A 115343-nucleotide genomic window follows, 5' to 3' on the forward strand; every position below is an offset into this window, starting at 1 on the left:
GCCGGGTTTCTCATCGCCAAATCAGCCCGATCAAGAGCGGACCACAGCCTATCATGACAGCTCAGGGCCAGGTTCGCGGTCGGATGCCCATTCTGCTATCATTGTTGGCGATTGGGAGGAGCCATCTGGGGAATCCCGGCTGATATTGTTGTGGACGGTGCGGCGAGGGTATCCAGGTTGCCCCCGCGCACAGGTTTTTCAGCGCATTCATCGAGGAAAGGGAAACACCATGCCGTTAGCCGGACCGCCGATGACCAAAACGTTCGATATGACGCGATTGCTCGAGGTCGGACTGTCGACAAGGCCCGATGAGGATGTCCTGATTTCCGCGGCCACGACCTGGACCTGGCGGGAACTCGACCGCGATTCGGACAGGCTGGCGGCCCATTATATCGCCATGGGTCTGCGCCCCGGCGACCGCGTCGCCTCGTTGATGCCGAACCGCAATGCGCTCCTCGTGCACTATCTCGCCTGCTTCAAGGCGCGGCTGGCCGCGACGCCGCTCAACTACCGCTACATGACGCCGGAGATCGATCACGCGCTGGGGGAGAGCGAGGCGTCGATTCTGCTGGCCCATGCCGAACGCGATGAGGACGTGGCCGCGAGCACGGAAGCCGCCAAGCTGTCCCTCGGCGTAATCTCGTTCGGCGGCGAAGACGGCCGCGCGACGAACTTCGAGGGCCTGCTGAAAGAGGCGCCGCCGGCGGTCGACCTCCCGGTCCCGGAGCCGTCCGATCCGGTCATCGTCTTCTTTACGTCGGGCAGCACCGGCAAACCGAAGGCCGTGACCCATACCCGCGAAACCTATGCCGCCGTACTAGCGTCGGCCATCGAGAGCCACGAGATCACGGCAAACGATGTGGTCCTGCCGGGGTCTTCGATCTCCCACTCCGGCGGCATGTTGTATTCGCTCATGGCGATGACGGTCGGCGCGCGCGTCGTCATGCCGCGGACCTTCGACGCCGACGAGCTGCTGCCGCTGCTGCGCGAGCATCGGCCGACCCTGATGTGGATGCTGCCGTCGGCGCTGATCACCCTGGTCCGCGATCACGGCGCCAGCCATGAGGACTTCTCGTCGGTCCGGCTTTGCACCTCCGGCGGCGACAAGGTGTCGGCGGAACTGGAGAAGGAGTTCACCGAACTCGTCGGCTTTCCGATCGACGAGCTCTGGGGCTTGAGCGAGATCGGCTGCGCGACGATCAATCCGCCGTCGGGCGTCAACAAGCTCGGTTCGGTCGGCCCCCTCGGCCCCGGCTACGAGGGCTCGGTCCGCGACGAGGACGGCCGGGAACTCGGCGTCGGCGAGGCCGGCCGGCTCTGGATCCGGTCGCCGGCGAACATGATCGGTTACTGGAACCGGCCCGACGCGAACGCCGAATCTTTCCGGGACGGCTGGCTCGACACCGGCGACGTCATGCGCGCCGACGAGGATGGCTATCTCTGGTTCGAGGGCCGCAAGAAACAGATCATCGTGCACGACGGTTCGAACATCTGCCCGCAGGAGGTCGAGGAAGCGGTCATGGCCCATCCGGCGGTCGAGCATGCCGGCGTCGTCGGCGTCCACGACGCGGTGCACGGCGAGAACGTCTGGGCCTACGTTACGCTCAGGGAAGGCGCCGGGACGCCGGTCGTCCAGGAGGTCATCCAATGCGCGCGGGAGCAGGTCGGCTACAAGGCGCCGGAGGCGATCATCTTCCTGGAGGACATGCCGCTCAACGCCACCGGCAAGGTCGACCGGGTTACCCTGAAGAAGATGGCCGCCGACCAGCTCGGCGCCCACCATCCATAAAATAATGGGGACAGTATCACTACTGTCCGGGAAAACTATGGCGGCTGGATCATAACGTTTTGGAAAACATAATCCAAATATCCGATTAAAATAGCGAATGTCCCATAAAAAAGGTCAGACTGTGTAAGGGGCTATCGACCGGTCTGCATTAACGCAGCCGTGTCTTTGGCGGAGAAATGCACCATCAGATGCTCATGCGGCTTTCCCACGGCCATTATCCACGTGTTGAACGGATTGCTGGGGTTGTAGCTGGTCGTCAGACTTGCGCCGTGTTCACTGGCTGGAAGCGGCATGATCATCACATGCGGCGTCATCTGGTACACGTCGGGTTTCTTCTGGTCTGAGTTGCCTGGCGAGACGCTTATGCCGCTGGCGCCAACATCCACTGCCGTCTTGCTGACGTTCATGCCCGCAAGCATCCAGACGAGTCCAGGTGCGGTAGGAAGTTTCCTGCCCGCATTTCCTGCTGATTTCACCGACCAAAGCGCCTTCAGAAATGCCCACGAATTCTGATCCAGGCAAATCGGGTCGGGATATGGTAAAGCAGGCTTCCCAAGCCGTATGGAGAACGAGCCGCTGGCTATGCATGTATAAGTTCCCGAACCATAGCGTGCTAGTATAAGTTCTCCCGCTGGTGACCAGCCAAAGATCGTGGCGTCATGGGTCACCGAAGGCGGGGCGGCCAACAGAGCGTCGGCAATCGTCTTCGACTTCCAGGCTTCGTCGCCTGCCTGAGCTGAATTTGCAACGCCTGCGATCAGGATTCCAAAAATGCCTAACATGCCGGCGAAAGAAATTCTATGTCCAAAGTGTTCCATCGCTGTTTCTCCCTGGTTGTTGGCCAGCGCCGGTCGACGCCCGGGAGACAGTGGCTGTCCGCGAATCGCCGACGCCAAGGCGGCAACTTAGCATAAACCGATATCCCCCGGATGACAGCCGGTTCCGGCCACCAGGGGAGAAAAATCATTGCTAAACCTGTGCTCGGTGGACTGCATCACGTCTACGAACTGGCTGCATGACTTGCTGGATCGTATTATTGCGCCCTACAGGTATAAGGAGCGTCGTTCGAACGGCCGGTTTGTGGTTCGCAAGCAGCCCTTGCGTGAGGCCCCAGTGAACGACCGACATTGGCCGACTCCCGCCGTTGCTGCTCGATCTGTTTCAATGACGGCTATGGGTCAGAAACGGACGAAGACAGAATGCCGAGCGTATGTCCGTTCTTGGAGGTAGTCCGGACGAAATCAGCGAAAATGCGGACATTGTCGAATTGTTTATTTAATACCAATCGGTATCTTCGTCTTTGGCGCGAGGACACCAAACTGGAGTCTCTCTTCGTAATCGCTCCCGTCCCCAAGCAACTTGGATGATCACTCGACCAATACTTCTAAGCTAGCCTGGGAAAACGCCCTATGCCCTTCCCCTCATCTTGGACAGAGCGACAATTTGACCGTCCGTCGAGGGCATCTCACAAAACTCGGCCCATTCCTTCATCAATCGCCGACGCTTCTCGAATAGGTCGCCACGCCGGTAGGCGGCCTCGACTTTATCGCCAACAACATGTGCGAGAGCCATCTCACAGACTTCGCGCGGATAGGCAGTGCATTCTGCCGCCCAATCTCTGAATGTGCTTCTAAATCCGTGAACCGTTAGATCGCTTCGGCCCATCCGTTTTAAAACGCTTAACATCGCCATGTTGGAAAGCGGCCGTCCCTTCCGTGCACCGCGAAAAATGAATTCGGCTTTCTCCTGGTCCTGCGCCATACCTTCCAGAATTTTCAAGGCCGCTTCGGATATCGGGATCCGATGCTCCCGGTTTCCCTTCATACACTCAGCGGGAACAGACCAAATGGCATTCACCAGATCGACTTCATCCCAATTCGAGCCGATAACTTCACCGGTTCGGGCGGCGGTCAATATTGTAAACTCGAGTGCTCTCGCTCCCACTCCGCCTTGCTGTCGAAGTTCCGCGATGAAATCAGCAACTTCGTCATAGGGCAATGTCGGATGGTGCCGGACTCGCTTGAGTTTCTCGACTCTCGGCAACAGGTTCTTTAGATGACCTCGCCAGCGGGCGGGATTCTCGCCTTGGCGATATCCACGCGCAGCGGCCCAATCCAATACAGCTTCTATTCGACCTCGGACGCGAGAGGCGGTTTCCGGCTTTACAGTCCAGACCGGCTCCAAGACCTTCAGAACGAGGCCAGTGTCGATCGACTCAACCGTGACGTCACCGAACACAGGGAAGACATAGGTCTCAAGCGTGGAGGACCATTGGGCGGCGTGTTTTTCGTTTTGCCATCCGGCCCTATGCGCCTCGACGTATCTTGACGCTGCATCCCTGAACTTGACAAAGCCTTCTTCGGCTTGCCTGTCGGCGCGACGGCTATCGATTGGGTCTTTTCCTTCGAGCAGGAGCCTGCGGGCGTCTAGCGCCTTTTGACGGGCCTCTTGAAGGGATACCAAATCGAGTGAGCCCAATCCCATCCACCGAGCCCGCCCTCGCCTCTGAAAGCGAAAAACCCACGATCGACCTCCGGCAGGCGCAATCTGAAGATAGAGACCGCCACCGTCAGATTGAAAGCCTGGCTTTTTCAGCGCCGCTATGGAGCGCGCCGTCAACTTGTTTTTGACACGAGCCATCCACCAAATGTATCCACGTTTATATCAACAATTAAAGGCCGGATTATGCCGGATTTCTAGGGATCATTCTAGACATAAAATAGACCTAATGCCCTATTTTTTATCATATTTTCTGGAGCACTACGGAACTACTCGGAACAAACCTTTGGCGGACACCCCATCCGCCATTTGAGCGCTTCGGCACGATCAGACTTGCCGCCAGATGACGGACCGACCGTACCTCGCCGAATCGCGGGCACAATTCGTGAAGGCGCTTCCCGCCGAATCGGACCCACAGATTCACGTTATCGCGATATCGAAATGCACGACATCCTCGCGCGTGCCCAATTTGGTGTAGAGCGCTATAGGCGGTGCATCGCCGAGATCAGCCTGCACGTAGACGACGTGGGCGCCACGATTCGCTGCGATCTTCTTGAGCTCCCCGATCAGCGCGGTCGCGATGCCCTCACGCCGGTGCGCTGCCGCCACTGCCAGATCGTAGATATAGATTTCGCTGCGTTCCCGCTCAAACTTGGGGAGTTCGTAGGCCGCGAGCCCACCCACGACCGCACCGTTCTTCACCGCGGCCAACGCGATGAAATGATCACGACCGAGCAGGTGCTCCAAATAGGCCCTGCTGGGTCGCGCCCCGGTATAGGTCTCGACGTCGTCGAAGGCCTCGCCGAATGCCGTCATGAGAGCCTCCATCAGCGCAATGTCATGGCGCGTGACGTTTTTTATGCTGAAGAGGCTGGAAGACGACATGGTTGACGGCAAACCCAAGTGATGCGCGCCAGCTTACCCAATACGACGACTGGCCGGAAGCGGGCAAACGCGGGAGCCGAGGTGACACACATCGCGAACGTCCACGTTTCCGGTCTGACACGCCACTTCCGAAACTTCACTTTGTCTTCATGTCGATCATGGCATTTTAGCGTCGAAGTGAAATCCACGGCCCCATTCGGCCTATGCGAAGGCGGCGGCGGTCGGCTAGTTTGGTCGCGAGACAGTTTGCCCCTGAACGACGACAGAGGGAACGCGATCTGTGCCGGGCCCCCGCGTCACCAAAGTCACGACGATCGGCATCGACGCGCCGCCAAGAGTGCTGCTGTCATTGGCCGCGCGGGCGGTCAAGGAGGGCCGCCTCGACGAGGCCAAGGGGCATCTCTTGAAGGCGGCGGAAACCGCCGGGACCGGCACCAAGGACGCACGTTCCATCGCCGCGCAACTCAACAATCTGGCCACTGCATTTGTCGCGGCGCGGCGCGATAATGTTGCGGTCACGCTGCTGGAACGGGCGGTCGTGCTCGATCCCGACTACCCGCTCGCCTCCCTCAATTTGGGCACGATCCACCTCAATCATCGCAACCCGTCGCCGGCTCGACGCGCTTTCGACCGGGTCCTTTCGCTCACGCCGGACAATCCGGCGGCGCTTGCCGGGAGCCTCGACGCGCGGCTGATGACAGCGGATTGGAAAGACCTCGAATCCGATACCGACCGGCTCATGGCGCTAATCAAACGCTATCGAAGCGACGGCCGGAGCCACAACGTCCGACCTTTCCTGGCGTTGCAACTCGATATCGACAATGCCGAACGGCGGCGCATCGCCGAGGATTGGGCCGCTCCCTTCACAGTCGTCGACGTGCCGGAACGACGCGAGCCTCACCATGGCCCGCTCAAGATCGGGTACTTGTCCGCCGATTTTCGCAACCATCCGGTGGCCCACCTGTTGGCCCCCCTGTTCGGCGCCCATGATCGCGCCAAGGTGGAGGTTTGCGGTTACTCGTTCGGCGCCGATGATGGCAGTGCCGAACGGCAAAGGATCGAGGGCGGCTGCGACAAGTTCGTCGATTTGAACACACTCGACGATGGGAACGCGGCGGCGGCAGTCGCGGCCGACGGGATCGACATCTTGATCGACCTAGTGGGTTGGACGGGATCGGTCCGGGCCGGCGTTCTCGCCCCGCGTCCGGCACCGGTTCAGGTCGCCTATTTCGGCTATCCCGGAACCTCCGGCGCCCCTTGGATCGATTACATCATTGCCGATCCGGTGGTTCTACCCAAGGACGACTATAGTTTCTTCTCCGAGCAGGTGATCACCCTGCCCCGCACCTATCTTGTCTCCGATCCCGATCAGGCCGAGACGGCAGATCCACTGCGCCGCGCCGATTGCGGGCTGCCGGAAGAGGCCATCGTGTTCGCTTGTTTCAATCATGCCAACCGACTCGAGCCGGCGGTCTTCGCGCTGTGGATGGAGATCCTGACCGCCGTGACCGGCTCCGTCCTGTGGCTCCATGCCGATTACGAGGAGACCAAGGACAACCTTCGCCACGCCGCGGCCCAAAAGGGTGTCGATCCGGGCCGTATTGTCTTTGCGCAGCGTGAGAACCGGCCGCGCCATCTCCGCCGCCAACAATGCGCCGACCTGTTCCTCGACACTCTGATCTATAACGCCCACGCGACGGCCTGCGACAGCCTGTCCTCTGGCTTGCCCCTGCTGACCTGCCGCGGTCGATCATTCGCCGGACGGGCCGCGGCCAGCGTCTTGACCACGCTCGGTCTCGACGACCTCATCGCCGAAGATCACGGTTCCTATGTCGCCCAAGCGATCGCCCTCGCCGAGGATCCTGCCCGGCTCAAGAATGTCCGCCGGCGACTCGAGGAAGCCCTTAGATCCAGCCGGTTCCGGGATATCGGATCGTTCGCCCGGGACCTCGAACGCGCCTACGAACTGATTTGGCGAAATCATGCCGCGGGCAAGGCACCCCGCGATTTCGACCTGTGACGACGGCGCGGCCATTCCGGTCGCGGAGAAGAGGTTGTATGCTGCGCGAGAGCCGCGATCACCAAGTAGAGAGGAGGAACCGATGAGCGAAGAAAAGAACGAACAATCGTCGAAGGCGGGGACCGGCGGCAATGTCGCGGCGGACGCCGCGCGCGATATGATGCAGAGCGCGGTGGACATGCTCAATGCAGCGATTTCGCAGCAGGATTCGGTGATGAAATCCGTTGCCGATCGAAAGGAAGCCTTCGACCAAGCCTTCGAGGATCAGCGCAAGGCGGCGCTCGATCGGATCGCCGATGCCCGCCGCGCGATCTTCGATGCCTCCCATGCCGCCAACCAGGCGTTGCACGAAACGACAGAACAAATCATGGAATCCCCAGAAACGGCGGAGGCCAGGAAGGCGGTTTCGGAAGCCGCCAAAGCCAATATCACGGCGTCGAACGCGGCCGCCGACGCTCTGTCGCACGCCTTGAGGCAGGCGTCCGATCATGTTGCGGACGCGGTACGCGCCGGTCATGAAGAGCACGTTGCTCAGGCGCAAACCGCGCTCGACAGCGCCAAACAGCAAATCGCGATCCTCAAGGAAAAAGCCGATGCGGCGGTGAGCGAACTCGAGGGTCACGTCGACGATTTGATCAAGAAATCGAAGGGATCGTAATTCGCGTTCGCGGGGTTTTCCTAATCGGCATCGGGGATCGATTGGCGCGGTGCCGCATACCTCAGATAGGCCATGCGTTTGGCCTCGAGGCGGCCACGGCTGACGCTTTCGAGAACCAACCCGCAGGCAAGGCTCAGGAACGACAGCATCATGATCGCAGTTACGATCATTGCCGTCGGTAGGCGGGGCACCAAGCCGGTCTCCATGTAGGTCGCGACGAGCGGGATACCGAGCGCCAGGGCGAGCACTGCGAGCATCAATCCCGCGACCGAGAAAAACAGCAGCGGTCGGACGTGCCGGAGCAGGCTGAGCGTGGTCCAGAGGATACGAATTCCGTCGCGCCAGGTATTCAGTTTGCTCTCCGACCCGTCGGGCCGGGCTCGATAATGGGTTTCCACTTCCGCGATCGGCATGCGCAATTGAAAACAGTGCACGGTCAATTCCGTCTCGATACCGAATCCCGCCTCGGCGGTGGGAAAGGATTTGACCATCCGGCGCGATAAGACGCGATATCCGGACAACATATCCGCGACCCGCCACCCGAACACGGCGGCGAACAGCCAGTTGAGGGCGGCATTGCCGAGAACGTGCCCGGTTCGGTAGGCCGCGGCACTTTCGACCGTGGTCCGGCATCCGACGACCATGTCGAGGTTGTCGCGAAGCAGGAGGTCGACCATTTCCGGCGCCCGTTGGGTCTCATAGGTGTCGTCGCCATCGGCCATTATATAGATGTCCGCCTCCACGTCGGCGAACATCCGTCGCACCACGTTGCCCTTCCCGGGGCGGCCTTCCGTGCGCACGATGGCGCCGGCGGCCTTGGCGATCGCGGCGGTCTCGTCCTCTGATTCGTTGTCGTAAACATAGATTCGCGCACCCGGCATAGCCCCTCTGAACCCCGCGACGACGTCGGCGATCGCGGCCGCTTCATTGCGGCACGGCAACAAGACCGCGATGTTCGGCAAAGGCATCGTCGTGATCTCCAGCGGCAGAGCGGGGTCGAATTATTGTCGTTGTTGGCCAGAAACCTACGGCATAAACGAAGCCGGTGGCAATGGTCCGCGCAAGGCCGTGCGCAATCCCGATACTTGGTCGTCCGACATTACGGCGCCCCTCCTCACATGCGATCACAATTGCGGGAGCACGAGTTCCCTAACGCCGCAATTTCATTAAAATATAAACAACAAACATGTTTTAATCACTTTGCGGTGGATCATGGACCTCAAGCTCTTCGCACTCGCAATCCCGATCATCCTCACAGGATGCGGCACCTATTCACCTCCGGGGAACGCCGAATTCGAAGCCGGCTACTACAACGGCTGCATGCATGGATACGCCCTCAACTCCCCCTATGTCGCCAATCGCGACGAGGGCAAGTATGCCGCCAGCGGCGACTACCGGACCGGTTGGAACAGCGGCCAAAACGAATGTGCGGATGAAGCCCATTCGGGCTCGATCGCCGAGTCCTGGCACCCCTAGCCATAGCGCTCCCGCCTTCGGTGAAACTTGCCGGCTGCGCCATCGCTGACCTCGTCCCGGCGAGCGATGCCGATGGCTTGCCGCCGCATGGCCAATCCGATAGGAAGATGCGGGATGCCGGCGCCACCTTTCGAAGATCTCGGAACCAGCCGGCCAAGCGGGAGGCACGGATGGGCTACGAAACACTGGGTTTGGAAAAGGACGATGGCATTGCCACCATTACAATGTCCCGTCCCGCATCGCTCAATGCGCTAGATGTCAAGCTGGCCGCTGAACTGCGCGAAGTCCTCGAGGACCTACGTGAAGATTCCGATGTCCGCGTGTTGATCATTACCGGCAGCGGCCGCGGCTTTTGTGCCGGCGGCGACGTGGCGGCGTTTCACGCAAACCTCGATCATGAACCCCGATACCTGCGCGACCTGCTGTTGCATTTCCATACGGCCATGGCGTGTTTGGTCGCGCTGCCCTTCCCGGTCATCGCCAGCATCAATGGGGTCGCCGCGGGCGCCGGCATGGGCTTTTGCTTGGCGCCGGATCTTGCGATCGCTGCCGAGAGCGCGGTGTTCACCATGGCCTACACTCGAATCGGCGCGACGCCCGACGGCAGTACGACCTACTTCCTACCGCGGGTGGTCGGCACCCGGCGCGCGATGGAAATGATCCTGTTGAATCGCTCGTTGACTGCCGCCGAGGCGCTCGACTGGGGCATCGTCAATATGGTCGTCGCCGACGGCGCCCTGGAAGACGAAGTCAAGAAACTGGCGATCAAGCTGCGCGATGGACCGACCGTTGCCTACAGCGCCGCGCGCCGACTCGTCGGCGGCAGCTTTGATGCGTCGCTGGCCGCGCAGTTGGAGCGTGAGGGCGCGTCTATCGCAGCCATGGGCGCCACGGCGGACTTTCGCGAAGGTGTCACCGCCTTCGTCGAAAAACGACCGGCCCAATTCAAGGGTCGCTAGAAGTCGATTTCAGAGATCGAATGACGTTCTCGATCGGACGGCTTTCGGCAACGGCGTCATCCCACAGACGATTCGCCATGACCACATCGCAAAAGCCGTAAAACTCCATCCACATCCGGGTCAATTCCAGATCCTGGCGTTTTTGTGTCACCCGCCAATCATCGAAATCCCACGGCGCATCGACGAAATCGATGGCGCCGGTATCGACGAATAGGCGCGCCCGCACCGATCGACCACGTGCAAGCGACACCATCGCCTCGACGGGCGTGTATTCGATCGACTCGTAAAACAATATCCGATCCAAATCGCGGCCGGTCAGCCAATTGATCACTAGGCCGTCGACCGTGGCGGTCGGGTCCGGAACCAGGGCCGGAAACGGCTCTTCGCGCAGAACGACGCGCCGATATCCTCGGAGGACGGCCGGTAGCCCTACGATTTCGGGCGGCGGCCGTCCGATTACCGCCGCCATGATCTCCCGGTCGCGGAGCGTGCCAAAGAAGAAATAGCGCATGGCTGCAGAAAACGGGTCAATCCGGAATAGGTCAAGTTTGCAAAAAAATATTACCAAGTGTGACGGCCGTCATACCACCCCCGGTCGCCTTGGCCTACGCTGTGATCATTCCGGCGGCGCTGGTCGGAGGATCTGCCGGTTCCTGATCGACGCGCCGCCACGGGAAAAAGTTTCGAAGGGCTGCCCCAACGGAACTGTCCCCTCGAAGGTCAAGTGGGTCAGACCGAATTAACGAGGGCAACGAGGGTAAGATGGCTACGTAATAGCGTAGCCGGAACTGAGTGTCCGCTCTAGGGCGCCTCCCCGGGGAAACCCGGGGAGGCTTCTTTTTTGCCCAATTTCCGATTGAGGCCGGTTTGGCCCCTTTCCACGGGCGGGTCATAAACGCTTGGCGATTTCTTCCAGCATCACCTCGGTGGCGCCGCCGCCGATGGCATGGACCCGCGCATCGCGGTACATGCGCTCGATCGCCATATCCCGCATATAACCCGCTCCGCCATGGAACTGTAGACAATCGTAAGTCACGTCGTTGACCAGTTCACCGCATAAAGCCTTGATCATCGACACTTCCTTGACGCAGTCCTGGCCGCGACAATCGAGCCAGGCCGTATGATGGACGAGTTGACGGGCGCATTCGACGCGCGCCGCCAGCATCGCCAAACGCTGTCGAATCGCCTGCTTTTGCCACAGCGTCTCGCCAAATGCGTGGCGCTCGCGAACGTAGTCGAGGGTGATCTCGAGCGCGCGGTCGCACATGCCGACGATCATCGCGCCGATCACCAGACGTTCGTTCTGGAAGTTGCTCATGACGGCATAGAAACCCTGGTTTTCAGCACCGAGCAGCCGATCCGCGGGGATCCGGCAATCATCGAAAACCAGTTCCGCCGTATCGGAGCAGTGCCAGCCCATCTTCTCGAGCTGGCGGCCGACCGAGAATCCGGGGTCGTCACGGCGAACGATGAACATGGATATCCCGCGCGATCCCTTGGTCGCCGCATCGGTACGGGCGGCGACGAACAGGAGGTCGGCATGGACCCCGTTGGTGATAAAGGTCTTGGACCCGTTCAGGATCCAGGAATCATTGCCGGCCCGCGTCGCGGACGTCCGAAGCGCCGCCACGTCCGAGCCGGCACCCGGCTCGGTGACCGCGACCGCGGTCACGGTCTCTCCGCCGATCATCGACGGTAAATACGCGGCCTTCTGCTCATCGCTGCCAAAACGCGCCAAGTGCGGCGCCGCCATCTCGGAATGAACCATGGCCGAGACCGCAACCCCGTTATAGGTGGTGCGGCCGAGCTCCTCCGCGACGGCGACGGTGGCGAGACTGTCCATGGCGGTGCCGCCATAGGTCTCCGGATACCGGACCCCGAAAAGCCCAAGCTCGCCCATACGGCGAAACACGTCGCGGGGGATACGGCGGTCCGCCTCCCAGGCGCCGCCATTGGGTTCCACCTCGTCCTCGACGAATCGGCGAATTTGATCGCGGAGGATTTGGTGCTCGGTCGAAAAGTAGACGCTGTGATTCACGGCAATGCACTTATGAATAGGTTTAAATATGTCATTCAAGCCCCTCTTTTTTCAAATATTTTGGATTAGTTTCTCGGACCCGCTCCATGGTCGTCTGGACCAGGTGGTTGCGCACCTGTTCGCGCCGTGGCCGATCCGAAAGAAACGTACCCTTCCGGATATCGACCGCCAGCCGTCGATTGATACGGTCCAATTGGGTGGCGAGAGGTTCCTCGGTAGCCGGGGCCGACGGATAGAGCACCCGCAGTCGTTCCAGCTCGGCACGCAGAGGCGCATCGCCGCAAGCCAATTCCCGTTCGGCATTGGCAAGTGCGTTGGCGACCATCAACGCCGTATATCGGTATTTGTCCGCCATCTCCGGCAACAGCGTGTCGGCAAACGTCTGCCGCGCCACCGTGATCAAATCGGTCGAATTCGGTCGCGTTCGCATCTGGTTTCAGGGCCCGTTCCCAGATCGCCATTCATGATCCTACCCTTCCCTCGTCATATTCTTCGGTTAGCATGAGAATTTCCAGTTCGAGCTCGGGGACGATTCGCCCGGTCAGCGCCAGCTCAATCGACGTTTCTTCGCCGGAAAGGTGCCGCTGGGCCTGTTGCGCGGCCATGACCGCCCATCGAACATGGGCCATGACCTCCCAGAAATGAACCTGTCGCGGATCGATCTTTGCTCCGGATATGCCGCGGTATCCATCGTAAAACGCCTCGCGGGAGCCTATCCCGCCGGCCTCATTTTCGGCGGCGCCGAAACGCCAGCATTTAGCGCAGAACCAACCGATATCCTCGTGGCGATCGCTCCACCCGGCAAACTCCCAGTCGAGAATCGCGGTAAGACCGTCGTCATCGACCATGTAATTTCCGGTCCGGTAATCGTGGTGGGCCAGAACCAGTCCGCCCGCGGAGTCCGGAGCGTGGGTGTTGGCCCAGGTCAGGCCCCACTGAATGGCCGCATAGACCTCCGGGAGTTTGTCGAGGTAGCCCTGGAATTTATCGATGGCGTAATGGGCCGGGTCGGGCACGGGTTGCGGAAGGAAGGCCAACTCGGCACGGGGTGGGGTGACCGAATGAATCCGGGCCAGCTCCTCGCCCATGCGTCGAGTGAGCGCATGGTGATTGCCGCCGGGTCCGCCGTCACGCGCAATCCGATGGCCTGCCGCCGTCCCGGAAACCCGGCGCATGACGAAGAAGCTACGTTCTCCGTTCGCCGGGTCGGCACAGGCCCACAACGGCTCAGGAACCGTCACGCCGGCCGTGTGTACGGCCTTGATTACAGTGAATTCCTCGAGGCGGCTCAAACTCTCCGAAACCCCGGAAATAGCGTCGGTTCGGACGACTGCAGCCAGCTCGCCGGGAATGGAACCGCCGTCGAATATAACGTCCCACGCCCAATTTTCCTGGATGGCGCCACCGGAGAGCCTCTCAAGGCGCGTGGTGGTGACGTTTCGGGCCCCGGTTTGTTCGGCGGCGAATCGCTCGAGCGCGTCACGGCCCGATGCTGTGTCTAGCCCCACGACCAGAAATCCCGGCCTTCCTTCAAAAGCGCCCGCGACAACACCATCTTGTGCACTTCCGATGCGCCGTCCACGAGCCGGGCCTGGCGCGCATAGCGGTACATCCACTCGAGCTTGGTGTCCTTGGAATAACCCTTGGCACCCATCAACTGGATCGCGGTATCGACCGCCTTGTGCAAGACATCCGCGACAACGACCTTGGCCATCGAGACCTCCTTGCGGGCGAAATCGCCCTGGTCGATCTTCCATGCCGCGTGCATCGTCATCAGGCGGCCGACCGAGATCTCCATCGCCGCCTCGCCCAGCATCCATTGCACGCCTTCGTGCTCGGCGAGCGTCATGCCGAAGGATTTGCGCTCTTCGACATAAGCGGAGCAGATTTCCAAGGCGCGCTTGGCCATGCCGAGCCAACGCATGCAGTGGGTGAGACGCGCGGTGCCGAGACGTATCTGCGTCGCCTTCAGTCCATCGCCGACTTCCATCAGGCGGTTGTCGTCGGGGATCTTCATGTCGGTAAAGCGGACCTCGCAATGGCCGCCATGCTCCTCCGGCCCCATGATCGGGATGCGGCGAACTATCTCCCAGCCGGGCTCGTCGGCATCGAAAAGGAAAGCGCTCAGGCCCTTGCGCGGATCGTCGGAGGTGCGTGCGATGAGAATGAATTTTTGCGCGCCCTCGGCGCCGGTAATGAACCACTTGTCGCCGTTGACGACCCATTGGTTGCCCTGACGCTCGGCCCGGGTCAGCATCATCCCGGCCGGATCGGACCCGGAGCCGGGATCGGGCTCCGTCATGACAAAGGAAGACCGGGCCTTGCCGTCGATGATGGGTTGCAGGAAAGCATCCTTCTGGCGTTCGGTGCCGACGCGATTGAGGAGGACCATATTGCCGTCATCCGGCGGCGCGGCGTTGAACACCATCGGTCCAAACAGCGATCGCGCCATTTCCTCATAGCAGGCCGCCATGCCGACCACGGAAAATCCGCGGCCGCCGCGTTCCGTCGGCATGCTCAAGGCCCAAAGGCCCTGGGCGCGGGCCTTGTCCCGCAACGGCTCAAGGCGTTCCGGGCGGATGTTCTCATGCTCGTCGTATATCGACGGATCGTCTTCCAGCGGCAGGATATGCTCGGCGACGAAGGCGCCAATCTCCTCGCGGGTCGCCTCTACCTCCGCATCTAATTTAAAGTCCATTCTTCGAAATCCTTCTCAACGATTTGATATTAAACATTATATGGAGCTGATAGAATGGCCGCCGTCGACCACGATGACCGATCCGGTCATATAGCTGCCGGCGTCGGAAGCCAGCAGCAGGAGTGCCCCATCGAGCTCAGATGGTTGGCCCAACCGCCGTTGCGGCACCCGTTTCAGCATCGCTTGGCCGGCTTCGCCTTCGAAATAACCCTGGTTGATCTCGGTGGCGAAATAGCCGGGAGCGATGGCGTTGACGCGAATTCCGGAGACCGCCCATTCCAGGGCCAGCGCCTTGGTCAATTGGATGACGCCGGCTTTGGAAGCGGCATAGCTGGCGAGTTGCTTGGTCACGCGGAGGCCGAGGATCGACGCAATATTGATGATACTGCCGCCCCGTCCCTGGACGATCATGTGGTTGGCCACCTCGCGCGCCATGAGCCAGACCCCGCGAAGATTGACATCGACCACGTCATCCCACTCGCTATCCGTTGTCTCCAGCGCCGGCTTGGTAAGGGCAACGCCGGAATTATTGACCAAGACGGCGATCGGCCCGAGTTCCGTTTCGACACAGGACACCACTTCCCTGACGCTGTCGCCGTCGGTGACGTCCAGCGCCACGGAAATCGCCCGCCGGTCCATCGCCTCGATCTCGGCAACGACGTCGCGAAGCCGGTCCACGCGTCGCGCCGCGACCGCAACCTTGGCGCCGGCCTCGGCCAGGGTCAGGGCGAAGTGACGACCGAGTCCGCTCGATGCTCCGGTAACGATGGCGACCTGGTCGAAAAGCGTAGCGTTGACACTCATGTCCGATTTCCTCGCCTCACCAGCGACCCCGATCGATATGTCTTGCGCGACGGCTCACCCGCCCGCTGCCGGCGCTTGGAAAAGATAGCGTTTGTAGCGCTTGTATTCGAGGAAGTCCGCGCGGTCGACGTAGCGTCTTTTGGCCGAGAGCTCGGAGATCTTGCTGCGCAACAGCCAAAGCAGTGAGCGCGTCAGGACAGGGTATTTGCGGAGTGCGGTCGCGTGTGCGATCTCGATCGCCGGCAGGACGCGATTGTCAACGATATCGCGGGCGAAATCCAGGGTCGGGAGGACCTCTTCGGTGATGTCCGCTTCTCGCAACAGCCGGAATTCATGTGCCGCCGCCGCCGCCACGAACTCATCGACAAGGTGCCCGATGCGGGTGCCTCGGGTGCCGTCCCGCTTGAGCAGGAAATAGTCGGCGACCAGGAGATATCCGCCGGGTGACACCGCCTGGCTAACGGCAAATAATTTGTCCAGTGGCACGTGATGGCAGGATTGGCTCATAAGGACGAGATCGAACCTTCGATCGGGAGAAAACTCCTGAAATTTGCCGAGATGGCACGGCAAATCGGTGCGCCGTTCGAAGGCTTCCTTCTGGTCGTGATCCGGCGTGAGGCCGACCGCGTTGAAGCCGCGCTCGGCGAGTGCTTGCGAAATGCTGCCGTAGCCGCAACCGACATCGAGAACATCCTTGACCTCGTCACCGATCCAATCGAGCAGGTATTCGGTATAGCGTTTTTGCGCCGCCTTGAGATTGTCGAGCGTCAAATCCTCGCCGTTCCAGATCCCGTAGTGGAGATCATCGAGACCAAGCACGTCGTGATAGAGCTGCAAGCCGGGATTCTTGGACGGTGTCCGCGCAGGCGCGTCCATGCCGGATCTCCATTGTGGGCATCTTGGCGGCGCGGCATGCGCCGTTCGCGATTGCAGCGCATGTATCATATCTGCGCGCCGCAAGTCCACGGCACCGCCGCCTTGCGCGGTCGCCGCCTCGCGATCCGGCGCGCGACCATCATTTAGATGACGTGGCAACCGCGAACGGGCACGATAAGATCCAAGGACTGCGCGCGATCGACAGAGTGCCCGCACTTCGGTAGGAGAAAATATGAAGCTCGGCCAAGATCTACTCTACCTCTCCAACGCCGATATCGAGGCCTGCGGGATCGGCGTCTCCGATGTTGATCGCGCGATCGAAGCGATGTTCGCCGCCAAGGCGGCCGGAACCGCCATGATGAAGCCAAAGGTCACTATCCATCCGCCTGACGGCGCGTGGTTTCTCGCCACCTCCGCCGCCCTTGGCGCGCCGCCCTTCGCCGGCGTGAAATGGGTCGGTGTCGCCGAAAACAGCGAACGCGGCCTGCCCCACATCGCCGGTCTAATCGTACTCAACGACGTCACCACGGGTATGCCGGTCGCCGCCATGGATGCGCGCTGGGTGACCGCAAAACGGACGGCGGCCATCACCGCGGTCGCCGCCCGCCGTCTTGCCCGGGCCGACAGCGCATCGATCGGCTTCATCGCCTGCGGCACCCAAGCGCACGCGCACTTGGCGGCCCTCGGCCCCCACTTTCCTTTGACGCGCCTCCGCGCCTACAGTCGCCGCTTGTCCACCGCCCAAGCATTTGCCGAACACGCGCGCGACGCCGGCCTCGATGCCGAGGCGGTCGAAGACCCCCGTGCCGCGGTCGAAGGCATGGACATCGTGATCACCTCCACCCCGGCCGTGCCGCCGCCCGATCGGTTCCTCGACGCGGGGTGGCTCGGGCCCGGCGCGTTCGCGGGCATAGTCGATATGGGACTGCCGTGGGTCATCGAATCACTCACCGTTGTGGACAAGATCTTTACCGACGATGTCGCCCAAGCGGCGTCCGAGGGTTTGCCGGCCGAAAAACCCTATGACGGAGAAGTCGCCGATTTGGTTGCCGGAAATTCCCCGGGCCGCGAAAACGCCAAACAGCGCACGGCGCTGCTTTTCGCCGGCGTTGGCGTCGCCGATATCGCGGTGGCGGCGCTGATCTACGAACAGGCCATCAACAAGGGCATCGGCCACGTGCTGCCGCTCTAGGCCGTCGCCAGGGACCGCTAGGACGGCACTCGGTAGAGCAATCTCATATATTGTTTCTTGTGGCGAAAATCGTCGCTGTCGAGATAACCGCGGCGCACCTGGAACTTCGCGATTTGCTTGCGCATCAGCCATCGGCCGAGTTTGAAAAGCATGGGATGCTTTTCCGTCACCACATCGCGACCGAGCTCGACGCCGGGAACGATGTGGTCGTCGACGAGCGCGCGCGCGAATTCGAGGGTCGGCAAAACCTGTTCGGTGATGTTTTCCTCCCGCTCAAGCACGAAGCCGCGCGAGGCGGCGTCCTCGAGGAACTCGGCCAGCGGATGGCACCCTTCGGTGGACGGCGTGCCGTCATTGTGGAGGACGAAATAATCGGCGATCAACAGGTAGCCGCCGGAGCAAACCTGACGCAATTTTTCGAATATGGCCGGACGTTGAATGTATTGGCAGGATTCGCTCATCAGGACCAGATCGAACCGCTCATCGCTATCGAGGTCCTCGAACCGGGCGAGCCGGCAGGGCAAGGAGGTCCGTTCCTCGAAGATACGCTTTTGATAGGAATCCGGGGTCAACGCCACGACGTCGAACCCCGCCTTGGACAATCGCAGGGCGGTCGCACCGGTGCCGCAGCCGACGTCGAGGACACGTTGGACACCGGCGGGTATCCATTGGATCAGAACGTCGGTATAGCGAATCTGTGCAAGTTTGAGGTTCTCGAAAGTGGTGGCCTCGCCGTTCCATAACCCATAGTGCAAGTGATCGAGTCCCAGCACAGCATGGTAGAATTTGAGGCTGTAATTGACCTCCGCATCGATCGCCTTGCCGCCCATCACTGGGAGTCCTTGTCGAATATTGAATTGGCTGCAATATCATGGTTTGTGATTGGTTGGGCAACCGCCAAACGCACGACCGACAAAACACTTATCAAACGGAATGTGCCATGACCGAGGCTGATACCAATCCAACGACGGTGCCGATCCGTATCGATGTCGTCTCCGACGTCGTCTGTCCCTGGTGCTATATCGGGAAGCGGCGCCTCGAACGCGCCCTCGCTGAGGCCAACCTTCCGAGCGTCGAAATCGGTTGGCGGCCATTCCAGCTCAATCCGGATATGCCACGGGACGGCATGGATCGGCGTGAGTATTTGAGCGAAAAATTCGGCGGTGACGGTTCCGGTGGCACCGTCTACGACGCGGTCCGGGCGGCCGGCGACGCCGAACAGATTCCCTTCGACTTCACTCGGATCGAGCGCCAGCCCAATACCGTGAAGGCGCATCGCCTTATCCACTATGCCGGTGAAAAGGGCGTGCAGGACGCGGTCGTCGAAGGTCTGTTCCTGGCCTATTTCACGGCTGGGCAAGACATTGGCGAGACCGAACCATTGGTCGCTGTCGCCGTCGCCGCCGAGCTCGATGGCGACGAGGTGCGCGCCTACCTCGAGAGCGACGCCGATGTGGAGCGCATTCGTTCGGAAGATCAAGTCGCCCGCCAGATCGGAGTTCAGGGCGTGCCTTGCTTCATCGTCAACCGCAAATACGCGGTCTCGGGCGCCCAGGATCCGGGCGTATTTCTTCAGGTCTTCGACACCATCGCCAAGACGGAAGAAGAGGCAGAGCCGGCGGCCGAGTAAACTGGATCCCGCGAATCGCTCGGGCCCAATTCTATCGTCCGGAGGGTCGGGCCTCGGAAGCCAGTTTTGCCAACCGCTTCATCAGATACAGAACGCCCTCGAGGCGTTGGTCGGCGTCGTCCCAGACCCGGCGGTAGACCAACTTATGGTCGGGCCGCAGTTTGACCACGCCCGCCGCGTCATTGATGAAGGTGACCAATCCGGCCGGATCGGCGAACCGGTTTTCATGGAAGGAAACCAGTGCTCCTTTTGGGCCGGCTTCGATGCGGTCGACACCGGCCGCACGACAAAGCGCCTTGATCGATACGATCTGCAGCAGGTTGTCCGCTTCTTCGGGAAGCGGGCCGAAGCGGTCGACAAGCTCGGCGGCAAATCCGTCGATCTCGTCACTCTGGCGAAGATGGGCAATGCGCCGATAAAGGCTCAATCTCAATCCGAGATCCGGCACATAGGTGTCGGGGAGCAACACCGGCATACCGATGGTGATCTGCGGCGACCACGCCTCCTCCGCCGCCGCCGCCTCGCCGCCGGTTTCCTCTCGGGCCGCCGCCACCGCCTCCTCCAGCATCTGTTGATAGAGCTCGATGCCGACCTCGCGGATATGCCCCGATTGCTCATCGCCAAGCAAATTGCCGGCGCCGCGGATGTCGAGGTCGTAGCTTGCCAGACTGAAACCCGCGCCCAGGCTGTCGAGGGTCTGCATGACTTGAAGCCGTTTTTCCGCCGGTCCGGTCAGAAGCTTTCCGGGCGGTAACGTCAGATAGGCATAGGCGCGGGTCTTGGCGCGGCCGACACGGCCCCGGAGCTGATAGAGCTGGGCCAGGCCGAACAAATCGGCGCGATGGATAACCAACGTATTGACACGCGGCAGGTCGAGGCCGGATTCGATGATATTGGTCGACAGGAGAACATCATAGGTGCCGTCGTAGAACGCGGTCATCGCCGCCTCGAGTTCGCCGACACGCATTCGCCCATGGGCGGTGACGATCTTGACCTCGGGCACCAATTTTTCGAGCCGCTCCCGCAGACGCGGCATGTCCTCGATACGCGGGCACACATAGAAGGTTTGACCGCCGCGGTATTGCTCTCGCAGGACGGCTTCCCGCACGACCACCGGGTCGTAGGGCATGACGAACGTGCGCACCGCCAGACGGTCCGCCGGGGGTGACGCGATTAGGCTGAGATCGCGCACGCCGGTCAGAGCGAGCTGCAACGTTCTGGGAATCGGCGTCGCGGTAAGAGTCAGGACGTGGACATCCGTGCGGAGACTCTTGAGGCGTTCCTTCTGTCGAACGCCGAAGTGCTGCTCTTCGTCGACGACAAGGAGCCCGAGGTTGGCGAATTCGATCGTTCTCGCCAGCAGCGCTTGGGTTCCGACCACGATGTCGACCGTTCCGTCGGCGATGCCCACCTTGGTCGCGTTCGCGTCCTTTGTCGTGACCAAGCGGGACAACTGCGCGATGTTGACCGGAAACCCCGCGAATCGTTGACGAAAGACCTGGTGGTGCTGTCGTGCGAGCAAGGTTGTCGGCACGACGACGGCGACCTGAAATCCGGACATCACCGCCGAAAAGGCAGCGCGCAGGGCGACTTCGGTCTTGCCGAATCCGACGTCGCCGCAGATCAGCCGGTCCATCGGCCGACCATTGGCGAGATCGCTAAGCGTATCCTCGATCGACCGCGCCTGGTCCTCGGTTTCCGCGAAGGCGAAGCGCGAGCAGAATTCGTCGTAAAGCCCGCTGTCGATTTGCATCGGCGTGATCTTCTTTAGTGCCCGCTGGGCGGCAATCCTGATCAGCGACTCGGCAATGTCGGCGAGGCGCCCCTTGACCCTCGATTTGCGTGCCTGCCAGCCGGCTCCGCCGAGCCGGTCCAGGGTGACGGTCGCCGTCTCCGAGCCAAACCGCGACACGACATCGAGGTTCTCGACGGGCAAGAACAGCTTGTCGCCGCCGTCGTAAACGAGGTGCAGACAGTCGTGCGGGGCGCCATCGACCTCGATCGTCTCCAGACCCTTGAACCGCCCAATCCCATGCTCCGCATGGACGACCAGGTCGCCCGCGGTGAGCGTCGACACTTCCCTGATGAAATCCTCCGGGCGTCGGCGGCGCTTCGCGGCACGTGACAGCCGATCACCGAGAATGTCCTGCTCGCTGATAATGGCGATTTCGCCGCGTTCGAACCCATGCTCCAGCGGGAGCACGCTCAGGGTCACGGAAGCCGTCGATCCGTTGACGATATCCGGCCACGAATCGGCAGACCGAAGGACACCCAGTCCATGGGCGTTCAAGATATGGCCGAGCCGTTCACGGGATCCCTCGCTGAAGGCCGCGACGACCACGCGGCGCCCGGTGTCCCGCAATTCGGTGATATACGCTACGGCGGCATCGTAGAGATTGGTATCGGGGCTGTTGCGCTCGGGGGCAAAATCACGACCGACGCGGCCGCCGGCATCGACGGCATCGGGTTCCGCATAGGGGCTAAGCCGGACCCGGGGCCGCTCGCCGATCAATGTCCGCCAATCGGTCTCGTCGAGAAAGAGAGTACCGATCGGCACCGGATAGTAAGCCCGGTCATCGGGCGCACCGGTGTCGTGGGTCCGCCGCGCTTCGTAATATTCCTCGATCAACTCCCACCGCGCCACGCGGGCTTCTTCAAACTGGGGATCGAACGACATCACCGCGCCGGGCAGGTAGTCGCAGAGCGTCGATAGCTGTGGATAGAACAACGGCAGCCAATGCTCCATGCCGGGATGGCGGCGGCCGGCGCTGACCGCTTCGTAGAAGGGGTCGGAATCGACCGCCCGCCCCGCGAGCTCCCGATATCCGGTGCGAAAACGTGTAATCGATTCGGAACTGAAGACAAGCTCGCTGACCGGGCGCAAGGTGAGCATTTTCCGTTTTCGCAGGGTACGCTGGCTCAACGGATCGAAGGCACGCATGCCTTCGATGGTGTCGCCGAACAAGTCGAGCCGAATCGGCTCGGGCTCCCCGGTCGGAAAGATATCTACGATGCCTCCCCTGATCGCATATTCGCCCGGCTCGCGCACGGTCTCGGCGCGGTAGTAGCCATTACTTGCAAGAAAGGTCTGGAGCAGATCGCGATCGAGTTCCGCGCCCGAAGCCAGCTCGAAGGTCGCATTGGCGAGGATCGGCGGCGGGGGTACGCGCTGTAGGACAGCGCTGACGGTGGTGACGACAACCAACGGATCCGCCTCGTCGTCGCGCCGATCGGCCAGCTTACTCAGGGTCGACACACGGTGCGCGGCTACCGTGCCATGCGGCGACGCGCGATCGTAAGGCAGGCAGTCCCAGGCCGGGATCGTCAAACAGGTGAGACCGGGTGAGAAGTAACCGATCAGGTCCCGTAACTGGCTCATACGGACGTCGTCCCGGGCGATATGGAGTACCGGGTGCGGTGCCGCCTTATCGGCGATCTCGGCAAGGACTTGCGCGTCGACGCCCTCAGGCGCCCGGCCGACCGTAACAATCCCCGATAGTTCAGAGAATAAATTATTGTTAAACAAACTATTACTCACTGAACTTAAAGTTGATTAGCAGATGTAGAACGTCGCTGGCCTCGGCTGGCGGCGGCGACTCTCGGCCGGTGATCCAGTTGTAGAGATCGGGGTCGCTATTCTCGAGCAGGCGCTCGAACCGGTCCAACTGGCCGCTGTCGAAAGTGCTTAGGTTTCGTGTCGCGAACCGGCCCAGCATCAAATCCATCTCGCGCGTACCCCGGTGCCAGCAGCGAAACAAGAGTCTTTTGCGGCGTATCGCGTCGTCTGATGCCATATTGCCCGCCTGTTTGGTCCGCGTAGGATATAGAGCCTGCGCGTCGTACTGTCAGCTATGCTGTGAAGTGTCATGCGCCCGGCCCTTTTGTTCGACCTGTTCGCTCCCATCACGACGCTCGGCGGCGTCGGTCCCCGTGTTGCCGCATTGATCGAAAAGGTCGCGGGCGCCCGTGTTGTCGATTTGTTGTGGCACCTTCCAACCGGTCTGATCGATCGCAGCTACAGCCCCAAAATTGCCGAAGCTCGGGTCGGTTCGATCGCCACCATGACCGTGCGAGTCCTGGATCATCGGCCGTCTCGGGCGGCGCGTCAGCCCTACCGCGTCCGATGCGCCGATGAGACCGGAGAGCTCATTCTGATATTCTTCCATGCGCGGCCCGACTATCTGTCCAAGGCGCTCCCCCCGGGTGAAGTTCGCATCGTCAGCGGGACGATCGAGGCCTATGGCGGTCAACTCCAGATGACCCATCCGGACCATATCGGGACGGTCGACGACTTGGCGTCGCTGGCGGGCGTCGAACCGGTCTATGGGCTCACCGCCGGCTTGTCGCTGAAGGTCATGGGCCGCGCCGTACATAACGCATTGGCGGTGGCACCGGAACTCGCCGAATGGATCGATCCGGCGTGGCGCCGCCAGCAGGCCTGGGCCGGGTGGCGCGAATCCGTAATCCAGGCACATTCGCCCGAGCACGAGAACGATCTTCTTCCGCAATCGCCGGCGCGTGCCCGCCTCGCTTACGACGAGCTTTTGGCGAGCCAGCTTGCCCTGCTCCTGGTCCGCGCTCAGGTCCGCCGTCAACGGGGCCGCAGCACCGCCGGGGACGGCCGCATGCGATCGGACGTGGAAAGCATCCTGCCCTTTACGCTTACCGTTTCTCAACGCCAGGCGGTTGCCGATATCGTCGCGGACCTGGCGTCGGATAATCGGATGCTGCGGTTGCTCCAGGGCGATGTCGGAAGCGGCAAGACGGTGGTCGCCTTGATGGCGATGCTCAACGCGGTCGAAGTTGGCCGCCAGGCCGCTCTGATGGCACCGACTGAAATCCTGGCGAGCCAGCATTTTGCGACCATCAAGCCGCTCGCCGATTCACTGGGGGTCGACGTCGTACTCCTGACCGGGCGCGATCGCGGCAAGGCCCGGACGTCGATTGTCGAGCGAATCAAGGACGGCGACATTCCGCTCGTCGTCGGAACCCATGCTTTGTTTCAGGACGACATCGCGTTCAAGGATCTTGCGCTCGCGGTGGTCGACGAGCAGCACCGGTTCGGTGTTCACCAACGCATGATGCTGGCCGGCAAAGGACGCGGCGTGGATATCCTGGTCATGACCGCGACACCGATCCCGCGGACACTATTGCTCGCTGCCTACGGCGATATGGACGTCTCTCGGCTCAGTGAAAAACCTGCCGGGCGGCGCCCGGTCACGACCCGCACGGTCTCGCTTAGCCGTCTCGAAGACGTGGTGGCGGCAGTCGGACGGGCGCTCGACGGCGGCGACAAGGTCTATTGGGTATGTCCTTTGGTCGAGGATTCGGAGGTCGTCGATCTCGCCGCCGCGACGGAGCGCTACGACCACCTCGTATCGCTGTTCGGCGATCGCGTCGGTCTCGTCCATGGACGCATGAAGGGGAAAGAGAAGGATCGGGTGATGGCCGCCTTTGCGGCCGGCTCGACGGATATTCTGGTGGCCACGACGGTGATCGAGGTCGGCGTCGACGTCCCGGCTGCGACGATCATGGTAGTCGAGCATGCCGAGCGTTTCGGATTGGCCCAACTCCACCAATTGCGCGGCCGCGTTGGGCGCGGTGAGCAGGCCTCGGCCTGCCTTTTGCTCTACGCAAGCGGGATGTCCGATACTGCGCGCAAGCGCTTGAAGATCATGCGCGAGACCGACGACGGCTTCCGCATTGCCGAGGAGGATCTGAAATTGCGCGGCGCGGGCGAAGTATTGGGGACACGGCAAAGCGGACTGCCCGACTTCCACCTCGCCGACCTCTCGGTTCACGGCGAGCTTTTGGCCGCCGCGCGCGATGACGCGAAACTCGCGCTCGAGCGCGATCCGCAGCTGAAATCGGACCGCGGGACCGCCTTGCGCACCCTACTCTATCTGTTCGAACGGGACGTTGCCGTGACCTATTTGCGCTCCGGGTAGGCGCCGCTAGGCGGCGTCGGGCTTGCGCCGCTCTTCGCGCAGCCTGCGGACCTGGTGATCCGGCAGCACGATGCCGCCGGATATGACCAGCTTCATCGCTTCCTCGATGGTCATATCGAGAATGATTATGTCGCGTTTCGGCACGAACAAGAGATAACCCGATGTCGGGTTCGGCGTGGTCGGCAGCATGATGCTGACCAGATCGTCTTCGATGTACCGTTCGATGCCGCCTTGTTGGTAGTTTGTGACGAATCCGATTGCCCAGCATCCGGGCCGCGGATATTCGAACAGCGCGACCTCGCGAAAGGCGTTCGATTGCTGGGCCAGGACAGTTTCGAAGATTTGTTTCGCGGCGCCATAGACGCTTCGAATGATCGGCATCCGATTGAGAACGCGCTCGCTGGTGCGAATGAATATGCGGCCGACCAAACCCGCCGTCATCGAGCCGACGAGGGTCAGGGCGACGATGAGGACGACAAGCCCCAGGCCAGGCAGAGAGAACGGCAAGTAGGTCTCGGGATTGTATTTTGCCGGGATCAGGGGAGTGACCCGGGAATCGACGAAACTCACCAACACCCAAGCGAGGTAGAGCGTTACCGCGAATGGGGCGGTGACCAGAATTCCAGCGAGGAAATAGGCGCGCAACCGGGCGCCCATCCCGACTTGGAGACTGTTCTTACCCTTCCCTATGTCGTCCGTCTCACCTTGAGCTGGCGTATCGACCTCGGTCGGGGGAGCATCCTTTTCAGGGCTCTTACGCTTTGCCACGACGCCTCTCATATGGACGCAATTCAACCAAATCTATCATGGGGACCCCGGCGGCAGTCTACAAGACCCTATCACGGAAGAAGCGGCGGAACGCGGCGAGCGTTTCCGCGGCCGCCTCCTCCGGCAGGTAGTGGCCGCAGGGCAACGCCTGACCTGTCACCTGCTTGGCTCGTTCGCGCCATGTCTCGAGGACGTCGAACTGGGCGTCCATCATGCCTTTCTTGCCCCAGAGCACCAGCAACGGGCAGGCGATCTTGCGGTCCAAATCGGCTGCATCGTGCTCGAGGTCGATGGTTGCCGCGGCGCGATAATCCTCGCAACTGGCGTGGATGACAGCCGGGTTCGAAAAACAGCGAATGTATTCGGCAATCGCCTCCTCGGTGAACCCGTCCATAGTTGCGCTCCAGCCGTTCATTTTCATGCGCAAATAATACTCGGGATCGTTGCCAATCAATCGCTCCGGCAGGCCATCCGGCTGGATCAGGAAGAACCAGTGGTAGTATCCGGTGGCGAAGCGTTGATTTGTCGAAGCGAATAGCTTGTAGGTCGGAACGATATCGAGCACCGCCGCGCGTTCGATGCGCTCGGAATGATCCAACGCCATTCTGTGCGCGACGCGTCCGCCACGATCATGACCGGCAACCATGAAGGCTTCGAACCCGAGCGTCGACATGAGCTCGATCATGTCGTTTCCGGTTGCACGCTTCGAATAACTCGAATGATCGAGTGTCGAGGGCGGACAGCCGCTGTCGCCGTAGCCGCGCAGGTCGGGCAGAATCGTGGTGAAATCAAGCGACAGGTCAGGCGCGACCTTGTGCCACATGACATGCGTCTGCGGATAGCCGTGCAGCAACAGCAAAGGTGGCCCACTACCCTTAATGCGGTAGTTGATCGTCGTTTCCGTGGTCTCGCAACGACCGTGATCGAATCCCTCAAACATGACGTCGCCCTCGCTCGGCGCCTATTGGCGGTTTCGCTCCGGTTTCCCCCGCCTGCTCGGAGGTCGGCCGTGTCGAGCGCCGATAAACTTTTCGTGTAGTTAGAGACATTCCGGGTTTCAGCCAATACCTATTGTCGAGACGTATCTCGAAACGAGCCGGTCATTCCATTTCCGATGTCCCTCGATTAGTATCCTTGGCGACCGCGAACCCGCGTCATGTTCTCCGCCAAGCGGATGTCTGCGCGTTCGCGAAATCGATCTTTCCGGATCGAACGAGCGCCATCGACCGTATGCTTCCGGTCTACGCGAATGCAGGGATCGAGACGCGGTATTCCTGTGTGCCCCTGGACTGGTACACCCAGGACCACGGGTGGAAGGACCGTCACCGATTGTTCGTCGAAAATGCCGTTGAATTGGCGGAACGGGCGGCGAGCGATGCGATCGGCAATGCCGGGCTGCGCATCGACGATGTGGACGCCGTGGTTGCCGTGTCGACGTCAGGCATTTCGACGCCAAGTCTCGATGCGCTCTTGATCGACTGCATGGGCCTGCGCCGCGACGTCACGCGATTGCCAATCTTCGGCCTCGGGTGCGGTGGTGGCGTCGTCGGATTGGCCCGGGCGGCGAACCTGGCGGGCGCCGAGCCGGGGTGCAAGGTTCTCTTCGTGGTGGTCGAACTCTGTGGCCTGACGTTTCGCCGCGACGATCTGTCAAAGAGCAACATCATCGCGACTGCGCTGTTCGGGGATGGTGCCGCGGCGGCGGTCATCGCGATCGGCGATGACGGTCCTGCGCTCGTCGATTCGGGTGAATACACCTGGCCGGGATCGCTCGACGTCATGGGCTGGCAGATCGAGGATGACGGTTTCGGTGTCTTGTTCTCGCGCGATATTCCGGCCCTCGTTCACGACCGGTTGGGCGATGCGCTGAACAGCTATTTGGACGGCCGCGGACGCGTTCTCGCCGACTACGACGGCTTCATCTGCCACCCGGGTGGGGAAAAGGTCCTCAACGCATTGGAGCATGTTCTGGGTCTTCCCCGGGGCGCCATGCACGACGCCCGCGAGATCCTGCGCAGTTACGGTAATATGTCGGCGGCGACCGTGCTCTTCGTTCTCGAGCGGGCCTTGAAGAAGGGAATTTCGGGGCGCCATTTGCTATCGGCGCTCGGCCCAGGATTCACCGCCGAATTCCTTACACTCGACGCCTGAAGCGTGGGCTGGCCGCAGATCATCGTTCTGCTGGTGGCTATCCAGCGCGCCGCCGAGCTCGTTCTTGCCGCCCGCAATCGCAAGAACCTGCTCGCCGTCGGTGGCGTCGAATTCGGCGCCGGACATTACCCGTCGTTCATGGCCCTTCATGGCGCCTGGCTCGTGGCCCTCTTCTTCGCGGTCCCGCCGGCTGCCCCCATCGAATGGGGTTGGCTGGCACTTTTCTGTGCCCTGCAGGCCGGTCGCGTGTGGGTAATCGTCAGCCTTGGCCGCTTCTGGACCACTCGAATCATCACCGTCCCCGGCGCGCCCCTCGTCGAACGCGGCCCCTATCGTCACGTCCGACATCCCAACTACATCATCGTTGCGGGGGAAATCGCCGTATTGCCTTTGGTCTTCGGCGCCTGGCAAATCGCGCTCGTGTTTTCGGTCCTCAATGGTGCCCTGATCTGGTATCGGATAAGAATTGAAGATGCGGCACTCGAAGACCGCAGGCGGCGCGTTACAAAGGATACAGGATGACCCGATTGCTCGACCAACCGATTGCCACCATTGCCGAGCGCTATCGCGACGGATCCCTGCGCGTTGCCGATGTCGTCGAGGAGGCGATCGAACGGCATGACGGAGATGGCAGCGCGCTCGACGCCTATCGCGACTGGAATCCGCAGCACGCGCGGGCGCAAGCCAAGGTCGCCGACAGCTACCGCGACGTCGGCGCGCCATTGCGGCCGTTGTTCGGGTTGCCGATTTCCATCAAGGACCTCTATGGCGTCCACGGATTCCGCACCTACGCCGGTTCGGCCAAGCCGTTACCCGAGAAGTGGGAAACCGAGGGTCCGATCGTAAGTCGATTGCGCGAGCAGGTTGGGATCGTAATGGGCAAGACCCATACCGTTGAATTTGCGTTCGGCGGTATCGGCACCAATCCCCACCATCCGGTGCCGCGTAATCCTTGGGACGCGACGGCGCACCGGGTTCCCGGTGGTTCGAGCGCCGGGGCCGGCGTCAGCCTGTGCGAAGGTTCGGCGATGATTGCACTGGGCTCCGACACTGGCGGCTCGGTTCGCATTCCGGCAAGTGTGACCGGGAATGTCGGCCTCAAGACCGGCGCCGGCCGGTGGCCGTTGACGGGCATTGTTCCGCTGAGCCCGACGCTCGACACCCCGGGACCGCTGACCCGGTCGGTCGCCGACGCGGCCTATGCCTTCGCCGCCTTCGATCCCAAATGGGGTGACACCGCCGCGTTCGACGCCTGGCTGCCGCGCCTCGAGGTCGCGGATCTCCATATCGGCTACGGCGACCCATTCTATTGGGAGAACTGTTCGCCGGGGATCGCCGAAGGTGTCGAGGCGGCGATCGGCGAACTCAAGAATGGTGGCGCCCGATTCAGCGATCATGCCATGCCGGAGACCGCCGAGGCCTATGACCTGTTTCGGCAAGGTATCCGCATCGCCCCCGATCTCTACGCCTTCCTCTCGACCGAACTGTCCGACCACATGGAAACATTGGATCCCAATGTCGGGACCAGGATGGGCCCGGCCGGCGAGGTCACCGCGGCCGACTTCTCGAATTGCGTCACGCGCTTGAACGCGTTGGGCGCCGCGGTGGCGGCACGCATGCGCGACGTGGATATTTTCATCACCCCGACCATACCGATTACGCCGCCGACGGTCGAAGAGGTCGCGACCGGCGAGGGATACCGGAAACACAACTTTATGATTCTGCGTAACACCGGCATGGTGAATTATCTGAATCTATGCGCGATCACGATGCCGGTCGCCCTCGATCATGCGGGCATGCCGGTTGGACTGCATTTGGTCGCCCGGCTCGGCCAGGAGGAACGGCTTCTCGCGGTCGCCCTGGCCTGCGAACGCCACCTCGGGACCGGCGCCGAACGCATCGGCCGACCGCCAATCGGTCCGACGCCGGCATGAGGTCTTCGGGATTCTTTGTTTAGCCTGTTTATTCGCCGGCGTGGAGGGGCGCCGGTCGGTGACCCCGCCGCGGCCGCAGCCACCGGCCGAAATCGGATTGGATGCCAATCAGGGCCGGAACCACGAACAAGACCAGCAGCGTCGTACCGAGGAGGCCGAATACCAAGGTCACCGCCATCGGGATCAGGAACTGCGCCTGCAGGCTGGTCTCGAAGAGCAGCGGCGTCAGGCCGCCGATCGTCGTTGCCGAGGTCAGTATCACCGCCCGCAGGCGGTCGCAGGTGCCGTCGACAATGGCCTGAAAGGCATCCTCGCCGCTGGCCAATCGCTCGTCGATGGTGCTGACCAGGATGATCGAATCGTTGACGACAATCCCGGACAGGCCGACCAACGCAATCATGCTCAGAATTGTGAGGTCGAAGCCCAGCAGCAGATGCCCGATCAAGGCGCCGACAAAGCCAAACGGAATGATCGACATGACGACGAGAGGCCGCGAGTAGCTGGCGAACATCCATGCCAGAATGATGTAGATCAAAACCAGCGCGACGGATGCGCCGATCCTCATGTCGCCGAACGTCTGCGCCTGTTCTTCTGCCTTGCCGCCAAAGCTGAACTCCACGCCGTAGCGTGAGGCGAGGTCGGCCAGCGGACCTTGCTCGAGTTGGGACTTTATCTCGTTGAGGTCGCCGCGTTCGGTATCGAGTTCTCCGGTTACGGCGACCCGGCGCGAGCCGTTCTCGCGGTAGACCTGAGCAAATCCCCGCTTTTCGCGTAGCGTCACGATCTCCGAAAGCGGCACCTCGATACCTGACGGATTACGCAAATAGAGGATATCGAGCGCACCCGGGCCGGTATCCTCGTCGGCAAACTGAACGCGAACCAGCACTTCTTCATCGCCGCGCGGAAAACGCGTGGCGATGGCACCTTCGAACGTATTTCGTACTTGCCGCCCGACGGAGCTGGTCGTAAATCCCATCGCCTTGCCCTTGGGCGTCACCTCGAGAATGATCTCGGGCTTGCCGTAGGGGAGATTGTCGTCGACGTCACTGACGCCCGGATAGGCATCGAGCAGCCGTTTGAGGTCGTCCGATGCCGTTTTGAGCGCGGCGGTGTCCTGCCCCGAAATATCGACGTGGATCCAGCGTCCCGGCGGCCCCGCCTGAGCAGCCAGGATCGACATTTCCGTGACCCCGGCAATCGGCCGGATCTCCTCGCGCCACGCATCTATCACCGCCGAGGTTCGGATGTCACGCAGGTCGGATGGCACCAGCTCGACGGTCATCCCGCCGATATTGTCGCCACTGCCGCCGCCCGACAGGCTGGCACGTCCCATCGTCGTCCCGATAGCGGAGAGATTGATATGAACCAGCCCGCCATCGCCGCCGGTTAGTTTATCCTCGGCGCGCGCCAGCGAATCTTCGAGCTCGGCCAGCATGGCCAATGTCCTGTCCCGCGGCGCGCCGACCGAGAGTTCGAAATTCGCATAGATCCGATCGGCCTCGGGTGATGGAAAAAAGATGAACCCGACGCGGCCGCCGCCGACGATGCCGATAGCCACGATCAACGCTCCAACGGCGCACGCCAGGGTCGAATATCGCCATGCCAGCGCGATAGAGATCCAGCGCCGAAACGTCCCGTCGCGGAAACGCTCGAAAGCGAGGTCGAAGGCGCGGCGGAACCGCGGCAAGAATTCGCGATGCCGCACCAAGGAATGATGGAGATGTCCGGGTAGCACGAGAAAGCACTCGACCAGGCTGGCCAGCACCACGGCAATGACCACCATTGGTATGGCGGCGATAATCTGGCCGATGATATCGGAGATTACGAGCAGCGGAATGAATGCGGCGATGGTCGTCAACGAGGCGCTGGTCACCGGGCCGGCCATGCGCCTAGCGCCGGTTATCGCGGCTTCAAGCGGCGGCATCCCGTGCCGATAGCGGGATTCGATGTGTTCACCGACAACGATCGCGTCGTCGACCACGATCCCGATGACCATGATCAAGCCGAACAGGCTGACCATGTTTATGGATTGCCCGGTGGCCAGCATGAAGGCCAACGCGGCCATGATCGATACCGGGATCCCGACGGCCACCCAAAATGCGACCGGGCCGTTGAGAAAAATGAACAAAATGAGCAGAACCAGGATCAGGCCCCCGACACCATTCCGCAACAACAGATTGATACGGCTTTCGATCAGCTCGACGGCGATATCGTGTTTTTCGATACGCAGGTTGGGCGGAAACGATGGCACGACCTCATCAAGGTATGTGTTGGCGTGTTCGGCGAGCTCCAAGGCGTCATTGGACAACGCCCGCTGAACATTGAGATCGATGGCCACGTCGCCGCGGCGGCGCAGTTCGTGATCGTCATCGTCGAAATTTTCTTGGACCCGAGCAATATCGCGAAGGTAGACCTTCTGCCCGTTCGGAAGAGATTTGATCTCGATCTCGCCGATTCCCCGCGCATCCTTGACCAGTCCGAGGCTGCGCAATTGCCGCTCCGCCCCTCCCCCGGCCACGCCGAGCGGCAGATCGATCGAGGTCTCGTCGATGCGTCGAGCGACGTCGCCGAGCGTAAGGTCAAACCGCCGCAGCGTGGCGGGCGTTACTTCGACCGTTATTTCCTCGTCGCGCCCACCCGAGATGGTGACCCGGTCGATACCGCGCTCGAGCAAATCATCGCGTATGCGTTTGGCGAACGATTTGAGTGCTCTTTCCGAATAGGGCCCGGAAATGACCAGCCGCATGATTGTCTCGTAGCGGACGATGCGGCTAATAATCGGCCGTTCGCTCTCTTCGGGAAGCGTCCTCACCTGCCCGACCGCCGCTTCTACGTCCGACAGGGCGGCTTGCATATCGGTGCCGGTGACAAACTCGATGACGATGTTCGCCGCACCTTCCGTCGAGGTCGACGACACCTTGTCGACACCATCGATAAAGCGGACCTCCGGCTCGATGGCCTGCACGATATTGCTGTCGACATCCTCCGCGCTGGCGCCGGGCCAGACGACAGAAACGCGGATAATATCGATGCCGAATTCGGGAAAGAACTGCGTGGTCAGGCGATAAAGCGCGAACAGACCGACCACAATCATCAGCACCATGAGCAGATTGGCCGCCGTCCTGTGCCGCGCAAAGAGACCGATCAGCCCATCACCGGTCATCGTGCGACTTTGACCAGCAGGCCTGGCCCGATCTCGGCGAAGTCGGTCACCACGATCCGGCGACCTTCGAAATCGCCCTGGACCAAATACCGATCGCCGTCCCGCAATTGGATTTCCCCGTGTTCGCCGATCAATCGATCGTCATCGCCAACGACATAGATCGTCGATCCGGGATGGATCGCGTATTCCGGTATGAGGTAAACGTCGTGATAGCGTCGATCGGGTATCTGTATCTCGACAAACGCGCCGGGCCGCAACAGCGTATCCGGACCCGTTCCGGCAATCTCAGCGTAGAACTCGATGCCGCCGCTGGACGCTTCGATGCGCCCTTCCGACCGCCTCAAAACGGCGTCATAGGCGGTCTCCCGGTCGCCGACACGCCATGTCACCTGTGCCGGCCGGCCGTCAATTCCACCGCTCGCCAAGAGACGGGAGAACTGGGTGTCGCTCAAATGGAAGCGAGCCTCCAAGCCGCCGGCATCGTAGAGACGCGCGACACGATCACCGGTCCCGACGCGTTTGCCGATCGCTATGTCGGTATCGGCAAGAAAACCATCAAAGGGCGCGATCAGCTTGGTTTCTTCGAGGTCACGTTCGGCGCGGCGCAATTGGACCCGCGACCGAAGGATCGTGGCTGCCTGCTGTTCGGCGCGGGCCGACAACATCTCGATATCGCGGTGGGCGCTCAGGACACGTTGTCGTTCCTCGTTTCGTGCGATCACCGCATCGTCATGGGACTTCTTCGATCCCGACCCCTTGTCGAGCAAGGTCTTGCGTCTTTGCAGCTCCTTTTCCCGAAGCGCGAGTTGCTCGCGGTCGGTCGCCAGCATTGCTTGTTGGGCGTCTATATCAGCCTGGATTTCGTCGAGCCGGGCCTCGGCCTCGGCAATTTCGGCATTCGCCTCGTCGACCGCGGCCTGATAGTCGAACGGGTCGATCGCGATCAGTAATTCGCGCTGCCGAACGATGCCACCATTGTGAAAGTTGGCCCCGACTTCGACGACCGGTCCGGCGACCAAAGGTCTTAGGTCGACCTCGCGGCCGGCGACGATCTCGCCAAAGGCGGTCAGCATCGGTTGCCGGTCGACCGCCGCGCCGACCATGATCTCGACGGTCCATTCCCGTTCCTCCGGGACCGCTGGATTAAGGATCGGGCGGGTCGCATGAAGGTACCCGGCGAATGCGCCGGCGACGACGACAATAAGAATGGGCAACCCAATCAACCAAAACCGGCGTTTGGGCGCACCGGCCATCGTAATGGCTGCCTTGTTAATTCGAAGCCGCATTCTATCGCGTCGCGCTATGCTAATATATCAATCAAAGTAGATAACATAAGTTATTGTTTTAAAAAAGTTATAATAATCATACTTTGATGCTCGTGAGCGTTGGTAATCGACCCCGGATTCCAACTTCACGCCGCTTGTAATAGATGGGCATACATGACCGTCGGCGCCACTCTTTGCGCCCGAACCCTATTACCGACATGCCCACGTCGCTGTCCGCATTCGCATGCGGACAGATCAACTAAGACACGTCCGGTATTCCGAATTCCTGCGGTTCAATTCCACACTAGGTTGTTGGCAGAACCAAACGATAAAATTTTGTCGTTGACGTGACAAGAATCACAGATTCCCGTTGGTTCATGGAAGATAGTTCGGTCCTCGGCATTGAGGGTTAGGACGGAGACCAGGACCATGGCCCACTCCATTCCGTATTTCCGGCGCATTATGGCTGCCAGCTTGGGTTTCATGGTGGTGCTGATGCTTACTGCGATGTCGGCGCTCGGCATGACCGACGAATGCCATCACGAAACGTCCACAGTCTCCGTCGGCGAGACCGCCAACGCCGCTATCAAGCACTAATCGATACGGTCACGCGCATCGAATAACGGCCCGTCGCTGCACCACGCCCGGCAATTGTCCAACAACTCATTCCGTGAATGCCCGCGTCGCGGCCGCACCTCAGAACGAGTTCTTGAACAAATCGACAATGACGTTGGTCGCCTGAGCAATCAGAAGAACGTCATTGCCCGCCATCGTCCATTCATATCCCTGATAATACGGTAGCTGGGAAGTCAATCCGTTGGGGAACCGGGTCTTGGCGATGCCTGGCGGGATTGGTTTCCCACGCGCGAGATTCTTCGCGATTCCGGGTGGCAGCGGCTTGACGGCACCGCCGAACGCGTTCGGGTCGCTGCGATAAAAATTGCGGATGATATCAATATCGGACTGGGTTATGACCGGAAGCCCGGACGACGTGATCGTGACACCCGTATTCGTTCCCGGAATCGTCACATCGACGCTGCCGCCCTGATTTCCTTGGTTTCCCTGATTGCCCTTGTTCTTTTCGTTCTTGGCGTCGGACACCGATGCGACGGAAAGGGCCAAAAACACGGCGAGAACGAGTGTTGGAATCTTGCCCATTTTCATACCTCCGAGCTGCTCACATTGAAGTCATGATACCAAAAACGAAGTACCGGCGCCTTACTTCGATCCAACCGTATCGATCAAAAAACGCTGGAAATAATTCCGGCGAACGCCACCTAGGAATAGACCGGCGAAACTGAATGCGGGATGAACGATGGGTATCGTCGAAATCATTGCCGTCACCATGGGGGTGGCCTGGGCCAGCGGCATCAATCTCTATGCCACAATCGGAATGCTCGGAATTCTGGGCGCGACCGGGAACATCGCCCTGCCGCCCGATCTGCTGATTCTCCAGGATCCGATTGTCATCGCCGCGGCGTGTTTCATGTACGTCGTCGAGTTTTTCGCCGACAAGGTGCCCGGCGTCGACAGCGGGTGGGACGCCATTCAGACATTCGTCCGCATTCCGGCAGGCGCGGTGTTGGCCGCGGGCGCGGTCGGAGAGCTCGGACCTGGCGCCGAGCTCGCGGCGGCGATTGCCGGCGGCACGCTGGCCGCGTCGACCCATTCGGTCAAGGCCGGAACCCGCCTCATGATTAACGCCTCGCCCGAGCCGTTCACCAACTGGGGCGCCTCGGTCAGCGAGGACCTCATGGTCTTCGGTGGGTTGTGGCTCGCCTTGAACTATCCGATCATGTGGATCGGCATCGTCATCATCTTCGTGCTCTTGCTGATCTGGCTGTTGCCGAAGATCTGGCGCGGGGTGCGGGCTCTGTTTCGGAAGATCGGATCCATTTTCAGTGGCAAGGAAGCGTCCGCCGCCAAGGAGGCGGATGCGGCATTCGTTGCCGAGGCGGAAAAGACGGTTCGTTCGTTGCAACGGAACGATTAATGACCCCGGCGCGGCGCGGGTTTTCGGCCGGCCGGCGCCTATCGCAAGCAATCGAAGTGAGGCCCCAATTGACTCATACGCCGTTTCAATTTGATCGCCCGTTCGGCGACATAGGGAGACGGTGGATTGACATTGTAAACACGCGGATTGGGTAGGGCAGCGGCGAGCAACGCCGCTTCGCGCCGCGACACCGAATTCGCCGAGGTGCGGAAATTTATCTGGGCGGCCGCTTCGACGCCGAAAACCCCCTGCCCCCACTCCGCTATATTCAGATACACCTCCATGATTCGCCGCTTGTCCCAAAGCGCTTCGATTACGAGCGTCAGATACGCTTCGGCGACCTTGCGGACAATGTCCCGCCCGGGCCAAAGGAACAGGTTCTTCGCCACCTGCATGGTAATGGTGCTGGCGCCGCGCGGTCGCTCGCCGGAAAACGCTCGCCCCACTTCGTTCTCCAAGGCATCCCAATCGAAGCCGCCGTGGCTGCAGAACAAATTATCCTCGGCGGCAATAACGCCTTCCGGCACGTAGGCCGAGATGCGGTCAAGCGGGACCCAGGACTTGCGCAGTCCCTCGCCCTCGACCAAACGGATCACCATGAGTGGCGTGATCGGCACCGGGAGAACCCGATAGATCGCGATCATCAGGATGGGCCCCAGCAATAGCAACAAGATCAGACCCAGCGCGAGACGGCGAACGAATCTGAGGGGACGTATCATGGCGCCAGCATTGAGACCCAAGAGGAGCGGCGGCGCAAGGTCGAGCGCCACGCGCCCGCGCCGTTGGCTAAGCCGATCCGCTTTGGTTGCCCATCAGGGCGGCGATATAGGGCGGGACTGCAAAGGCGCCGCTATGAACGGCCGGCGTATAGTATCGGGTGGCGATATCGGCGGCGGCGAACCGCGTCTCCAAAGTCGCCGCGGAAACCGACCTCAAATCGCTATCGTCGCTCGCCCAACCGAACGCCATGACTCCGCCGACATACATCGGCACCGCCGCCAAGTAACAGGAAACGTCGCGAAATATCGGGCGCAGGCCTCGCGCCGTCGCGGTCAATTCGTCGCCCTGATAAAACGGGACACCGTTTTGGGTCACCAGCACGCCGCCGGGATTGAGGCGGTTCTTGCAAGCGGCATAGAATTGGCCCGAGAACAGGGCCTCGCCAGGACCGACAGGGTCGGTCGAATCGATGATCATGACGTCATAGCGTTCGCCGTCGCGGCCGACGAAGGCCACGCCGTCATCGATCACCAGGTCGGTGCGCGGATCATCGAACGCACCGCCGCAAATCGTCGGCAAATACTCGCGGCTGATATCGACCACGGCGCGGTCGATCTCGACCAGGGTCGCCCTGTCGACGGTCTTGTGCTTCAGGACCTCCTCGAGCGTGCCACCGTCACCGCCGCCGATAATCAAGACCGTGCGGGCGTCGCCATGGCCCAGCAGAGGAACGTGGGCCAACATTTCATGATAGACGAACTCATCGGCCTCGGTGGTCTGGACGATATCATCGAGCATCATGACCCGGCCCAGGGTCGGGTTGTCGAAGATCACCAGCCGCTGATGCTCGGTGGCGCTGTCGTAGAGCACCGACTCCGCCTCGACCTGCATGCGGACCCCGTCATGCAGGGTTTCGACCATCCAGGCCATGGTCAGGCTCCTTTGCCGCGGAGATGTTCGGAGACGACGATACGCGTCGGCGCGAAGGCGGCGCGGATCACTTCGACCGCACGCTGGGGCTCGGCGTCGCCGCACATGAATATGTCGAGCGCGGCGAAACCACGTTCCGGCCAGCTATGAATGCTGATATGGGATTCCGCCAGCACGGCCACACCGGACACGCCGCCGTTGGGCGTAAAGTGGTGCAGGTGGATATGCAACAGGGTTGCCTTCGCGGCTTCGACGCAGTCGCGCAGCGTCTGCTCGACGTAACCGAGGTCGTCGAGGCGGTCGGCGCCGATCAGATCGATAATCAAATGGGTGCCGGCGAATTCGATGCCGTCGCGTTCGACGAAATAGTCCTTGCGGTCGTCGCCCGAGGGCGCGGATTCGCTTTGCGTGAGCAGTTCTTCCGTTCGGGCGGTGCTTGAAATCGGTTCCAAGTCCATCCCCAATTGGAAGAGGGCGTGATTTGCAGATGTCATCTGCGACCTCCCCAACCAGTAGATGACCCGGCGCGGTGCCCGGGAGCGCCGGATATAGGGCTTCGCGGGTGAGCTTTTCAAGCGAAAACTGCTTGCAAACCCTAAGATTTTCGGATTCTTCGCGGAGCCGGGAAGAGCCAGTTCGCCGGCCGACCGTGCCGGTCTCAAATCGCCGTCTTCGGACGCGTCATACCGGGCGGGTTTCGGACCCCGATGTTGTTCCGCCAGGCACTCTAGACCGCGCCCCAAATCCGGCCAAACCCAGCCGGAGCCCTCCCGATGGGCGGCACCCCAGCGCCGGTGGTAGCGGCGCCCATGAGGCACCACCAAACTTGAAGGTCCGAGCCATCGGCATGAAATCGAAATGAATGGCATCGGAATTTCATTGTGTGCAGAATGGCCAACGTCTGCGATGGCCGCGGACGAACAGGAGATGACAACGTGACCCACCGCGACCGGCCGGGACCAAAGGCATTGCTCATACAGATCGCGCGCAGCGTAGCGATCGCAGCCCTCGTCGTAGTCGGCGCTTGCTCAACGATCGGCGTCGAACGGCCGCGGGTCTTCGTCGAAGATATCCGTCCCATTGGCGGCGGCGCGCTTTCGCAGCGGTTCGAACTCGTTCTGCGCCTTCAGAATCCCAACGATTCGGACCTTCACGTGCGTGGCATGAGTTTCGACCTCGATCTGAACGGGGGCCGCTTCGCGTCCGGGGTCAGTAATCAGCGAGTAACGATCCCGCGCCTCGGCAGTGCCACGATGACGGTCGATGCCTCGACCTCGACATTCGATCTGCTAGCCCAGGTCTTCCGCCTCTCCAACAACCCCACCCTGGATTATAACCTCCACGGCAAGGTGCTCGTCGACGGCACCTTGAGCGGCAGTGTGCCGTTCGAAGACGGCGGCGAGATAACCCTCACTCGGCCCACGTCCTAGCCCCGGTCGCCGGCGCCATCGACTGGGAGGGGATATCCTGTCGTGAAATCAGGCACTGGAGCGCGCCCAACGATCCGCCGATGAATCCGGCCGTCACCGGCGCGGCAATCAGAAAATATTCCTCCGGTACGCCCCTGACCGCCAATCCCAGGGCATAGGTCAACTTGACCACGATCAGGCTGACGACGGCAGCGGGCACGCCATGTGCAACGAGATCGACGACGAAATTGATCGCCCGATGGTCGCTCAGCCGTAGATTTGACATCAGGACAAATATCGTGCCGACCAGCGCCGGCGGCACGGCCCACGGAAAGATCTGCTGGATAACGACGCGGGCGTTCTCGGACGATCCGGTGGATACCATTTCCGTGTTCGCGTCCAACACCGCGAGCAAGAGTGCAGGCAAAACCGCCAGGCCGTAGCAGCCGGCAAACGTCAGGATCGCGGCGACCAGTTTGTCATCCCACTCGAGCGCGCCCATGAACTGTTCGCGGTCGAGCAGGTAGAGTTGAGTGCCGGCGCCGAACATCAGCGGCAACATGAACATGGGCACCGCGAGGACGCTCCAGGCGACGCCGATTTCGATGAAATAGACGATGATGCTCGATTCGATCGCGCTGCCGGTTTCGATCAGCAACAGATAGGCGGATAGGGTGGAACCGATTATCGTTACCAGCCCCACAGTGACGATACCGACGATGATCTGGCCGGTCTTGAATTGCCATCCGACGACCCGCACGGCATGGATTTCGAGCTCTCCGGCCAGGACATTGCGCGCCTTGTATTCGTTGTTTTCAACCTGCAAGACGGCACAGACCAGGTAACGCGCAATGCGTTTGAGCATGGCCTCGAGATGGTCGTGGAAGAAGTCGGCGTCGCGCAATCCTTCTTGCACATCGTTGTGGATCGCTTCGAACTGCTCCTCCAACCGGTCCTGGAACGCCTGGTTCTTGGCAAAGAACAGGAAATAGGCCTTGGCTGCGCGAAAGCGGCGCGAGTTCTTGAGCCGCCGAATGCGGTCGCAGATTTCCTCGAAGACCCGGAGATCGCGTTCGATCGAACCGAGGCTTGGGCCGGCATTGGATTCGTCGTTTCCGACCCGTTCCAGATTCATCCGTATGCCGGTGATGACGTCCTCGGCGATCGCCCGCGCCTTCAGCGGTATGCTGGCGAATTCATCGAGGAAATCACGCAGGCGCTGGTCGATTCGCGCGACCACCGGCACCGCCGGCAGCACCGCCGTTACCGCCATCGCCGCCCACGCCGGCGCGCCGACATCCTTGCCTTCGATGGTGCCGATGAAGGTGACCAGATATTGCTGAAGCTCGGGAAACGAGCCAATGATGATGAGCCCGAAATAGACCGCGACATAGACCCCGGTGTAGGTGAAGGACGCTAAATAATAGCGAAACCGCGTCGTGAACGATCGCGGATAGACCGGCGGATCGAGCTCCTCGATATCCGCCTTCATCAGGCTGTAGCGACCCTGGCTGAAGACGAACACCACGCCGAGGCCGACCCAGAAAGCCGGATCAGCCAATGTCGTGCCGAGGGTTCGGAGGACATCGTCGAACAAATTCGACAACGCGCTACCTCATCTGTTGCCGCTCGCGGCTGACCCCGGTAATGCTGAGCGGAGGTGCTAAAGACGTCGTTTAGCTTTTAATCTTAGATATCAAGACACAAGCTTAGTACATTGTATTAATTATTACACGATTTGCAACAATCCCATTCGATGCAGCCTTCCGGCGATCGCCGTATGCGGCAGGTTTGCCAGGCGCAACCGGGCTCTGCTTGGCGCTGTTGACATTGCGGCGGAGGCTGGCAGCTCGCCGCCAAGCTCGGGACCGTGCCCCGATCAGGAGCACTGCAAGAGCCTGCTGTCTCGACGGTGTCGACCGGCCGATTGGCGAACGATAGATCGGTACTGCAGGTGGCCGCCGGCGATACGGTCGCGATCCTGGTCTCACCTTCTGCCGAGTCGCCATACGATCCGGCATCGGCCGTCAAAGGCAGCGATCCGCCGCAAAGCAAAAATATCCACAGCACCGCCAGTCGCATGATGTGAAACGTTGTTGCGTGCATTTTCGTATCCGGCTAAGCCCAAGTCAGGGTCGGATTATACGCCGCTTTATCATCGAAATGAATGTCACCAATGCGTCCATATTGCCTGCATGAAAACAAATCGCCATGCTAGAATAAGTTCGATCGACGGACCCGCCTAATGCACAGGTGGTTCGAGTCGTCGGCGAACAAATGTTGGGTGATCGAGGGTGTCGCGGTGCGGCTGACTGCGGATCAAATCGAAGGGTTCCAGCGCGACGGCTATGTGGTCCTACCCGACCTTTTCTCGCCGGAAGAAATTGCGGCGCTACGGCGCCCCCTGCCCCGCCTGTTTGCCGAGGATATTCCCGCCAACGTCATCGAAAAACGCAGCGGCGTGGTGCGTACGGCGATGGGCCTGCATCTGCGCCATCCGATCTACGCGGACCTGGTGCGCCATCCGCGGCTGATCGAGCCGGCGAGCCAGTTGCTCGAGGACGATGCTCTCTATGCCCAGCAGGTCAAGGTCAACGTCAAGGCGGCGTTCGAGGGGGAAACCTGGCAATGGCATTATGATTTCGCCACCCATCACCACGAAGACGGCGTTGTCGCCCCGCTCGCCCTGAACCTGCACGTCTTTCTCGACGACGTGACCGAATTCAACGGGCCGCTGCATTTCATCGCGGGATCCCACAAGAAACCACCGCAACCGGCCTTCCTGGATACGACGACGACGAGTTACGACCTCTGGTGCGTCGGGCATGATGTCGTCGCCGAGTTGACCGCGGCCGGCCGCCTGTTTGCCGCCAAGGGACGCGCCGGCACGGGATTGATATTCGGCGACTGCCTGGTCCATTGCTCGCCACCGAACCTTTCACCTTGGGACCGGCATATTTTTTCGCTGATCGTCAACCCGGTGTCGAATGCCTATACGCGGGCCGAGCGGCCCGATTGGAAACATCACCGCGATCTGACGCCGATCGAAACCGTGGCCGACGATTGTCTTATCGCGAAGAATTGAACGACACCGGCGGCGCGATCCGCAATCTTTCAAGGCAGGACGGCATTTAGAATAATCGAACGGCGCTCAGAAGAGCGCAACGCCGCGGTGCAAGCAGTCGACCATGCATAAACGGCAGTAATCGCTCGCCGAGTTTGAAAGGTGCCGCAATGGCGTCTGTCGTGTTGGGGCGCTCTTGCCAAGATTTACTCAGAAGAACAACATATTCGCAGCTGCCATCTTTGCCATTTCCTCTGAATCTGGGCAGAATAGATTTACATTACAAATTAGGCGTGAGGGGGCGCAAGAGCGCGCCAACCGTCGCTTTAAAGCGACCACAACCTAGTCGTTGCCAAGGAAATTTCGGGACGCGCCCTCAACTTGCCCGTCTGGGACATGATCATTTCTCGTCCGCATGGATTGCAAGGATCCCGTGCTCTGCGATTTTTCCGTTTCTCCTCGCTTGGGCTCGCGGACGATGTGGCCCAAGTGATCAAGATCCTCCGACGCCTGTTAAGGCGGGCACAAACTCGTCCCTCATATCGTAATGAAAGGTGCGAAAATGTTCTCATGCGAGAAAATACTCAATTTGTTTATGCCGATGATCGCGGCCGCGTCGCTCATATCGTTGAGCGCCTGCGCATCCTACGACAAGCAACATGTCGACTATGCGGATTCGAGCGCCTACGTCAGTACCGTTACGGTGGAAGGGATCACATTGTCAGCGGAGCCTTACGACACCGAGGCGGAAGTCGTGAGCGCCTTCGATGAGCCGCTAAACGAAAAGGGTTACTACCCGATAAGGGTCCATTTGAACAACGGGTCCCAGGACCGCATCATCGTGCTGCGGGAAACGGTCGAATTGGAATCCCCGAAAGGGCAGACTTTTCGGCCGGTTGGGGCGGCGGTGATGGCGGACGATTTCGAGGACGACGCGGTTGCCTATGCGCTGCTCGGGTTCGGCATTTTCTCCTACGCTTCGGCCAAGGACGCAAACAAGGAGCGTGAGGCCGACTATCACGCCAAGGAAATTCCTGAATCACGAATCATCGCACCCGGAAGCTCCTTGGGCGCGTTCGTCTATTTCCAGCTGCCGGAGGGGGTCGACATCAACAGCTGCACACTGAGGGGGACCGTCGAGCACATGGACGGCGGCGGGGTGACGTCGTTCGAGTTGCCGTTTGGCCAAAGGTCAAGTTAGACCTCGGCGAAAGTCGGGACCGCAACCGCGGAGCCACGGCCTCGGGGCGGAAGGAATTCAAATGGTTGTTCAAAACGACAAAGTGCCTGTCATGCCGCCAAACGGCATGATTGCTATGGCGGCAATAGGAACAAGCGCGGGCAGGATTGTCCGGAATCTGGCGGTTGCCGTGCTTTGGTTTGGCGCCCTGTTCTTGGCCGGCTGCGGGACGAGTTCGGTGGAGGCGTCCTGCTCGTCCTTTGGCTATGGCGCCGTCCCGGCGAATCCCGAGCGCATATACGGCGATACGTACTCGGTGCTGACGCCGCAGGGTGAGGGCTGGTGCATCGTCGGATCGACGGATACGAGCCAAACGTTCTTTTACCATCCATGGATAGGGCGAACCTTCACCGCCGACGATCCACCCGACGAGGACTACACCACCAATACCTTCGCCCTCGCGGTTTACCCGCTTCAATTGACCGCGGCGGAAGGCGACCGAGCCCGGGACTTGGCCGGGTTCGTCAAAGAATGGGTCGGCGGTCTCATGCCGAACCGTGCCGCGGGCCGCGTACGCATGACCGCCAAAATCGATACCGGCCGCTTCACCGTGTTGGATAATACCGTTGAGCTCCAGCCACGGATGGAGGCCGAATGCGTCCGGTTCGAGATGCGTTCGGAAGAGCGGCGCAATCCGAAGTTACCGGGCGCGGTGATGCTGATTCACGTCGTCGGTATCGCGTGCCGGCATCCAACCGATTCCAATCTTTTGGCCGTGATCGCGTTCAGCGAGCGGCTCGTCGTCGGCAAGCAACTCGATCCGTCGCTCTTCGACCGGCTCGAAAGGACCGCGGTCGAACCGGTTTTTCGAAGCCTTGAGCTAGCCAAGGCGTCATGATCGACGGACCGTAATGCCAAGCGCCATGAACCGCTACGCTTCGGGCTTGGCTGTAGTTCTCTGTGGGCTCATGTTATCGGGATGTGCGTCGGTACCACCGGACGAGCAAGTTAAAGCGGAACCACAGCCGCAACAGACGGCCGAAGAGGAATGCACGCGCCTCGACGCCGTTGCACTAAGTGCGAAGTTTGCGATCGTGGATATGCCTGTCGGCGTGACAAAGCGCGCAGTGGAAGATTGCTCGGCGGGCGACATTTATGCATGCGTCGCACTGCCGGGCGTTCCTTTTTTTGCGGCAATCGCCGGTTTAGGTATATCGCCTTTGCTAGCCGTGATGCCCTTATTCGAGGACAAACAATACCATCGAGTCTGCGCTTCGAAAGAGGACGATGAAGAGGAGGGTGTCGCTCAAGCGCGGAAAGATAAAATGCAAGATCAGGCGGACAATGGGAGCGCGAACCGCCAATGGTATTTCGCCGTCTACTACGCTGAAGGCCCCGAACAGATCGATTACCTTTGCCGTTCGGCTAAGCAGGGCTATGCGCCTGCCCAGTATTACCTCGGCAGCAAACTTAATGTAGGCGATTACCGACCGGATGCGCGGGTCACCCCCGACCCTGTCCGCGCTGCGCCGGTCACCCCCGACCCTGTCCGCGCTTACATGTGGTACACGCTGGCGGTAAACTCGTACGACAAGAATGAAGCATTCTTTGGACGAGACGCGGTATCCGATCGCAACGCACTAAGCGCTTCCATGACTCCCGATCAAATCGCCGGAGGCGAACGCCTGGTCGCCGCGTGGACGTCCGAGAGCCCATGTCCATGAGCCGAAAAAGTCGGCGCGACCTGACGCCGATCGAAGGCGTGGCCGACGATTGCCTTATCGCGAAGAATTGAACGAGTCGATCGATCGGCCGCGACAATTGAGAGGTCACGCGTGAATCGAGCGACAACCTCACAATTTTGTTAGACAAACCTGCTGCTTGGTCCTTCAAATAGCTGGCTTTTTCGATTACGATCATCTTAGACGATAACAAATCGCGACCGAGATTGCGTTACGGCGGGGTAACGGACTAACCTGGAGGACAAAGGGGGAATTCATTTGAGGGGCTTGTTTCTGGCGCTGGCCGTTGTCGTCGGGTTCGTCCTCGGCGGCATTGCAGATGCGCGATCCCAGACGCCCGAGCCGTCGCAGGCCGAGTTGCAGGCCGAATACGACCGGCTGTTCCAACAGATGTTCCGCGACCCGTCGAACCTGGACCTGACCTTCAAGTTCGCCGCCGTCGCCAACAAGCTGGGCAATTTCGAGTCCGCGATCAGTGCCCTCGAGCGGATGTTGCTGATCAACCCCAACCTGCCCCGGGTCAAGCTCGAGCTCGGCGTCCTCTACTACCGGCTCGCCGCTTATGCGATCGCGAAGTCCTATTTCGAAAGCGCCATCGCCGGCGGCGACGCGCCCGCATTGGTGATCGAACGGGTCAACTTCTATACCGAGGAAATCGACCGGCGCCTGAGCCGGCACAATTGGACGGGGGCGATCAGCGCCGGATTCCGTGGCCAAAGCAACGCAAATGCCGGACCGTCATCGAACCTCGTTCGTGTCCTCGGCAACAACGCCACGCTCGACGACCAATTTCTTGGACAGCCCGACGGTAATATTTTCACCGGCGGAAACGTCACGCATTCCTATGATTTCCGTAACAGTATCGTCGATAGCTGGCAAACCGACGGAACCGCGTTCTACACTCATCAGTTCACCTTCGACCAACTCGACCTCGCGTTCGGCGAAGTTCGGACGGGGCCACTGTTCCTCGTCGATCCGGACCTGGCCAATCAATTCTCGGTACGCCCCTATGTGACATCGAATGTGTTGGCGCTCGGGGAGCTCATCAATTTCTACAGCTACGGTGCCGGGGTACGAGTGTTCAAGCTGATCGATACGGTGACCTCGATGTCGGCCGATTTCCAGTACCGGCACCAGGTCTACATCAACACCTCGGCGCGGCCGCTCAACAGCGAGCTCACCAACGACGGGCCGTTGTTGCAGGCGGCGGTGCAGCATTTCGTCACGCTGGATACGTCCGTCGGCCTGAATTTCACCTTCTCCGACGAAGAAGCGACGATGAACTACAATTCCAATACGGAATACATCATCGCCGGTTTCGCCAGTTTCCAGTATCCACCGCCGATGGATCTGACGAATTGGCCCTGGCGCCTCGACGTTTCCGCGCTCGGCGCGCTCACCGATTATGATGCGCCGGACCCGAGCGTCGATCCGCTGGTCACCCGACAGGATCGCGAATGGCGCGTAAATGTGGTAAATACAATCGGTTTTTCGCGCGAATGGTCCGCGTTCCTGCAGCTCGGGTATACTGAAAATCAATCGAATTTACCGAATTTTACGTTTCAAAATTTATCAGGGGTCGTGGGCGTGAGGAAATCGTTCTTCTGATCACATTTTCGCCGCATACCCCCGTTAAGGAGCTGTGGCCATGATGACAAGATCCCATCTTACGCGCTCGGCGTCGGCGATCGTGCTCGCGCTGTGTATCGCGGCGCCGGTCGGCGCCAAGGAAATCGGCACGACAGCCGCTGTCAACCCTGCGACCTACGGCACGCCCCCGGATGCGGGCCGACGCACCCTGCTGCTCGGCGCGGATGTGGTGTTCAAGGAAGCGGTCGAGACCGAAGGACGCGGCCAGACCCAGATCTTGTTCCTCGACGAATCGACGCTGACCATCGGACCGAACTCGAAGATCGTCCTCGATGAGTTCGTCTATGATCCGGCCGCGGCCGACGGCACGCTGTCGATCTCGATGGCCCAGGGCGTCCTCCGCTATGTCGGCGGCAAGATCAGCAAGACGGGCGGCGTCAGCATTGAGACACCTTCGGCGATTATTGGTGTTCGCGGTGGCATCAGCGTCGTCAAGCATGACCCCGGCACCGGCGACACCTCGGTCTTGGCGCCATTCGGGATCATCACGATCAAGACGCCGGGCAGCGATCCTGGCGGCTCCGGAGAAGGCGAGGACGACGACGGCACGACCGCGGATTCGACCGTCTTGGTCACCGTCGGCAGTGACGGCAGCGTCGAATCGACCGAGGTCGATCCCGACGATGTGGCGAGCCTCTTTTCCAATTTCCAGGGCGGGACCGGAGACGGCCTCGGCAATGAAGAGGTCGAAGAGGGGTTCAATGAGAATCCGCCTCCGTCCAATGATCCCAGCGCTGATCCTGGCAGTTACACGCCCAATCATAACATCGGCACCAACACCATAGGTGGCATTGATCTAAATATCGATCCAGGTGAAGTAAATCAAAATAACAACGCGGCGGGTCCGCCTGAGGTGGCGCCGCCACCACCACCGCCGAACATGGCGCCGGATGCCATGAACGACCTCTACAACACCCTGCAGGACACCGTGTTGATTGTTCCCATGGGGGCCACGGACCTCAATGCCAACGACCTCGACGAGGCTGGGATGCCGCCGGTGACGGCGTTCGATGCGGTTAGCGCGTTCGGCGGCGCCGTCGTCGCCAACGCGGACGGGTCGTTCACCTATACGCCTCCCGCAGGCTTCTTCGGCACAGACACGTTCGAATACACGGTCACCGATGCCGGCGAGCTTATGGACACGGCCACCGCGTCGATCGTCGTCAGCGGCATAATCGGCGGACGGGTGATGCTCACGACCGATCCTTTTACCACCGATGATGGGGGTCTCGTCACCGATCCTTTCCTGCAGAATTTCATCGGCGGTCCGGATCTGGATTCCAACACCGGATTCAGCGACGCGATCTACAACCCGGCAAGCGGCGTTCTCGCCTTGCCGATAGTCGGCGTTGCCTTGCCGGCACCGTGTGAGAACGCCGCTGGCGCCGCCTGCCTGTTCCCAACGCTTGCGTTCGGCACGGAGTTCGAGTTCGACGTCATCGCCGTGCCCGGTGAGGGTCCGTTCGAGGCGACCGGGTACGTTTCGAACTTCGACTTCGATTTCTATTATTTCGACGCGACGAACAGCACGGCAGGCTTCGAAGACACCGCCTTCATCTTCGGCGGCAATCCGACCGATCTCAGCAACCCGGCATTGGCCAACGGCACCGTGCGCACCTACGACCTCCGCCCCGATCCCAACCTGTCACCATCGGTCATTCCCTTCGTTTCACAATTTGCCGGCGGCAATTTCACGAATCCGAGCGTGTCGCCCTACTACCTCGTCGAGCCGACTTCCGGCGGTTTCGACACGACAACGCCGATCGGCGTCGAGGAATTTCTGTTCAACGGGGCCCAGACGCTTCAAGCCTCGTTCGCGATCCAAGGCCAGTGGGCGGCCCAAAAGTCAATCCTGGTCGGCGTGGCGGGAGGATTGTTCGAGAGCGAGGACGACGAGGGCGCCATCGTGATCACGGAAGGCACGCGGGGCACGGCGCGCTATGACGCCACGGAGGACACGACGCGGTTCACCGCGCAGATCGGTTCGGTCCCAGACGAGAATGACGATCATTTCTTCGGTCCGGACCTCGATTACTTCGTCCTCCACAACAACGACCCATGGGGCGTGAATTCGAACCCGAGCGATATTTTTACGTCGGGAAACTTCGAGATTACCCATAGCGGGATCGGCACGGTGAACGGCTATCGCCACGTCGCCAGCGCCACCGACACCGCGTTCGTGCCCGGCATGCGCGTCGACCACACCAGCGAGAGCAATCCGCTCCGCGGCTATTTCGCGGTGCTCGGGCAATCGGTCGAATTCCCGGAAGGCCCGGTGTTCTCCGATCCCTATCCGGTGATGACGGAGAACGACCTGCCATTCGGCGCCGAGCAGGGGCTCTTCATGGCCACCGACACGACGACCAACTCCCTCTTCGCCCGCTTTAACTTCGACACCGATGCCATCCCCGACGGGCCAGTCACCGACATCACCGACGGCCGGTTCACGTTCGGCGGGATCGGCGGAACCCGCGGGACCTATATCGACGAGCAGCATTTCGGCGCTCGCAATGTCGGGGGGCCTTCGGCGCCGCAAGGCGATATTAACGGCGAACCTGGCGAATCCTTCACGTTCAACCCGGACGGCTTCCGCTCGCTCATGGTCGCCCATGACGTCGTCGGCGAACCGACCTTCAAGCCCGGCGTCGACTATTGCGAATGCGACTACCTGAAATGGGGCTATTGGACGTCGGAGTTCATTTGGGACGATTCGCAATCGGAGGTTTTCAGGACGGAGCGCTTCCACCTCGGCACCTTCGCCGCCGGCGAGCTACCGACCCAAGGCGATATCAACGACCTGCGGACGGCCGGCGCGGTCGCGAATTTCGACGGCCATATGATCGGCAACGTCTGGGACAATACGGGCGAGGTAGCGGAACAATATATCGAGGCGGCGAATTTCGACGCGTTTTGGAACTTCGGCTCCCAAGACGGCACCTTCGCGGTCGACGATTTCGATGGCGCGGCATTCAGCGGGTCGATCAACGCCAAGGGCGATATCGCCGTTAGTCCGCTGGGCGCCCATTTCAGCGGCTCCGACACCGCCATGCGTGGGTCGACCGAGGTGCAGATCGATATCGACGGCTCGTTCTTCCAGGGCGCGACCACCGCCGCGGATCATATCGGCGGCCACGGCGTGATCTACGATACCGGCACCGGCGGCGAGGTCCCGATACCCGGGGAAGAGTATCGCGCCACCGTCACGTTCGCGGCCGACGGAGATGTAACGATTCCGCAGTAAGATCCGCTCGGCGGAGTGCCCCTCTCAACCACCGCACCGGCCCACCCGGTGCGGCGGTTGCCGTTTCGGGGGTGCCCACCTGACAGGCGCGGTCACGCGCGTCGGTCGGCGAGGCGACGGCAATGCACGAATATCTTGCACCGAACCCCTGCTCTTGCCAGATTGCGCGCCGTCGCCAACGACCCGCAGCGAGGAAACCCGGGATGACACGCATCGTCTACGTCAATGGCGCTTATGTGCCGGAGGACCAGGCCACGGTTTCGGTCTTCGATCGCGGATTCCTGTTCGCCGACGGCGTCTATGAAGTCACCGCCGTCCTCGATTGCGGCCTGGTCGATTTCGACGGCCATCTGGCGCGCCTCGACCGCTCGCTGGGTGCTTTGAACATGGCATGGCCGGTGAGCCGGAACGAGCTCGCCGCCGTTCATCGCGAGCTGATCGCCCGCAACAGCGTGGAGTCGGGCGCGGTGTATATGCAGGTCACGCGGGGCGTTGCGGAGCGTGATTTCGTCTATCCCGAGAACACACCGACGTCACTGGTCGCCTTTACCCAGGCCCGCGACCTGGTCAATTCGCCGCTCGCCGAAACCGGTATTTCGGTGATTACCCTGCCCGATATCCGCTGGCAGCGCCGCGACATCAAGAGCATTGCGCTCCTCGCCCAGGCCATGGGCAAGCAGGCGGCGGCCGAACAGGGCGCCTACGAGGGGTGGTTGGTCGAGGACGGCTATGTCACTGAAGGCACATCGTCCAACGCCTATATCGTGACCGCCGACGACCGCATCGTCACGCGCCAATTGAGCAGTCAAATCCTCGCCGGCGTCACCCGTGCCGCCCTGTTGCAATTGGCGCGGGAGACCGGCATCACCATTGAGGAGCGGCCCTTCAAACCCGAAGAGGCCTATGCGGCGAAGGAGGCGTTCCTCACCAGTTCCTCCACCTTCGTCTATCCGATCGTCCGCATCGACGGTAAGGCCATTGGCACCGGTACGCCCGGCCCGGTCGCCCGGCGGCTGCGGGAGCTCTATATCGACGCCGCCCGCAAGACCGCGGCGGCGCCCCTCGCCTCCACCGCGTGACCCATCATTAGAGCCGGTAGCCGGCGTCTTCCTCGTCGAGGATCGCCCTCAACGCGTCGAAGTGCCGGGTCGAAATCTCGGGATAATCCAGCCATTGCTGGGCCGTCTTGCGCGCCACCTCGTCGGACGCGATCCTCAATGGTCGCCCGGTCGACAGGGCCGCGATGTAGGTCTCGCAGGCACGCTCGAAATAGTAGAGCTCGTCGAAGGCATGGGCCACCGAACGGCCGAAGACCATCACACCGTGATTGCCCATCACCAGGACCGGTTTTTCGCCGACCAGCTTGCCGACCCGTTCCGCCTCGTCGCCGAGCCCCATGCCGTCGAAACCGTCGTCGATCACGACGCGGTCGTAAAACCGCATGGTATTTTGGTCGATCGGCGGCAGGGTCGAATCGGCAAGAGAGGCGAGCACCGTCGCGTATTTGGCGTGACAATGCAGCACGCAGCGCGCGTCTGGCACATTGCGGTGAATGGCACCATGCAAGGCCCAAGCGGTGCGATCGGGCGCATTCGGCTGTTCCATAGTCGTGTCGTCGTTCGCGTCCAGGAGCAGCAGCTCGCTGGCCTTAACGCGTGAGAAATGACTGCCGTTGGGATTCACCAGGAACCGGGTCCCGTCGTCGGAGACCGCCAAGCTGAAATGATTGGCGGTGCCTTCGTGCATGTTCAGGCGCGCCGTCCAGCGAAAAGCGCAGGCGAGGTCGACCCGTTCCTGTTCAAAGGGAAGATTGCTGCCCCAGGCATCGGCGGATTTGATCACGGTCATCGTGCGGCACTCCCGAGTAGAAGATATCGTTTTGGTATAGGATGGCGTCAACGGCAAGCCTTTTGTGTTTGAGAGCCTCGGAATGACCGGAAATCTGCTGATCCTGGTGGCCGACGAATTTGCCCGATCCTGCCTCGGGTGCGCCGGACATCCGGTGATCCAGTCCCCGCATCTCGACGCCCTGGCGGCGCGGGGAACGCGCTTTACCCGTGCCTATTGCAATTCGCCCATTTGCGTGCCGGCGCGCGCCGTCATCCAGACCGGCCGCTACGTCCACCAGAGCGGCCATTGGGACAGCGCGCATCCCTATCGCGGAAAGCCGGAAGGCTGGGCCCACGCATTGCGACATCGTGACGTCGACGCGGTTTCAGTCGGCAAATTGCATTTCGGGTCAAGCCGGGACGATAACGGCTTTTCACCGGAAATTCTGCCGCTCCATGTCGCGGACGGCGTCGGGTGGATGCCGGCTCTCCTACGCGATCCCTTGCCGGACTTTCCGGCCGCGCGCGAACTGGCGGCGGAGGTGGGACCGGGAGAGACCGAATACCATCGCTATGATCGCGACGTCCGGGACGCCGCTTGCAGTTGGCTTGACCACCGCGGCCGAGAAAACCCGCGCCCATGGGCGCTGTTCGTGTCCTTCGCCAGTCCCCACTATCCGTTGGTCGCACCGCACCGCTTTTTCGATCTCTACAGGGACCGGGAACTCGGCGAACCGATCCCGTCGGGCGGCCAAGACGCCACGCATCCCGTACTCCGTAAACTTATCGGCTTTTTCGACTACGACCGCCATTTCACCGCGGAGCGGCGGCGCCTCGCGCGGGCCAGCTATTTCGCCCTGATAAGTTTCGTCGACGAGCTTATCGGGGATGTCCTTTCCGCTCTCGGCGATTCCGGATTCGCCGACGACACCACCGTTCTGTTCCTTTCGGACCATGGCGAGATGCTCGGCGACCTCGGGATCTGGACCAAGCAGGTCATGTACGAAGGCTCGGTCGGCATACCGCTCATCCTCGCCGGGCCCGGGACGCCGGGCGGCCATGTATCGCACACCCCAGTGTCGCTGATCGACATCTATCCGACCACATTCGACGCGGTGTTGGGCGAAGTCCCGGAAACGGAATTACCGGGCCAGTCGTTAATTTCACTTGCCGGCGCGGCGGACGATCATGACCGGGTCGTGTTTTCGGAATACCACGACGGCGGTTCCCCGACCGGCATGTTCATGGTGCGGAAAGGACACTGGAAGCTGGTTCACTACGCGGGCGCAAGACCGCAGCTCTTCAACCTCGATACGGACCGCGACGAGTTACGGGATTTGGCCGACGATCCGGGCACGGCGTCCACACTCGCGGAGATGGAACGGACCCTGTGCGGGATTTGCGATCCGGCCGAAGTCAATGCGCGCGCCTTCGCCGATCAGGCCGCGCTGATCGCCGAATACGGCGGCGAGCAGGCACTCCGCCGCCGCTCCGACCTGTCCTTCAACTACACGCCGGTCCCGGCCGCCTGAGCGCGCCGATCATTGACCGGCCGTATTTTCGATCAGGCGGACATAAAACCGAATGACATCGCCATAGGCGGCGACGCCAAGGCGCTCATTGACACCATGAATGCCGCTCAGGCGCTCGTTGTCCAGCTTCACCGGCAGGAAGCGATAGACGTTGTCGGCGATCGCCACATAGTGCCGGCTATCGGTCGCCGCGATGACCAGACCGGGCGCGACGAGCACGTCCGGAAATACTTCCAACGTTGTCAGTTCTATGGCCCGGTAACTGTCCGCATCGATGCTCGACACCGGCGACGCCTCGTTCGCCTCGCCCTCGACGTCGATCGTAATTTCCGGGTCGTCGATAACCTTGCGGACATGGCCGACAATGTCATCGATGTCGTCGCCCGGCAGTATCCTGAAATTGACGATGACATTCGCCGATTGCGGCAGGACATTGTCCTTGATACCGCCGGCAATCTTTGTTGCGGCAGCCGTCGTACGGATGGCCGCATTGGTCGTCGGTGAGGATTCGAACTCCGAGACAACCATGCCCTCGAACAACCACAGATTGGTCACCGCAATATCTTGGGGGAACGACATTTCGGGCGCCAGGGCGGCCAGCATCTGCGAAGTCGGTGGTCGAATCTCCGCCGGCATCGGGCGTTTTTGCAGGCGCACGATGGCACGGGCCAAACGCCCGATCGCGGTTTCCGGCGGTGGCATCGAGGAATGTCCTCCAGTGCCCATGGCGGTCAGGCGGAGGGACAAATACCCCTTCTCGGCGGTACCGATCAGCGCCACCGGTGGCTTTACCCCCGGCACGATGCCATCGGTTATGACAAGACCCTCGTCCAGGACGTATTCCGGATGGACGCCACGGCTTCGGAGCATTTCGGCAATCGTCTGGGCGCCCTTGGCACCCGAAAGTTCTTCGTCGTGACCGAAGGCGATATAGATCGTCCGGTTTGGCCTGAACCCTTGCTTGACCAGAATGTCGACCCCTTCGAGGATGCCGAGTACGCTGAGCTTGTCGTCCAGACTGCCGCGGCCCCAGATCATGCCGTCCGCGACAAGTCCTGAGAATGGCGGGTGATGCCAATCGTCCCTGGTCTTTTCGTCGATCGGCACGACATCAAGATGAGCGATGAGCAGTAGTGGTTTTGCGCTCGAGTCTTCGCCTTTCCACGTATAGAGGAAGCTGAACTCGTTCACCGTCTCGCGCGTCAAGGCGCCGCCGAAGTCACTATATTTCTCGGTCAAAAAATCGGCGAATTGACGAAACGGCGCGGTTCCGTTCGGCTCCTCGAGATCGGCGGAAATCGTCTTGATGCGTATCGCCTCGCCCAAGCGTGTGGCGGCGCCGTCGGCGTCGACGGCAATGGCGGGCCGCTGGGATGGGGCGGCGGGTCGGGTCGCGTCCGAGGCGCATCCGCCGGCGAACAGAATTAGCAAGGTTGCCGGAAGAACCCACGAAAAGCCTATCAGCCGTGACAAACTCTTATTTAATTCTAATGCCATAGAACAATACCCTCTTATCTTACATTTGCTATCTTTCGCCCCGTATCGTCAGGCACCCGACGGTTTTCGAAACCACAGGCAGCCGCCTCCGATGCCGTGGGCCGGGAATTCGAGGCCCGGCGGCGCGATTGTCTTTATCCGTTCTTCGTACCGAACCCCCGCATAAGCACAAGAAAAGACCAGCGGAAATTTCTCGCCGAAGGCCAGCATGTAGGCGCCCAGCACATACTGCTCGTTGTAATGACGCTTGACCCAGCTTGGCGGATAGTCGTTGGGCCAAAAGATGTCGTGGATACCGATACGGGTACCGGCCTTGAGACGGGGTAGCACGTCGAGGAAGAATGCCGTCACGTCCGAGTTTTGCAGGCAATGATGGCTCCCATCGATGAAAACAACATCGTCTGCCGCGATCCTGTCGAAGAATGCCGGATCGAGATCCTCCATCGCCACGTGCTCGACATGGTCGGCGAGGTCCGAAATCTCGGCGCGCGGCGAAGGGTCGATCGACGTGATGGCGGTGCGCAAACCCTGGTCCCGAATAGCGCGCCTCGCGAATTTGGTGGAATTTCCCGATCCGATCTCGATGTATCTCGGCGCCGGTTCCCCGGTCAGAACCGTATAGAGACTCATCCCATCGAGCGGGCTGAACCAATTCTGGTTCCAGTACGGTTCGCTACCCTCGTCCGGCCCATCGAGGGGAATGGCCGCGAAGGCGTCGCGATGCGCGGCCATGTGTTCGATGAATTTCGCTTGCGCCGTATCGTGCGCCGCGAGGATCTCCGCAATGAACCCATTGGCCGGTTCGCCGTAACCGTAACGCGGACGAAAATCCGGCGGATGGACGATTTTGATCCGAACGACGTCCGAATAGGCGCCGCGCAGGACTCGATCCTCCTGCGTCATGTAATGGGAGACCAGGTTGCCGCGCCGGCTCCTGCTGACCAGGACGGTCTTCTTTTTCGTCCCAACCGGTTTCGCCGGGTCGTCGGCCACGCAGCAATCTCCCATCGTCATGCGCCCGACGTAGATTACTCAATTCGAGCCGATTGGCCCACGATTACTCCTCGCCTGTCGAAGCCTCACGGGCCGTATCACCGGCGAGCCGTTTCCTCCCCGCCTCCAGGAATTCCTTCGACAAGCTGTAGTGGAGACTCTGGGCGATACCCTCACGGCGGCACAACTCGCCAATGCTGTCCTCGCCGCGCAGGCCATCGAGCACAATGCGGATCTTCTCCTCAGCCGAATAGCGCTTGCGTGTCGCCCGACGGATGTTCTTGACAACCTGCTCAGAGGTCTCGTTCGGTGGCCCGGATTTCAATAACCCAAATCTGTCTCACAGTTGTTGACGCCGCAAACCCCAGTATGGCCAACTCCCCGGCCCTTTCGAAGCGATTCTCGCCGCATTGCGCCGGTTTGATACGGGAACATCGTTGCCGTAGCGCTGTGTTCCAATTGTGGCGCCGACAGTCGCTCGCCTCCCCGGAAAACGACCGATCGCGCGCCGGCGAGATTCAGCGGCGCCAAATGTCCGATATTGGTGAAACGAATGCGAATTTTTTTAAGATCGGTCAACGCATCCAGGAAATTGGGCCACTATGCTGAACGCCGGTGCGTCGTCGCGTAGCGGTATCTGCACGTACTCGCCGACGAAAACGCAGCGGGCGGCGGTCGGGCGCCACGGCGAAATGATCGACCGCGCCCAAAGTAAGGACCGTCAGCGGCAATCTTGTCGAAGTGCCCACCTAGATCACGGCGAAAGATCCGCTCGACCGGATGTGGGGGCTGGGTGCCATCCAGGATTGATGCGCTACCCGCTGGATGAGCATGGGACTGGTCGCGACCGGCATGCCTCAGCACTTTTTGTCAATTCTAGTCCACCGTGGTACGGTTTCAGCGGGTCATAAAGGGGAGCAGGATGAGACGACGTCCTGTCCTAGCGGATTGAGCGCACCAGGGTTTCTGTTCGGCATGGATGTCCGCCGATTTGGCAGGGTCTTCAGTGGACTGCTTATTGTGATGCTGCTGCAGTCGGCGCCGTCGGCGACTGCCGACTACTACGATGGCCTGCGCGCCTACGATGCCAAGGACTTCGCCGCCGCGCTCGCCGAATGGCGGCCCGCATCCGATGCCGGCGACGCCCAAAGCCAGTTTCGATTAGCGGAACTTCTTGAACACGGCCTTGGCACGCCGCAGAACTTCGTGCGCGCCCATCTTTACTACAATCTTGCCGGGGCGCAGGGAAACGAAGAGGCGCGCGCGCGCCGAGACGCTATCGGCGAAATGATGACTGGGGAAGAGCTTGCCGAGGCGCGGAAGCTCGCCGCCGACTGGGTTTCGCGCGTGGCGGTCGAACCGGTTAGCGAGCCGTCGAGCGCGTCAGCCGAGAGCGTAGAGGCCGAACCATCGGTCGACGTTACAGCACCGCCGCCACCGAGCGACCCAGGGCCGGAAATCAGCGATGCCGGCACGATACGCGAAGCGCAGACCATCTTGACCCAGATTGGCTTCGACGCCGGTCCAGTGGACGGAGTGATCGGCGCCAAGACCAGAGACGCGATCAGCGAATGGCAGTCCAATCACGACCGTGAGCAAACCGCACGTCTCACGACCGATGTTCTTGCCGGCCTGCGCGAGATCGATGTGACAAGCATTGTCACCGACAAGGATCTCATACGCGAGGCACAGACGATCCTTTGGCGTGCCGGTCGTCTCGATGAACCCGGGTCCGCCATAACCGGAGTGGACTTCAGATATGCAATCGGTGCTTGGCAGAGCTACGGTGGAATGAAACCCACATATCTCTTGACGCCGGATGTCCTGGAGGCGCTGCGCGCGATCAATTTTTCGTCGGAAATTACGGACCCGAACGTGATCCGAGAGGTACAGAACATTCTTTTTGAGATCGATTTGCTCGATCTCTATGGCGAGGAGCTTGGCTCCGAGGCCGGTATCTTGGCCGGCGATACTAGGTTCGCGCTGTGGGGCCATGAACTGTTGGATGAATCGAGTATGGAGCTGCCGCCGGCGTTCGTCCTGCTGACGCCCGATTTGCTTGCGGAACTGCGGGCGATCGACTTGAACAAATACATCTGGGGCGCCGCCTGCGCCTGCACGGACGGGACCAATGCCGCGACTTGGAACCACCAGAGCCGCGCCTCGTCCCAGGAAGCCGTGACGAAACGATGCCGCGAACTAACCGGAGTTCCCGACAAATGCTCTGTGCTGAGCGTCGTTGCGACGCCGGACTCGGTTGATTGGCTTGGGTGGCGGTGGTGCACGCAGGAGACAGAGGAGTACATCTACCAAGCGATATCCGCTTTCATTGGAATCTCTCGCGCAGAAATCGAGGAGGAGGCATTCGCCAATCTCCAAGGCGACGACAGGACGTGGCAGAGAAGCGAATGCGAACTGTTGGCAGTGATTGCCGCCGACGGGAGCCATCAATGATGGGTGCCTCTTGGGAGGCCGCCCCCACGGTCCCTGCCGCCGGACCGAACCGAGTTCGTGCGGCCGCAACGCCAAGGGTCGACAGCGTTGAAACGATTGTTAGCCGTTGTTCGAACGCTAGGAGACGAGTTCGAAGTATAAGCTTAGTTCAGAACGCTGCCGTGACATTTCGGGATTGGCTGTTTGTCGATCGAAGGAAGCCTCGCCGGTATCGTAGGATTCTTCCGGTGGCGGCATTTGCGCTCCTACTACAGTCGACCGCACCGGCAACGGCCGACTTCTATGACGGCCTCCGTGCCTATGACGCCAAAGACTATGCGTCGGCGTTGGCCGAATGGCAGATTTGGGCGGATACCGGCGACGCCGACAGTCAGTACCGGTTGGCGGCGCTCTTCGGACAGGGATTGGGCACGCCGCAGGATCTCGTTCGAGCCCATCTCTACTACAATCTTGCCGCCGCTCAGGCCCACGAGGAAGCGCATGCGCGTCGCGATGCCCTGAACGCATCGATGCCGAAGGTCGAACTCGCCGAGGCACGCAAGCGGGCCGCTGAGTGGACGCCGCGCACCGCCCCCAGGGCGGCGGATGCCCTAGCTGAAGGCGCGCCGGAACCGGTGGCGCCGGCGCCCGTAGTCGCCGAACCACCACCGATAGCGGTCGAGGAGCCGCCCGTGGTGTCATCGCCGCCGCCTCGCTCGCCGGACTCGACCGTCCAAATGGTGCAACGACAACTCGCCGAGATCGGCTATGACCCGGGCCCTGCGGACGGGTTGATGGGCGCCAAGACCTCGCGCGCGATTATGAAATTCGAACGCGACTATGAGCTTGAGCCGAACGGGACCGTGACCGACCGCCTGATCGAACGGTTGGCCGCGGTGACCACTGGGAGCCCCGATCCCGGCGGATCCGGAACAGATGCAACCGCGCCGGTGGACTACGAGGCACTGTGCGACGACTACTTTCTCATGGGCGAGGGCGATCCGGACCTGGACATGTTGTGTTCGGTCTATGAAAACCCGTACGCGGTCCTTTGGGGCGCGGTCGCCAAGGGCGTCGACTACTCGGACAATGACGCCTTCTATTTCGCCTACAACTATCCCGATGCCGACGAAGCCGAGACCAATGCGATGTCGAGCTGTCTGGCGGAGGCCAGCTATGGCTGTGAACTCGCGACTCTTATTACCGGCTGTTTCGCCGTGGCCCGTGCGCCCGGCAACGGATGGGGCTGGGCAACTCAAGATACAATCGAAACCGCCCAGGCGATGGCGCTTAGCCAATGCCGAGAGAGCAATACCGGCTGCTATCTGAGCAGTTCCTTCTGCGCGGATGGATCGGGAGAGTTTTTCTCCAACTGAGGGCCGACCACCACATCGCTTCGGCCGGGTCGTTGATGGACCGGCACGGGGCCGCACGGAATCGCGGCGGGCGGGCGTCAAGCGGAGCAGCGAATTGATCGGCCGCGCCTGTCGCGGATATCTCAACGAACCGAATGACCGCGACGACATCGCGCGCTGTCTCGAGGCCTTCGATGCTGCGTAGCAAAGCGCATGAAGAGATCGCCGCCGAACCTTCCGGAAGGAATATCCTTTGCCGGGCGCACGGCTCAGCCACCTGTGCTCGCTGCTGACAATAAACAGGGCAAGGTTGAAAAACTTGGTGAGCCCGGCAGGGATCGAACCTGCGACACCCTGATTAAAAGTCAGGTGCTCTACCGACTGAGCTACGGGCCCCGCGCGGCGCGAACATAAGGACCGGTCGTCGGCCGGTCAATAGACCTCGCCGCGCCGCTCGCGATAGCGGTGTGTCACCTGCCGCGAGACGGTATAGTCGGGAGATCGTGGCCCGCAGGATGTGATGATGGCCGAGTCCGAGGAAAACCGCTCCGCCCTCCCCTTGCCGCCCGAGGCCGAGGAGCCGCTGCGCCGCCTGCTGGCCGAGGCAAAGCCGGCGTTGGCGGCGGGGCGCCACGACGAGGCGCGAGCGATCCTGTTGCGCGCCGTTGAAATGGCGACCGGCCAGCCCACCGTTCCACGCTCCCTTCCCGCTCAACTCAACAACCTGGCCAACGCGTTCGCCGGTTCCGGGCGTCCCCGAGAGGCGGTTGAGCTGTTCTCACGCGCCCTCGCCTTCCATGCCGACTACGCCCTGGCCCACGCCAATCTGGCTACGGTCCTAGTCGGGTTGGGGCAAATCGAGCAGGCGGTGACCCATTTCGAGCGGGCGGAGGCGTTGTCTGGGCCCGATTCGTGGCGCCTCTATCTGCAAGGCGCTGCCTTACAGAGCCTCGGCCGTATCGATGACGCGCGGCGATGCTTCGCCGGCGCGCTGACCCTCGATCCGAACAACGCGTCGGCGCTGGCCGCGGACCTTCAGGCCCGGCTTCTGGTGGCCGACTGGACAGACCTGGCGACCGATACCAGGCGCCTGGTCGAACTGGTGCGCCGCGATCGCGCATATTCCGTGGTCAACGACGTCCGGCCCTATGCCGCGCTGTTTCTCGACATCGACCCTGCCGAACGGTGCCGGATCGCCGAAACCCGTGCCGCGCGTGACGACCAAGGAGCGGCGCGCCCGGCCCTGAGGCGCCACGACGCCCCGCTCCGCATCGGTTACCTGTCGGCCGACTTCCGCCGCCATCCAACGGCACATTTGATGCTGGCCTTGTTCGGTGCCCATGATCGTTCCCGGGTCGCCATCGACGCTTATTCGCTGGGGCCGCCCGAGGACAGCGCGCAACGCCGGCGAATCACCGCCGATAGCGACCGCTTCGTCGACCTCCATGACCGCAACGATGTCGATGCCGCAGAACAGATACGGGCCAATGGCGTCGACATTCTCGTCGATCTGATGAGCTGGACGCGCCACGCCCGACCGGGGATCGCGGCCCGGCGGCCGGCGCCCATCCAGATCTCCTATTTGGGATTCCCCGGGACCACCGGGGCGGCCTGGATCGACTATATCATCGCCGACCCCATCGTGGTGCCGGCGCCGGACCGGCGTTGGTACACAGAGAAAGTCATTACCCTTCCGCGCTGTTACCAGGTCAACAATCCGGACCAGGAAATCGCACCCGGGCCGCCCGCCCGTGCCGAATGGTCATTGCCCGACGACGCATTCGTCTTTGCCTGCTTCAACCTCAACAACAAGATCGAGCCGGCGACATTTGCGGCCTGGATGCGCATCCTCCGAAAAGCACCGGCCGCAGTGCTGTGGCTGTTGGCCGATCAGGCCCACGGACGCAGAAACCTACTCGCCGCGGCGGCGGCCAACGGCGTCGACCCGCGGCGTCTGATCTTCGCCGATCGCGCGCCGAGACCGGTCCACCTCCGTCGACAGCAATGCGCCGACCTGTTCCTTGATACGTTCCTCTGCAACGCCCATACCACCGCCAGCGACGCACTCTATATGGGCCTGCCCGTGCTCACTCATCCGGGGGATCATTTCGCCGGTCGGGTCGCCGCCAGCCTACTCACCACCCTCGGCATCGAGGAGCTGATCGCACCCGGCATCGACAGCTACTGCGAGACCGCCATCGACCTGGCCCGACAGCCGGAAAAACTAGCGGCGTTGAGTGATCGAATCGCCAAGGCGGTGGCCGAAGGCCCGCTCCACGACACCCAAGGCTTCGCCCGCGATCTCGAACGGGCCTATGCGTTGGTGTGGCGGAAGGCAATGGCCGGACAGGATCCGGACCACATCATCGTACCGCCGGCCGCTCCCTGATCTACGAAAATTTCGCCGTAAGCCGCGCCACCACGCGCGGCGACACGAAGCTGCTGACATCACCGCCGAGCTTTGCAATCTCCTTGACGAAGCGCGACGAAACGAAAGTCTGCTTCTCCGAGGCCATAAGGAACACGGTCTCGATTTCCGGATTGATACGTGCGTTCATGCCCGCCATCTGAAATTCGTACTCGAAATCGGACACCGCCCTGAGCCCGCGGACGATCATTCGCGCGCCGCATTCCGACGCGAAATTCACCAGAAGGATATCGAACGGCCGAATCTCGACCCGCGCCGCGTCATCACCGAGCTTGGCGTCGACTTCCTCGCGCGCCATGGCGATACGGTCGTCGACGTCGAACAACGGGCCTTTCCCGTCGTTGGTCGCGATGCCGATGATCAGCCGGTCGGCGATTACCAGCGCGCGGCGGATAATATCGACATGGCCGCCGGTGATCGGGTCGAAGGTACCCGGGTATACGCCTATTCGTTCACCTGCCACCTGTTTTCCCCCTGCATTGCCTGCGGCGGCGATCAGTCCTCATTGCCGTCGTCTTCCGCGACCTCGGCGAGCCATGCGACCGAGACCACGTGCTCACCCTTGCCCACCTTGAACAGGGTGACGCCTTGGGTTTTGCGCGATTGAATGCTGATATCCGCGACCGGGCTGCGAATGACTTGGCCGGCGTCGGTGATCATCATCACCTGGTCGCGGCCTTCGACCGGGAACGAGGCGACCACATTGCCGTTGCGTTCAGAGGTTTCGATATTGGCAATGCCTTGCCCGCCGCGCCCTGTTACCCGGTATTCATAAGCGGAGGTCCGCTTGCCGAAACCGTTCTCTGTTATGGTCAGGATGAACTGCTCGTCGGTCGCGAGCTGCCCGATAACCGCTTCGTCGAGATCGACTTCTATGTCGTCCTGCTCCTCGCTCCGCCGTCTCGCGTTGGCGATCCGGATGTAGGCGTCTCGCGTCTCGGTCTCGAGCTCGGCGTGACGCAAAATCGACATCGAGATGACCTCGTCGTTCTTGGCCAGCCGAATACCACGCACACCGGTCGAGGTTCGTCCGCTGAACACGCGGACGTCTGTTGCCGAGAAACGGATGCATTTGCCGGCGCGAGTCGAGATCAAGATGTCGTCGTTGACGGTGCAAGTACGAACGCCGATCAGCCGGTCGCCCTCGCCAAGCTTCATCGCGATCTTGCCGTTGGCCTTGACGTGAATGAAATCCTCGAGCGTGTTGCGCCGCACGTTGCCCGCTGCGGTAACGAAGACGACATGCAAATCCTTCCAATTCTCCTCTTCCTCGGGGAGCGGCAGGACGGTCGAAATCGTTTCGCCTTCCTCCAGCGGCAGCAAGTTGACCAACGCCTTGCCGCGGGCCTGGGGCGTACCGAGCGGCAGCCGGTAGACTTTCATTTTGTAGACGATGCCGCGCGAGCTGAAGAACAAGACCGGTGTATGGGTATTGATGGCAAAGACCTGGCTGACGAAATCGTCCTCGCGCGTCTGCATCCCGGCCCGACCCTTACCGCCGCGGCGCTGGGCACGATAGGTCGACAATGGGACACGCTTGATGTAGCCGCCGTGGGTGACGGTAACCACCATCTCTTCGCGCTGAATCAAGTCTTCGATATCGTGCTCGAATTCGGAATCCTCGATCTCCGTCCGGCGATCATTGGCGAATCGTTCGTGGACATCGCGCAATTCGCCGCGCAGGACATCGAGCAGCTTGTCTCGCGATTCGAGGATGCCGAGAAATTCAGCGATCTGATCGACGATCTCGCGCAGATCGTTGGCGATTTTCTCGCGCTCCAGACCGGTCAGGCGGTGCAGACGCAGATCCAGAATCGCCTTGGCCTGGGCATCGGAAAGCGAATAGGCGCCATCGGTAACGCCGCGCCCCGGCTCGTCGACCAACTCGATCAGGGGCGCGACGTCGCCGGCCGGCCACGGCGTTTCAATCAGTTGTTGACGCGCGATGACCGGATCCTTGGCCGCACGGATCAACTTTATGATCTTATCCAGATTGACCACCGCGATCGCCAGTCCGACCAAGGCGTGGGCCCGTTGCCGCGCCTTGCCGAGCTCGAAAACGGTGCGCCGGGTGATGACTTCTTCGCGGAACTCGATGAAGACGGCGACGATGTCGCGCAGGTTCATCACTTCCGGCCTGCCGCGATTGAGGGCGAGGGTGTTGATGCCGAAGCTGGTCTGCAATGGCGTGAATTTGTAGAGCTGGTTGAGCACGACCTCGGGCACCGCATCGCGCTTGACTTCAACGACGACGCGGACGCCGTGGCGGTCGGACTCGTCACGAAGATCCGATATGCCCTCGACCGTTTTTTCGCGGACGATGTCGGCGATACGTTCGATCATCCGCGCCTTGTTCACCTGATAGGGGATCTCGGTGACGATGATGGCCTTGCGGTCCTTGGCCATGTCCTCGATATGAGCCCGCCCGCGCATCACAATCGAACCGCGTCCGGTGTGGTAGGCGGCGCGAATCCCTGACCGCCCGAGGATGATTCCGCCGGTCGGGAAGTCCGGCCCGGGAACGATCACGTTGAGCTCGTCGAGCGACATTTCCGGGTTGTCGATGAAAGCGAGGCAGGCGTCGAGCACTTCGCCCAGGTTGTGCGGCGGGATGTTCGTCGCCATGCCGACCGCGATTCCGCCGGCGCCGTTGACCAGAACGTTCGGGTATTTCGCCGGAAGCACCGTCGGTTCCTCGACCGTCTCGTCGTAATTGACTTGAAAGTCGACGGTCTCTTTGTCGATGTCGTCGAGCAGAGGCTCGGTGGCTCGGGCAAGGCGTGCTTCGGTGTAACGCATCGCGGCCGGCGGATCGCCGTCCATGGAACCGAAATTGCCCTGCCCTTCGATCAGCGGCAGGCGCATCGAAAAATCCTGAGCCATCCGCACCAATGCGTCATAGATCGCCGTATCGCCATGCGGGTGATACTTACCCATGACGTCGCCGACGATACGTGCCGCCTTGCGGAACGGGCGGTTCCAATCGTAGCCGCCCTCCTTCATGGCATAGAGGATGCGGCGGTGGACCGGTTTCAAACCGTCGCGCACGTCCGGCAATGCGCGGCTCACGATCACGCTCATCGCGTAATCGAGATAGGAGCGCCGCATCTCGTCTTCGATGGTGATTGGCGTGACGTTGTGGCCGGGCGTTTGAGGTTCGGTGGCCAAATGATTATTCCAAATATTTCAATGATTTATCCGGGGCCTGATCGGCTCCGTCAGAGACCCCGAATATTACACCAATTTGACTGCTTTTTGCACCTGCGATTTGGCGAAATTCGACCCGCGTCAGGCACAATCGCGGCGGCGCTCGAAGTCGTCCAGAGTGATCAAACCGCCGCGCCAGGAACGACCAGTCAGGCGACCGGGAAACCCGTCCCGGCATTCATGCGGATGGAGGATTTTTCGCGAAAATGGGTGTCGGTCAGGATCGAAGATATGACGGCGACCGTGATCGATCATCCCTCCAGGTTCAAAACGGAATATCGTCATCGAGGTCATCGCCACCGCCGGGAGGACCACCGAGGTCGCCACCGCCGCCTCCACCACCGCCGTCAATAGCGCCTCCGCCACTGTCACCGGCGCGGTCGAGCATCTGCAGGTCGCCACGGAACCGCTGCAGGACGATCTCGGTGGTATAGCGATCCTGGCCCGACTGATCCTGCCATTTTCGCGTCTGGAGCTGTCCTTCGAGGTAGACCTTCATGCCCTTGCGCAGGTACTTCTCGACAACGTCGCACAGATTGTCGTTGAAAATCACGACACGGTGCCATTCGGTCCGTTCGCGGCGCTCCCCGGTGCTCTTGTCGCGCCACTGTTCCGAGGTCGCGACGGAGAGATTGGCCACCTTCTGCCCGCTCTGAGTCGAGCGGATTTCCGGATCGCGGCCCAGATTGCCGACCAAAATGACCTTGTTGACGCTGCCTGCCATGAGTACCCCCGGATGGCGTGATTGTGGCCGCACTCTACACGCATCGGCGCGCGTCGGGCCAGCCGCTTTTTCTGTGGAAAAGTGGCGGCGGGGAGTCGCCTTCAGGGCTGCCTTGACCCTATATTGAGGACCGGTCCCAACCCCGACCCACGGCATTGGATATGGCGGCGAAAAGCATTCGCATCCGCGGCGCGCGCGAACACAACCTCAAGGATATCGACGTCGATATCCCGCGCGGCAGCTTGACCGTGATCACCGGGCTCAGCGGCTCCGGCAAGTCCTCGCTCGCCTTCGACACCATCTATGCCGAGGGCCAGCGCCGCTACGTCGAAAGCCTGTCCGCCTATGCCCGACAATTCCTCGAGCTGATGGAGAAGCCGGACGTCGAATCGATCGAGGGCCTGTCGCCGGCGATCTCGATCGAGCAAAAGACGACGTCGAAGAACCCGCGCTCAACGGTCGGGACGGTGACCGAGATCTACGACTATTTGCGGCTGCTATTCGCCCGCGTCGGGACGCCGTTTTCGCCGGCCACAGGCCTGCCGATCGAAAGCCAGACGGTGAGCCAAATGGTCGACCGCATCCTGGCGATGGACGACGGCACGCGGCTCTACCTGCTGGCCCCGATCGTGCGCGGACGCAAGGGCGAGTACCGCAAGGAGCTGAGCGAGCTCCAGCAACGCGGTTTCACCCGGGTCAAGATCGACGGGGAGATGTATGAGATCGACGCCACCCCCACCCTCGACAAAAAGCGCAAGCACGATATCGAGATCGTCGTCGACCGCGTCGTCGTCCGATCGGACCTCGGGACACGCCTTGCCGACAGCCTGGAAACCGCGCTCCACATAGCGGACGGCCTGGTTTTCATGGAAAACGCCGACAGTGGCGAACGGACGCCCTATTCGGCTAAGTTCGCCTGCCCGGTCAGCGGTTTCACCATCGACGAAATCGAACCGCGGCTGTTTTCGTTCAACAATCCCTTCGGCGCGTGCCCGGCCTGCGACGGGCTGGGCACGGAGATGTATATCGACCCCGACCTCGTCGTGCCCGATTCCGGCAAGACCTTGGCCGACGGTGCCGTGGCACCGTGGGCCAACAGCTCCTCGCCCTATTACCGGCAGACTCTTGAGAGCCTGACCCGGCACTTCAAGGCACGGATGACGACGCCGTTCGGAAAGTTGCCCAAGAAGGTACGGCAGACAATTCTCTACGGCAGCGGCGAAACGGCGATAACCATGGCCTACGACGATGGCCTCCGCACCTATAAGACGACCAAGCCGTTCGAAGGCGTGATCCGCAACATGGAGCGGCGCTGGCGGGAAACCGACAGCGCCTGGATCCGCGAGGAATTGGCGAAATTTCAAACCTCGACGACCTGCGAGGCGTGCGGTGGGTACCGTCTCAAGCCGGAGGCGCTGGCAGTAAAGATCGACGGCCTCCATGCCGGCCAAGTCGCCGAGATGTCGATCGCCGGGGCCGGCGAGTGGTTCGGCGGCCTCAACGGCCGCTTGACCCAGAAGCAGCAGGATATCGCTTACCGAATTCTCAAGGAGATTAACGAACGCCTCGGCTTCCTCAACAATGTCGGACTCGAATATCTGACGCTGTCACGCGCGTCGGCCACGCTGTCCGGTGGCGAGAGCCAACGCATCCGTCTCGCCTCGCAGATCGGCTCGGGATTGACCGGTGTGCTTTATGTCCTCGACGAGCCGTCGATCGGCCTCCATCAGCGCGACAACCGGCGCCTGCTCGACACCCTGGAGCGGCTCCGCGATCTGGGTAACACGGTCATCGTCGTCGAGCACGACGAGGAAGCGATCCGCTCCGCCGATTATCTCATCGATCTCGGCCCCGGCGCCGGCATTCACGGCGGCCATCTCGTCGCCAAGGGCAAACCGGACCAGGTGATGAAGGTGTCGGCAAGCCTTACCGCGCAGTACCTGACCGGGTTTCGCCAAATCCCCACGCCGGCCGACCGGCGTTCCGGCCACAAGGGGCAGAAGCTCGCGGTCCATGGCGCCCGCGCCAACAACCTGCAGGACCTCGACGTCGAGATACCGCTCGGCACTTTCACCTGCGTGACCGGCGTTTCCGGGGGCGGCAAATCGACCCTGATCATCGAGACCCTCTACAAGGCGGTGGCACGCAAGTTGTTCAACGCCCGCGGGGCGCCGGGCGAGCACGATGACGTTTCGGGACTGCATTTCATCGACAAGATCGTCGATATCGATCAATCCCCGATCGGCCGTACGCCGCGCTCGAACCCGGCCACCTATACCGGTGCTTTCACGCCGATTCGAGATTGGTTCTCGGGCCTTCCGGAATCGAAGGCGCGTGGCTACAAGCCCGGCCGCTTCTCGTTCAATGTCAAGGGCGGCCGTTGCGAGGCGTGCCAGGGCGACGGCGTCATCAAGATCGAAATGCACTTCCTGCCCGACGTCTACGTTCAGTGCGACGTCTGCAAGGGCCAGCGCTACAACCGCGAAACCCTAGAAGTGACCTTCAAGGAAAAATCGATTGCCGACGTCCTCGACATGACAGTCGAAGAAGGCGCCGAGTTTTTCAAGGCGGTACCGGCGATCCGCGACAAACTCGAGACCTTGCGCAAGGTCGGGCTGGGTTACATCCATGTCGGACAGCCAGCGACGACGTTGTCGGGCGGCGAGGCCCAGCGCGTCAAGCTGGCCAAGGAGCTGTCGCGCCGGGCGACCGGGAAGACCCTCTACATCCTCGACGAGCCGACGACGGGGCTTCATTTCGAGGATGTGCGGCGGTTGATGGAAGTCCTCCATGCCTTGGTCGAACAAGGCAACACGGTCGTCGTCATCGAACACAACCTCGAAGTCATAAAGACCGCCGACTGGATCATAGACTTGGGACCGGAAGGCGGCGACAAAGGCGGCCGGCTGGTTGCGGTGGGAACGCCCGAGAAGGTCGCCGACACGGCCGAGAGCTACACCGGTCAATATCTCGCCACTTATCTCGGGACTCCGGCGCGCCGTAAACGCAAGAAGGCGAGTTGAGCGCGGTAATGAAAGCGAAACGCGGTGGTCGCTGACACCGACAGCCGATTCCTTCGCGCCACGCCGGTCTTACGCTCGGCCGACTATCCGCGAAGCAAGGCCTTCTACGTCGACGCACTCGGCTTCACCATCGTCGAAGAAGGCGGCGACCCGCCGCGGTTCGGCATCTTCGAGCGCGGGCGGAGCGTCGTGTTCATCGACGCCTGGCACGGGGCTGCGGCACCGCATGCCGAATCATGGAATGCCTACTTTCATGTTGCCGGCCTCGAGACTCTTCACACTGAACTTGTACAATCGGGCGCACCCATAACGCGGCCGATCGAGAAGACGGTGTACGGCATGCGCGAGTTCGAGGTTACGGATCCGGACGGTAATGTTCTTTGCTTCGGCGAGGACGAGGACCCCGCCCCCGCCACCTGAAATGCCAACGTTTCACAGGCACCACGGCATCGGCGCCTATTGAAGCCGGCACGCGCCGCCGGCCGATTCCCACCCGGCGCGCATGACATCGGCAACTGCCGTGGCGGCCTTGGCGTGGCCGGTTTCTCTCCAGTGGCCATCGATCGTGTAGTAATCGTCGGTCGAAATGACATTCCGCCCATCGATGAAAACGGCGCCCGCCGCCTCGAGTTCGGCGGCGGTCAGGGGAAAGTTGCTGGTCATATCGCGATCCGGAATCGCGAATACGACGATGGCCGCGTCATCGGCGGCGACGACATTGACGAATTCGACAAAAACCTGCCGGGTCAACTTGACCGCTTGGGGATCCTCGGCATCGTAGGACCCGAGCCCCTGTTCCGCCAGACGCTGCTCATGGATGAAAGCCGACAAGCGGTTACGAACCAGGTTCCAGGCCTGAGAATTGTTGCTCAGCCACCGCAGGATCGGGTTCGCATGCATCGCCGCGCGCACTTCGACGCCGGGTATGTATTGGTCGGCGGCGCGCACGAGGTTGCCCGCGTCATCAAGCTCATAAAGGCCGCTGACCAGGGAGTTTCCGGTATCGTTGTTGAAATAGAGCACGGCAACCAAATCAGGCCGGTAGCTGCGCACGTGGTTCTGATAGAGGACCAGCTCTTCCGCCGTTCCGATGCCCGGAATACCGAAATTGAGGACTTCGAAGACGGTCCCGTTGGCGGTCCTGTTTAGCGTTTCCTCGAGCACCGCAGTGACCACCTCGCCGTCCGCCACACCCTCGCCGAAAGCGAAAGAATCTCCGACCACCGCAACACGACAAACATCGGCGGGTTTCGTCGTCTCGTAATCGCGGCGCCCGCGCATGCCGACACTGTTTGTGTGGTAGACCGCTTCGTATTGGCCGGGGACGAAATAGGTGACTTCTAAATTCGGCTCGTTGCCGCGTATTCCGTGGCCGAGATCGACGGTAAATCGCGGCCGAATGGCCTCCGGCGAGAACAGCCGTACGGCGATCTCGACCAGCCCCAGGGCGATGGCGAGGCTGACCATTATGAGGATCGAATTGATAAAGAACCTGCGCACGTCTAACGCTCCGTGGATATACACACTAACGCTGCCCTTGAGGTCCGACGCGCCGAACGGCGACTGGCGCGGTGAGGACCGTGCTGTTTTGCCAAAACTACGCCGCGGTCACAAACAAGAAATTGTCGGGACCTGTGGTTCCGGCGATTACGTCGGCCGCTGGTTCATGTGGGGCGGCGGTTGACGACGCCGAAAACCAAACACAGGACCCATATCAGCCCCATACCGATGGCGGACGCAGCCAGCCCAAGCGCCAGGTTCGCGACGATCGAACCCTGCACGGCCAGAATCGGCCAGTCTTGGTCGGTGGAGCGGAGCTCGCCCAAGACTTGGTAGACCGAGCTCGCCGTGGCAGCCCACAGGAATGTCGAGGATACGACAAGGGCAATCAGCCCTGCGGCCACCACCGGTCGGACATACCTGCTGGTTTCGAGGCGGTGAGTGATGAGATAGCGGGCGACCAATCCGAAGATCAGGAAGGGTGCCGCGTTGAGTAGGCAGAGCTGGGCGAGAAACGAGATTTCAGGTCCACTGAAGCTGAGGATCGCATGGAACACAGCGCCGCTCTGATTGGTTTCGATGCCCAATATCAAGAACGCGGTGCCGACTCCCCCGACGACGGCAAGCGGCACGCAAAGGCCGGCGATCACGGCGCCCCAAAGCCAACGGCGACCGATCCGGCCCGGGTCCCGCTCTGTAGGCCGTTCGGAAGGCGGCTGAGATGTATTGCTCATCCAGATTTCCCGTTCCACGCGGCGTTACGACAGCTCATCAACCCAAGTCGCATCTGTTTAAGCGCGGCCGCCCGTTACGGCAACCTGAATGCCCGTTAAAATCAATCGTCGAGTTTGTCTTCGCGTAAAGCCGCTTCCCGCTCGAGGTGGATGGGCAGCACCCGTCCATAGAGCTGGTGGGTACGCTCCAGGCGACCGACCATGCCCGGCTCTTCCGCATAGGAAAAAATTCCGACGTAACGCGATCGGCTTCCGGCGACCGCGCTAACACGATGCAACGAATAGCGGCCGCGGAATATTTGCAGGTCTCCGGGCTCGAGGTGCAATGTTTGGACCGGATCGCGATGGCCGTCGAGGACCGCGGCAACACCGCCGTAGTTCTCATCCTCCGGCCCCCGCAGATTGGGGCAATACTCGAACAGCCCCCCGCCTTCGCCGTTCTGGATGGCCAGGGTCACGGTGAAATTATTGGTGTCGAAGTGCCAGGGAAAGCCGCCACCAGGCTCGACCACGTTGACGATGACATCGGCCAAGGGATCGGCATAGCGATAGAACACCGGCTCCTCCAATGCATCTTGAACGAAGGCGCTGAAGGCCGGCCACTCATAGATGGCTCGCAGCAGGCTGTCGGCCCCGAAATTGTCGGCCGGAACGAATGCGTTCGAACGGGGATAGAAGCGGCGGCGCGGATGGCAGGACGGCAAACCGGGATCGTCGACCGTGAAGTAAGCATTGGTCTGATTGTAGGAGCGGTGCGCTTTCGGTGCGACCCTGTCGGCTTCGCCTGCCAGCATTGGAGTCGATTGGGGCCGCAAGAAGCCTTTTAGAACCGCGCAACCGTCGCTCTGTAGGTCCCTGCGGCACCGGTCGCGGAGCGCAACGTAGGCCGAACTCGACATTCGATCCAGGGGATAGAGGTCGATGTCGACGATGTCGAAGATGGGGACCTCCACCGAGCCCGTCTCCGCCGTTTTAGCTGCTATCGGATGCGTTGACCGCGGATTCCATTCCCGGCAGGACCTCGGGAAATCCTGGCGCCCGCAGCTGCTCGCCCAACTCGTCTTCGAGCAACCGCACCACTTCGGTCGACCACGCGCGGCCGCCATAGGCCTCACGTGCCCGTTCGAAAATGGTGTTGACGAAGCGCGCCATTTCCAGCGGCGTTTCCGTTTCGTCGGCCAGCGCAAGAGTCAATGCCAGGTCCTTGAGCGCCAAATCCATGGTGAAGCCGATATTGTAGGAGCCGTTGAGGATAACTTGGCTTTCGGTTTCGTGGACGAAGGAGTTTCCCGACGACATGCGAATTCCATGAAATGCCTTCGTCAGGTCGACCCCGCATCGCTTGGCCAGCATGAGCGCCTCGCCGGCACCCCAGAGGTGGATGAAAGCGAGCATGTTCGTGATGACCTTGACCACGGACGCGGAACCGACCGGGCCAATATGAAGAACCTCGCCACCCATGATCTCGATTATCGGGCGGTAGCGTTCGAACACCCCTTCGTCGCCACCAACCAGGATCGAGATCTCCCCAGTATGCGCGCGATGGCAGCCACCGGTAATCGGCGCCTCGAGAACGTCGATCCCGCGCGATCGCACCGCCTCGCCATATTCTTGCATCGCGCGAGCGTCGGTCGTGCTCATCTCGATCCATAGCGCACCTGGTCGCAACCCGGACAGGATACCCTGCGGCCCGGAAACCACAGCCGCGACAGCCTGTGGATTGGGTAACGAGGTGATCGCAATATCGACGTCCGCGACCGCTTCATCCGCGGTGGCGGCGAATTTGGCGCCGTCGGCGATAAGCGCATCGGCGCGCTGCCGATCCAAATCGGTGACGACGAGATCGTGTCCGGCACGGTGAAGATTTCGAGCGAGCGGCAATCCGATATTGCCAAGTCCGATGAAGGCGATTTTCATGGCGGATAGCCTCTTGTCGGGAACGGTCTAGTATTCGCCAACGTCCATTGTTGCGTGCCTCGGCCTATCGCTTTCCCAATAGATGAGAAAGGGGCCGCAGCGCAATCAATTTTGCGAGGTCCGGGAGGCTGCGACCCTAGAAAAGCTGATAGGCAGTATCGGTCAGGCTGTAGCCCTCCGGAAACGGATCGCGCGGATCGAGCATTTGGACGTGGTGGCCGGTGATCCATGCGCGCCCGGAAATCGAGGGTCGTATCGCCGGAATGTCGGCGATCGCGGTTTCCTCTTCGATACACATGCCAAACTCGGTGCCGAGAATACTACGCGAGATTAGAGACTCACCAACGGTAAGCTGGCCCCGCGCATGCATGGCCGCGAGCCGTGCCGAGGACGCGGTGCCACACGGGCTGCGGTCGATCTTGCCGGGCGAAATGACGGTTGCATTGCGCGCGGCTTTGGTGCCGCCGTCCATTTCAATCGGCCCCAGAAAAGTCACGAAGGTAATGCCGCCGACATCGCCGAGAGTGGGGTGATTGGGCCGATGTTCGCGCCTCGCCGCGGCCTTGATTCGCTCGCCAAGCTCGACAATCGCGCGGGCGTTCTCCGGCACGATTTCGATTCCGACCGATTGGGCCTCGACCAAGGCAAAAAACGCGCCGCCGTAGCAAATGTCGAGGCGCACTTCGCCGAACCCGTCGATCGCCAATATCTGATCGAGCGCGGCGACATAACAGGGTACGTTCGTGGTCGTGACGCGATCGACCTTCCCGCCGCTGCAGGCGCACCGCATCTTTACCAATCCGCCCGGTGTTTCGAGGACGAGATCGGTGTCCGGTTCCGTGAGTGGCAGCATCCCGGTCTCCAGCAGTACCGTCGCGACGCAGATCGAGTTGGACCCCGACATCGGCGGGTAGTCCATCGGTTCCATGATGATGAAACCCGCCTGCGCGGCGGGATCCTTTGCCGGCACGATCAAATTGTAGTGGGTGAAAACGCCACCGCGCGGTTCGCGGATGAGCAGGCGGCGCAATGCGTCGCCTTCGGTTTGCAGCCAATCGCGCTGGGCTTTGACGGTGGCGCCGGGCGGCGGCAATACGCCGCCAACGATGACGTGACCGACTTCGCCCTCGGCGTGGGCGCCAATGATGTGGATGGCTCTCAAGTTCTCCATCGATCACTCCCAACTCGCCTCGCGACTTAACTTAACAAGCGCGAAGCACCCTCTGAAAACGGCAATGGTGCCGGTACGAATTGACCGAGAATAGGTGCAATCTGTCCGCCCCGCATTGCAATTTCGATGACGAAGCCACAGATTCAGCGCCATGGACTTGCCGGTAATCGCAGCTCACGAACTTGGGATCGCGGCGCGTGAAAGGGCCGCGCCGGTCAACGATTGGCTGTTGGCCGAGCGCGTCCGCGTCAGTCGCATCACGCACTTCACCCACAGCTACTGCACCAAATTGCGGGAAATCGGCCTCCCGGTCGAACGTGCCACATTTCATATTCGGCAGCTGCACCCGCAATTGATGGCCAAGACAGTGCTGTGGAATCACGAGGCCGGCGGCGCCGTCGAATTGGGCCGCGAACACGGCGTGGAGGATACCCCCTTTTTCCGCCGCAGCCCGGTCAATGCCGTTTACGAGACCGCGAAACGACGTCGGTACAGGCTCGACGATCCCGATGCGGTTCGCGAATTCAGTATCCTCGACGATCTCATTGCCCAAGGCTTTGTCGACTATGTCATCAACCCGATGCGGTTCAGCGGTGATCGTCCGGCGGCTCACAGCATCGCCACCCGCGACCCGGGCGGCTTCCCCGACCTCGATATCGCGACCATGGACGCGATCATGCCGACGCTTGGCGCCGTTGTAGAGTTGAGTGAAATCCGCCGCACCGCGCGCACGCTGCTCGAAACGTATCTCGGTCGGCAGGCCGGCAGCCGTGTCCTCAGGGGCCGTATCAAGCGCGGCGACGGCGATATCATCGAGGCGGTTATATGGCTTTGTGACTTGCGTGGTTTCACTGCGATATCGGAGGCGATGGACCTGAAGGACGTAATTGCGCATCTGAACCGATATTTCGATTGCCTCGGCGAGCCCATCCAACGCAACGGCGGCGAGATTCTGAAGTTCATCGGCGACGCGATCTTGGCCATCTTCATCAGTCGACCGGATGAATCCGATCTCGCGCCGGCTTGTATGCGGGCGGCGACCGCCGCGCGCCAGGCCCTCGCGCGCACGAAAGAAATCAATACCGAACACGCACAGCAAGGTCTTCCCCCGATCGAATGCGGGATCGGTCTCCACGTCGGCGAGGTCATGTACGGCAACATAGGCGCCGCCGACCGCCTCGACTTCACGGTCGTTGGGCCGGCGGTGAATCGCGCGGCCCGGCTCGAATCTTTGGCCGCCGATCTTGGCCGTTCCGTTTTGGCGTCGCGCGAGTTCGCCGGAATGGCCCAGATGATGTGCAACCCTTTGGGCGCTTACGTTCTCAAGGGCGTCGCCGAGCCCCAAGACGTCTTCGACCTCGTCGGTTGTGACTGAGCATTTCATCCGCCGGACGAGACGATTCGTCCTCCTGGTGTCGTTGTCGGCCCTGCTATGGGCACATGGGGCCGTTTCGGCGGCGGCGATGGAGCTCGCCGAGCTGGCGCGGGTGGGCCCGTGGCCGAGCCTATCCAAGCCGATCGGGTATGATGGTCGTTTGTGGTTCGTGAACGGCACGCTCCGGGTCAATCACAACTCCGCCGACGTATACAGCTACGAGCCTTCGACCGGTGTGTTGCGCTACGAACGACACTTGTTCAGCCAAGATGCCGGGGACCCACTGGTTGCCGCCGGACTGTTGTACTGGCCGTCCGAAGACAGCCGTTTCAGCGTCGGCTGGGGGGATCTGGCGGTGACGGACGGAACCCGGTGGGCCTTCCACATTGTCCCGACGGCGCAGATTTTTCATATCCACGCTCTCGCCGAATTCCAAGACCGGCTGATCGCCGCAAGCTCGGCCTGGCGGGCTGGCCTCCAGGCATCCTCCGACGGCGGCGCGACGTGGGCGCAGATCTACGACCATCCAACGCCCGAGGGACGGGTGAGTCGGATCGTCGGGCTCGCCGCAACTTCCAACCTGCTTTTCGCTCACATCATCGAACGTGGTGAAAGCCGACTCCTTCAATATGACGGCGTCGAAGTTCGCGATGTTCCTTCGTGGCCGGCCGGCCGCGCGATCCGGGCCCTGACGAGCGGCGGCGATCGGGCCTATGGACTCGTTGACGAAGCGGACGGTGTCGCGGTGTGGAGCAGCGACGGCGAATCCAGCCAGCGGCTGGCTCCGCCCTGGCCGGGTTGGCGGGCGCGCGATATCGCTTCCAATGAACACGGCCTCTGGGCAATCACCCGCGAAAACGTCGGTGGCGCGGTGTGGCAAAGCGCCGCTGGCCGGACTTGGGAAAAAGTCGCCGAATTTTCCGGAGGCGTACCCGAGGACATCTGGCTCCAAGACCGGGACCTCTACGTTCTCGGCACCGGCGACGATGGTCGCGGCATTCTCTGGGGACCGCAGGCGCCGCGGGTCTTACCGACCGAAAGTCATGAGACCCCGCGTCTTCCCCGGCGACCGCCGGTCAATTGGGTTCGAGCGCCCGATTGGAACGCGGAAGCCAATCGTTTGAGCCGGTTAATCGGTGATCATGAGGCCTTCAACGGCCGCGCAGTTCTTCGGGATAGGGTATGGCAGAATGTGGCTACCGACGCCCCTGCGTTCGTCTATGACGCGGCCCTCGCGGCCGATGCTCCCGATCTATCGTTTCCGCTTATCGGCGGCAACACGTCGGCCGTTGCGGGTGCGCTCAGAGATTGGATAATCCTCTGGGGGATGGCCGCGGCGGAACGCGGCCGGGTGCCGATCGAATTCCTGTCCCGCCGCTTCACGGCACCTCCCAACCGCGCCGAGAAATACTTCGATCTTGCCCCGGCCGCGCTGTGGGCGGCGGCCCAAATCGGTCAGGCCGATCGGTGCACGATCGAGGCCGTGATCGCGCGACTGGCGCGCGACGAGGATCCGGAATGGCTCGTTGGCGACATCGTGGGTGCGCTCACCGTATTGACCGGAAAGCGCTTTGGCTACGACCGGGAATCTTGGCTGGAATGGTGGCGCGCCGCCAGCGCCGATTGGCAACCCGAAGCACCGTCCACGGAATAGACGAGCACGATTGGCGAGTCAGGTCGCCGAATCGTGGCGCAAAAGTGATTTGCGCTCGCTCGGAGTCCTATTTGTCCAACTCGGCGATATTCCAACTGACCAAGAGCTTTCGCGCCTTGGTCCGAATCTTGGCCGGAAGGGCGACGCTTTTCCCGGTTTTCAGGCTGGCCACGACGGCCGTGCAATCGCTGGTCGCGATCAGCGCGCCGGTGCCATTGTCGAACATGCGATGGATGAACCGTATGTATTTGCCGCCGATGCCGACGAAACCACTCTCGATGGAGACGAGGTCGCCGCCCCGTAATTCGCGAACCAGTTGATAGCTCTGCCGGATGACGGCGAAGCGCCTCCGTTCCTTCTTCATGGCCGCAGGCGTAATACCGATCGCGCACAGCAGGAACCATGTGGCCTGATCGAATCTCGTCGAATAAAGCTGCGTATTCATGTGGGTGTCGGCGTCGTACTCCGACGCCAGGACCGCTCCCTTGAAGGTCTCGATCCAGTCCCCGGCCCGCGGGTCAGAACGCTTTGGCATGGCGATGTTCCCTATCCAGCCGATTCATCGTTGGGCGCATTGTCCCGATCCGCGGCGACTTCGTCCAGTATCCAAGATCGAAAGTCGGCAATCCGTCGATCTACGATCCCGCCGCGCGGATAGACCAGGTAATACGCATAGGAGACCGGTAACGCGACATCGAATAGGCGCACCAACCGCCCGACGGCGATGTCTCCCGCGGCCAGCGTGCTCTTGGCCAATAGTACGCCTTGGCCGTCATTGGCCGCCTGATACGCGACCGCGGTCTGATTGAAGAAGTCTCCGCGGTCCGGGTCTATGTCGGTGGCGCCAGCCGCCGCCAGCCAATTCGACCACTCCGGAAACGTCGGGTCGCTTCTGGCATGCTCGTCATGGAGCAGGACGTGATGAATGAGATCGCGAGGCTCTTCCAATTTGGGACCGCGTTCAAGCAGTCGAGGACTGCAGACCGGGAAGACCTCATCGCCGAGCAATTTTTCTGCGTCGAGGTCCTTATAAACTCCCGAGCCATAACGGATACCGATATCGATCCCCGCCTGTCCATAGGTCTGTAGGGTCGGGCTGGCGTCGATCCGAATGTCCAGGTCGGGCTGCCGGCGCCGAAACCGGTGCAGGCGGGGAATCAACCATTTGGCGCCAAAAGAAGGCGCGCACGCAACGTTCAGCGGGCGCATCTTGCCGCTGTCCCGCACTTGCCGGGTTGCGACGGCCAATTGTTCGAATGCATCGCGTGTCACCGGCGATAACGTCCGCCCGGCTTCGGTCAAGCTAAGCACGCGGTGTCCGCGAACGAATAATTGCGTGCCGAGGTCCGCCTCGAGCGTCTTGATCTGGTGGCTTATCGCCGCCGGGGTGACGAACAATTCCGTCGCGGCCTCGCTGAAGTTCAGATGCCGTGCTGCCACGTCAAAGGCCCGGAGGGCGTTCAAGGAAGGTAGTTTCGCCATGTCGTCTTTCAAATTTTTCTAACATATCGAGCAACAATGGTCGTTTGTCAATTGTCGATCGATAAATATATGAATCAACAGGGAACAAGAGAGAAAACCAAGGCGATTCCCGGCGGTTATCTCTATCAAAATATCTAAACGAATGGAGATCACAAATGTATACGCGAGAAGTGGACCGGTATCTCGAACGCCTCGATGCGAACGTCAGTTGGCCGACTCGTGTGGAGTTGGCGCGGCACCTTCATCGCGCCCATGTCGAACGCAGTCGTGTCTTTCGGCATGGTTGGCATCATGTTGGCGAATTCGTTCGCGATAGATTGCAGCAGATCACGCGACGCGTTCGCCGCGCCACCGAACGGCGCCACGGTAGTCTTGCGCATGGCGCAACGTGCTCGGTTTGACCGTCAATATCGCCCCCGCGCGCTTGCCTTGAGCCACACCGCCCTATATCTGAGGTCGCTCGTAGATTGACGGTCGTGGTTGGGCATGGATCCTGTTCACATTATCGGCGGCGGTTTGGCCGGGTGCGAAGCGGCGTGGCAGGTTGCGCGGGTCGGCGTCCTGGTCGTCCTTCACGAGATGCGGCCGCAGCGCAGGACGGAGGCCCATCTCACCGACGGCCTTGCCGAGTTGGTGTGCTCGAACTCCTTCCGCTCCGACGACGCGGCATACAACGCGGTGGGCTTGCTCCATGAAGAAATGCGGCGCTGCGACTCGGTCATCATGCGGGCTGCGGATAAAGCCCGGGTGCCTGCCGGCGGCGCGCTCGCCGTCGATCGTGTAAATTTTTCCGCCACGGTTCAATCGATCCTCGAGGCCGATCCGCGCATCACCATCGAGCGTGCTGAAATCGAGGGCTTGCCTTCCCCCGACTGGGACTCGGTCATCGTCGCCACCGGCCCCCTCACCTCGCCGGCATTGTCGGAAGCAATCGGCCAATTGACCGGTGAAGAGGCGTTGGCCTTTTTCGACGCGATCGCGCCGATTATCCATACCGACAGCATCGATTTCGGCGTCGCGTGGTACCAGTCGCGTTACGACAAGGGAGATGGCCGCGATTACATCAATTGCCCGCTATCGCAAGAGCAGTATCACGATTTCATCGCCGCTCTAGTCGACGGCGAAAAAACCGAGTTCAAGCAGTGGGAGAAGGACACCCCCTATTTCGAGGGTTGTCTGCCGATGGAAGTCATGGCCGAACGCGGCATCGATACCCTGCGCTACGGGCCCATGAAACCGGTTGGGCTGACCGATCCGCGGACCGGCACGCGGGCCTACGCCGTGGTCCAGCTTCGCCAGGACAATGCTTTGGCCACGCTCCATAATATGGTCGGATTCCAGACCAAGCTGAAATACGCCGACCAGAAGAAGGTGTTCCGTCGAATTCCCGGCCTCGAACAGGCGGAATTCGCCAGGCTTGGCGGTCTGCACCGCAACACCTTTCTCAACGCGCCACGATTGCTCGATGCGGAGTTGCGTCTCCACGCCGAACCGAGGCTTCGTTTCGCCGGCCAGATCACCGGTGTCGAAGGCTACATCGAAAGCGCCGCCATAGGTCTCCTCGCCGGCCGATTTGCGGCAGCGCGGCGACGCGGAGAAGCGGTCCTTGGGCCGCCGCCGACCACCGCCCTGGGCGCGCTCCTTAATCATATTACCGAGGGCGCCGACGCCAAGACGTTTCAGCCCATGAACATCAATTTCGGCCTGTTCCCGCCGATCGAGGGCCGCCACCGGGGTCGCGAACGAAAGCGCGCGATGGCGGACCGGGCGCTGATCGACTTGCAGAGCTGGCTCGGCGGAGCGGCCGCCGCCGCCTGAATACGCCTAACGGCTCCGGTCCCCCCACTCGGCCAGCGCGCGCCGGCCCTCCGGCGAAAGCTTGCCGGCCGCCTCGGCGAGCGCCGTCATGATCCCCTCCTGGAGCGCCGCCTGGCTCGACCGGAGTTCAGCCAGCGCGACATTAAGTTGAGCCGGTTGGAATGGTTCCTGGCGCAGACTTTCGGCAACGACCAGGCGAGCATCGCGAAGACCGGCAAGGCGCGCCTCGATCGTAGCGCGATGAGACCGGAGGGTCTGTCGCAGAATCGGCCGCTCGTCCGCCGGCAGCGCCTTGGCGATTCTCTTGAGGGTAAATTGGAGGAGCTGTCCGCCGCCGATTTGTCCCGAGAAAGGACCCGTCTTGAACCCCATCGCCCGGCCGGCGACGAGCCCGCCGACGAAAAAGTTCATCGCCAGCGACAAGGCCAGCAGAAGACCGAGGATTAGGGCCCATCGTCGGCTAAGAGTCATTGTTCATATCCTCCTCCACGTCGACGCCGACCACATAGGCGCTGAGATCAATCGGTTCGGCCATGCTCGAGTCGGCGGACCAAAGGCCGCTCCATCCGAGGGCGAATCCAAGAACGGCGGCGGCGGCGGCGCTGGCGAGCTGCGGCCACAACCAATGGCCCAACCCTTTGTTCTGCGACTTCGGTGCACCGCCATGCTGCGGCGAGATGCGCGCGGCCTCGCGGACACGGCGCGCAACATCCGGTGACGGCTCGACGATCTGCCAAGTCGCCAGGAGTCGATCAAGATCGGCTTCCGCCGATACAACGGCGCGCGCCTCTGCCGAGTGCGCGATCAGGCGGCGGGCCTCGTCCTGGCTCTCGCCGGGCCACCGTCCGATTTCGGCACCATAGGCCGCAGCCAAACTCTTGAACCTCTCCAATGTCATCATCCAACTGACTCCACATCCTTGATCACGGCCTTGAGATCATCGCGCAATGTCCGCCGCGCCCGAACCAGAAGCGATTCGACCGCCTTCACCGTCAACCCCATGACCGTCGCCGCCTCGGCATTGCTCATTTCCTGGTAGTAGCAAAGCGTCAGGGCGGCGCGTTGCCGTTCCGGAAGGCGCGACACGGCGACCGCCATATGCCGGCCCTGATCGGCGCGTTCGGCGTTCATCGCCACGTCCGCATTGGGATCGGGCGGATCGCCCGCCGCTTCGAGCGGGGCCTGAACCGGGCGTCGTTTGCGGTCGATGCCGAGGTTGAGCACCACCCGGTAGAGCCAAGTCGTGAACTTGGCACCGTCCTGGCGCCAAATCGGAGCTTGTTTCCACACTCGCAAGAACGCCTCCTGTGCGACTTCTTCACCATCGTGACGGGTTCCCAGCATCCGCTGCGCGAAACCGGTGCAACGACCGAGATGGCGGTCAACGAGCACCGCGTAAGCCGCATGGTCCCCCGCGCCGACCCGTACCATCAGCTCTTCGTCGCTGAGTCCGTCCATCGGATCCCCGTCGTGGCCGCGGCGTGCGCCGACCTTGCCTATATCCTCAAACGTTTCTGGCACGAAATCCCTGCGCGGCGGCAATATCGTGAGTGGGGACTAGAATCGACCACGGCGGGCGTGCAGCCAGAGTTTTACGAGCCGGCCAACGCCGCCGGTTGCCAAGCCAGGGTCGAAGACGTCATAGCCGACCCTGGCCATGCGGTCCAGATAGTGGGTTGCCAATACCGCCGGCAGCAAAGCCGCCAGCGCGTGGCGTGGAACATCACGATGCCCGCGCGCCTGGCCCAAATGCTCCTCTGCCTTTTGCGCGACGGCGGCTGCAACGGCTGAAAGCCCCGGCTGCGCGCGGCCAGCAAATAGCTCCTCTTGGTCGATTCCGGCCCCGGCCAGCATATCTTGCGGCAGATAGAGCCGGCGGTGTCGGGCATGATACGGAACCGCACGGAGGAGTCCGGTAAAGGCCCAGGCGACGCCGACATGGTGCCCCGCGAGAGCGGGCACGCCGTCGTCAAATCCCAGCACCTGCAACGCCAACAGCGTAAGATTGGCCGAGGTCCGTTCGGCATAACGTTCGAGCTCGGCCATCGTCGCCGGCGGGCCGCCGTCGAGATCGAATTCTCGCGCGTCGATCAGCCCGTCGAACAGCGCGCGGTTGAGGCTTCTGTTCTCGATTGCGCGGCCAAGCGCGTCGGCGACCTGATGATGGCGATGCTGGCCGGCGAACAGCGACTCGACGGTCTCGCGCCACCACTCGAGCCGTACCTGGCCGAGAATCGGCTCGTTTACCACTTCGCGGGTCTTGGCAATTTCAACGTTGAACGCATAGAGCGCAAATAGGTCGTCGCGGCGCTCGGGCGGCGCGAATTGGGCGGTTAAGAACCGGTCACGGTCCAACTTCCGGACAAGGTCCGCGCAATGGATCGGAGCAGCCATAAGCGGGGAGTCCAATGGTCATCATTGCAATGCCGGATGGAGTATTGCCACGGGCATTGGAGAAAGCCAAAGTCGGAAAGCCACGACCCTGCGAATTGGCATCAGTCAAATACTTCACAAATCGCCGCGACGATCTTAATTTCTTCTCGAAGGCGCGCCGCATCGGGTTCCGGACCGAGTCCAGAATCAATTTGTTGCGGTAAATCGCATGAAATCCACGATATATTGTGGTAGCGTAGCCGAAACGGCCAACAATAGGGCAAAGCGCGCAATGGCTCCCATTCTCAACAGTTTGACCAACACGATCCTCGCCGGTGTCCTGCTCCTGGTTATTATCTTGGTCCTGGTAGGGATCACGGTGAGTGGACCGAGCCTTGATCACGCCTGGTGGGCTTTCTTCTTCCGCTACCTTCATGTCCTCAGCGGCGTCATGTGGATCGGTCTGCTGTGGTATTTCAATTTCGTTCAAATCCCCAATATGGGGAACATCCCCGACGAACAGAAACCGGCCATCGGCAAGGTCATCGCACCGGCTGCCCTGTTCTGGTTCCGCTGGGGCGCGATGTCGACACTCGTCACCGGCCTAATCCTGGCACTGATGAACGGCTATCTGCTCGATGCCGTCCTCATCGGCCTGACCGACAGCGGCGTCAGCACGCCGATCGGCCTCGGCATGTGGATGGGTGCGATCATGTGGTTCAACGTCTGGTTCATAATTTGGCCGAACCAGAAAAAGGCGCTGGGCATGGTCGAGGTCGACGCCGACGCCAAGGCCGACGCGGCCAATACGGCGAAGATGTTCTCGCGCATCAACACGCTGCTATCGATCCCCATGCTCTATTGCATGGTCGCCGCGCAGAACGGCGGTTTCAGCTAGACTCAAGAAGATCGTGACCATGGCGGGGCCTCGATGGCCCCGCTTTCTTGGGCCGCGATCAGTCGACCGCGATCAAGGCCGCGGCAACGCGACGGCCGTCGGCGAGGAGGAGATTGTAGGTCCGGCAGGCTGCACCGGTGTCCATCATTTCGAGCGCGATTTGGCCGGCCGAGAATTCGTGAGCGATGCTGGGCGGGGACGGCTTGAACTTGGGGCCACAGCCAACGATCAAAATATCGATCTCTGCCGCTCGACTGATGACCAGCCGCAACCCATCAATCGAAATGTCCGAATACCGGCCGGCGTCCCATGGCATCGTGATATCCGCGAATACGATCACCGAGCCGTCGTGAACGACACCGCTGATACGAAACCTTCCGTCCCCATAACCCTGAATGAATTGGCGGCCTTCCGGAACGGCGGGCGTCAGATCGGTCATTTCTTGACCGGCTCGGAACCCACCTCCACCGTCTTCGGGGTGTCGTCCTCATCGCTCTCGAATACGGTGCGTTTCAGCTTCATGTAGAGCAGTAGCGGTGCAGCCACACAGATCGACGAGTAGGTGCCGATCACGACGCCCCAGATCATGGCAAAGCTAAAATCCCGGATAACCGGACCACCGAGCGTAAACAACGCCAGCAGCGCCAACAGCGTCGTCACACTGGTCAACACCGTGCGCGACAGCGTCTCGTTGATGCTGCGGTTGAGAACATCGGCAAGAACCATTTTTTTGAATTTGCGCAGGTTCTCCCGAATACGGTCGAATACGACGACCGTATCGTTGATCGAATATCCGGCGATGGTCAGAATTGCCGCCACCGTCGCCAAATTGAACTCCAACTGCAGCAGCGCGAATATTCCGATCGTGCTGAGAACGTCGTGACTCAAGGCGATGACGGCCGCAATACCGAACTGCCATTCGAAGCGGAACCAGATGTAAAGCAGCATGCCGGCGATCGACAGGAGCACGGCCAAGATGCCGGCTTGCTTCAGTTCCTCGCCGACCTTGGGCCCGACGAACTCGGTTCTGCGATAGGTGACCGTGTCGCCGAGCGATTCCCGAACCGTTTCGATGGCGATTTGTTGGGCCTCTTCGCCGCCTTCTTGCTTTTGAATGCGAATCAGCACGTCGGTCGGCTGGCCGAATTCTTGCAGGTTGATCTCGCCGAGGCCAAGGCTCCCCAGCGAATCCCGCATCGCCGGGATATCGGCGGCGCCCTCGGTGCGCACCTCCATCAGGATGCCGCCCTCGAAATCGATCCCGAAATTCAGTCCGCGCGCCAGGTAAAGTCCGACCGACGCCAGAACCAAGAGCACGGAAAAGGTCAGAAAGACCTTGCGGTAGGGAATGAACGGGATCTTGGTGCCCGGCGGGACGATCTGAAACCTGGCCATGCCCTCGCTTCCTATATCGGCAATGCGGCTGGCCGCTTGCGGCGCAGCCAGCCGACGACCAGGAGACGCGTAACCATGATCGCGGTGAACATCGAGGTCAGGATGCCGATTGACAGCGTGACAGCGAACCCGCGTATCGGGCCGGAACCGAATTGGAACAGCAACACGGCAGCGATCAGCGTCGTAACGTTCGAGTCGATAATCGTCGTCAACGCGCGACGGTAGCCGGCGTCGATCGCAGAGATCGGCGTCCGCCCGGACCGCGCCTCTTCCCGGATACGTTCGAATATCAGGACGTTGGCGTCCACCGCCATTCCGATCGTGAGGACGATTCCGGCGATGCCGGGCAAGGTCAATGTCGCCTGCAGCAGGGATAATGCCCCGGCGATGAGGATGATGTTCATAATCAACGCAACGTCGGCGATGGCGCCGAACAGGCCATAGGCCGCGGCCATGAAGACCACCACCATGATCATGCCGATAATCGCCGCAATCTCGCCGGCGGCGATGGAATCCGCGCCCAGGCCGGGCCCCACCGTCCTTTCTTCCAGTATTTTCAACGGCGCCGGCAAGGCGCCCGCGCGCAGGAGCAGAGACAGTTCTTGTGTTTCGGGGACACTGAATGTGCCGGTGATAATTCCATTGCCACCAAGGATGGCGTCGCGGATCACGGGCGCGCTGATCACTTTCTTATCCAGGACGATAGCCAATTGGCGGCCAACGTTTTGCTGAGTCGTCTCGCCGAATTTCCGCGCGCCCACGGTGTCGAAGCGGAAGCTGACCACCGGCCGGCCATCCTGGATAGTTGGTTGGGCATCGATGAGATGGTCGCCGCTGACGACGACGCGCTTTTTCACGACGATCGGAATGTTGCCCGCTTCGTCGTCATCGTTCGGCAGGATCATCGAGCCTGGCGGCGCCCGCCCCGCGATCGCATCCTGCGGGGTGGCCGTGTGATCGACGAGGTGGAAGGTCATCTTGGCTTCCGCCTGGAGCAGCGCTTTCAGGTCCTCGGGATCCTCAACACCTGGCACCTCGACGATGATCCGTTCCTCGCCCTGGCGCTGAATCGTCGGTTCACGTGTACCCAATTCGTCGATGCGGCGGCGGATGACCTCGAGGGATTGCTGGATCGCCCTGTTCTTGCGGTCGGCGATCATCGCCTCGGTCAGGATGAGCCGAAATTCGCCGTCTTCGGTCGACTCGATTTCCAGGGCGGCGGCCTGCGTTTGGCCGAGACTGCCGACGATATTGGCGACGAATCCCCCTTCCGCGAGGGCGCCGGCTAGCTCGCGGACGAGTTCCTCGACCTCGGCCATGTCGGCCACATCACGCACCGTGAACGACACCGTCGTGCCCGACGCGCCGAGGCCGGTATAACCCAGCCGGGCCGCGCGCATTTGGGTGCGAATTTCGTCGACGACGGATTCGAGCTCTTCCTCGATTATGACGCCGGTTTCGACCTCGAGCAGCAGGTGCGAGCCACCCTGTAGGTCGAGGCCAAGACTGATTTGCTTGTGCGGCAGCCAATCCGGCAGGGTTTCGGCAAATTGGCGGCTGAACAGGTTTGGTATCGCAAAGGCGATACCGACCACGCATACGACAATCACCAATACGATTTGCCAGCGCGGGATATTAACCATCGGCGCGATCCGCCGCTAATCTATGAGATACGACCGGCCGCTCAGCTCTTGACCTTTTCGTCGTCGCTAACGTCATCGTCGTCGTCATCCGCGACCCGCTTGGCACCCTTCTTATCGATGATCTGCGTCACCGTGTCCCGGACCACCTTGACCTTGATCTCGGGCGCGATCTCCACCGTCAATTCGCTGTCGCCGGAAATCTTGGTCACGGTGCCAATGATCCCACCGCCCGTGACAATACGGTCACCGCGGCCGACATCGGCGAGCATCGCCTTGTGATCCTTCATTTTTTTCTGCTGGGGACGGATAAGCAGGAAATAAAAAACGACGAAAATGAGTATCAGCGGGAGAAAACTGACCAGCATACCTCCGCCGTCGGCTTCTGCGGCCTGGGCATAAGCGGGAGAAACGAACATGAACGAATATCCTGTCGAGGAAGTGTCAAAAAAACCGCCGCGACTATAGCGCCCCGCGTCCGAGTTGCAAGCGCAGCCGCGCCCGAGACATATGCGGAACCGGTGCCTTGTTTTCAATCGTATTTATTGACCCCCCGGAATACGCGGGATAGGGTCGCCGCCGCCTCAACCAATGATTTCCGCAATATGAGCGATAAGGATCCCAGTCCGGATTGGCCCCGTATCGCCGACGCGCTCGAGCGGCTGGCCCCCGCACCTCCCGACCGCGCCAACCTCGATGCGGCCGACGCGTTCATTTGGCATGCCGAAAGCGAACGACTGGAACCGGTCCTCAAGGTGAACCGGATAGACCTTTCGTTGTTGTGCGGGATTAGCCGCCAGATCGACCTGCTGCTCGACAACACGCGTCGTTTCGCCCATGGGCTACCGGCCAACAATGCCTTGTTGTGGGGCGCCCGCGGGATGGGAAAGAGTTCCCTCGTCAAGGCGATCCACGCGGCGGTCGATGCCGACGAGCCCGGAATTCTCGGTCTAATCGAGATCCACCGTGAGGACGTTACGTCGCTGCCGCGCCTCCTCGCGACGTTGCGCGACTCGGATCGGCGATGGCTGCTTTATTGCGACGACCTGTCCTTCGACGGCGACGACACGTCATACAAATCGCTGAAAGGCGTGCTCGAGGGCGGCATCGAGGGCCGCCCGGACAACGTCATCTTCTACGCCACATCGAACCGGCGCCACCTCATGCCGCGGACAATGATCGAAAACGAGCGATCGACGGCGATCAACCCATCCGAGGCGGTCGAGGAAAAGGTCTCTCTCTCCGACCGGTTCGGGTTATGGCTCGGTTTTCACAGCTGCGACCAGCAAACGTTCTTGGCCATGGTAACCGGCTATGCCAATCACTATGGCTTGGATATCGACGCCGAGAAATTGGCTGCCGAGGCCAACGAATGGTCGGTCACGCGTGGCGCCAGGTCGGGCCGGGTCGCCTGGCAATTCATTCAGGATTTGGCGGGCCGCCTCGGCAAACGGCTGGACTAATCGATACCGGCGTCAGCCCAAATGGCCGATCGGGTCGATCGCTTTTGCCGAGCGGCGAATCTCGAAATGGAGTTGCGGCGATGTGACGTCGCCGGTGCTGCCGACGCGGGCGATGGCTTCGCCGCGGGCCACCTGGTCGCCGCGCCGCACCAAAAGCACGTCGTTGTGGCCGTAGGCCGTCGACCAGCCATCGGCGTGCTTGATGATTAACAACTGGCCATAACCCTCGATCTCGGTGCCGGCATAGATGACGATCCCGCTTTGGGCGGCCACGACCGGTGTCCCGCGGGGCGCCGCGATGTTGATCCCATCATTGTGCTGACCGCCGGAATTGGGGCCGAAGGTCGACACAACGTCGCCCCGCACCGGCCACAAGAAGCCGCCTTGGGCGAGCGGCGGCGGGTTCGCCGCGCTGGCCGTCTGCTGTTGTCGTTGCGGCGGCGGCGACAGGAGCGCCGCAGGCGGGCTTGGCAGGTCGGTCGAGGCGCCTTGCGGCTTCGACACCGGCGGCGGTGTATCGACCCGCGGCGCGTTCGCGGCATCGTTGGCGGCGGTACCCGACGATCCCGACACCGGGACAGTGGCGATACCGGGCAAATCGTTCCGTGTGACGACCGCCGGCGGGATCGTCGGCACCGACTGGGGCGAACTCGCGACGCCGGTGGTGGCCGATTGCCCGGGACCGCCGGCCAGCGGCGGCGTCTGAGGTTTATCGGGCAGAATCAAGCGTTGCCCCGGATAAATCGTATACGGCGCCGCAATTCCATTTGCCGACGCCAGCATGTCCATTTCCAAGCCGTTTTCGACCGCAATCCGGTAAAGATTGTCACCTCGTTGAACTTCATAGACGTTCGGGCGCGGCAGAATCAGGAATTGGCCGACGCTGAGCGCATAAGGCGGTTGCAGGTCATTGGCCGCAGCCACTTCGCCGAGGCCGAGATCATAGCGCTGGGCAATATTGGACAGGGTGTCGCCGGTCTTGACCACGTGATAACCGGGGTTCGACGGCTGGCCGCCGAGGGTCGCCGGGGCGGTCGTCGGCCGCGCATCGTCCTCGAACAAGCCGCAACCCGACAACAGCACGGTCGCCGCCGTCAAAATGACTACGGCAAGAAAGGGGACACGGATGTAACCCAAACGAGGGTTGGACATGAGCTGTTCTGCCTCATGTTGAACCCCCCGACCAACCCACGCTCAATTATGTTGGCGCTCGGCGTCTCGAATCAAGGGGACAAATCGAACAGGACACAAGGTTGATTCATCGAAACCCGCCTTCGTCCGTCGTATTCGTATCAGCTCTTGGTCGGCGCCCTTACGCCCAAGCGGAATGATCATGATCCCGCCGACGCCGAGCTGATCGATCAGCTCGGCCGGGGGTTCGCTTGCCGCGGCGGTCACGATCATCCGCTCGAAAGGCGCCAGATCGGGCCATCCGCGCGCCCCGTCACCATGCAGAGTGGTGATATTGTATATCCGCAGCTCGGTAAATGTGCGTTCGGCTTCCCGCAAAAGGGACCGGATGCGTTCCACGGAATAGACCCGGCGGCACAACTTCGACAGCACCGCCGCCTGGTAGCCGGACCCGGTGCCGAGCTCGAGCACTTTCATGCGCGGACCCAACTCTAACGCTTGCGACATCAGCGCTACGATGTAGGGCTGGCTGATCGTTTGCCCGTGGGGAAGCGGCAAAGCGGTGTTTTCGTATGCCCGATCGGCGAAGGAGGCCGGCACGAATTTTTCGCGTGGTATTCGTTCGATCGCCGAGAGCACACGCGTGTCCCCGATACCGGACTGGCGAAGCTCCATGATCAAACGGATCTTGCGCGCGTCGAGGCTCAACTGAGGACCTTCTTGAGGTCTCTCAACGTTGCACGATGGGTGAGATCCAGGTGCAGCGGCGTAACCGCGATGGCATTCCGTTCGATCGCGGCTAGGTCGGACCCCTTGCGCGACGCCTCCTCGCGTCGCAACGGCCCGATCCAATAATAAGGACGACCGTGCGGATCGATGCGCTCCTCCAGATGATCGCCCAGTTTGCGGCGGCCCTGAAACCCGACCTCGACGCCCGACACCTTGTCGGCACTGATTGCCGGGAAATTGATGTTGATGAACACGCCCGGCGGCCACCCCGTATCGATCAGTTTATGCAGGAGCTCGGGCGCAAATCGTTCGGCGGTCTTCCACATCGTCGGGCCGCGCCCGTCACGATGCTGACTGAGAGCAATCGCTGGGATTCCTAACAGGGTGGCCTCCATCGCCGCCGCCAAGGTGCCGGAATAGGTGACGTCTTCGCCGAGATTTCCGCCCCTGTTGATCCCCGCCAGAACCAAGTCGGGCGGGTGGTCGAGGAGAATGTGCTTTACCGCGAGGAGGACGCAGTCGGTTGGCGTACCGTCGACCGAATAGCGCTGTTTGGATACGCGGCGGATACGCAGGGGGCGCCGCAGGGTCAGCGAATGCGCCGAGCCGCTCTGTTCCAACGCCGGCGCCACGACCCACACGTCGTCGCTAAGACCTCGCGCTATCCGTTCCAACAGCTTCAGCCCGCTCGAATCGAAGCCATCGTCGTTGGACAGCAGGATTCGCCGGCCCGTCGACGTCATACGGAGACCGCCCCCAAGCGCTCGAGTCCGCCCATATAAGGGCGGAGAACCTCCGGAATGACCACTGACCCATCGGCCTGCTGATAGTTTTCGAGTACGCCAATGAGCGCCCGCCCGACGGCGATCCCCGACCCATTCAACGTGTGAACGAATTGGGTGCCTTTGCCACCCGTCGGGCGGAACCGGGCCTTCATGCGGCGAGCTTGGAAATCGCCACAGTTGGAACAGCTGGAAATCTCACGAAAAGTGCCCTGTCCGGGCAACCACACCTCGAAGTCATGGGTCTTGCGGGCGGCGAATCCCATGTCGCCGGTCGACAGCACGACGACGCGATAATGCAGATCGAGCCGCTTCAGAATTTCCTCGGCGCAGTTGGTCATCCGATCCAACTCCGCATCCGACTCGTCTGGATGAGCGACACTGACCAGCTCGACCTTGTAGAACTGGTGCTGGCGCAACATGCCCCTGGTGTCCTTGCCGGCGGCGCCGGCCTCGGAACGGAAACAGGGAGTATGCGCGGTTACCCGAATCGGCAGATCGGCGGCGTCCAGGATTTCACCCGCCACCAGATTTGTCAGCGGGACCTCGGCGGTCGGGATCAGCCAATGGTCCGTGGTGGTGCGAAACTGGTCGTCGGCGAATTTTGGCAGTTGCCCGGTGCCGAACAGGGCGGTGTCGCGGACCAAAATCGGCACGCTCATTTCCGTATAGCCGAATTCATTGGTGTGAACGTCGAGCATGAACTGGGCCAGCGCGCGCTCGAGGCGGGCGAGCGTTCCGCGCATGACGACGAACCGGGCACCGGCGAGCTTTGCCGCAACGTCGAAATCCATCAGTCCGAGCGCCTCGCCGATCTCGAAATGCTGCTTTGGGGCGAAATCGAACGCCGGTGCTTCGCCGTGCCGTCTAACCTCGATATTGGCGGTTTCGTCACTGCCAACGGGGACGTCGGCGGCGGGCAGGTTGGGCAGGCCCTGAAGGATCTCGTCGCATCTCGCCTGCGCCGCTTGGACCTCGACGTCTTTGGCCTGCATATCGGATTTGAGCGCGGCGACCTCGGCCATGAGTGCCGCCGCATCCTCACCGCGCGCCTTGGCGGCACCGATCTGCTTCGACGCCTCATTGCGACGCGTCTGCATCTCCTGGAGCGCGGTGACGAGTGCGCGATGGTGCGCATCGATCTCGAGCACGACGGCCGATTGCGGCATCAAGCCCCGTTTGACCAGCCCCTCATCGAAGGCTTCGGGGTTCTCGCGTATCCATTTGAGATCGAACATGACAGGTGTCGTGCTGGCGGTTGGTCGGCGGTCGCGGGCGTTATAAGCCTTGCCGCCGATGGCGTCCAGCACACGACGATAACAGCTTTAGGCTTCTTCCTCCGCCTCCCGCTCGGCCCGCTTCTTCTCGACGATGCGCGCCATCAGGATCGATATCTCGTAGAGCACGATGATCGGCAGCGCGAGCCCGACTTGGCTGATGATGTCCGGCGGGGTCAGAATTGCCGCGGCAACGAATGTGCAGACGAGTGCGTACTTACGCTTGGCGGCGAGCCCGTCCGCGCTGACGATGCCAACCCGCGCCATCAGCGTCAAGGCGATCGGCAATTGGAAACTCAGACCGAAGGCGAAGATCAGCCGCATCACCAGCGACAGGTACTCGTTGACCTTGGCTTCGAGTTGGATCGGCAACGAGCCGGGACTTACGTCGGTGGTTTCGAAGCCGAGGAAGAACCGCCAGGCCAGGGGTATCACAAGGTAATAAAGCAAGGCGCCGCCGGCAAAGAAAAGCACCGGTGTGGCGACCAGGAATGGCAGGAAGGCGCGGCGCTCGTGCCGATAGAGGCCGGGCGCGATGAACATCCAAACCTGGCTGGCAATAATCGGAAAGGAAATGAAAATGGCGGCCCAAAAGGCGACCTTGACATAAGTGAAGAAGGCCTCATGGAGCGCGGTGTAAATCAACCGCCGGTTTTCCTGCCCCTCCATTGCATCCGCCAACGGCTGGACCAGGAATCCGTAAATTTCGTCGGCGAAGTAATAGCAGAAGAGAAAGGCGATGAAGATCGCCGCCACCGAGTACATCAGCCGATTGCGCAACTCGATCAAATGATCGAGCAATGGCATCTTCGATTCTTCGATGCCCTCGATTTCGGCCAGCTTTTCGCTCACTGTCCAGAGCCCTTTCTATGAACTCGGAGCCATTCTGACGGAGCGGTTTTGGCCGTCGGGCAGGAGCGAGGAGCGATGACATGCCGGAGCATATCGAGCGACGAGCGACGCTCACGGCGGGCAAAAGCGCTCGTCCCGTAGGGTTTCCATCCGGCGGCCGACCACGGCGTCAGCAAGCTTGCCCGATGCTTCGGCATCGCGCTGCTCGAACTTCCTTGCGGACCGGCGCGCCGGATGCGAAACAGAATTGACTCGGGGTTCATAGAAAGGGCTCTAGGTTCCGGTCTTGACGTCGGCGCTCGCGACTGAGGCCACGTCCTTCGGTTCGGAATCCGGCTGGTCGGCGTTCGCGACTGAGGCCACGTCCTTCGGTTCGGAATCCGGCTGGTCGGCGCTCGCTCCTTCGGACGTATTCGAATCACCGTCGGGGATCTTGATCGGCTGCATCGCCTCCTTGATCGACCCGGTCGGGTCGATCGTGTTCTCGATCTCCTTCTTGATATCGAGCTGGCGCGTGGCATCGAGCTGCTTTTTCATTTCGTCGAGCTCGGTTTCACGGATCATGTCGTCAAGACCGCGTTGAAAGTCGCGGCCGATCGCGCGCACCTTCCCCGCCCACTGGCCGACCGTACGCAATGCGCGCGGCAAGTCTTTGGGACCGATGATGATCACCGCGACCACGATGACCACCAGCATTTCTGTCCAGCCGATATCGAACATGGATCCGCTCCTGGACGATAAAACCGCGAGACGCGACCGGGCGCTAAGTTCAGGCGGTTTCGTCCTTCTTCACAACGACCGGATCCGGGGCCGCCTCGACCTGCTCCGCCTTGACCGCTTCGGGCTTGTCCTCGTCGTCGGTCAGCTCCTCGTTCATGCCCTTTTTGAAATTCTTGACGCCCTTCGCGACATCACCCATCACGCGCGGCAATTTGCCGGCACCAAATATGATGAGGACAATGACCAGAATAAGGACGACCTGCCATACACCGATACTCATTGAAACTCTCCAAGAAACCTTATAACTGCCGTTTGGCGGCGGATAATCGCAAAATAGCCGCCGTGCCGCAACGGTCGTGCCTAGTTAATGTGGCTCTTCCCGCGAAAAAACAAAGGCTTGATCGACATCCAAGTCGATACCGACGATTTCATTCTCCTGGGGCAGAAACTTGCCGGGCACGCGGCTGTGAAGGTGGAGCGATGGCCCGCCTTGCTGGAAAATTTCGAGATGTATCAGGCTGCTACGTCCGATAATACGCGATTCCAGCACTTTGGCAGGATACTCCGGACCGCCGTCAGTGACCCGGCTCATACGAATTGCTTCGGGCCGTATCAAGATATCGACCGCCGTACCTTCGGCCAGTCCATCGCTCGTGATGGTGCCGACCGCCGTGGCTACCCGGCCGTCGGCAACGACGCCCTCGATGCTATTCACCTCGCTGAAGAACTCGGTGACGAAAGCCGAATTTGGATGAAAATATATCTCGATCGGTGTTCCGATCTGGGCCAGCCGACCGTTTTGCATGACGGCGATTAAATCGGCCATGAACATCGCTTCCTCGGGATCGTGGGTCACCATCAATGTCGCCGCCTCGCTATCCTTCAACACATGGAAAGCTTGGTCGCGAACTTGCTCCCTGAGACGCTGGTCCAAGCCCGAAAAAGGCTCGTCCAGCAGCATGACCTTTGGCGATGGCGCCAACGCCCGGGCGAGCGCCACCCGCTGTTGCTGCCCACCGGACAGGGTGTGGGGATAGGCAGCGGAATAATCGAGCATGCCAACCTGGTCGAGCACGTCGTCGACACGCGCCTTGCGTTGTGCGGCGGCAATCTTTCGTAATCCGAAAGCGACATTGTCGGCGACGGAGAGATGCGGAAACAGGGCGTAGTCCTGGAACAGCATTCCGACGCCCCGCTCCTCCGGCGGCAGCAGATGACCGGGTCCCGCCACTTCCCGGCCGCCGATCATGATCCGTCCCGATTGCAGGTCCTCGAGCCCCGCTATGAGCCTAAGCAGAGTCGTCTTGCCGCACCCCGACGGTCCAACCAAACAAACCACTTGCCCAGGCGCCACCGCGAGATGAACGTCATCGGCCGCGACGATGTCGCCGTATCGATGGTCGACGTTTTCGACCACCAAAGCCGGATGGCGCGAATCCAGCTCAGCCATGGTGGTCGCCCGGGCGGGCACGAGCGATCGCCCGGCTCAGGATCACGACCGGCACGATACCGACAAGGACGATGGCCAGCGCGGCGCTCGAAGATTCGGCGAGTTGCTCATCCGAGGCCAGTTCGAAAACCCGGATCGCCAACGTATCGTAGTTGAAGGGGCGGATAATAAGGGTCGCCGGCAGTTCCTTCATGACATCGACGAACACCAGAAGGCCGGCGGTCAACAGGCTGCTCCACATGATCGGCGCATGAACCCGCCACAAGGTACCCACGGTCCCGGCGCCAAGGGTCCTCGCCGCGCCGTCCATGCTTCGCGTCACGCGGCCCAAGCTGGCTTCAACGGTCCCGACCGAAACCGCCAGAAACCGCACCAGATAAGCATAAATCACGGCAAACAGGGTGCCGCTCAGCAGCAAACCCGTCGATATGCCGAAGATCGCCCGCATCCAGGTATCGACCGAGTTGTCGATCGCGGCGAAGGGCAGGAGCACACCGACCGCGACGACCGCGCCTGGAATCGCATACCCCATTCCGACCACGCGGATCGCCAGTTCGGTTACCCGTCCCGGCCGCAGGCGATTGCCATAGGCCATGATTACAGCCAACAGGACCGCACAAGCCGAGGCGATTGTCGCCAGGGTCAACGAGTGAAGGGCAAGCTTGAAGAACCGGGCATCGACGGTCTTGTCAAATGTTTCGATTGTCCACACCGTCAGAGCAGCGCAGGGAATGAGAAACCCGAAGGCGACCGGCGCCAAGCATGCCATGAAAGTCAGGGCGCGGCGGCCGGGGTCCAGTTCGCGTCGCGGCAGCGGCCGGTAAGTCACTGTCGCATGGTGGAAACGCGCGCCCCTTCGGTGCCATCGCTCGAACAGGATCAGCACCAGCATGAAGAGCATGAAGACGGCGGCGAGTTGTGCCGCGGCCGCCGGGGAGCCTAGACCGAACCAAGTACGATAGATCCCGGTGGTAAAGGTGTCGACGGCGAAGTACTGAACCGTGCCGAAATCGTTCAACGCCTCCATTTGGGCGAGGGCAACGCCGGCGACGATCGATGGCCGCGCCAGCGGAATGGCGACCAGGAGGAAGCTACGCAGGCTGCTGCAACCAAGTGTTCGGCTGACTTCCAGAGCGCAGACCGATTGCTCGAGAAAAGCCGATCTGGCGAGCAGATAAACATAGGGGTACAGCACCAGGGTCATCATGACTATGGCACCACCGAGGGACCGTATCTCGGGAAACCAGTAGTCTCGAGCCGAGGTCCAGCCGAACACGTCGCGAAGTCCCGATTGCACCGGTCCCGCGTAATCGAGCAGGCCGGTATAGGTGTAAGCGATCACGTAGGCGGGAACCGCCAAGGGCAGCAACAATGCCCATTCGAACAGACGCCGGCCGGGAAAATCAGCCATGGTCACGAGCCACGCCGTGCCCACGCCGAGGACCAGAACGCCGGCCCCGACCCCGATCATCAGCCACAGCGAATTGATCACATAGGACGCAAGCACCGTCGAAGCGAGGTGCTGCCAGATATCCCCGCTGGGTACCAAAACGAAGGCCGCGACGACGAGCACCGGCACGGCGACCATGAACGCGATCAGCAGGATCAACACCGTCCATGGCCTGAACTCGATGCGGCCCCGCGCGGGCATGAACCGAGCCTGCACCTGGTCGGTCGATTCAGTCACGCCGTCGGTTCTTTTGTTTGGTGCAACATGGCGGGTCCGGTCACCGTAAGAGGTGCTGCATATTATTGCGAATGCGTCGCATATACAAGTTAGTGATTTCGCAGGAAATCAACGGCCTCGGCTAGGACTCTTCTCCCAGCGCTTGATTGAAATCGTCCTCAAACTCGTCGACTTCCCCGATGTCGTCGGCACCGCTCGGATGCTCGTCCGGATCGGGTCCGGTGGAAACACCGGCGACGGTCTCGATGGCCGGCCGCGAATCCAACAAACCGGCGCCCTTGAGTTCCTCGATCCCGGGCAGATCGTCGAGCCCTTCGAGGCCGAAATGATCGAGGAATCCGGTGGTCGTGACCCAGGTTACCGGGCGACCCGGTGTGCGCCGCCGCCGGCCCGGTCTTACCCAGCCGCTCTCGAGGAGTGTGTCCAGGGTGCCCCGGCTAATCTGCACGCCCCGAATCTCCTCGATTTCGGCGCGCGTAACCGGCTGGTGGTAAGCGATGATTGCCAAGATCTCCACGGCCGCCCGCGACAGCTTGCGGCTAACGACAGTTTCCGTGCGCAGAAGTGGTGCGAGATCCGGCGCCGTCCGAATCGCCCATCGGCCATCGCGCCGCAGCACGTTGACCCCGCGATTGGCATAGAGCGATTCGAGCTCCCTCATCAGCGCATCGACGTCCGTCCCCTCGGGCAGGCGCGACGCGATCGTCCGTGCATCGACCGGTTCCGCAGCGGCAAAGAGTATCGCCTCGATCAGGCGCAGGTGTTCGTGATCTTCACTCATGTCGATGTCCGTTTCGCCCGCACGAAGATTGGGCCGAAGAGTTTGTCCTGACGTAACTGCACGTGGCCTGATTTTGCCAATTCGAGACTGGCCCCGAACGTCGCGGCGACCGCCGACCTTCGAGTCAGAGGGTCGGCCAGGCCCTTCGGCAGATAGCTCGAAAGCGTCGCCCAATCCGGCATGGAGTCAAGCTTTTCGGTCAATCGAACGAGCGCTTCCTCGATTGAAAACAGTATGACCGGATCGGAAATGCTGTAGGTCCCACCGGTGGTCCGGCGCTGCTGCAAACTGTAGGATTTCAGGAGCTCGAACAGGCTCGCGTCGTAGACCGAACTGCGCAGCACGGGAAACGATTCGGGCTCGCCGCGCGGGAATACGTCGCGGCCCAGGTGCGGGCGCTCGAACAAGGCGGCGCCGGCGTTACGCATGGATTCCAGGCGGCGCAGTTGGAACGCCAAGGCAGCCGCCATCTCGGCGCCGGTCGGCTGTTCGCCGTCGTCGTCCGGCGGCGGCAGCAGCAGCCGGGATTTCAGATAGGCGAGCCAGGCCGCCATGACCAGATAATCGGCGGCCACCTCGAGGCGAAGATCCCGGGCGGCAGCGATGAAGGCGAGGTATTGCTCAGCCAACCGAAGTATCGAGATCTTGGTGAGATCGACCTTTTGCTCCCGGGCCAGCGCGAGAAGGACATCGAGCGGCCCCTCATAGGCCCCCAATTCGACCACCAGTCCGCCCTCGTTCGGCGGTGGTTGAAAATCGGTCTCAAGCCCGAATCCTTCGTCCGTAACCATGGTTAGCCTATGATAATCCGACCAGATTCAAGATGATCTCCGCCAGGAACGATACCGGCACGAGGATAATATATTCGATCGGGTTGAAGTCGAGGCCGATTGCGTTGGTGACCATCGGAGCGAGAAATAGGATTCCGATGATGAGCACCAAGCCGACCCGTTCGAGCCGTGCCAGGCGGAAGGCCATGGCGTCGGGCAGCAATCCGACCGCGACCCGGCCGCCATCGAGCGGTGGTATGGGAAACATGTTAAAGACGGCCAATACAAGATTGATAATCAGGGAATTTCTTAGATTCTCAAACACCCACTGGCCGAACTCCAGCGGCAATATCGGGATAATGTGAATGAGGGCGGCGCTGATCAACGCCAGCCCGAGATTGGTACCGGGCCCGGCCGCCGCGACCAGGATCATGTCCCGGCGCGGGTGCTTGAGCCGGCTGAAATTGACCGGCACCGGCTTGGCATAGCCGAAGATGAACGGAGATCGCGCGATCAATAAGACCGCCGGGATGAGAATCGTTCCCACCGGATCGATGTGCTTGAACGGGTTGAATGTCACCCGACCTTTGACGAAAGCGGTCGGATCGCCGAGACGCCACGCGACATAGCCATGGGCGGCTTCGTGGAAGGTAATGGCAATGATAACCGGCAGTGCCCAAACCGAGAGCCCGGTCAGAATGGCGTCGAAATCTATCCCCATCATGCCAGCCTTAGCCCAAAAGGTCGGCCAGCGCCGCGGAAGCCGCTGCAACGTCGAAATCGGCCGCAGCCCCGATCAGCCGTGTCCCACGCTCGTAGCGTTCCCATCCCGCAGCGCCGAGTTCCGGGCATTCATCGGCGATCTCGCGCATTTCGGTCAGATCTCCATTGCAATGAAGAATCACATCGCAACCGGCGGCAAGACTGAGCCGGGTACGATCGGCCATCGAACCGGCGAGCGCACCCATGCTGAGGTCGTCGGTCAACAGCAGACCGTCGAATCCGATTTCCCGGCGGATGACTTCTTCGATTACGACCTTGGAGAGGGTCGCCGCCATGGTCGGATCAAGCTGCTCATACAGGACATGCGCGGTCATCGCCCAAGGCATGTCGCGCAGCGCCTGAAACGGCACAAAATCAGTCTCCGCGAGCGCCGCCCTCGACGCATCGACGCGGGGCAGGCTCTTGTGACTGTCGGCCCGCGCCCGGCCATGCCCCGGTATATGCTTGATCACCGGCGTGACGCCCCCAGCCATCAGCCCTTCGCATGCCGCGCGCCCCAGTTCCGCGACGACCAAGGGATCGTCGCAATAGGCCCGGTCGCCGATGATGTCATGGGATCCCGCGGCCGGAATGTCGAGCACGGGCAGGCAATCGACATCGATGCCGATCGCCAGCAACTCGGCGGCAAGGAGGCGCGCGTTCAAACGAACCGCATCTTTGGCGCGGTCTTTATCGATTGCCGCCAAGCGGCCAAAAACGGCCGCCGCAGGAGCATCCCGCCAATGCGGGGGAGACAGCCGCTGAACCCGGCCGCCTTCCTGGTCGATCAGGACCGGGGCCCTGGAACGGTCGATGCATTCGCGCATGGCGAGTGTTAGCGCAGCGACCTGTTTCGGGCTTTCGCAATTCCGCGCGAACATAATGAAACCGAGCGGCGACACGCTGCGGAAGAACGCCTTTTCTTCCGAGGTGAGTTCCAAACCGCCGCACCCGAAGATGACCGCTTTCGGCCTAGCCATGCTAACGCCGCACCACGAGACACCCGACGTTGCGTTGGGTCAACACGGCACACAACCGTTTCCCTTCGGCCTCGGTGGCAATCGGACCCGCTTGAACGCGGTAGTAGACGCCCTTATCCTCGCCGAGATCGATTTTCTGGATTACCGGCTCGAGGTCCGCCAGGACATCATAGTGCTTGCCAATCAGGGCGTCCCAAGCCCCAGCGGCGGCGGCCGGCGATCGCATCGAAGCGAGCTGCAGCCGAAACGGCGAAAGATCGAATTCGGCGCCCTGTTGGGTCGACCCGTCGACGCTCGCCGTTTCGGCGGCGCCAGACTCGGCAACGACCGGCGGCGGTGGCTTGGCACCTGGCGTGCTCGGAATATCTTCATTCGCTGTTTCGGTCGTCGCGGGCGGGGTCGCTACCGGTGGAAGGGTACTCGACTCCGGCTGGGCCAACTCCGGCATGGGTTTGGGACGGCGTGTGATGATTGGCTCTTCCGGGCCCGGCCCAAGCTGCGCTTCCTCTTCCTTGGCCGGACCGGGTGCGATCTTGCCGTAGACCAAGGTATCGCGATAAGGCACTTCCATGCCGCCCGGTGCCTCGGGGCGGACTTTGATCGGCTTCGCGTCGGCGGTGATTACCGGCGCCACGCTTTCGCTGCCATAGCGGATACCCTCGGTATAGGCATACCACATTCCGATACCGAACCCCGCGAAGACGACGAGTACGAGCACGCCCACCCATACCCGGCGGCGGCGAGGTCTTTCCTCGAACGTAGTTGGTTCCCCTGCGTGATCGTCAAAATCCTCGGACGTCACCGCATCTCCTCCACGGGCGTCACGTCGAACACCTCCAGACCGGACGCGATCACGATGGCCATCGCGCGCACCAGGGCCATTCGCGCCAGTGTCGCCGGCATGTCGTCCGCCTTCACGAATCGCAGGCTGGCATCGTCCCTGCCCTTTGTCCATAGGTGGTGGAAGGCGGCGGCAAGATCATACAGGTAGAAGGCCAAGCGATGCGGCTCATGCGCCTCGGCGGCGGCCTCGAGTGCCCGCGGCCAGGTCGCCATCGCCTTGACCAAGGCCATCTCCTCTGGCGATCCGAGCGGCGACAAGTCGACGCCGGCCAGCGCCGCGTCTGATAGGTCGGCGTCGGGAAAGGTTTCGCGCGCCTGACGCATGACGGAGCAATGCCTGGCATGGGCGTATTGCACATAGAATACCGGGTTGTCCCGGGATTGTTCGGTGACCTTCGCCAGATCGAAGTCCAATGGCGCATCGTTTTTCCGGGTCAGCATGATGAACCTGATGACATCCTTGCCGACCTCGTCGATCACGGCGCGCATGGTGACGAAGGACCCGGCCCGCTTCGACATCTTGATCGGCGCCCCGTTGTCGAGCAGGTTGACCATCTGGCAAATCTTGACGTCGAGTTCGGCTTCCCCGTCCGATACCGCGGCAACCGCCGCCTTCATGCGCTTGATATAGCCCCCGTGATCGGCGCCCCAGACATCGATCATGGCGCGGAAGCCGCGCCGGTACTTGTCGTAATGATTGGCGATATCGCTGGCGAAATAGGTCCACGAACCGTCCGATTTCCGGAGCGGCCGGTCGACATCGTCGCCGAATTCCGTCGCCCGGAACAAGGTCTGCGGTCGCGGCTCCCAATCTTCCGGCGCTTTGCCCTTCGGCGGTTTCAGCACGCCGGTATAGATCAGGCCGCGGTCCTGCAGGGCGGCCAACGCCGCGTCGACGGCGCCTTCGTCTACCAATGTGCGCTCGGAGGTAAAAACCTCTTGGCGAACGCCGAGCGCCGCGAGGTCGTCTCGAACGAGATCCATCATCGCCGATATGGCGAAATCACGGACAACCGGGAGCCATTCCTGCTCGTCGACATCGCGCCATTTATCGCCGTCGCGCGCCGCCAGGGCCCGGCCAACAACTTCGAGGTAGGCGCCCGGATAAAGGCCCGACGGGATGGTGCCGATATCCTCGCCGAGCGCTTCCCGGTACCGAAGATAAGCCGACCGGGCCAGGGTATCGACCTGGCTGCCGGCGTCATTGATGTAGTACTCGCGGGTGACCTTATGGCCGGTTTTTTCGAGCAGCGCCGCCAACACATCGCCAAACACCGTTCCTCGCGCATGGCCGACATGGAGCGGACCGGTCGGATTGGCGGAAACATACTCGACATTGACCAGGGCCCCGCCGCCCATGTCGGACTCGCCGTAGGCGGTCCCCTCGCGCAATATGATTTCGAGCTCGTGCAGCCACACCGAGGCCGCGACCCGCAGATTGACGAACCCGGGGCCGGCGATTTCCGCTTCCACTACATTGGGCAGCGCACGGCAACGCTCGACAATCATCGCCGCCAGATCGCGCGGTTTCATGCCGGCCTGCTTGGCTAAGACCATGGCGGCGTTCGTCGACAGGTCGCCATGGGCGGAATCGCGCGGCGGCTCGACCGTCACGCGCCCCACGTCGAGGCCCGCCGGCAAAATGCCATCACCCGCCAATTCTTCAAGTATCAACAGAAGATCTTTATTGAAATTACTGAAAACAGACATTATTCGAGGTTCAAACGATGTTGCTCCAGAGCGTATCGGTCGGTCATTCCGGCGATATAGTCGGCGATTGATCGGGCGCGCCGCGGCATATCCTCGGGCTGAAATCGGCTCTGCCATTCCAGCGGCAGCGCGGACGGATTGCTCATATAGAACTCGAACAACGCGCCGACGACGCGCCGGGCATTCGCACTCATTTCATTGACGTGGGGGTGTCGATACATGTGCGCGAACAGAAAGTCACGCAAGACCGCGAGTTGTGCCACCGTTTCCGCAGAGAACCCGACCACCGGATTAATGTGCCGACGAATGTCGGCGGCGGTGGATGGCGCCAATTCGTTGATGCGGCTGGTCGTCTCCTGAACGAGATCGTCGACCATGTGGGTGATCAGCCGGCGAACGACTTCGTTTATGAAACGGTGGGGTTCGATATCGCCGTACCGGTCGCGCACATCGTCGATAAGGCTGCCGACCATCGGCACATCGGCGATATCGGCGGTCGCGAACAGCCCGGCGCGCAATCCGTCGTCGATGTCATGGTTGCTATAAGCGATATCGTCGCAGAGTGCCGCGATCTGGGCTTCGGGACCGCACCACGTCGCCAGCTCAAGGTCGTGTTCGGCCACATAATCGGTGATCGCCGCCGGAATCGGCCCCCTATCCTCGCTTTCTGAAACCGGTCCGTTGTGCTTGACCACGCCTTCCAACGTTTCCCATGTCAGATTGAGCCCATCGAAATTCGCATAACGCCGCTCGAGCCGGGTCAGGATCCGCAACGTCTGAGCATTGTGGTCGAAACCGCCAAAAGGGCGCATGACTTCGTCGAGAGCCTCTTCGCCGGCGTGACCAAACGGCGTGTGGCCGAGATCGTGCGCCAAAGCGACCGCCTCTCCAAGATCGTCGTCAAGGCCCAGCGCTCGGCAGATCGAGCGGGTAATTTGGGCGACTTCGAGCGAATGGGTCAGGCGCGTACGATAATGGTCGCCCTCGTGATTGACGAAGACCTGGGTCTTGTATTCCAGGCGGCGGAAGGCGGCGCAATGGATGATCCGGTCCCGATCCCGCTGGAACGGCGTACGGCTCGTGCTCTCGACTTCCGGGAAAAGCCGGCCGCGTGTCAGTTCGGCGTGACTGGCAAAGGGCGCCAGCGTTCGGTAGGTTGTCATGGACGGACCCTATAGCCCGTGGCACTTCGGGCAACAAGCGCTGACCCTATCCCGATATTGAAAAACCGGTCTTTGCTGATTATCTCGACGACAGGACACCGAATACCGCGTCAACAGGCGAAAATGTAATATGTCGCTCACCGAGACCCCAACAACCGGGATGTCGATCAGCCCCAGCGCGGCCCGCCGTATCGCGGAATTGCGCGCCGCCGAAAGCAATCCGACCCTTATGCTTCGGGTCTCGGTCTCGGGTGGCGGATGCTCCGGATTCCAATATGGGTTCGCGTTCGACGACACGATCAACGAGGACGACCAGGTCTTCGAGCGAGGCGACGTCCGAATCGTCGTCGATTCGGTTTCTCTGGATTTCCTCAATGGCTCGGAACTCGACTACGTCGAAGAACTGCTCGGGTCCTATTTCGCGGTCCAAAATCCCAACGCCAGCTCGTCTTGCGGCTGCGGCACCTCTTTCTCGATCTGATCGGCCATTCCGCGAGTCGGATGCGGCCTGACATTGCGCCGCATCGTTAGGTTTGCGAAACTTCCGGCTTGGCAACGGACGGCGGATTGACAATGACCCGCATCGCGACCTGGAACGTCAATTCGATCAAGGCACGGATCGTCAACGTTCTCGATTGGCTCAAGGAAGCCGCACCCGACGTCGTTCTGCTGCAGGAGACAAAGGTCCTCGACGAAAATTTTCCGCTGATCGAGGTCGAGGATCTCGGCTACAACGTCGAAGCGGTGGGTCAAAAGACCTACAACGGCGTCGCGATTTTTTCCAAGCACCCAATAGAAGTCGCCCAGCGCCGGCTTCCCGGTGACGACGACGATGATCAGGCGCGCTATGTCGAGGCGTTTACCGCCGGCCTTCGCGTGGCATCGATCTATTTGCCCAACGGCAACCCGGTCGATTCGCCGAAATTTACCTATAAGCTCTCGTGGATGGCACGCCTGACCGATCACGTTCGTGGGCTGCTGGCCCTCGAAGAGCCGCTCGTTCTCGGCGGCGACTACAATCTGTGCCCGACCGATGCCGATGTCTACGATCCCATTCGCTTCGCCGACGACGCCTTATGCCGCGCCGAATCCCGGCACCATTACCGCGCCCTGGTCAATCTCGGACTCACCGACTCGTTCCGCGTTCTCAATCCTCGACAAGGCATATACAGCTATTGGGACTACCAAAGCGGGCGCTGGAATAAGGACGAAGGCCTACGGATCGATCATCTGTTGCTGTCGGCCGAAGCCGCGGACAGGCTGCTCGCCTCGGGCATTGACCGCACTCCGCGGGGCAAGGAAAAACCCTCGGATCACACGCCGGCGTGGGTTGAACTCGCGGAGCCCGGCGCGGCGTGAAATCCAACAACCCGACGCCCGGTTCATTGCCGAAACCGGTATCGGCCGCGACCGCCGTCAGCGGCATCGCCTCCGGCGAGCGTGTTCTTATCGGCAGCGGGGCAGCCGAACCGCGAATGCTGGTCGAGGCCATGACCGCCCGCGCCGATCAGCTTCGCGGCGTCGATATCGTTCACATCATGACACTCGGGCCTGCACCCTACACCAATCCGGAATACGCCGAGAGCTTCAAGCACACGGCCTTTTTCGTCGGTACGAATACGCGCCAAGCCGTGCTCGACGGTCGCGCCGATGCGGTTCCGATCTTTCTCGGCGAGATACCGGCGCTGTTTCACGAACGCCTGCCGCTCGACTGGGTGTTGGTTCAGCTCAGCCCGCCGGACCGCCACGGCTTCTGCACCGTGGGCGTCTCCGCCGACCTCGTGGTCTCCGCCATCCGCAACGCCCGCCACGTGGTCGCCGAGTTGAACCCCCAGATGCCTCGAACCCTTGGCCAAACGGCGGTTCATGTGAGCAAGCTTCACGCTGTCGTCGAGGTCGACCACCCGTTGCCCGAGTTGCCACCGATTGATCCCAACGAAGTCACGACGCGGATTGGCGCCAATGTGGCGAGCCTGATTCGCGACGGCGACTGCCTGCAGATCGGTATTGGCGGCATTCCCAACGCGGCGGTGGCTCAAATTGCCGACCGCCGGCATTTGGGCATTCACACCGAAATGCTGACCGATGGCATCGTCGAGCTGTTCGAGGCCGGCGCCATAGACGGCAGCCTCAAATCTTTGATGCCGGAAAAAATCGTTTGCAGCTTTGCCATGGGCACCAAGCGGCTCTACGAATTCGTCGACGATAATCCGTTGTTATTCTTTGCCGGCAACGAATTCACCAACGATCCTTTCACAATCGCGCGGAACGACAATGTCGTGGCGGTCAACAGCGCGATCGAAGTCGACCTCAGCGGGCAGGTGAACAGCGATTCCTTCGGTGTCGAATTCTATTCCGGAATCGGCGGCCAGGTCGACTTCATGCGCGGCGCCGCGCGCAGCCGCGGCGGCCGACCGATCATTGCGCTGCCGAGCACGGCAAAAGATAAAGCGCTCAGCCGTATCGTGCCGACCCTGAGACCGGGCGCTGGCGTCGTAACCAGTCGCGGCGACGTCCATTATGTGGTGACAGAACACGGCGTCGCCGATCTCTATGCCAAGGGGGTTCACGAGCGCACGGCCGCGTTGATCGAGATCGCTCATCCCAAATTTCGCGACGAACTCGAAGCCAAGGCCCATGAGCTTCGACTCCTGCCACGGGGAGCCGCCGGGTGACCGACGACGGCGGGGCCACACCCGAGGTCGAAACCATCCGCATCGCCCTGGGACGCGACCATCGGATGATCGCCGTGGCGAGCACCGCGTTGGGCGACGGCATGAAGATACTGGGCCTGGCGGACGAAAAGGCCGATGGACTCAAGACCCTGATCGAATCTTTCTGCCAAGGCATATCGGCCGATGATCGAATGTTCGATGAGCAACCGCGCTGCGAACTCGCGCTTCTCTCCCGGCCGGGATCGCTCGTCGTTCGCATTGACGATGAAGGCATGCCGTGGAACCACGCCGCCGATATTACCGATCCCGAATCGCCGTTGTTCGAGTCATTCCACGGCGGAGTGGTTGATGAGGTTCATATTCTAGACCGTGGCCGGCAAGGTAATCGGGCGGAGTTCATCGTGCGGCATCGCGGACACGGCGCCGATACCCGGGCTTCATTGGATCCGAGCGATCATGAGGCGCGCCGCACCGCGCCCCTTGTGCCCGCCGACGCGCCAATCCGGATCCGCCCCATGAAACCCGACGACGCGGCGGGCGTGGCGCGCTGCGTCTACCTATCCTACGGCTACACTTACGATGCCGACTGGGTCTACCAGCCGGACGCCATCAAGCACATGCTCGAGACCGGCTTGCTCCATTCCTGCGTTGCGGTATCGGCCGAGGATGAAATCGTCGGTCACTTGGCCCTGCTCAAACCCGCGCCCGATGCCGGCGTGGTCGAATCGGGCCAGGCGGTGGTCGACCCCCGCTATCGCGGTCACCATCTGCTCGCCTCGATGAAACGAACTCTCGCCGATTGGGCCGCCGACAATGGGATATTCGGGCTGTATAGCGAGGCCACGGCGGCGCATCCAATCAGTCAAAAGGCGAATATCGACATCGGCGCCCATGAGACCGGATTGTTGTTAGGCTATATCCCGGCAACGGTTTCCTACCGTCAGATCGAAAATGCGGCCGAAAACCGACGGCGCTCGGTCGTGATGTACTATCTCAAGACAAACGACGCCCCGCCAAGGCCGATCTATTCGCCGGACCGGCATCGCGACATGATCGCACGCCTCTTTGCCGCGGGCGCGCTCCATGGCCAGCTTGCTCGGTCACCGGGACCGATCGAGTCGGGAGGCATCACGCGGTTCGACGTTCAAGTCCGGCGGGATCACAATCAGGCGGTCATTTCGATCAACACCTATGGCTCGGACTTCGCCGATACGGTTCGGCGCCGCCTTCACGAACTGTGCCTGCATCGGCTCGATTGCATATATCTCGATCTACCCCTCGCCGATCCAGCCACCGAGACCTTCGGCGAGGTGGCCGACAATCTGGGATTCCTGTTTGGCGGGATCTTCCCAAACCAGCGGCGTGACGGAGACGTCCTTCGATTTCAGTACCTCAACAACGTCGATGTCTCATTCGACGAGGTCTCGGTCGTCTCGGATCTCGGTCGCGCCCTCCTCGACTACGTCTCGAAAGCCTGAAGGGTTTAGCCCTTCATCGCGCAATTTGATGGCGGGCGAATTGCCTGCGGTCGGTAAATTCCGATTCCATTGCCAGACCGGTCCCGCTTACACTCGGGCCTTGATTGAAAATGAAACCCTCGGCGGATGTCAGTGCGGTGCGGTTCGGTATCGCATCGGCGAAACGGCGGTCAGCGCGTCCAATTGCCATTGCTCCATGTGCCAACGCAGTGTCGGTGCGGTGTATGTGAGTTGGATGACTTTTCCTGAAAAATCATTTGAAATAACAAAGGGTAAGATCAAAAAATTCAAGTCATCTGCGAAAGCCGAGCGCGGCTTCTGCGGGGCTTGCGGATGCTCGATCACGTTTCGGCACGACGACGACGAAGGTCTGATCGATGTGACCACCGCGACCGCCGACGATCCGGCCATCTGGCCGCCAACCCACCATATCTGGACCAGCACGCGCCGGCCTTGGGTTACGGCCGATGACGGGTTGCCCTCCTATGAAGGCCGCAAGCCGAGGGAATAGACCGTCGGACACCCAAGGGTCGATCAGCGGCCGAGGCCGCTCGGCATCGACAGCGGGCCGACACGCTCCACGCGTATCTCGAAATGGCGGAGGATTGCGGCGACGGTCGCCGTCAGCGCCCAATAGATCAGCGCGATCGCGGTGAACACCTCGACCGGCGCAAATGTCCGGCCGATGATGAACTGCGACATATAGGTCAATTCGGCGACGGTGATCACGGACAGCACGGCGGATTCCTTGATCAGTGTGATCGCCAGATTGGTCGAAGCCGGGATCAGGTAACCCAGGGTCTGCGGCAGGATGACTTTGCGGTAGATCAACAAGAACGGCAGGCCGAGTGCCGTCGCCGCGTCGTGCTGACCGTCGGGAACCGACAATACCGCACCGCGCACGATCTCGGCGAAATAGGCGCTGGCATAAACCGCGAGAGCGATCACTGCCAGTAGCAGGGCGTCGATGCGTATGCCGAGAAAGGGCAGGCCGAAGAAGAGAAGATAGATCTGAATCAGGAACGGCACATTGCGGACAATCTCGACATAACCGATGACGATCGTCGGAAGCGGCCGGATTCCGCTAAGGCGCATTAGTGCAAGCACGACGCCGGCTATGAAGCCGAGCGGCAATGCCAACGCGCATATCAGCACGGTCGTCCCCAAGCCCTCCGCCAGCAGGTACCAATTGTCGGTCAGGACCGAGACATCGAAGCTCATGCCCGTTGCACCGCCATGCGCCGCTCGACGACCCGCGACAGCGAGCTTATGACGAACAACATCACAAAATAGATGACCGCCGCGGTCGCGAAGGCCTCGATCGGCCGATAGGTGACATTCATCACGGTCTGCGCCGTCCGCGTCAGCTCGACGACGGTAATCACCGAGAGCAACGGCGAGGCCTTCACCAGCATGGTGAATTCGTTCATCAGCGGCGGCAGCGACAGGCGAAAGACCTGCGGCATGATGACCCGCCCCCAAATGACAGTGCGAGGCAAACCCAGTGCGCGGGCGGCCTCGAACTGGCCGTCCGGCACCGCCGTCAGGCTGCCACGGACGATCTCGGTAACGAAGGCGCCGCTGTTGAGGCTGAGCGCCAGAACGCCCGCGGTGAAGGCGGGCAGGTCGATACCGGTCAACCCCGGCAATGCGTAATAGACGAGAAAAATCTGCACCAGCAACGGCGTACCGCGCACGAAGCTGACATAGACGGCGGCAAACCATCGCAACGGTGCGAGCGGCTGCCGCCGCAACAGCAGCAGCACGACCCCGACGACGATGCCGAGCAACGCACCCAACAAGGATACGACAAAGGTGATCCAGGCGCCGTGCAGGAACAGCGGCAGCTTGTCGAGCGTGACGCCGAGGTCGAACATCACCAGCGCGGACGGCCCGCGGCAGCGGGCCGAGAGCCGCCGGAAATCAGATCAGAATGCGTTTGGCGGTAGATAACCGTCCTTCGGCGTTTCCATCGTGAAACCGAACCACTTTATCTGCCATTCCTCGAGCTTGCCGGCGTCATTGAGCTCATCGATCTTGGCGTTGATGTAATCGCGAAGATCGAGGTCGTCGGGCCGCGTGACCCACGCCAGGTGCGCAGCCTGACCGACAGTGCCGACGACCTTGTAGGTGTTGGGAACCTTGCTCATCAGCACGGCGGCATTCGGCGTTGCAATCGAGATCGCATCGACCTGGCCGCTGGCCAGCGCCACGTGCGTGTCCGGAAAGGCCTGATAGAGCTTGAGTTCGGCATAGCCGCTGCCACCCTTGTCCTCCAGCTCCTGGTCGTGGGCTTCGAGCACCGGTTGCACGGACGAGGCCAGTTGAGTGGCGACGATCTTACCATTGAGGTCATCCGGGCTGTTGATGCTGCCGTCATCGGCGCGGGCGACGATGGCGTTGGCAAAATCTCCGATCGGACGCGTGTAGGCATATTTCTTGGCACGCTCCTCGTTGATCGCCACAGAGGTCGCGACGAGGTCGAACTTGCCGGCCAGAACCCCTGGCAGGATGCCCTGGAAGGGCAGATCCAGTTGCTCGAGCTCGACGCCGAGATCGTTAACGATGTAAACGAGTATGTCCTTGTTGTAGCCGACGATCTCGCCGTCTTGGACGAACTCGAAGGGCTCGAAGGCGGCCTCGGTGCCGACGACAATCTTGCCGCGATCCTTGATCTCCTCCAGCAGGCCGTCGGCCTGGGCGACCGAACTTGCGACCATCGCCGCAACCACCGTTCCAAGGGCCGTTTGTACGACTTTGTTTTTCATATCCCTACTCCTCACCGAATGACCACATGCGGTCGCGGGTATCGTAGCAAAAACGCCGCTTGAAGGCGAACTCGGCTCCGGTCACGTCGATAGTCCACACACCAATGCGCTATGCGAAAAACTTCTTCAGCGCTTCGGCGCATTGCGTGGGGGCCTCTTCGGCGACGAAGTGGCCGCAATCCAGGACGACCTCTTCAACGTGATCGGCCCACCGGCGCCAGGTCCCTGCCGGCGACGCCGCCTTGTCGCCCAGATAGCCGCGGCCCCAGACCACCAGCACCGGGCAGGCGATCCGTCTTCCGGCCTCCCGGTCGGCCAAATCGTGGCGGCGATCAACGGTCGCCCCGGCGCGGTAGTCGGCGCAGGTCGCCGCGACCACTGCCGGGTCGTGGAACTGTTGGATATAGGTCGCGACGGCATCGGCCGCGAGCGCATTGGGACGCCCCGCCCAGCGGTCGAGCAGATGGGTGATGTAGAAGGCGGGATCGTTACCGATCAGCCGTTCCGGGACCGGCGGCGGAACGGCCAAAAACTGCCAGTGATACGTTGCCAGCGCCTTGTCGGCGTCCATTTCATCCCACACGTCGAGGGTCGGAATGATATCGATGGCTGCGAACCGCTCGGCCCGGTCGGGATGGTCGAGGCACAACCGGTAGCCGACGCGTCCGCCGCGATCGTGTCCGGCGACCCGGAACCGCCGGTGCCCCAGCGACTCCATCACCGCAACCATGTCCTGCGCCATCGCCCGTTTCGAATAGTTGATATGGTCGGGATCGGGCGCCGGCCCACGGCTTGCGCCATAGCCGCGGAGATCCGGGACGACCAATGTAAAATCCTCCATCAAGCGCGGCGCCACCAAGTGCCATGCGACATGGGTCTGCGGATATCCGTGCAGGAGAAGCAGGGGCGGCCCGGCGCCCCCGAGCCTTACGTACAGATCGGCATCGCTGGTCTTGATCCGGCGCTCATCGAAGCCTTCGAACATGGCCGTCAATTGCCGCGGTGATGCAGGACCATGCGGTTATAGGCACCCTCGATATTCATCGGCAACCACGCCTCGTACTGCCCCCAATCCTTGTACTTGTCGAGCTTGATCGACTGCTTCATCTCATCGAGAGACTGTCCGTCCCGCATCGCGGTTAATACGGCGTCGGTTAGATCGGTCATATACTCACGAAAGGCGGTCACGTCTGCCTTGCTGCCGACCGGCCCGTGTCCGGGGATCAAAATATCGAAATCCATCGTCTCGACCGTTCGCAAGGAGTCGATCCAGTCCGGAACATAGCCATCAGGCAGATCGCGAAAAGCGAGTGTCCGTATTGGAATGAAGTCGACCGCGAATAGGGCGCGTTCCGCCGGAAAACTCATGACGATCATGTTGTCCGAGTGATTGCGTCCGACATAGGTGAGCTCGACCACCTTGCCGCCCAATTCGATGGTCATCGAGTCGGAAAAGGAGATGTCGGGCACCGGCGTCGGCCGGCCTTCGCCAAGGATGGTTTTCCGCGCATTGTCGTGGGCGATAAAGGTCGCCGTCGGCGCAAAGACCTCGCCGCCGGAACTGTGATCGGCATGATCGTGGCTGTAGATCACGTACTTGACCTCGGCCTGAAAGCGCTTAGCGATTTCGTCTTTCAACCAGGCCGCCGCCTCCGCATTGATCGGATCGGTCGCGATCACGCCATCCGGCGTGACCAGAAAGACGGAGAAATGAAATTTATTCTGAAAGCGATAAAGATCGCCGGCCATGTTGGTGATTTCGCGCTTAACGTCCTGCGCTTTAGTGGCCGGCGCCACGGCGAATATGAGAACGGTCGCACTAACGGCTAGAAGGGATTGGGACAAAGTGCGCAGCATAGTCGCCTCCTGTGTCTGCAGGCAGCAACCATATCAAAACAAGGATCGGCGGGGCGATGACGTTATCGTGAAATTCCCGCCCCTTCCCCGCGGCCAATCGCGATCAGGAAAGGGCAACGCTCGGACGCAATCGTCGATAGGAGAGATTCGACAGGTCGATCAGCGCCGCGCCCGGCCCGTTTGCGACCAGAAGTGAATCCGCGATCGGCTCGAAATCGGCCCGGTAATGGACCGAACTCTTCAGCACCAGGATCGGAGCCGTATCCGGTTCGACACCGAGGTGGCGGAACATGGCCCGATCGGCGGCTTGCTGCTTCCGGCTCGAGACCGCAATCAGGACGCCGGACCGATGCTCGAACAAGGCCATGGGGCCAAGTTCCATTCGGGCGCCATAGTAGAACGGTCCCGTTCCCGTGAATCGGCCGTCGCCTAGCCGTGCCACCCGAAAACTGTCTTCGACCGCGTCATCGTCGAGCGCCAAGGATGCGCTACCCAGACGAATCTCGATTGTCGCCCCCTCCCCGGCGGCATGGGCCGCCGCCGCCGCCGCCGGATCACACAAGAGGCCGAACACCGCGCCCGCGGCCTGTTGGCGCATCAACTCGGCAAGCAGCGCAACCGTACCGCTGGTCGCACCGGCGCCGGCATTGTCGCAAGTATCGGCGATGACAACGGGCTTCTGCGCCGTCGCTCGGCGACGCAGCGCCTCCGCGACCGCGGCGGCGGGCGACCATGATCGTCCCGCGAATTCCGCGCGTCGTTCATCGATCAGAGCGACCAGTCGCTCGGCCGCGGCTTCCGCTCGGCTCCGATCCCGGTCATAGGCAAGAACCGCGGGGCCGCAGTCGGGGATATCGGCAAGCGGAAAGCCGCACGCAAAAGAAAGCGAGGCGTCGCTGTCGGCCTCAATTGCGGCGACCGTCTCATAGATGCCCTTTGCGGGCTCGTCGAGCGTACTCTGCCACACCAAGGGGATAAGAAAGGGCAACTGGCGAAGGACCGCACGCGGCGCGGTACCATCTTGCGAAATCCGAGTCAGCGCGTGCGCCGCCCGCGCGCCCGTCGCCGCCATGTCGATATGGGGATAGCTGCGATAGGCGCTCAGGAAATCGGCGCCTTCCACCATGGCCGGGCTGATATTGGCGTGAAGGTCGAGGCTCGCGACGACGGCCACCTCGCGCCCTATTACATCTCGAATACGTCGCAGGAGCTCCCCCTCCCCGTCCTCGAGGTGCTCGGTCACCATCGCCCCGTGGAGGTCGAGGTAGATGCCATCGAAAGGACCCTGGGCGATGAGGCCGTCGAGCAGCATCTCCGAAATACGCTCGAACGCGTCCTCCGTGACGTGGGCCGAGGGCTCGGCCGCACACCACAGGATCGGCACGATCTCGTGACCATCGGCAGCGAGCGAGTCGATGGCGCCGGCAACGGGCAGGTTGATACCCGCGACCGCCGTCAGGATCTCATTACCGACGGTCAATCCGGGCCATGCATCGGGCGCGGCGAAATTGGCGAACGTCGCCTTTGCCGGTGCAAAAGTGTTGGTTTCATGCTGGAAACCGCCGATTGCGATACGCGCCATGATCGCTTCCTTCCGTCGCCGCGACGGGGTAATGCGCCCCGCCGGCTTAGCTGCTCCATAAACTATCCGACAAAGCAATCGAAGGCCTATATTGCGAATGTTCGCACGCCGTTGCGATCGTCGTCACCACAACGGGGATCAATGGATGGGTCCCGATTATCGAGCCTTGGTATTAGGCGATGGCATCACCGGGCGACAATCCGCTAATTTGACGAAACTCAAT

At 61.4% G+C, this 115343-nt stretch carries 104 protein-coding genes, 1 tRNA gene and 1 pseudogene; 37 read left to right on the forward strand and 69 right to left on the reverse strand.

Annotated features, from left to right (window positions below; all coding sequences use genetic code 11):
- Positions 1 to 229 precede the first annotated feature (229 nt).
- Positions 230 to 1789, forward strand: coding sequence for an acyl--CoA ligase (locus GY791_06190; protein ID MCP4328010.1), 1560 nt, complete (start codon positions 230 to 232; stop codon positions 1787 to 1789).
- Positions 1790 to 1920: 131 nt separating this feature from the next.
- Here the strand turns inward: GY791_06190 and GY791_06195 are convergent, their stop codons facing one another.
- The 3 genes from GY791_06195 to aac(3)-I all read right to left on the reverse strand — a co-directional run bounded on the left by GY791_06195 (position 1921) and on the right by aac(3)-I (position 5173).
- Positions 1921 to 2571: a hypothetical protein gene (locus GY791_06195; protein ID MCP4328011.1), complete on the reverse strand. Its 651-nt coding sequence runs from the start codon at positions 2569 to 2571 to the stop codon at positions 1921 to 1923.
- Positions 2572 to 3196: 625 nt separating this feature from the next.
- Positions 3197 to 4429: an integrase arm-type DNA-binding domain-containing protein gene (locus GY791_06200; protein ID MCP4328012.1), complete on the reverse strand. Its 1233-nt coding sequence runs from the start codon at positions 4427 to 4429 to the stop codon at positions 3197 to 3199.
- 279 nt (positions 4430 to 4708) lie between these two features.
- Positions 4709 to 5173, reverse strand: a complete 465-nt coding sequence (aac(3)-I, locus tag GY791_06205; GenBank protein MCP4328013.1) for an AAC(3)-I family aminoglycoside N-acetyltransferase — start codon at positions 5171 to 5173, stop codon at positions 4709 to 4711.
- 280 nt (positions 5174 to 5453) lie between these two features.
- On the opposite strand from aac(3)-I, the gene GY791_06210 reads away from it, so the two are divergent.
- Positions 5454 to 7193 carry a hypothetical protein gene (locus tag GY791_06210; GenBank protein ID MCP4328014.1) on the forward strand — a complete coding sequence of 580 codons (1740 nt, stop codon included), beginning with the start codon at positions 5454 to 5456 and terminating at the stop codon, positions 7191 to 7193.
- Positions 7194 to 7275: 82 nt separating this feature from the next.
- Positions 7276 to 7851, forward strand: a complete 576-nt coding sequence (locus tag GY791_06215; GenBank protein MCP4328015.1) for a hypothetical protein — start codon at positions 7276 to 7278, stop codon at positions 7849 to 7851.
- Positions 7852 to 7871: 20 nt separating this feature from the next.
- On the opposite strand, the gene GY791_06220 is transcribed toward GY791_06215, so the two are convergent.
- Positions 7872 to 8819, reverse strand: a complete 948-nt coding sequence (locus GY791_06220; protein MCP4328016.1) for a glycosyltransferase — start codon at positions 8817 to 8819, stop codon at positions 7872 to 7874.
- Positions 8820 to 9063: 244 nt separating this feature from the next.
- Here GY791_06220 and GY791_06225 point away from each other — a divergent pair, with 244 nt between their 5' ends.
- Both GY791_06225 and GY791_06230 read left to right on the forward strand, forming a co-directional pair.
- A complete protein-coding gene (locus GY791_06225; GenBank protein MCP4328017.1) occupies positions 9064 to 9327 on the forward strand; it encodes a hypothetical protein in 264 nt (87 codons plus the stop codon).
- A gap of 170 nt (positions 9328 to 9497) precedes the next feature.
- Positions 9498 to 10286: an enoyl-CoA hydratase gene (locus GY791_06230; GenBank protein MCP4328018.1), complete on the forward strand. Its 789-nt coding sequence runs from the start codon at positions 9498 to 9500 to the stop codon at positions 10284 to 10286.
- On the opposite strand, the gene GY791_06235 is transcribed toward GY791_06230, so the two are convergent.
- The 7 genes from GY791_06235 to GY791_06265 form a co-directional block, all read right to left on the reverse strand.
- The gene (locus GY791_06235) at positions 10273 to 10797 is read right to left on the reverse strand and encodes a gamma-glutamylcyclotransferase (GenBank protein MCP4328019.1); all 525 of its coding nucleotides are present in this window, start codon (positions 10795 to 10797) and stop codon (positions 10273 to 10275) included. The genes GY791_06230 and GY791_06235 overlap by 14 nt on opposite strands.
- Before the next feature lie 378 nt (positions 10798 to 11175).
- Positions 11176 to 12324 (reverse strand): acyl-CoA dehydrogenase, encoded by a 1149-nt coding sequence (locus GY791_06240; GenBank protein ID MCP4328020.1) that lies wholly within the window; start codon positions 12322 to 12324, stop codon positions 11176 to 11178.
- 31 nt (positions 12325 to 12355) lie between these two features.
- Positions 12356 to 12754: a hypothetical protein gene (locus GY791_06245; GenBank protein MCP4328021.1), complete on the reverse strand. Its 399-nt coding sequence runs from the start codon at positions 12752 to 12754 to the stop codon at positions 12356 to 12358.
- A gap of 31 nt (positions 12755 to 12785) precedes the next feature.
- The gene (locus GY791_06250; GenBank protein MCP4328022.1) at positions 12786 to 13832 is read right to left on the reverse strand and encodes a phosphotransferase family protein; all 1047 of its coding nucleotides are present in this window, start codon (positions 13830 to 13832) and stop codon (positions 12786 to 12788) included.
- The gene (locus GY791_06255; protein ID MCP4328023.1) at positions 13823 to 15022 is read right to left on the reverse strand and encodes an acyl-CoA dehydrogenase; all 1200 of its coding nucleotides are present in this window, start codon (positions 15020 to 15022) and stop codon (positions 13823 to 13825) included. Before GY791_06255 ends, GY791_06250 begins: the two co-directional genes overlap by 10 nt.
- A gap of 36 nt (positions 15023 to 15058) precedes the next feature.
- Complete coding sequence (locus GY791_06260; GenBank protein MCP4328024.1) at positions 15059 to 15826, reverse strand: glucose 1-dehydrogenase; 768 nt, start codon at positions 15824 to 15826, stop codon at positions 15059 to 15061.
- 54 nt (positions 15827 to 15880) lie between these two features.
- The gene (locus GY791_06265; protein MCP4328025.1) at positions 15881 to 16702 is read right to left on the reverse strand and encodes a methyltransferase domain-containing protein; all 822 of its coding nucleotides are present in this window, start codon (positions 16700 to 16702) and stop codon (positions 15881 to 15883) included.
- Positions 16703 to 16934: 232 nt separating this feature from the next.
- On the opposite strand from GY791_06265, the gene GY791_06270 reads away from it, so the two are divergent.
- Positions 16935 to 17894: an ornithine cyclodeaminase family protein gene (locus tag GY791_06270; GenBank protein MCP4328026.1), complete on the forward strand. Its 960-nt coding sequence runs from the start codon at positions 16935 to 16937 to the stop codon at positions 17892 to 17894.
- Positions 17895 to 17911: 17 nt separating this feature from the next.
- Here GY791_06270 and GY791_06275 read toward each other — a convergent pair whose 3' ends face one another.
- The gene (locus GY791_06275) at positions 17912 to 18724 is read right to left on the reverse strand and encodes a methyltransferase domain-containing protein (GenBank protein ID MCP4328027.1); all 813 of its coding nucleotides are present in this window, start codon (positions 18722 to 18724) and stop codon (positions 17912 to 17914) included.
- Positions 18725 to 18834: 110 nt separating this feature from the next.
- Between GY791_06275 and GY791_06280 the strand changes: the two genes are divergently transcribed.
- Positions 18835 to 19524 (forward strand): DsbA family oxidoreductase, encoded by a 690-nt coding sequence (locus tag GY791_06280; GenBank protein ID MCP4328028.1) that lies wholly within the window; start codon positions 18835 to 18837, stop codon positions 19522 to 19524.
- Positions 19525 to 19555: 31 nt separating this feature from the next.
- On the opposite strand, the gene mfd is transcribed toward GY791_06280, so the two are convergent.
- Both mfd and GY791_06290 read right to left on the reverse strand, forming a co-directional pair.
- Positions 19556 to 22903 (reverse strand): transcription-repair coupling factor, encoded by a 3348-nt coding sequence (mfd, locus tag GY791_06285; protein ID MCP4328029.1) that lies wholly within the window; start codon positions 22901 to 22903, stop codon positions 19556 to 19558.
- A gap of 151 nt (positions 22904 to 23054) precedes the next feature.
- A complete protein-coding gene (locus GY791_06290; protein MCP4328030.1) occupies positions 23055 to 23318 on the reverse strand; it encodes a succinate dehydrogenase assembly factor 2 in 264 nt (87 codons plus the stop codon).
- 72 nt (positions 23319 to 23390) lie between these two features.
- On the opposite strand from GY791_06290, the gene recG reads away from it, so the two are divergent.
- A complete protein-coding gene (gene recG / locus GY791_06295) occupies positions 23391 to 25472 on the forward strand; it encodes an ATP-dependent DNA helicase RecG (protein MCP4328031.1) in 2082 nt (693 codons plus the stop codon).
- A gap of 6 nt (positions 25473 to 25478) precedes the next feature.
- On the opposite strand, the gene GY791_06300 is transcribed toward recG, so the two are convergent.
- Entirely contained in the window at positions 25479 to 26252 is a 774-nt protein-coding gene (locus GY791_06300) for a DUF502 domain-containing protein (protein MCP4328032.1), read from the reverse strand.
- A gap of 46 nt (positions 26253 to 26298) precedes the next feature.
- The gene (locus tag GY791_06305; GenBank protein ID MCP4328033.1) at positions 26299 to 27180 is read right to left on the reverse strand and encodes an alpha/beta hydrolase; all 882 of its coding nucleotides are present in this window, start codon (positions 27178 to 27180) and stop codon (positions 26299 to 26301) included.
- 167 nt (positions 27181 to 27347) lie between these two features.
- Here GY791_06305 and GY791_06310 point away from each other — a divergent pair, with 167 nt between their 5' ends.
- The 3 genes from GY791_06310 to GY791_06320 are packed head-to-tail and all read left to right on the forward strand — an operon-like array spanning position 27348 to position 30325.
- Positions 27348 to 28391, forward strand: coding sequence for a type III polyketide synthase (locus tag GY791_06310; protein ID MCP4328034.1), 1044 nt, complete (start codon positions 27348 to 27350; stop codon positions 28389 to 28391).
- 3 nt (positions 28392 to 28394) lie between these two features.
- Positions 28395 to 28913 (forward strand): hypothetical protein, encoded by a 519-nt coding sequence (locus GY791_06315; protein MCP4328035.1) that lies wholly within the window; start codon positions 28395 to 28397, stop codon positions 28911 to 28913.
- A complete protein-coding gene (locus tag GY791_06320) occupies positions 28910 to 30325 on the forward strand; it encodes an amidase (protein MCP4328036.1) in 1416 nt (471 codons plus the stop codon). Before GY791_06315 ends, GY791_06320 begins: the two co-directional genes overlap by 4 nt.
- Before the next feature lie 28 nt (positions 30326 to 30353).
- On the opposite strand, the gene GY791_06325 is transcribed toward GY791_06320, so the two are convergent.
- Both GY791_06325 and GY791_06330 read right to left on the reverse strand, forming a co-directional pair.
- Positions 30354 to 33488, reverse strand: a complete 3135-nt coding sequence (locus tag GY791_06325; GenBank protein ID MCP4328037.1) for an efflux RND transporter permease subunit — start codon at positions 33486 to 33488, stop codon at positions 30354 to 30356.
- Complete coding sequence (locus GY791_06330) at positions 33485 to 34774, reverse strand: HlyD family efflux transporter periplasmic adaptor subunit (GenBank protein ID MCP4328038.1); 1290 nt, start codon at positions 34772 to 34774, stop codon at positions 33485 to 33487. Before GY791_06330 ends, GY791_06325 begins: the two co-directional genes overlap by 4 nt.
- 408 nt (positions 34775 to 35182) lie before the next feature.
- Here GY791_06330 and GY791_06335 point away from each other — a divergent pair, with 408 nt between their 5' ends.
- Positions 35183 to 35350, forward strand: coding sequence for a hypothetical protein (locus GY791_06335; protein ID MCP4328039.1), 168 nt, complete (start codon positions 35183 to 35185; stop codon positions 35348 to 35350).
- A 99-nt stretch (positions 35351 to 35449) separates the two neighbouring features.
- Here GY791_06335 and GY791_06340 read toward each other — a convergent pair whose 3' ends face one another.
- Complete coding sequence (locus GY791_06340) at positions 35450 to 35854, reverse strand: RcnB family protein (GenBank protein MCP4328040.1); 405 nt, start codon at positions 35852 to 35854, stop codon at positions 35450 to 35452.
- Positions 35855 to 36068: 214 nt separating this feature from the next.
- Here GY791_06340 and GY791_06345 point away from each other — a divergent pair, with 214 nt between their 5' ends.
- Positions 36069 to 36746, forward strand: a complete 678-nt coding sequence (locus GY791_06345) for a DUF4126 domain-containing protein (GenBank protein ID MCP4328041.1) — start codon at positions 36069 to 36071, stop codon at positions 36744 to 36746.
- A gap of 38 nt (positions 36747 to 36784) precedes the next feature.
- Here GY791_06345 and mtgA read toward each other — a convergent pair whose 3' ends face one another.
- The 3 genes from mtgA to speD form a co-directional block, all read right to left on the reverse strand.
- Positions 36785 to 37465, reverse strand: a complete 681-nt coding sequence (mtgA, locus tag GY791_06350) for a monofunctional biosynthetic peptidoglycan transglycosylase (protein MCP4328042.1) — start codon at positions 37463 to 37465, stop codon at positions 36785 to 36787.
- Between the two features lie 67 nt (positions 37466 to 37532).
- On the reverse strand, positions 37533 to 38396 hold the full coding sequence (speE, locus tag GY791_06355) for a polyamine aminopropyltransferase (protein ID MCP4328043.1): 864 nt from the start codon (positions 38394 to 38396) through the stop codon (positions 37533 to 37535).
- Positions 38397 to 38398: 2 nt separating this feature from the next.
- A complete protein-coding gene (gene speD, locus GY791_06360; protein ID MCP4328044.1) occupies positions 38399 to 38854 on the reverse strand; it encodes an adenosylmethionine decarboxylase in 456 nt (151 codons plus the stop codon).
- A gap of 477 nt (positions 38855 to 39331) precedes the next feature.
- Between speD and GY791_06365 the strand changes: the two genes are divergently transcribed.
- Entirely contained in the window at positions 39332 to 39826 is a 495-nt protein-coding gene (locus GY791_06365) for a water stress/hypersensitive response domain-containing protein (GenBank protein MCP4328045.1), read from the forward strand.
- Here GY791_06365 and GY791_06370 read toward each other — a convergent pair.
- Positions 39807 to 41411 (reverse strand): hypothetical protein, encoded by a 1605-nt coding sequence (locus GY791_06370; GenBank protein ID MCP4328046.1) that lies wholly within the window; start codon positions 41409 to 41411, stop codon positions 39807 to 39809. The genes GY791_06365 and GY791_06370 overlap by 20 nt on opposite strands.
- Before the next feature lie 639 nt (positions 41412 to 42050).
- Between GY791_06370 and GY791_06375 the strand changes: the two genes are divergently transcribed.
- The 7 genes from GY791_06375 to GY791_06405 all read left to right on the forward strand — a co-directional run bounded on the left by GY791_06375 (position 42051) and on the right by GY791_06405 (position 51761).
- Entirely contained in the window at positions 42051 to 42890 is an 840-nt protein-coding gene (locus GY791_06375; protein MCP4328047.1) for a proline hydroxylase, read from the forward strand.
- 574 nt (positions 42891 to 43464) lie between these two features.
- Positions 43465 to 44070 carry a hypothetical protein gene (locus GY791_06380; GenBank protein MCP4328048.1) on the forward strand — a complete coding sequence of 202 codons (606 nt, stop codon included), beginning with the start codon at positions 43465 to 43467 and terminating at the stop codon, positions 44068 to 44070.
- A 61-nt stretch (positions 44071 to 44131) separates the two neighbouring features.
- A complete protein-coding gene (locus tag GY791_06385; protein MCP4328049.1) occupies positions 44132 to 44947 on the forward strand; it encodes a hypothetical protein in 816 nt (271 codons plus the stop codon).
- A 25-nt stretch (positions 44948 to 44972) separates the two neighbouring features.
- Entirely contained in the window at positions 44973 to 45773 is an 801-nt protein-coding gene (locus GY791_06390) for a hypothetical protein (GenBank protein MCP4328050.1), read from the forward strand.
- A gap of 276 nt (positions 45774 to 46049) precedes the next feature.
- A complete protein-coding gene (locus tag GY791_06395; protein MCP4328051.1) occupies positions 46050 to 47399 on the forward strand; it encodes a hypothetical protein in 1350 nt (449 codons plus the stop codon).
- 40 nt (positions 47400 to 47439) lie between these two features.
- Entirely contained in the window at positions 47440 to 50682 is a 3243-nt protein-coding gene (locus tag GY791_06400; GenBank protein MCP4328052.1) for a hypothetical protein, read from the forward strand.
- Positions 50683 to 50885: 203 nt separating this feature from the next.
- Positions 50886 to 51761: a D-amino-acid transaminase gene (locus GY791_06405; GenBank protein MCP4328053.1), complete on the forward strand. Its 876-nt coding sequence runs from the start codon at positions 50886 to 50888 to the stop codon at positions 51759 to 51761.
- Between the two features lie 7 nt (positions 51762 to 51768).
- Here GY791_06405 and GY791_06410 read toward each other — a convergent pair whose 3' ends face one another.
- Positions 51769 to 52530, reverse strand: a complete 762-nt coding sequence (locus GY791_06410; protein ID MCP4328054.1) for a hypothetical protein — start codon at positions 52528 to 52530, stop codon at positions 51769 to 51771.
- Positions 52531 to 52612: 82 nt separating this feature from the next.
- Here GY791_06410 and GY791_06415 point away from each other — a divergent pair, with 82 nt between their 5' ends.
- Complete coding sequence (locus GY791_06415) at positions 52613 to 54043, forward strand: sulfatase-like hydrolase/transferase (protein MCP4328055.1); 1431 nt, start codon at positions 52613 to 52615, stop codon at positions 54041 to 54043.
- Positions 54044 to 54052: 9 nt separating this feature from the next.
- Here GY791_06415 and GY791_06420 read toward each other — a convergent pair whose 3' ends face one another.
- The 3 genes and pseudogenes from GY791_06420 to GY791_06430 all read right to left on the reverse strand — a co-directional run bounded on the left by GY791_06420 (position 54053) and on the right by GY791_06430 (position 56858).
- Entirely contained in the window at positions 54053 to 55540 is a 1488-nt protein-coding gene (locus tag GY791_06420; GenBank protein ID MCP4328056.1) for a M20 family peptidase, read from the reverse strand.
- Between the two features lie 48 nt (positions 55541 to 55588).
- Entirely contained in the window at positions 55589 to 56533 is a 945-nt protein-coding gene (locus tag GY791_06425; GenBank protein MCP4328057.1) for a class I SAM-dependent methyltransferase, read from the reverse strand.
- Between the two features lie 76 nt (positions 56534 to 56609).
- Positions 56610 to 56858 (reverse strand): annotated as a pseudogene (locus tag GY791_06430) (transposase).
- Between the two features lie 650 nt (positions 56859 to 57508).
- Between GY791_06430 and GY791_06435 the strand changes: the two are divergent.
- The gene (locus tag GY791_06435; protein MCP4328058.1) at positions 57509 to 58987 is read left to right on the forward strand and encodes an SEL1-like repeat protein; all 1479 of its coding nucleotides are present in this window, start codon (positions 57509 to 57511) and stop codon (positions 58985 to 58987) included.
- 227 nt (positions 58988 to 59214) lie between these two features.
- A complete protein-coding gene (locus GY791_06440) occupies positions 59215 to 60342 on the forward strand; it encodes a DUF4189 domain-containing protein (protein MCP4328059.1) in 1128 nt (375 codons plus the stop codon).
- A 299-nt stretch (positions 60343 to 60641) separates the two neighbouring features.
- On the opposite strand, the gene GY791_06445 is transcribed toward GY791_06440, so the two are convergent.
- Positions 60642 to 60717: transfer RNA gene (locus GY791_06445), tRNA-Lys, on the reverse strand.
- 127 nt (positions 60718 to 60844) lie between these two features.
- Between GY791_06445 and GY791_06450 the strand changes: the two genes are divergently transcribed.
- A complete protein-coding gene (locus tag GY791_06450) occupies positions 60845 to 62710 on the forward strand; it encodes a tetratricopeptide repeat protein (protein ID MCP4328060.1) in 1866 nt (621 codons plus the stop codon).
- A 1-nt stretch (position 62711) separates the two neighbouring features.
- Here the strand turns inward: GY791_06450 and coaD are convergent, their stop codons facing one another.
- From coaD to ssb, 3 genes are all read right to left on the reverse strand, one after another.
- Positions 62712 to 63212 carry a pantetheine-phosphate adenylyltransferase gene (gene coaD / locus GY791_06455; protein ID MCP4328061.1) on the reverse strand — a complete coding sequence of 167 codons (501 nt, stop codon included), beginning with the start codon at positions 63210 to 63212 and terminating at the stop codon, positions 62712 to 62714.
- Positions 63213 to 63244: 32 nt separating this feature from the next.
- A complete protein-coding gene (gyrA, locus tag GY791_06460; GenBank protein ID MCP4328062.1) occupies positions 63245 to 65857 on the reverse strand; it encodes a DNA gyrase subunit A in 2613 nt (870 codons plus the stop codon).
- Between the two features lie 364 nt (positions 65858 to 66221).
- Positions 66222 to 66680, reverse strand: coding sequence for a single-stranded DNA-binding protein (gene ssb, locus GY791_06465; GenBank protein MCP4328063.1), 459 nt, complete (start codon positions 66678 to 66680; stop codon positions 66222 to 66224).
- A gap of 161 nt (positions 66681 to 66841) precedes the next feature.
- Between ssb and uvrA the strand changes: the two genes are divergently transcribed.
- Both uvrA and GY791_06475 read left to right on the forward strand, forming a co-directional pair.
- Positions 66842 to 69703 (forward strand): excinuclease ABC subunit UvrA, encoded by a 2862-nt coding sequence (gene uvrA / locus GY791_06470; protein MCP4328064.1) that lies wholly within the window; start codon positions 66842 to 66844, stop codon positions 69701 to 69703.
- Between the two features lie 24 nt (positions 69704 to 69727).
- Entirely contained in the window at positions 69728 to 70123 is a 396-nt protein-coding gene (locus GY791_06475; GenBank protein MCP4328065.1) for a hypothetical protein, read from the forward strand.
- Positions 70124 to 70159: 36 nt separating this feature from the next.
- Here GY791_06475 and GY791_06480 read toward each other — a convergent pair whose 3' ends face one another.
- From GY791_06480 to GY791_06500, 5 genes are all read right to left on the reverse strand, one after another.
- Complete coding sequence (locus tag GY791_06480; protein MCP4328066.1) at positions 70160 to 71203, reverse strand: hypothetical protein; 1044 nt, start codon at positions 71201 to 71203, stop codon at positions 70160 to 70162.
- 164 nt (positions 71204 to 71367) lie between these two features.
- Complete coding sequence (locus GY791_06485) at positions 71368 to 71937, reverse strand: hypothetical protein (protein ID MCP4328067.1); 570 nt, start codon at positions 71935 to 71937, stop codon at positions 71368 to 71370.
- Positions 71938 to 72038: 101 nt separating this feature from the next.
- Positions 72039 to 72836, reverse strand: a complete 798-nt coding sequence (locus GY791_06490) for a hypothetical protein (GenBank protein ID MCP4328068.1) — start codon at positions 72834 to 72836, stop codon at positions 72039 to 72041.
- Positions 72837 to 72909: 73 nt separating this feature from the next.
- Positions 72910 to 73854: an NAD(P)-dependent oxidoreductase gene (locus tag GY791_06495; GenBank protein MCP4328069.1), complete on the reverse strand. Its 945-nt coding sequence runs from the start codon at positions 73852 to 73854 to the stop codon at positions 72910 to 72912.
- Between the two features lie 136 nt (positions 73855 to 73990).
- The gene (locus GY791_06500) at positions 73991 to 75025 is read right to left on the reverse strand and encodes a proline racemase family protein (protein ID MCP4328070.1); all 1035 of its coding nucleotides are present in this window, start codon (positions 75023 to 75025) and stop codon (positions 73991 to 73993) included.
- Positions 75026 to 75176: 151 nt separating this feature from the next.
- Here GY791_06500 and GY791_06505 point away from each other — a divergent pair, with 151 nt between their 5' ends.
- The gene (locus GY791_06505; GenBank protein ID MCP4328071.1) at positions 75177 to 76400 is read left to right on the forward strand and encodes an adenylate/guanylate cyclase domain-containing protein; all 1224 of its coding nucleotides are present in this window, start codon (positions 75177 to 75179) and stop codon (positions 76398 to 76400) included.
- Positions 76393 to 78054 carry a hypothetical protein gene (locus GY791_06510; GenBank protein MCP4328072.1) on the forward strand — a complete coding sequence of 554 codons (1662 nt, stop codon included), beginning with the start codon at positions 76393 to 76395 and terminating at the stop codon, positions 78052 to 78054. Before GY791_06505 ends, GY791_06510 begins: the two co-directional genes overlap by 8 nt.
- A gap of 67 nt (positions 78055 to 78121) precedes the next feature.
- Here the strand turns inward: GY791_06510 and GY791_06515 are convergent, their stop codons facing one another.
- The 3 genes from GY791_06515 to GY791_06525 all read right to left on the reverse strand — a co-directional run bounded on the left by GY791_06515 (position 78122) and on the right by GY791_06525 (position 79916).
- Positions 78122 to 78589: a hypothetical protein gene (locus GY791_06515; GenBank protein MCP4328073.1), complete on the reverse strand. Its 468-nt coding sequence runs from the start codon at positions 78587 to 78589 to the stop codon at positions 78122 to 78124.
- Positions 78590 to 78600: 11 nt separating this feature from the next.
- The gene (gcvA, locus tag GY791_06520) at positions 78601 to 79536 is read right to left on the reverse strand and encodes a transcriptional regulator GcvA (protein ID MCP4328074.1); all 936 of its coding nucleotides are present in this window, start codon (positions 79534 to 79536) and stop codon (positions 78601 to 78603) included.
- 149 nt (positions 79537 to 79685) lie between these two features.
- Entirely contained in the window at positions 79686 to 79916 is a 231-nt protein-coding gene (locus GY791_06525) for a hypothetical protein (protein MCP4328075.1), read from the reverse strand.
- 106 nt (positions 79917 to 80022) lie between these two features.
- On the opposite strand from GY791_06525, the gene GY791_06530 reads away from it, so the two are divergent.
- Positions 80023 to 81354 (forward strand): methylenetetrahydrofolate--tRNA-(uracil(54)-C(5))-methyltransferase (FADH(2)-oxidizing) TrmFO, encoded by a 1332-nt coding sequence (locus GY791_06530; protein ID MCP4328076.1) that lies wholly within the window; start codon positions 80023 to 80025, stop codon positions 81352 to 81354.
- Positions 81355 to 81360: 6 nt separating this feature from the next.
- Here GY791_06530 and GY791_06535 read toward each other — a convergent pair whose 3' ends face one another.
- From GY791_06535 to GY791_06550, 4 genes are read right to left on the reverse strand one after another with little or no spacing between them, the layout of a single operon-like run.
- On the reverse strand, positions 81361 to 81825 hold the full coding sequence (locus GY791_06535; protein MCP4328077.1) for a periplasmic heavy metal sensor: 465 nt from the start codon (positions 81823 to 81825) through the stop codon (positions 81361 to 81363).
- Positions 81815 to 82255, reverse strand: coding sequence for a hypothetical protein (locus tag GY791_06540; protein MCP4328078.1), 441 nt, complete (start codon positions 82253 to 82255; stop codon positions 81815 to 81817). The genes GY791_06535 and GY791_06540 overlap by 11 nt, the downstream gene beginning before the upstream one ends.
- Complete coding sequence (locus GY791_06545) at positions 82252 to 82875, reverse strand: RNA polymerase sigma factor (GenBank protein ID MCP4328079.1); 624 nt, start codon at positions 82873 to 82875, stop codon at positions 82252 to 82254. The genes GY791_06540 and GY791_06545 overlap by 4 nt, the downstream gene beginning before the upstream one ends.
- A gap of 36 nt (positions 82876 to 82911) precedes the next feature.
- Positions 82912 to 83748, reverse strand: coding sequence for a squalene/phytoene synthase family protein (locus GY791_06550; protein ID MCP4328080.1), 837 nt, complete (start codon positions 83746 to 83748; stop codon positions 82912 to 82914).
- 271 nt (positions 83749 to 84019) lie between these two features.
- Between GY791_06550 and GY791_06555 the strand changes: the two genes are divergently transcribed.
- On the forward strand, positions 84020 to 84625 hold the full coding sequence (locus tag GY791_06555; GenBank protein ID MCP4328081.1) for a hypothetical protein: 606 nt from the start codon (positions 84020 to 84022) through the stop codon (positions 84623 to 84625).
- 58 nt (positions 84626 to 84683) lie between these two features.
- Here the strand turns inward: GY791_06555 and GY791_06560 are convergent, their stop codons facing one another.
- From GY791_06560 to yajC, 4 genes are read right to left on the reverse strand one after another with little or no spacing between them, the layout of a single operon-like run.
- Positions 84684 to 85064 carry a hypothetical protein gene (locus GY791_06560; protein ID MCP4328082.1) on the reverse strand — a complete coding sequence of 127 codons (381 nt, stop codon included), beginning with the start codon at positions 85062 to 85064 and terminating at the stop codon, positions 84684 to 84686.
- Positions 85061 to 86020: a protein translocase subunit SecF gene (gene secF / locus GY791_06565; protein MCP4328083.1), complete on the reverse strand. Its 960-nt coding sequence runs from the start codon at positions 86018 to 86020 to the stop codon at positions 85061 to 85063. Before secF ends, GY791_06560 begins: the two co-directional genes overlap by 4 nt.
- An 11-nt stretch (positions 86021 to 86031) precedes the next feature.
- Positions 86032 to 87663 carry a protein translocase subunit SecD gene (secD, locus tag GY791_06570; protein MCP4328084.1) on the reverse strand — a complete coding sequence of 544 codons (1632 nt, stop codon included), beginning with the start codon at positions 87661 to 87663 and terminating at the stop codon, positions 86032 to 86034.
- Between the two features lie 41 nt (positions 87664 to 87704).
- A complete protein-coding gene (gene yajC / locus GY791_06575; GenBank protein MCP4328085.1) occupies positions 87705 to 88079 on the reverse strand; it encodes a preprotein translocase subunit YajC in 375 nt (124 codons plus the stop codon).
- Positions 88080 to 88265: 186 nt separating this feature from the next.
- Here yajC and GY791_06580 point away from each other — a divergent pair, with 186 nt between their 5' ends.
- Positions 88266 to 89123: an ATP-binding protein gene (locus tag GY791_06580; protein MCP4328086.1), complete on the forward strand. Its 858-nt coding sequence runs from the start codon at positions 88266 to 88268 to the stop codon at positions 89121 to 89123.
- 12 nt (positions 89124 to 89135) lie between these two features.
- Here the strand turns inward: GY791_06580 and GY791_06585 are convergent, their stop codons facing one another.
- The 16 genes from GY791_06585 to GY791_06660 form a co-directional block, all read right to left on the reverse strand.
- Positions 89136 to 90275 carry a peptidoglycan DD-metalloendopeptidase family protein gene (locus tag GY791_06585; GenBank protein ID MCP4328087.1) on the reverse strand — a complete coding sequence of 380 codons (1140 nt, stop codon included), beginning with the start codon at positions 90273 to 90275 and terminating at the stop codon, positions 89136 to 89138.
- A gap of 42 nt (positions 90276 to 90317) precedes the next feature.
- Complete coding sequence (locus tag GY791_06590) at positions 90318 to 90962, reverse strand: protein-L-isoaspartate(D-aspartate) O-methyltransferase (GenBank protein ID MCP4328088.1); 645 nt, start codon at positions 90960 to 90962, stop codon at positions 90318 to 90320.
- Positions 90959 to 91726: a 5'/3'-nucleotidase SurE gene (gene surE / locus GY791_06595; protein ID MCP4328089.1), complete on the reverse strand. Its 768-nt coding sequence runs from the start codon at positions 91724 to 91726 to the stop codon at positions 90959 to 90961. Before surE ends, GY791_06590 begins: the two co-directional genes overlap by 4 nt.
- A complete protein-coding gene (serS, locus tag GY791_06600; protein MCP4328090.1) occupies positions 91723 to 93003 on the reverse strand; it encodes a serine--tRNA ligase in 1281 nt (426 codons plus the stop codon). Before serS ends, surE begins: the two co-directional genes overlap by 4 nt.
- Before the next feature lie 87 nt (positions 93004 to 93090).
- Positions 93091 to 93849, reverse strand: coding sequence for a twin-arginine translocase subunit TatC (gene tatC / locus GY791_06605; protein MCP4328091.1), 759 nt, complete (start codon positions 93847 to 93849; stop codon positions 93091 to 93093).
- Positions 93850 to 94167: 318 nt separating this feature from the next.
- On the reverse strand, positions 94168 to 94614 hold the full coding sequence (gene tatB / locus GY791_06610; protein MCP4328092.1) for a twin-arginine translocase subunit TatB: 447 nt from the start codon (positions 94612 to 94614) through the stop codon (positions 94168 to 94170).
- A 49-nt stretch (positions 94615 to 94663) separates the two neighbouring features.
- Positions 94664 to 94894 (reverse strand): twin-arginine translocase TatA/TatE family subunit, encoded by a 231-nt coding sequence (tatA, locus tag GY791_06615; protein MCP4328093.1) that lies wholly within the window; start codon positions 94892 to 94894, stop codon positions 94664 to 94666.
- Between the two features lie 84 nt (positions 94895 to 94978).
- A complete protein-coding gene (locus tag GY791_06620) occupies positions 94979 to 96064 on the reverse strand; it encodes an ABC transporter ATP-binding protein (GenBank protein MCP4328094.1) in 1086 nt (361 codons plus the stop codon).
- Positions 96057 to 97715, reverse strand: coding sequence for an iron ABC transporter permease (locus GY791_06625; GenBank protein ID MCP4328095.1), 1659 nt, complete (start codon positions 97713 to 97715; stop codon positions 96057 to 96059). The genes GY791_06620 and GY791_06625 overlap by 8 nt, the downstream gene beginning before the upstream one ends.
- A 157-nt stretch (positions 97716 to 97872) precedes the next feature.
- On the reverse strand, positions 97873 to 98532 hold the full coding sequence (gene scpB, locus GY791_06630) for an SMC-Scp complex subunit ScpB (protein ID MCP4328096.1): 660 nt from the start codon (positions 98530 to 98532) through the stop codon (positions 97873 to 97875).
- Positions 98529 to 99323 (reverse strand): segregation/condensation protein A, encoded by a 795-nt coding sequence (locus GY791_06635; GenBank protein MCP4328097.1) that lies wholly within the window; start codon positions 99321 to 99323, stop codon positions 98529 to 98531. The genes scpB and GY791_06635 overlap by 4 nt, the downstream gene beginning before the upstream one ends.
- 7 nt (positions 99324 to 99330) lie before the next feature.
- A complete protein-coding gene (locus tag GY791_06640; GenBank protein ID MCP4328098.1) occupies positions 99331 to 100023 on the reverse strand; it encodes a site-2 protease family protein in 693 nt (230 codons plus the stop codon).
- Positions 100024 to 100033: 10 nt separating this feature from the next.
- Positions 100034 to 101044: a beta-N-acetylhexosaminidase gene (gene nagZ, locus GY791_06645; GenBank protein ID MCP4328099.1), complete on the reverse strand. Its 1011-nt coding sequence runs from the start codon at positions 101042 to 101044 to the stop codon at positions 100034 to 100036.
- Between the two features lies 1 nt (position 101045).
- Positions 101046 to 101846: a hypothetical protein gene (locus GY791_06650; GenBank protein MCP4328100.1), complete on the reverse strand. Its 801-nt coding sequence runs from the start codon at positions 101844 to 101846 to the stop codon at positions 101046 to 101048.
- Positions 101843 to 103597 carry an arginine--tRNA ligase gene (locus GY791_06655; protein ID MCP4328101.1) on the reverse strand — a complete coding sequence of 585 codons (1755 nt, stop codon included), beginning with the start codon at positions 103595 to 103597 and terminating at the stop codon, positions 101843 to 101845. The genes GY791_06650 and GY791_06655 overlap by 4 nt, the downstream gene beginning before the upstream one ends.
- The gene (locus GY791_06660) at positions 103597 to 104760 is read right to left on the reverse strand and encodes a deoxyguanosinetriphosphate triphosphohydrolase (protein MCP4328102.1); all 1164 of its coding nucleotides are present in this window, start codon (positions 104758 to 104760) and stop codon (positions 103597 to 103599) included. The genes GY791_06655 and GY791_06660 overlap by 1 nt, the downstream gene beginning before the upstream one ends.
- A gap of 130 nt (positions 104761 to 104890) precedes the next feature.
- Here GY791_06660 and erpA point away from each other — a divergent pair, with 130 nt between their 5' ends.
- From erpA to GY791_06685, 5 genes are all read left to right on the forward strand, one after another.
- Positions 104891 to 105241, forward strand: coding sequence for an iron-sulfur cluster insertion protein ErpA (gene erpA / locus GY791_06665; protein ID MCP4328103.1), 351 nt, complete (start codon positions 104891 to 104893; stop codon positions 105239 to 105241).
- 92 nt (positions 105242 to 105333) lie between these two features.
- Positions 105334 to 106119, forward strand: a complete 786-nt coding sequence (gene xth / locus GY791_06670; protein MCP4328104.1) for an exodeoxyribonuclease III — start codon at positions 105334 to 105336, stop codon at positions 106117 to 106119.
- 26 nt (positions 106120 to 106145) lie between these two features.
- Entirely contained in the window at positions 106146 to 107435 is a 1290-nt protein-coding gene (locus GY791_06675) for an acetyl-CoA hydrolase/transferase family protein (protein ID MCP4328105.1), read from the forward strand.
- The gene (locus GY791_06680; protein ID MCP4328106.1) at positions 107432 to 108913 is read left to right on the forward strand and encodes a GNAT family N-acetyltransferase; all 1482 of its coding nucleotides are present in this window, start codon (positions 107432 to 107434) and stop codon (positions 108911 to 108913) included. The genes GY791_06675 and GY791_06680 overlap by 4 nt, the downstream gene beginning before the upstream one ends.
- A 28-nt stretch (positions 108914 to 108941) precedes the next feature.
- A complete protein-coding gene (locus GY791_06685; protein ID MCP4328107.1) occupies positions 108942 to 109424 on the forward strand; it encodes a GFA family protein in 483 nt (160 codons plus the stop codon).
- 23 nt (positions 109425 to 109447) lie between these two features.
- On the opposite strand, the gene GY791_06690 is transcribed toward GY791_06685, so the two are convergent.
- The 6 genes from GY791_06690 to GY791_06715 all read right to left on the reverse strand — a co-directional run bounded on the left by GY791_06690 (position 109448) and on the right by GY791_06715 (position 115120).
- Positions 109448 to 110134 carry an amino acid ABC transporter permease gene (locus GY791_06690; GenBank protein MCP4328108.1) on the reverse strand — a complete coding sequence of 229 codons (687 nt, stop codon included), beginning with the start codon at positions 110132 to 110134 and terminating at the stop codon, positions 109448 to 109450.
- The gene (locus GY791_06695; protein ID MCP4328109.1) at positions 110131 to 110790 is read right to left on the reverse strand and encodes an amino acid ABC transporter permease; all 660 of its coding nucleotides are present in this window, start codon (positions 110788 to 110790) and stop codon (positions 110131 to 110133) included. The genes GY791_06690 and GY791_06695 overlap by 4 nt, the downstream gene beginning before the upstream one ends.
- Positions 110791 to 110841: 51 nt before the next feature.
- Complete coding sequence (locus GY791_06700; protein ID MCP4328110.1) at positions 110842 to 111681, reverse strand: transporter substrate-binding domain-containing protein; 840 nt, start codon at positions 111679 to 111681, stop codon at positions 110842 to 110844.
- Positions 111682 to 111790: 109 nt separating this feature from the next.
- Positions 111791 to 112666 carry an alpha/beta hydrolase gene (locus tag GY791_06705; GenBank protein MCP4328111.1) on the reverse strand — a complete coding sequence of 292 codons (876 nt, stop codon included), beginning with the start codon at positions 112664 to 112666 and terminating at the stop codon, positions 111791 to 111793.
- Positions 112667 to 112671: 5 nt separating this feature from the next.
- Positions 112672 to 113538, reverse strand: coding sequence for an MBL fold metallo-hydrolase (locus GY791_06710; GenBank protein ID MCP4328112.1), 867 nt, complete (start codon positions 113536 to 113538; stop codon positions 112672 to 112674).
- Positions 113539 to 113641: 103 nt separating this feature from the next.
- Complete coding sequence (locus GY791_06715; GenBank protein ID MCP4328113.1) at positions 113642 to 115120, reverse strand: M81 family metallopeptidase; 1479 nt, start codon at positions 115118 to 115120, stop codon at positions 113642 to 113644.
- Positions 115121 to 115343: the final 223 nt, after the last annotated feature.

This window comes from Alphaproteobacteria bacterium (assembly GCA_024244705.1).
Classification (GTDB): domain Bacteria; phylum Pseudomonadota; class Alphaproteobacteria; order JAAEOK01; family JAAEOK01; genus JAAEOK01.

Bases quoted from the DNA above. Each gene is read 5' to 3' on its own strand.
- GY791_06190 (MCP4328010.1), top strand. From the start codon at position 230: ATGCCGTTAGCCGGACCGCCGATGACCAAAACGTTCGATATGACGCGA.
- GY791_06195 (MCP4328011.1), bottom strand. From the start codon at position 2,571: ATGTTAGGCATTTTTGGAATCCTGATCGCAGGCGTTGCAAATTCAGCT.
- GY791_06200 (MCP4328012.1), bottom strand. From the start codon at position 4,429: ATGGCTCGTGTCAAAAACAAGTTGACGGCGCGCTCCATAGCGGCGCTG.
- GY791_06215 (MCP4328015.1), top strand. From the start codon at position 7,276: ATGAGCGAAGAAAAGAACGAACAATCGTCGAAGGCGGGGACCGGCGGC.
- GY791_06220 (MCP4328016.1), bottom strand. From the start codon at position 8,819: ATGCCTTTGCCGAACATCGCGGTCTTGTTGCCGTGCCGCAATGAAGCG.
- GY791_06225 (MCP4328017.1), top strand. From the start codon at position 9,064: ATGGACCTCAAGCTCTTCGCACTCGCAATCCCGATCATCCTCACAGGA.
- GY791_06230 (MCP4328018.1), top strand. From the start codon at position 9,498: ATGGGCTACGAAACACTGGGTTTGGAAAAGGACGATGGCATTGCCACC.
- GY791_06235 (MCP4328019.1), bottom strand. From the start codon at position 10,797: ATGCGCTATTTCTTCTTTGGCACGCTCCGCGACCGGGAGATCATGGCG.
- GY791_06245 (MCP4328021.1), bottom strand. From the start codon at position 12,754: ATGCGAACGCGACCGAATTCGACCGATTTGATCACGGTGGCGCGGCAG.
- GY791_06255 (MCP4328023.1), bottom strand. From the start codon at position 15,022: ATGGACTTTAAATTAGATGCGGAGGTAGAGGCGACCCGCGAGGAGATT.
- GY791_06260 (MCP4328024.1), bottom strand. From the start codon at position 15,826: ATGAGTGTCAACGCTACGCTTTTCGACCAGGTCGCCATCGTTACCGGA.
- GY791_06265 (MCP4328025.1), bottom strand. From the start codon at position 16,702: ATGGACGCGCCTGCGCGGACACCGTCCAAGAATCCCGGCTTGCAGCTC.
- GY791_06270 (MCP4328026.1), top strand. From the start codon at position 16,935: ATGAAGCTCGGCCAAGATCTACTCTACCTCTCCAACGCCGATATCGAG.
- GY791_06275 (MCP4328027.1), bottom strand. From the start codon at position 18,724: ATGGGCGGCAAGGCGATCGATGCGGAGGTCAATTACAGCCTCAAATTC.
- GY791_06280 (MCP4328028.1), top strand. From the start codon at position 18,835: ATGACCGAGGCTGATACCAATCCAACGACGGTGCCGATCCGTATCGAT.
- mfd (MCP4328029.1), bottom strand. From the start codon at position 22,903: ATGAGCCAGTTACGGGACCTGATCGGTTACTTCTCACCCGGTCTCACC.
- GY791_06290 (MCP4328030.1), bottom strand. From the start codon at position 23,318: ATGGCATCAGACGACGCGATACGCCGCAAAAGACTCTTGTTTCGCTGC.
- recG (MCP4328031.1), top strand. From the start codon at position 23,391: ATGCGCCCGGCCCTTTTGTTCGACCTGTTCGCTCCCATCACGACGCTC.
- GY791_06300 (MCP4328032.1), bottom strand. From the start codon at position 26,252: ATGAGAGGCGTCGTGGCAAAGCGTAAGAGCCCTGAAAAGGATGCTCCC.
- GY791_06305 (MCP4328033.1), bottom strand. From the start codon at position 27,180: ATGTTTGAGGGATTCGATCACGGTCGTTGCGAGACCACGGAAACGACG.
- GY791_06320 (MCP4328036.1), top strand. From the start codon at position 28,910: ATGACCCGATTGCTCGACCAACCGATTGCCACCATTGCCGAGCGCTAT.
- GY791_06325 (MCP4328037.1), bottom strand. From the start codon at position 33,488: ATGACCGGTGATGGGCTGATCGGTCTCTTTGCGCGGCACAGGACGGCG.
- GY791_06330 (MCP4328038.1), bottom strand. From the start codon at position 34,774: ATGCGGCTTCGAATTAACAAGGCAGCCATTACGATGGCCGGTGCGCCC.
- GY791_06335 (MCP4328039.1), top strand. From the start codon at position 35,183: ATGGCCCACTCCATTCCGTATTTCCGGCGCATTATGGCTGCCAGCTTG.
- GY791_06345 (MCP4328041.1), top strand. From the start codon at position 36,069: ATGGGTATCGTCGAAATCATTGCCGTCACCATGGGGGTGGCCTGGGCC.
- mtgA (MCP4328042.1), bottom strand. From the start codon at position 37,465: ATGATACGTCCCCTCAGATTCGTTCGCCGTCTCGCGCTGGGTCTGATC.
- speE (MCP4328043.1), bottom strand. From the start codon at position 38,396: ATGGCCTGGATGGTCGAAACCCTGCATGACGGGGTCCGCATGCAGGTC.
- speD (MCP4328044.1), bottom strand. From the start codon at position 38,854: ATGGACTTGGAACCGATTTCAAGCACCGCCCGAACGGAAGAACTGCTC.
- GY791_06375 (MCP4328047.1), top strand. From the start codon at position 42,051: ATGCACAGGTGGTTCGAGTCGTCGGCGAACAAATGTTGGGTGATCGAG.
- GY791_06380 (MCP4328048.1), top strand. From the start codon at position 43,465: ATGCCGATGATCGCGGCCGCGTCGCTCATATCGTTGAGCGCCTGCGCA.
- GY791_06385 (MCP4328049.1), top strand. From the start codon at position 44,132: ATGGTTGTTCAAAACGACAAAGTGCCTGTCATGCCGCCAAACGGCATG.
- GY791_06390 (MCP4328050.1), top strand. From the start codon at position 44,973: ATGAACCGCTACGCTTCGGGCTTGGCTGTAGTTCTCTGTGGGCTCATG.
- GY791_06400 (MCP4328052.1), top strand. From the start codon at position 47,440: ATGATGACAAGATCCCATCTTACGCGCTCGGCGTCGGCGATCGTGCTC.
- GY791_06405 (MCP4328053.1), top strand. From the start codon at position 50,886: ATGACACGCATCGTCTACGTCAATGGCGCTTATGTGCCGGAGGACCAG.
- GY791_06410 (MCP4328054.1), bottom strand. From the start codon at position 52,530: ATGACCGTGATCAAATCCGCCGATGCCTGGGGCAGCAATCTTCCCTTT.
- GY791_06415 (MCP4328055.1), top strand. From the start codon at position 52,613: ATGACCGGAAATCTGCTGATCCTGGTGGCCGACGAATTTGCCCGATCC.
- GY791_06420 (MCP4328056.1), bottom strand. From the start codon at position 55,540: ATGGCATTAGAATTAAATAAGAGTTTGTCACGGCTGATAGGCTTTTCG.
- GY791_06435 (MCP4328058.1), top strand. From the start codon at position 57,509: ATGGATGTCCGCCGATTTGGCAGGGTCTTCAGTGGACTGCTTATTGTG.
- GY791_06450 (MCP4328060.1), top strand. From the start codon at position 60,845: ATGGCCGAGTCCGAGGAAAACCGCTCCGCCCTCCCCTTGCCGCCCGAG.
- gyrA (MCP4328062.1), bottom strand. From the start codon at position 65,857: ATGCGGCGCTCCTATCTCGATTACGCGATGAGCGTGATCGTGAGCCGC.
- ssb (MCP4328063.1), bottom strand. From the start codon at position 66,680: ATGGCAGGCAGCGTCAACAAGGTCATTTTGGTCGGCAATCTGGGCCGC.
- uvrA (MCP4328064.1), top strand. From the start codon at position 66,842: ATGGCGGCGAAAAGCATTCGCATCCGCGGCGCGCGCGAACACAACCTC.
- GY791_06485 (MCP4328067.1), bottom strand. From the start codon at position 71,937: ATGAGCAATACATCTCAGCCGCCTTCCGAACGGCCTACAGAGCGGGAC.
- GY791_06490 (MCP4328068.1), bottom strand. From the start codon at position 72,836: ATGTCGAGTTCGGCCTACGTTGCGCTCCGCGACCGGTGCCGCAGGGAC.
- GY791_06495 (MCP4328069.1), bottom strand. From the start codon at position 73,854: ATGAAAATCGCCTTCATCGGACTTGGCAATATCGGATTGCCGCTCGCT.
- GY791_06500 (MCP4328070.1), bottom strand. From the start codon at position 75,025: ATGGAGAACTTGAGAGCCATCCACATCATTGGCGCCCACGCCGAGGGC.
- GY791_06505 (MCP4328071.1), top strand. From the start codon at position 75,177: ATGGACTTGCCGGTAATCGCAGCTCACGAACTTGGGATCGCGGCGCGT.
- GY791_06515 (MCP4328073.1), bottom strand. From the start codon at position 78,589: ATGCCAAAGCGTTCTGACCCGCGGGCCGGGGACTGGATCGAGACCTTC.
- gcvA (MCP4328074.1), bottom strand. From the start codon at position 79,536: ATGGCGAAACTACCTTCCTTGAACGCCCTCCGGGCCTTTGACGTGGCA.
- GY791_06525 (MCP4328075.1), bottom strand. From the start codon at position 79,916: ATGCGCAAGACTACCGTGGCGCCGTTCGGTGGCGCGGCGAACGCGTCG.
- GY791_06530 (MCP4328076.1), top strand. From the start codon at position 80,023: ATGGATCCTGTTCACATTATCGGCGGCGGTTTGGCCGGGTGCGAAGCG.
- GY791_06535 (MCP4328077.1), bottom strand. From the start codon at position 81,825: ATGACTCTTAGCCGACGATGGGCCCTAATCCTCGGTCTTCTGCTGGCC.
- GY791_06540 (MCP4328078.1), bottom strand. From the start codon at position 82,255: ATGATGACATTGGAGAGGTTCAAGAGTTTGGCTGCGGCCTATGGTGCC.
- GY791_06550 (MCP4328080.1), bottom strand. From the start codon at position 83,748: ATGGCTGCTCCGATCCATTGCGCGGACCTTGTCCGGAAGTTGGACCGT.
- GY791_06555 (MCP4328081.1), top strand. From the start codon at position 84,020: ATGGCTCCCATTCTCAACAGTTTGACCAACACGATCCTCGCCGGTGTC.
- GY791_06560 (MCP4328082.1), bottom strand. From the start codon at position 85,064: ATGACCGATCTGACGCCCGCCGTTCCGGAAGGCCGCCAATTCATTCAG.
- secF (MCP4328083.1), bottom strand. From the start codon at position 86,020: ATGGCCAGGTTTCAGATCGTCCCGCCGGGCACCAAGATCCCGTTCATT.
- secD (MCP4328084.1), bottom strand. From the start codon at position 87,663: ATGGTTAATATCCCGCGCTGGCAAATCGTATTGGTGATTGTCGTATGC.
- yajC (MCP4328085.1), bottom strand. From the start codon at position 88,079: ATGTTCGTTTCTCCCGCTTATGCCCAGGCCGCAGAAGCCGACGGCGGA.
- GY791_06580 (MCP4328086.1), top strand. From the start codon at position 88,266: ATGAGCGATAAGGATCCCAGTCCGGATTGGCCCCGTATCGCCGACGCG.
- GY791_06585 (MCP4328087.1), bottom strand. From the start codon at position 90,275: ATGTCCAACCCTCGTTTGGGTTACATCCGTGTCCCCTTTCTTGCCGTA.
- surE (MCP4328089.1), bottom strand. From the start codon at position 91,726: ATGACGTCGACGGGCCGGCGAATCCTGCTGTCCAACGACGATGGCTTC.
- serS (MCP4328090.1), bottom strand. From the start codon at position 93,003: ATGTTCGATCTCAAATGGATACGCGAGAACCCCGAAGCCTTCGATGAG.
- tatC (MCP4328091.1), bottom strand. From the start codon at position 93,849: ATGCCATTGCTCGATCATTTGATCGAGTTGCGCAATCGGCTGATGTAC.
- tatB (MCP4328092.1), bottom strand. From the start codon at position 94,614: ATGTTCGATATCGGCTGGACAGAAATGCTGGTGGTCATCGTGGTCGCG.
- tatA (MCP4328093.1), bottom strand. From the start codon at position 94,894: ATGAGTATCGGTGTATGGCAGGTCGTCCTTATTCTGGTCATTGTCCTC.
- GY791_06620 (MCP4328094.1), bottom strand. From the start codon at position 96,064: ATGGCTGAGCTGGATTCGCGCCATCCGGCTTTGGTGGTCGAAAACGTC.
- GY791_06625 (MCP4328095.1), bottom strand. From the start codon at position 97,715: ATGCCCGCGCGGGGCCGCATCGAGTTCAGGCCATGGACGGTGTTGATC.
- scpB (MCP4328096.1), bottom strand. From the start codon at position 98,532: ATGAGTGAAGATCACGAACACCTGCGCCTGATCGAGGCGATACTCTTT.
- GY791_06635 (MCP4328097.1), bottom strand. From the start codon at position 99,323: ATGGTTACGGACGAAGGATTCGGGCTTGAGACCGATTTTCAACCACCG.
- GY791_06640 (MCP4328098.1), bottom strand. From the start codon at position 100,023: ATGGGGATAGATTTCGACGCCATTCTGACCGGGCTCTCGGTTTGGGCA.
- nagZ (MCP4328099.1), bottom strand. From the start codon at position 101,044: ATGGCTAGGCCGAAAGCGGTCATCTTCGGGTGCGGCGGTTTGGAACTC.
- GY791_06655 (MCP4328101.1), bottom strand. From the start codon at position 103,597: ATGTCTGTTTTCAGTAATTTCAATAAAGATCTTCTGTTGATACTTGAA.
- GY791_06660 (MCP4328102.1), bottom strand. From the start codon at position 104,760: ATGACAACCTACCGAACGCTGGCGCCCTTTGCCAGTCACGCCGAACTG.
- erpA (MCP4328103.1), top strand. From the start codon at position 104,891: ATGTCGCTCACCGAGACCCCAACAACCGGGATGTCGATCAGCCCCAGC.
- xth (MCP4328104.1), top strand. From the start codon at position 105,334: ATGACCCGCATCGCGACCTGGAACGTCAATTCGATCAAGGCACGGATC.
- GY791_06685 (MCP4328107.1), top strand. From the start codon at position 108,942: ATGGCGGGCGAATTGCCTGCGGTCGGTAAATTCCGATTCCATTGCCAG.
- GY791_06690 (MCP4328108.1), bottom strand. From the start codon at position 110,134: ATGAGCTTCGATGTCTCGGTCCTGACCGACAATTGGTACCTGCTGGCG.
- GY791_06695 (MCP4328109.1), bottom strand. From the start codon at position 110,790: ATGTTCGACCTCGGCGTCACGCTCGACAAGCTGCCGCTGTTCCTGCAC.
- GY791_06700 (MCP4328110.1), bottom strand. From the start codon at position 111,681: ATGAAAAACAAAGTCGTACAAACGGCCCTTGGAACGGTGGTTGCGGCG.
- GY791_06705 (MCP4328111.1), bottom strand. From the start codon at position 112,666: ATGTTCGAAGGCTTCGATGAGCGCCGGATCAAGACCAGCGATGCCGAT.
- GY791_06710 (MCP4328112.1), bottom strand. From the start codon at position 113,538: ATGCTGCGCACTTTGTCCCAATCCCTTCTAGCCGTTAGTGCGACCGTT.
- GY791_06715 (MCP4328113.1), bottom strand. From the start codon at position 115,120: ATGGCGCGTATCGCAATCGGCGGTTTCCAGCATGAAACCAACACTTTT.